At 68.2% G+C, this 110,691-nt stretch carries 115 protein-coding genes and 1 pseudogene (2 of these 116 running past the window's edge); 36 read left to right on the top strand and 80 right to left on the bottom strand.

Going from position 1 to position 110,691, the window contains the following annotated elements; all coding sequences use genetic code 11:
- Positions 1-426, top strand: partial view of a DUF932 domain-containing protein gene (locus tag C3V38_RS16805; RefSeq protein ID WP_106386844.1) — the final stretch only. The gene continues 534 nt to the left of window position 1, outside the view; the window shows 426 of its 960 coding nt (coding positions 535-960); its start codon lies beyond the left edge, outside the window; it ends in the stop codon at positions 424-426.
- Between the two features lie 140 nt (positions 427-566).
- Positions 567-3,383, top strand: a complete 2,817-nt coding sequence (locus tag C3V38_RS16800; protein WP_165001195.1) for an FtsK/SpoIIIE domain-containing protein — start codon at positions 567-569, stop codon at positions 3,381-3,383.
- Positions 3,384-3,415: 32 nt separating this feature from the next.
- Here C3V38_RS16800 and C3V38_RS17445 read toward each other — a convergent pair whose 3' ends face one another.
- Complete coding sequence (locus tag C3V38_RS17445) at positions 3,416-3,937, bottom strand: hypothetical protein (RefSeq protein WP_129591234.1); 522 nt, start codon at positions 3,935-3,937, stop codon at positions 3,416-3,418.
- Positions 3,938-4,051: 114 nt separating this feature from the next.
- On the opposite strand from C3V38_RS17445, the gene C3V38_RS16795 reads away from it, so the two are divergent.
- On the top strand, positions 4,052-4,597 hold the full coding sequence (locus tag C3V38_RS16795) for an SRPBCC domain-containing protein (protein ID WP_106386842.1): 546 nt from the start codon (positions 4,052-4,054) through the stop codon (positions 4,595-4,597).
- A gap of 117 nt (positions 4,598-4,714) precedes the next feature.
- Here C3V38_RS16795 and C3V38_RS18150 read toward each other — a convergent pair.
- Positions 4,715-4,819 (bottom strand): annotated as a pseudogene (locus C3V38_RS18150) (IS481 family transposase); the annotation flags it as partial.
- 427 nt (positions 4,820-5,246) lie between these two features.
- Here C3V38_RS18150 and C3V38_RS16790 point away from each other — a divergent pair.
- Genes C3V38_RS16790 through C3V38_RS16780 form a run of 3 tightly spaced genes read left to right on the top strand, consistent with a single transcriptional unit; the run spans position 5,247 to position 6,652 of the window.
- Positions 5,247-5,579 carry a hypothetical protein gene (locus C3V38_RS16790; RefSeq protein ID WP_106386841.1) on the top strand — a complete coding sequence of 111 codons (333 nt, stop codon included), beginning with the start codon at positions 5,247-5,249 and terminating at the stop codon, positions 5,577-5,579.
- Between the two features lie 18 nt (positions 5,580-5,597).
- Positions 5,598-5,834, top strand: a complete 237-nt coding sequence (locus tag C3V38_RS16785; RefSeq protein ID WP_106386840.1) for a hypothetical protein — start codon at positions 5,598-5,600, stop codon at positions 5,832-5,834.
- A gap of 11 nt (positions 5,835-5,845) precedes the next feature.
- Positions 5,846-6,652 carry a metal-dependent hydrolase gene (locus C3V38_RS16780; protein ID WP_106386839.1) on the top strand — a complete coding sequence of 269 codons (807 nt, stop codon included), beginning with the start codon at positions 5,846-5,848 and terminating at the stop codon, positions 6,650-6,652.
- Here the strand turns inward: C3V38_RS16780 and C3V38_RS16775 are convergent.
- From C3V38_RS16775 to C3V38_RS16760, 4 genes are all read right to left on the bottom strand, one after another.
- Complete coding sequence (locus C3V38_RS16775; protein WP_106386838.1) at positions 6,649-7,719, bottom strand: hypothetical protein; 1,071 nt, start codon at positions 7,717-7,719, stop codon at positions 6,649-6,651. The two genes, C3V38_RS16780 and C3V38_RS16775, sit on opposite strands and share 4 nt — an antisense overlap.
- Positions 7,720-7,822: 103 nt before the next feature.
- Positions 7,823-10,435, bottom strand: a complete 2,613-nt coding sequence (locus C3V38_RS16770) for a hypothetical protein (protein WP_106386837.1) — start codon at positions 10,433-10,435, stop codon at positions 7,823-7,825.
- Between the two features lie 256 nt (positions 10,436-10,691).
- Positions 10,692-11,735, bottom strand: coding sequence for a hypothetical protein (locus C3V38_RS16765; protein WP_106386836.1), 1,044 nt, complete (start codon positions 11,733-11,735; stop codon positions 10,692-10,694).
- A 79-nt stretch (positions 11,736-11,814) separates the two neighbouring features.
- Positions 11,815-13,443, bottom strand: coding sequence for a vWA domain-containing protein (locus C3V38_RS16760; protein ID WP_106386835.1), 1,629 nt, complete (start codon positions 13,441-13,443; stop codon positions 11,815-11,817).
- Between the two features lie 171 nt (positions 13,444-13,614).
- On the opposite strand from C3V38_RS16760, the gene C3V38_RS16755 reads away from it, so the two are divergent.
- On the top strand, positions 13,615-14,847 hold the full coding sequence (locus C3V38_RS16755) for an AAA family ATPase (RefSeq protein WP_106386834.1): 1,233 nt from the start codon (positions 13,615-13,617) through the stop codon (positions 14,845-14,847).
- 39 nt (positions 14,848-14,886) lie between these two features.
- Here the strand turns inward: C3V38_RS16755 and C3V38_RS16750 are convergent, their stop codons facing one another.
- Positions 14,887-17,250, bottom strand: coding sequence for an AAA family ATPase (locus C3V38_RS16750; protein WP_165001194.1), 2,364 nt, complete (start codon positions 17,248-17,250; stop codon positions 14,887-14,889).
- 19 nt (positions 17,251-17,269) lie between these two features.
- Positions 17,270-18,604 (bottom strand): hypothetical protein, encoded by a 1,335-nt coding sequence (locus C3V38_RS16745; protein WP_106386832.1) that lies wholly within the window; start codon positions 18,602-18,604, stop codon positions 17,270-17,272.
- 272 nt (positions 18,605-18,876) lie between these two features.
- On the opposite strand from C3V38_RS16745, the gene C3V38_RS16740 reads away from it, so the two are divergent.
- The gene (locus C3V38_RS16740) at positions 18,877-19,686 is read left to right on the top strand and encodes a hypothetical protein (RefSeq protein ID WP_106386831.1); all 810 of its coding nucleotides are present in this window, start codon (positions 18,877-18,879) and stop codon (positions 19,684-19,686) included.
- A 57-nt stretch (positions 19,687-19,743) separates the two neighbouring features.
- Here the strand turns inward: C3V38_RS16740 and C3V38_RS16735 are convergent, their stop codons facing one another.
- Together C3V38_RS16735 and C3V38_RS16730 are read right to left on the bottom strand one after the other, a co-directional pair.
- Entirely contained in the window at positions 19,744-20,151 is a 408-nt protein-coding gene (locus C3V38_RS16735) for a hypothetical protein (protein ID WP_106386830.1), read from the bottom strand.
- 14 nt (positions 20,152-20,165) lie between these two features.
- Complete coding sequence (locus C3V38_RS16730) at positions 20,166-20,525, bottom strand: hypothetical protein (RefSeq protein ID WP_106386829.1); 360 nt, start codon at positions 20,523-20,525, stop codon at positions 20,166-20,168.
- 184 nt (positions 20,526-20,709) lie between these two features.
- On the opposite strand from C3V38_RS16730, the gene C3V38_RS16725 reads away from it, so the two are divergent.
- Positions 20,710-21,024 (top strand): helix-turn-helix transcriptional regulator, encoded by a 315-nt coding sequence (locus tag C3V38_RS16725; protein ID WP_106386828.1) that lies wholly within the window; start codon positions 20,710-20,712, stop codon positions 21,022-21,024.
- 16 nt (positions 21,025-21,040) lie between these two features.
- On the opposite strand, the gene C3V38_RS16720 is transcribed toward C3V38_RS16725, so the two are convergent.
- Positions 21,041-23,254, bottom strand: a complete 2,214-nt coding sequence (locus C3V38_RS16720) for a hypothetical protein (protein ID WP_106386827.1) — start codon at positions 23,252-23,254, stop codon at positions 21,041-21,043.
- Positions 23,255-23,408: 154 nt separating this feature from the next.
- Between C3V38_RS16720 and C3V38_RS16715 the strand changes: the two genes are divergently transcribed.
- Together C3V38_RS16715 and C3V38_RS16710 are read left to right on the top strand one after the other, a co-directional pair.
- Positions 23,409-24,635: a hypothetical protein gene (locus tag C3V38_RS16715; protein WP_106386826.1), complete on the top strand. Its 1,227-nt coding sequence runs from the start codon at positions 23,409-23,411 to the stop codon at positions 24,633-24,635.
- A 187-nt stretch (positions 24,636-24,822) separates the two neighbouring features.
- Complete coding sequence (locus tag C3V38_RS16710) at positions 24,823-25,776, top strand: hypothetical protein (protein WP_106386825.1); 954 nt, start codon at positions 24,823-24,825, stop codon at positions 25,774-25,776.
- Between the two features lie 6 nt (positions 25,777-25,782).
- On the opposite strand, the gene C3V38_RS16705 is transcribed toward C3V38_RS16710, so the two are convergent.
- Positions 25,783-26,865: a hypothetical protein gene (locus tag C3V38_RS16705; protein WP_106386824.1), complete on the bottom strand. Its 1,083-nt coding sequence runs from the start codon at positions 26,863-26,865 to the stop codon at positions 25,783-25,785.
- Positions 26,866-27,095: 230 nt separating this feature from the next.
- Between C3V38_RS16705 and C3V38_RS16700 the strand changes: the two genes are divergently transcribed.
- Positions 27,096-30,686 (top strand): cutinase family protein, encoded by a 3,591-nt coding sequence (locus tag C3V38_RS16700; protein ID WP_165001193.1) that lies wholly within the window; start codon positions 27,096-27,098, stop codon positions 30,684-30,686.
- Between the two features lie 71 nt (positions 30,687-30,757).
- Here C3V38_RS16700 and C3V38_RS16695 read toward each other — a convergent pair whose 3' ends face one another.
- The 5 genes from C3V38_RS16695 to mihF all read right to left on the bottom strand — a co-directional run bounded on the left by C3V38_RS16695 (position 30,758) and on the right by mihF (position 35,694).
- Complete coding sequence (locus C3V38_RS16695) at positions 30,758-31,537, bottom strand: hypothetical protein (RefSeq protein WP_129591232.1); 780 nt, start codon at positions 31,535-31,537, stop codon at positions 30,758-30,760.
- 81 nt (positions 31,538-31,618) lie between these two features.
- On the bottom strand, positions 31,619-33,433 hold the full coding sequence (gene dnaG / locus C3V38_RS16690; protein WP_106386821.1) for a DNA primase: 1,815 nt from the start codon (positions 33,431-33,433) through the stop codon (positions 31,619-31,621).
- 54 nt (positions 33,434-33,487) lie between these two features.
- Positions 33,488-34,156, bottom strand: coding sequence for a hypothetical protein (locus tag C3V38_RS16685; protein WP_106386820.1), 669 nt, complete (start codon positions 34,154-34,156; stop codon positions 33,488-33,490).
- A gap of 278 nt (positions 34,157-34,434) precedes the next feature.
- Positions 34,435-35,184, bottom strand: a complete 750-nt coding sequence (locus C3V38_RS16680) for a hypothetical protein (RefSeq protein WP_106386819.1) — start codon at positions 35,182-35,184, stop codon at positions 34,435-34,437.
- Between the two features lie 171 nt (positions 35,185-35,355).
- Positions 35,356-35,694, bottom strand: a complete 339-nt coding sequence (gene mihF, locus C3V38_RS16675) for an integration host factor, actinobacterial type (RefSeq protein WP_106386818.1) — start codon at positions 35,692-35,694, stop codon at positions 35,356-35,358.
- A gap of 219 nt (positions 35,695-35,913) precedes the next feature.
- Between mihF and C3V38_RS16670 the strand changes: the two genes are divergently transcribed.
- The 3 genes from C3V38_RS16670 to C3V38_RS16660 all read left to right on the top strand — a co-directional run bounded on the left by C3V38_RS16670 (position 35,914) and on the right by C3V38_RS16660 (position 37,601).
- A complete protein-coding gene (locus C3V38_RS16670; RefSeq protein ID WP_129591231.1) occupies positions 35,914-36,954 on the top strand; it encodes a hypothetical protein in 1,041 nt (346 codons plus the stop codon).
- Positions 36,941-37,192 carry a hypothetical protein gene (locus C3V38_RS16665; protein ID WP_106386816.1) on the top strand — a complete coding sequence of 84 codons (252 nt, stop codon included), beginning with the start codon at positions 36,941-36,943 and terminating at the stop codon, positions 37,190-37,192. The genes C3V38_RS16670 and C3V38_RS16665 overlap by 14 nt, the downstream gene beginning before the upstream one ends.
- Before the next feature lie 130 nt (positions 37,193-37,322).
- Positions 37,323-37,601 (top strand): glutaredoxin family protein, encoded by a 279-nt coding sequence (locus C3V38_RS16660; RefSeq protein WP_106386815.1) that lies wholly within the window; start codon positions 37,323-37,325, stop codon positions 37,599-37,601.
- A gap of 79 nt (positions 37,602-37,680) precedes the next feature.
- Here C3V38_RS16660 and C3V38_RS16655 read toward each other — a convergent pair whose 3' ends face one another.
- The 4 genes from C3V38_RS16655 to C3V38_RS16640 form a co-directional block, all read right to left on the bottom strand.
- Positions 37,681-38,775 carry an FtsK/SpoIIIE domain-containing protein gene (locus C3V38_RS16655; RefSeq protein WP_165001192.1) on the bottom strand — a complete coding sequence of 365 codons (1,095 nt, stop codon included), beginning with the start codon at positions 38,773-38,775 and terminating at the stop codon, positions 37,681-37,683.
- Between the two features lie 339 nt (positions 38,776-39,114).
- Positions 39,115-41,376 (bottom strand): exonuclease domain-containing protein, encoded by a 2,262-nt coding sequence (locus C3V38_RS16650; RefSeq protein WP_106386813.1) that lies wholly within the window; start codon positions 41,374-41,376, stop codon positions 39,115-39,117.
- Positions 41,377-41,460: 84 nt separating this feature from the next.
- Positions 41,461-42,336, bottom strand: coding sequence for a hypothetical protein (locus tag C3V38_RS16645; RefSeq protein ID WP_129591229.1), 876 nt, complete (start codon positions 42,334-42,336; stop codon positions 41,461-41,463).
- Positions 42,337-42,455: 119 nt separating this feature from the next.
- Entirely contained in the window at positions 42,456-43,139 is a 684-nt protein-coding gene (locus C3V38_RS16640) for a hypothetical protein (protein ID WP_106386811.1), read from the bottom strand.
- Between the two features lie 141 nt (positions 43,140-43,280).
- On the opposite strand from C3V38_RS16640, the gene C3V38_RS17805 reads away from it, so the two are divergent.
- The gene (locus tag C3V38_RS17805) at positions 43,281-44,075 is read left to right on the top strand and encodes a hypothetical protein (protein ID WP_217354176.1); all 795 of its coding nucleotides are present in this window, start codon (positions 43,281-43,283) and stop codon (positions 44,073-44,075) included.
- A 17-nt stretch (positions 44,076-44,092) separates the two neighbouring features.
- On the opposite strand, the gene C3V38_RS16630 is transcribed toward C3V38_RS17805, so the two are convergent.
- Together C3V38_RS16630 and C3V38_RS17695 are read right to left on the bottom strand one after the other, a co-directional pair.
- On the bottom strand, positions 44,093-45,115 hold the full coding sequence (locus tag C3V38_RS16630; protein ID WP_106386810.1) for a hypothetical protein: 1,023 nt from the start codon (positions 45,113-45,115) through the stop codon (positions 44,093-44,095).
- Entirely contained in the window at positions 45,112-45,909 is a 798-nt protein-coding gene (locus C3V38_RS17695; RefSeq protein ID WP_165001191.1) for a VWA domain-containing protein, read from the bottom strand. The genes C3V38_RS16630 and C3V38_RS17695 overlap by 4 nt, the downstream gene beginning before the upstream one ends.
- Before the next feature lie 149 nt (positions 45,910-46,058).
- On the opposite strand from C3V38_RS17695, the gene C3V38_RS17690 reads away from it, so the two are divergent.
- The gene (locus tag C3V38_RS17690) at positions 46,059-47,339 is read left to right on the top strand and encodes an AAA family ATPase (RefSeq protein ID WP_165001190.1); all 1,281 of its coding nucleotides are present in this window, start codon (positions 46,059-46,061) and stop codon (positions 47,337-47,339) included.
- A gap of 143 nt (positions 47,340-47,482) precedes the next feature.
- On the top strand, positions 47,483-47,671 hold the full coding sequence (locus C3V38_RS16620) for a hypothetical protein (RefSeq protein WP_106386809.1): 189 nt from the start codon (positions 47,483-47,485) through the stop codon (positions 47,669-47,671).
- On the opposite strand, the gene C3V38_RS16615 is transcribed toward C3V38_RS16620, so the two are convergent.
- Positions 47,668-47,958: a hypothetical protein gene (locus tag C3V38_RS16615; protein ID WP_106386808.1), complete on the bottom strand. Its 291-nt coding sequence runs from the start codon at positions 47,956-47,958 to the stop codon at positions 47,668-47,670. The two genes, C3V38_RS16620 and C3V38_RS16615, sit on opposite strands and share 4 nt — an antisense overlap.
- A gap of 120 nt (positions 47,959-48,078) precedes the next feature.
- Positions 48,079-48,759 carry a DUF6882 domain-containing protein gene (locus C3V38_RS16610; protein WP_106386807.1) on the bottom strand — a complete coding sequence of 227 codons (681 nt, stop codon included), beginning with the start codon at positions 48,757-48,759 and terminating at the stop codon, positions 48,079-48,081.
- Positions 48,760-49,533: 774 nt separating this feature from the next.
- On the opposite strand from C3V38_RS16610, the gene C3V38_RS16605 reads away from it, so the two are divergent.
- Positions 49,534-50,310 (top strand): alpha/beta fold hydrolase, encoded by a 777-nt coding sequence (locus C3V38_RS16605; protein WP_106386806.1) that lies wholly within the window; start codon positions 49,534-49,536, stop codon positions 50,308-50,310.
- Here the strand turns inward: C3V38_RS16605 and C3V38_RS16600 are convergent.
- The 3 genes from C3V38_RS16600 to C3V38_RS16590 form a co-directional block, all read right to left on the bottom strand.
- A complete protein-coding gene (locus tag C3V38_RS16600) occupies positions 50,307-51,092 on the bottom strand; it encodes a helix-turn-helix domain-containing protein (protein WP_106386805.1) in 786 nt (261 codons plus the stop codon). The two genes, C3V38_RS16605 and C3V38_RS16600, sit on opposite strands and share 4 nt — an antisense overlap.
- Positions 51,093-51,162: 70 nt before the next feature.
- Complete coding sequence (locus C3V38_RS16595; protein ID WP_106386804.1) at positions 51,163-51,813, bottom strand: hypothetical protein; 651 nt, start codon at positions 51,811-51,813, stop codon at positions 51,163-51,165.
- 86 nt (positions 51,814-51,899) lie between these two features.
- The gene (locus tag C3V38_RS16590) at positions 51,900-52,256 is read right to left on the bottom strand and encodes a hypothetical protein (protein ID WP_106386803.1); all 357 of its coding nucleotides are present in this window, start codon (positions 52,254-52,256) and stop codon (positions 51,900-51,902) included.
- Between the two features lie 156 nt (positions 52,257-52,412).
- Between C3V38_RS16590 and C3V38_RS17435 the strand changes: the two genes are divergently transcribed.
- On the top strand, positions 52,413-53,084 hold the full coding sequence (locus C3V38_RS17435) for a helix-turn-helix domain-containing protein (RefSeq protein ID WP_129591228.1): 672 nt from the start codon (positions 52,413-52,415) through the stop codon (positions 53,082-53,084).
- Positions 53,085-53,248: 164 nt separating this feature from the next.
- On the opposite strand, the gene C3V38_RS16580 is transcribed toward C3V38_RS17435, so the two are convergent.
- Entirely contained in the window at positions 53,249-54,724 is a 1,476-nt protein-coding gene (locus C3V38_RS16580) for an IS1182 family transposase (protein WP_061917889.1), read from the bottom strand.
- A gap of 115 nt (positions 54,725-54,839) precedes the next feature.
- Between C3V38_RS16580 and C3V38_RS16575 the strand changes: the two genes are divergently transcribed.
- Genes C3V38_RS16575 through C3V38_RS16565 form a run of 3 tightly spaced genes read left to right on the top strand, consistent with a single transcriptional unit; the run spans position 54,840 to position 56,762 of the window.
- Positions 54,840-55,268, top strand: a complete 429-nt coding sequence (locus C3V38_RS16575; RefSeq protein WP_129591227.1) for a hypothetical protein — start codon at positions 54,840-54,842, stop codon at positions 55,266-55,268.
- A 7-nt stretch (positions 55,269-55,275) separates the two neighbouring features.
- Positions 55,276-55,842: a hypothetical protein gene (locus tag C3V38_RS16570; protein ID WP_106386800.1), complete on the top strand. Its 567-nt coding sequence runs from the start codon at positions 55,276-55,278 to the stop codon at positions 55,840-55,842.
- On the top strand, positions 55,839-56,762 hold the full coding sequence (locus tag C3V38_RS16565; protein WP_106386799.1) for a hypothetical protein: 924 nt from the start codon (positions 55,839-55,841) through the stop codon (positions 56,760-56,762). Before C3V38_RS16570 ends, C3V38_RS16565 begins: the two co-directional genes overlap by 4 nt.
- Before the next feature lie 405 nt (positions 56,763-57,167).
- Here C3V38_RS16565 and C3V38_RS16560 read toward each other — a convergent pair whose 3' ends face one another.
- The 7 genes from C3V38_RS16560 to C3V38_RS16535 all read right to left on the bottom strand — a co-directional run bounded on the left by C3V38_RS16560 (position 57,168) and on the right by C3V38_RS16535 (position 62,948).
- Positions 57,168-57,527, bottom strand: a complete 360-nt coding sequence (locus C3V38_RS16560) for a hypothetical protein (RefSeq protein WP_106386798.1) — start codon at positions 57,525-57,527, stop codon at positions 57,168-57,170.
- A 72-nt stretch (positions 57,528-57,599) separates the two neighbouring features.
- The gene (locus C3V38_RS16555; RefSeq protein ID WP_106386797.1) at positions 57,600-57,941 is read right to left on the bottom strand and encodes a hypothetical protein; all 342 of its coding nucleotides are present in this window, start codon (positions 57,939-57,941) and stop codon (positions 57,600-57,602) included.
- Positions 57,942-58,078: 137 nt separating this feature from the next.
- Positions 58,079-60,604 (bottom strand): RNB domain-containing ribonuclease, encoded by a 2,526-nt coding sequence (locus tag C3V38_RS16550; RefSeq protein WP_165001188.1) that lies wholly within the window; start codon positions 60,602-60,604, stop codon positions 58,079-58,081.
- Between the two features lie 56 nt (positions 60,605-60,660).
- A complete protein-coding gene (locus C3V38_RS18380) occupies positions 60,661-60,918 on the bottom strand; it encodes a WhiB family transcriptional regulator (RefSeq protein WP_129591226.1) in 258 nt (85 codons plus the stop codon).
- A 502-nt stretch (positions 60,919-61,420) separates the two neighbouring features.
- Entirely contained in the window at positions 61,421-61,813 is a 393-nt protein-coding gene (locus tag C3V38_RS17745; protein WP_174705815.1) for a hypothetical protein, read from the bottom strand.
- Between the two features lie 240 nt (positions 61,814-62,053).
- Positions 62,054-62,278, bottom strand: coding sequence for a hypothetical protein (locus C3V38_RS16540; protein ID WP_106386795.1), 225 nt, complete (start codon positions 62,276-62,278; stop codon positions 62,054-62,056).
- A gap of 109 nt (positions 62,279-62,387) precedes the next feature.
- Positions 62,388-62,948: a hypothetical protein gene (locus C3V38_RS16535; RefSeq protein WP_106386794.1), complete on the bottom strand. Its 561-nt coding sequence runs from the start codon at positions 62,946-62,948 to the stop codon at positions 62,388-62,390.
- A gap of 290 nt (positions 62,949-63,238) precedes the next feature.
- Here C3V38_RS16535 and C3V38_RS16530 point away from each other — a divergent pair, with 290 nt between their 5' ends.
- Positions 63,239-67,939 carry a methyltransferase domain-containing protein gene (locus tag C3V38_RS16530; RefSeq protein WP_106386793.1) on the top strand — a complete coding sequence of 1,567 codons (4,701 nt, stop codon included), beginning with the start codon at positions 63,239-63,241 and terminating at the stop codon, positions 67,937-67,939.
- Positions 67,940-68,076: 137 nt separating this feature from the next.
- Entirely contained in the window at positions 68,077-68,481 is a 405-nt protein-coding gene (locus C3V38_RS16525) for a hypothetical protein (protein WP_106386792.1), read from the top strand.
- A gap of 56 nt (positions 68,482-68,537) precedes the next feature.
- Here the strand turns inward: C3V38_RS16525 and C3V38_RS16520 are convergent, their stop codons facing one another.
- The 20 genes from C3V38_RS16520 to C3V38_RS16430 form a co-directional block, all read right to left on the bottom strand.
- The gene (locus C3V38_RS16520) at positions 68,538-69,107 is read right to left on the bottom strand and encodes a DNA-binding protein (RefSeq protein WP_106386791.1); all 570 of its coding nucleotides are present in this window, start codon (positions 69,105-69,107) and stop codon (positions 68,538-68,540) included.
- A 195-nt stretch (positions 69,108-69,302) separates the two neighbouring features.
- On the bottom strand, positions 69,303-69,602 hold the full coding sequence (locus C3V38_RS16515) for a hypothetical protein (protein ID WP_106386790.1): 300 nt from the start codon (positions 69,600-69,602) through the stop codon (positions 69,303-69,305).
- Between the two features lie 191 nt (positions 69,603-69,793).
- Positions 69,794-70,093, bottom strand: coding sequence for a hypothetical protein (locus C3V38_RS16510; RefSeq protein ID WP_129591225.1), 300 nt, complete (start codon positions 70,091-70,093; stop codon positions 69,794-69,796).
- Between the two features lie 133 nt (positions 70,094-70,226).
- Complete coding sequence (locus tag C3V38_RS16505) at positions 70,227-70,646, bottom strand: hypothetical protein (RefSeq protein ID WP_106386788.1); 420 nt, start codon at positions 70,644-70,646, stop codon at positions 70,227-70,229.
- Positions 70,647-70,668: 22 nt separating this feature from the next.
- Complete coding sequence (locus C3V38_RS16500) at positions 70,669-71,235, bottom strand: hypothetical protein (RefSeq protein ID WP_129591224.1); 567 nt, start codon at positions 71,233-71,235, stop codon at positions 70,669-70,671.
- Between the two features lie 249 nt (positions 71,236-71,484).
- Positions 71,485-71,868, bottom strand: a complete 384-nt coding sequence (locus C3V38_RS16495) for a DUF3846 domain-containing protein (RefSeq protein WP_106386786.1) — start codon at positions 71,866-71,868, stop codon at positions 71,485-71,487.
- Between the two features lie 173 nt (positions 71,869-72,041).
- Positions 72,042-72,881 carry a hypothetical protein gene (locus tag C3V38_RS16490; protein WP_106386785.1) on the bottom strand — a complete coding sequence of 280 codons (840 nt, stop codon included), beginning with the start codon at positions 72,879-72,881 and terminating at the stop codon, positions 72,042-72,044.
- A gap of 260 nt (positions 72,882-73,141) precedes the next feature.
- Entirely contained in the window at positions 73,142-73,612 is a 471-nt protein-coding gene (locus tag C3V38_RS16485; RefSeq protein ID WP_106386784.1) for a hypothetical protein, read from the bottom strand.
- Between the two features lie 186 nt (positions 73,613-73,798).
- Positions 73,799-73,993, bottom strand: coding sequence for a hypothetical protein (locus C3V38_RS17425; RefSeq protein ID WP_129591223.1), 195 nt, complete (start codon positions 73,991-73,993; stop codon positions 73,799-73,801).
- 118 nt (positions 73,994-74,111) lie between these two features.
- On the bottom strand, positions 74,112-74,714 hold the full coding sequence (locus tag C3V38_RS16480; protein ID WP_165001187.1) for an RES family NAD+ phosphorylase: 603 nt from the start codon (positions 74,712-74,714) through the stop codon (positions 74,112-74,114).
- A 38-nt stretch (positions 74,715-74,752) separates the two neighbouring features.
- Positions 74,753-75,475 carry a hypothetical protein gene (locus tag C3V38_RS16475; RefSeq protein ID WP_129591222.1) on the bottom strand — a complete coding sequence of 241 codons (723 nt, stop codon included), beginning with the start codon at positions 75,473-75,475 and terminating at the stop codon, positions 74,753-74,755.
- 187 nt (positions 75,476-75,662) lie between these two features.
- On the bottom strand, positions 75,663-77,624 hold the full coding sequence (locus C3V38_RS16470) for a winged helix-turn-helix domain-containing protein (protein ID WP_106386781.1): 1,962 nt from the start codon (positions 77,622-77,624) through the stop codon (positions 75,663-75,665).
- A 334-nt stretch (positions 77,625-77,958) separates the two neighbouring features.
- Positions 77,959-78,261: a hypothetical protein gene (locus tag C3V38_RS16465; RefSeq protein WP_106386780.1), complete on the bottom strand. Its 303-nt coding sequence runs from the start codon at positions 78,259-78,261 to the stop codon at positions 77,959-77,961.
- A 350-nt stretch (positions 78,262-78,611) separates the two neighbouring features.
- A complete protein-coding gene (locus tag C3V38_RS16460) occupies positions 78,612-79,001 on the bottom strand; it encodes a hypothetical protein (protein ID WP_106386779.1) in 390 nt (129 codons plus the stop codon).
- A gap of 210 nt (positions 79,002-79,211) precedes the next feature.
- A complete protein-coding gene (locus C3V38_RS16455; RefSeq protein ID WP_106386778.1) occupies positions 79,212-79,601 on the bottom strand; it encodes a hypothetical protein in 390 nt (129 codons plus the stop codon).
- Complete coding sequence (locus C3V38_RS16450; protein WP_106386777.1) at positions 79,598-80,029, bottom strand: hypothetical protein; 432 nt, start codon at positions 80,027-80,029, stop codon at positions 79,598-79,600. The genes C3V38_RS16455 and C3V38_RS16450 overlap by 4 nt, the downstream gene beginning before the upstream one ends.
- Positions 80,030-80,138: 109 nt before the next feature.
- The gene (locus C3V38_RS16445) at positions 80,139-80,543 is read right to left on the bottom strand and encodes a hypothetical protein (RefSeq protein WP_106386776.1); all 405 of its coding nucleotides are present in this window, start codon (positions 80,541-80,543) and stop codon (positions 80,139-80,141) included.
- Between the two features lie 191 nt (positions 80,544-80,734).
- On the bottom strand, positions 80,735-80,938 hold the full coding sequence (locus C3V38_RS16440) for a hypothetical protein (protein ID WP_106386775.1): 204 nt from the start codon (positions 80,936-80,938) through the stop codon (positions 80,735-80,737).
- A gap of 37 nt (positions 80,939-80,975) precedes the next feature.
- Positions 80,976-81,245, bottom strand: coding sequence for a hypothetical protein (locus C3V38_RS16435; protein WP_106386774.1), 270 nt, complete (start codon positions 81,243-81,245; stop codon positions 80,976-80,978).
- Positions 81,242-81,859, bottom strand: a complete 618-nt coding sequence (locus C3V38_RS16430; protein WP_106386773.1) for a hypothetical protein — start codon at positions 81,857-81,859, stop codon at positions 81,242-81,244. The genes C3V38_RS16435 and C3V38_RS16430 overlap by 4 nt, the downstream gene beginning before the upstream one ends.
- Positions 81,860-82,054: 195 nt before the next feature.
- Here C3V38_RS16430 and C3V38_RS16425 point away from each other — a divergent pair, with 195 nt between their 5' ends.
- On the top strand, positions 82,055-84,877 hold the full coding sequence (locus C3V38_RS16425) for a DNA methyltransferase (protein ID WP_106386772.1): 2,823 nt from the start codon (positions 82,055-82,057) through the stop codon (positions 84,875-84,877).
- A gap of 54 nt (positions 84,878-84,931) precedes the next feature.
- Here the strand turns inward: C3V38_RS16425 and C3V38_RS17685 are convergent, their stop codons facing one another.
- The 9 genes from C3V38_RS17685 to C3V38_RS16385 form a co-directional block, all read right to left on the bottom strand.
- Complete coding sequence (locus C3V38_RS17685; RefSeq protein ID WP_217354177.1) at positions 84,932-85,075, bottom strand: hypothetical protein; 144 nt, start codon at positions 85,073-85,075, stop codon at positions 84,932-84,934.
- 38 nt (positions 85,076-85,113) lie between these two features.
- Positions 85,114-85,785 (bottom strand): ABC transporter ATP-binding protein, encoded by a 672-nt coding sequence (locus C3V38_RS16420; RefSeq protein WP_254426176.1) that lies wholly within the window; start codon positions 85,783-85,785, stop codon positions 85,114-85,116.
- Entirely contained in the window at positions 85,782-87,356 is a 1,575-nt protein-coding gene (locus tag C3V38_RS16415) for an ATP-binding cassette domain-containing protein (RefSeq protein ID WP_106386771.1), read from the bottom strand. The genes C3V38_RS16420 and C3V38_RS16415 overlap by 4 nt, the downstream gene beginning before the upstream one ends.
- A 45-nt stretch (positions 87,357-87,401) precedes the next feature.
- Complete coding sequence (locus C3V38_RS16410; protein ID WP_106386770.1) at positions 87,402-88,187, bottom strand: hypothetical protein; 786 nt, start codon at positions 88,185-88,187, stop codon at positions 87,402-87,404.
- Between the two features lie 116 nt (positions 88,188-88,303).
- Positions 88,304-88,915 (bottom strand): metallophosphoesterase, encoded by a 612-nt coding sequence (locus C3V38_RS16405; RefSeq protein ID WP_106386769.1) that lies wholly within the window; start codon positions 88,913-88,915, stop codon positions 88,304-88,306.
- A complete protein-coding gene (locus C3V38_RS16400) occupies positions 88,912-89,310 on the bottom strand; it encodes a hypothetical protein (RefSeq protein WP_106386768.1) in 399 nt (132 codons plus the stop codon). Before C3V38_RS16400 ends, C3V38_RS16405 begins: the two co-directional genes overlap by 4 nt.
- Before the next feature lie 34 nt (positions 89,311-89,344).
- On the bottom strand, positions 89,345-89,623 hold the full coding sequence (locus tag C3V38_RS16395) for a hypothetical protein (protein WP_106386767.1): 279 nt from the start codon (positions 89,621-89,623) through the stop codon (positions 89,345-89,347).
- A gap of 106 nt (positions 89,624-89,729) precedes the next feature.
- Positions 89,730-90,740: an ABC transporter permease gene (locus C3V38_RS16390; protein ID WP_254426175.1), complete on the bottom strand. Its 1,011-nt coding sequence runs from the start codon at positions 90,738-90,740 to the stop codon at positions 89,730-89,732.
- On the bottom strand, positions 90,722-92,332 hold the full coding sequence (locus tag C3V38_RS16385) for an ABC transporter substrate-binding protein (RefSeq protein ID WP_106386765.1): 1,611 nt from the start codon (positions 92,330-92,332) through the stop codon (positions 90,722-90,724). Before C3V38_RS16385 ends, C3V38_RS16390 begins: the two co-directional genes overlap by 19 nt.
- A gap of 151 nt (positions 92,333-92,483) precedes the next feature.
- Here C3V38_RS16385 and C3V38_RS16380 point away from each other — a divergent pair, with 151 nt between their 5' ends.
- Positions 92,484-92,804 (top strand): helix-turn-helix transcriptional regulator, encoded by a 321-nt coding sequence (locus tag C3V38_RS16380; RefSeq protein ID WP_174705814.1) that lies wholly within the window; start codon positions 92,484-92,486, stop codon positions 92,802-92,804.
- A 68-nt stretch (positions 92,805-92,872) separates the two neighbouring features.
- Here C3V38_RS16380 and C3V38_RS16375 read toward each other — a convergent pair whose 3' ends face one another.
- On the bottom strand, positions 92,873-93,229 hold the full coding sequence (locus C3V38_RS16375; protein WP_129591221.1) for a hypothetical protein: 357 nt from the start codon (positions 93,227-93,229) through the stop codon (positions 92,873-92,875).
- Positions 93,230-93,475: 246 nt separating this feature from the next.
- Between C3V38_RS16375 and C3V38_RS16370 the strand changes: the two genes are divergently transcribed.
- Positions 93,476-94,030 (top strand): AAA family ATPase, encoded by a 555-nt coding sequence (locus tag C3V38_RS16370; RefSeq protein ID WP_106386763.1) that lies wholly within the window; start codon positions 93,476-93,478, stop codon positions 94,028-94,030.
- Here the strand turns inward: C3V38_RS16370 and C3V38_RS16365 are convergent.
- Together C3V38_RS16365 and C3V38_RS16360 are read right to left on the bottom strand one after the other, a co-directional pair.
- A protein-coding gene (locus C3V38_RS16365) for an IS5 family transposase (protein ID WP_371412156.1) occupies positions 94,027-94,883 on the bottom strand; the annotation gives its coding sequence in 2 pieces (ribosomal slippage) (positions 94,027-94,490 and positions 94,490-94,883; 858 coding nt in all). The genes C3V38_RS16370 and C3V38_RS16365 overlap by 4 nt on opposite strands.
- A gap of 46 nt (positions 94,884-94,929) precedes the next feature.
- Positions 94,930-95,280, bottom strand: coding sequence for an Lsr2 family protein (locus tag C3V38_RS16360; RefSeq protein WP_106386762.1), 351 nt, complete (start codon positions 95,278-95,280; stop codon positions 94,930-94,932).
- 176 nt (positions 95,281-95,456) lie between these two features.
- Between C3V38_RS16360 and C3V38_RS16355 the strand changes: the two genes are divergently transcribed.
- Positions 95,457-96,110 (top strand): hypothetical protein, encoded by a 654-nt coding sequence (locus tag C3V38_RS16355; RefSeq protein WP_129591220.1) that lies wholly within the window; start codon positions 95,457-95,459, stop codon positions 96,108-96,110.
- A gap of 107 nt (positions 96,111-96,217) precedes the next feature.
- Here the strand turns inward: C3V38_RS16355 and C3V38_RS16350 are convergent, their stop codons facing one another.
- From C3V38_RS16350 to C3V38_RS16340, 3 genes are all read right to left on the bottom strand, one after another.
- A complete protein-coding gene (locus C3V38_RS16350) occupies positions 96,218-96,475 on the bottom strand; it encodes a hypothetical protein (protein ID WP_106386760.1) in 258 nt (85 codons plus the stop codon).
- Positions 96,476-96,537: 62 nt separating this feature from the next.
- On the bottom strand, positions 96,538-97,116 hold the full coding sequence (locus tag C3V38_RS16345) for a hypothetical protein (protein ID WP_106386759.1): 579 nt from the start codon (positions 97,114-97,116) through the stop codon (positions 96,538-96,540).
- A 140-nt stretch (positions 97,117-97,256) separates the two neighbouring features.
- Positions 97,257-97,964 (bottom strand): recombinase family protein, encoded by a 708-nt coding sequence (locus tag C3V38_RS16340; RefSeq protein ID WP_106386758.1) that lies wholly within the window; start codon positions 97,962-97,964, stop codon positions 97,257-97,259.
- Between the two features lie 457 nt (positions 97,965-98,421).
- Here C3V38_RS16340 and C3V38_RS16335 point away from each other — a divergent pair, with 457 nt between their 5' ends.
- Positions 98,422-98,769: a hypothetical protein gene (locus C3V38_RS16335; RefSeq protein WP_106386757.1), complete on the top strand. Its 348-nt coding sequence runs from the start codon at positions 98,422-98,424 to the stop codon at positions 98,767-98,769.
- A 76-nt stretch (positions 98,770-98,845) separates the two neighbouring features.
- On the opposite strand, the gene C3V38_RS16330 is transcribed toward C3V38_RS16335, so the two are convergent.
- A complete protein-coding gene (locus C3V38_RS16330) occupies positions 98,846-99,733 on the bottom strand; it encodes a hypothetical protein (RefSeq protein WP_106386756.1) in 888 nt (295 codons plus the stop codon).
- Positions 99,730-100,092: a hypothetical protein gene (locus C3V38_RS16325; RefSeq protein ID WP_106386754.1), complete on the bottom strand. Its 363-nt coding sequence runs from the start codon at positions 100,090-100,092 to the stop codon at positions 99,730-99,732. The genes C3V38_RS16330 and C3V38_RS16325 overlap by 4 nt, the downstream gene beginning before the upstream one ends.
- 169 nt (positions 100,093-100,261) lie before the next feature.
- On the opposite strand from C3V38_RS16325, the gene C3V38_RS16320 reads away from it, so the two are divergent.
- Positions 100,262-101,314 (top strand): hypothetical protein, encoded by a 1,053-nt coding sequence (locus C3V38_RS16320; RefSeq protein ID WP_106386751.1) that lies wholly within the window; start codon positions 100,262-100,264, stop codon positions 101,312-101,314.
- 442 nt (positions 101,315-101,756) lie between these two features.
- Here C3V38_RS16320 and C3V38_RS16315 read toward each other — a convergent pair whose 3' ends face one another.
- From C3V38_RS16315 to C3V38_RS16305, 3 genes are all read right to left on the bottom strand, one after another.
- Entirely contained in the window at positions 101,757-102,332 is a 576-nt protein-coding gene (locus tag C3V38_RS16315; protein ID WP_106386748.1) for a hypothetical protein, read from the bottom strand.
- A 238-nt stretch (positions 102,333-102,570) separates the two neighbouring features.
- Entirely contained in the window at positions 102,571-103,467 is an 897-nt protein-coding gene (locus tag C3V38_RS16310; RefSeq protein WP_106386745.1) for a hypothetical protein, read from the bottom strand.
- Positions 103,464-103,751, bottom strand: coding sequence for a hypothetical protein (locus tag C3V38_RS16305; protein ID WP_106386743.1), 288 nt, complete (start codon positions 103,749-103,751; stop codon positions 103,464-103,466). The genes C3V38_RS16310 and C3V38_RS16305 overlap by 4 nt, the downstream gene beginning before the upstream one ends.
- Before the next feature lie 233 nt (positions 103,752-103,984).
- On the opposite strand from C3V38_RS16305, the gene C3V38_RS16300 reads away from it, so the two are divergent.
- Entirely contained in the window at positions 103,985-104,260 is a 276-nt protein-coding gene (locus C3V38_RS16300; RefSeq protein ID WP_129591217.1) for a hypothetical protein, read from the top strand.
- 91 nt (positions 104,261-104,351) lie between these two features.
- Here C3V38_RS16300 and C3V38_RS16295 read toward each other — a convergent pair whose 3' ends face one another.
- The gene (locus C3V38_RS16295) at positions 104,352-104,918 is read right to left on the bottom strand and encodes a hypothetical protein (RefSeq protein WP_106386739.1); all 567 of its coding nucleotides are present in this window, start codon (positions 104,916-104,918) and stop codon (positions 104,352-104,354) included.
- 175 nt (positions 104,919-105,093) lie between these two features.
- Here C3V38_RS16295 and C3V38_RS16290 point away from each other — a divergent pair, with 175 nt between their 5' ends.
- The 4 genes from C3V38_RS16290 to C3V38_RS16275 all read left to right on the top strand — a co-directional run bounded on the left by C3V38_RS16290 (position 105,094) and on the right by C3V38_RS16275 (position 107,602).
- A complete protein-coding gene (locus C3V38_RS16290; RefSeq protein ID WP_129591216.1) occupies positions 105,094-105,591 on the top strand; it encodes a hypothetical protein in 498 nt (165 codons plus the stop codon).
- 22 nt (positions 105,592-105,613) lie between these two features.
- Positions 105,614-106,087, top strand: a complete 474-nt coding sequence (locus C3V38_RS16285; RefSeq protein WP_106386735.1) for a hypothetical protein — start codon at positions 105,614-105,616, stop codon at positions 106,085-106,087.
- 22 nt (positions 106,088-106,109) lie between these two features.
- Entirely contained in the window at positions 106,110-107,021 is a 912-nt protein-coding gene (locus C3V38_RS16280) for a hypothetical protein (protein ID WP_106386732.1), read from the top strand.
- Positions 107,022-107,182: 161 nt separating this feature from the next.
- Entirely contained in the window at positions 107,183-107,602 is a 420-nt protein-coding gene (locus C3V38_RS16275) for a hypothetical protein (protein ID WP_106386730.1), read from the top strand.
- A 177-nt stretch (positions 107,603-107,779) separates the two neighbouring features.
- Here C3V38_RS16275 and C3V38_RS16270 read toward each other — a convergent pair whose 3' ends face one another.
- From C3V38_RS16270 to C3V38_RS16260, 3 genes are all read right to left on the bottom strand, one after another.
- Positions 107,780-108,883, bottom strand: coding sequence for an ADP-ribosylglycohydrolase family protein (locus C3V38_RS16270; RefSeq protein WP_106386728.1), 1,104 nt, complete (start codon positions 108,881-108,883; stop codon positions 107,780-107,782).
- Complete coding sequence (locus tag C3V38_RS16265) at positions 108,883-109,089, bottom strand: hypothetical protein (RefSeq protein ID WP_106386726.1); 207 nt, start codon at positions 109,087-109,089, stop codon at positions 108,883-108,885. Before C3V38_RS16265 ends, C3V38_RS16270 begins: the two co-directional genes overlap by 1 nt.
- Before the next feature lie 115 nt (positions 109,090-109,204).
- Positions 109,205-110,691, bottom strand: the 3' portion of a protein-coding gene (locus C3V38_RS16260; RefSeq protein WP_106386724.1) for an ADP-ribosyltransferase. It continues 538 nt past the right edge of the window; 1,487 of the gene's 2,025 nt are visible here — the last part of the coding sequence; its start codon lies off the right edge, out of view — the gene reads right to left on this strand; its stop codon occupies positions 109,205-109,207.

Here is a 110,691-nt window from a genome sequence, read left to right as displayed (position 1 = left end):
ACCTGGTCGATCCGGCACTCCGCGTCCGCCGATCAGCGGCTCATCGAGGCCCGCACCGCCATGCAGGGCGCTATGCAGTACGCCAAGGCATTCACCGCCCACGCCGAAGCGCTCATCGCCAGCCCCATGACCACCAACGAGTTCGACCGGTTCCTGGCCGAGCTCGACCCCCGCCCCGACGAGGGCCGCAAGACCTCCGTCACTCGCTGGGAGAACCGGCGCAACACCCTGATGGACCTGTGGGGCACCGCCTTCACCCAGGAGGAGGGCCGCCACACCCGATGGGCGGCGCTCAACAGCGTCGGCGAGTTCCTGGACTGGCACAAGAACACCCGCGGCGGAGAATCCGCCCGCGCCCTGTCGCAGTTCAACGACACCAACGCTGCCTTCCGGCAGCGCGCGTTCCAGCTTCTGCAGCCCGCCTAGACCCGCCAGAGCCGGCCGAAGGGCCCGACCCTGACTCACGGGGCCGGGCCCTTGCCCATACCCCGCGAAAACGGCGCCAGGCCCCGGCATGAGCAGGTGGGACGATGTGGCCGACCCACCACCGGAAGGACAGCGAATCTATGGCTCGCGGCCGGAAACGCCCCCCATCGAGGATCCAGCAGCAGGCGCAGAAGCAGGGGCAGCAGCTGCTCAGCGACTGGGCTGCACTGACCTGGGTGAAGGACGGCACCAAGCTCGGCCCCGTCCCGCTGGTGGCGGTGAACTGGGCAATGCTGGCCGCACTGATCGCGGCGCTGTACTTTGCCGTCGTGCCGCGCATGTGGGCCGGCATCGCCCTGGCCGTGTTCCTGCTCTACACGCTGTCCCGGGCCGGGGCGGTGATGCCCAGACGGCGCAAAGCCACCGCCGCGATCTACGCGGCGATGCAACGCCCTGCGGCCCTACCCAGGTCCACGGCCACCACTCCGGTCAGCCCCGACTCCTACGTCACAGTCGCCAAGTGGGGCGCCAAGGCCAAGCCGAGCACCTTCACGCTCACCGTCGGTCCCGACTCCCCCGCCACCACCGCCCCCTATCTGCGGATGCCGCTCGAGCAGGCGATCCAGAAAGCCACGCCTCCGCCCGCGGACGGACAGGAATGGATCTTCGAGTGGGCTGACGCCTCACACGTGACGGCCACCGCCGTGCCCGCTGAGGACCCCCGCGTCTGGCAGCGCAGCCACGACCGCAAGATGGCCCGATCGCTCGGCGACCGGGCCCTGTTCGACGCTGCCCGCAACGCCGGCGACTACGACTTCGCCCTGACCGTGGAAGAGCGCACCGAGAGCGAACGCAACGGCACGACCTACCAGTTCCCCACGAAGGTGACCTGGTCATACGGCGGGTTCGATGCCACCGACCCCCAGTTTCGTGAGCGTGTCACCGCCGAGTTCGATCGCAAGGTCCGCGGCCCCGGCGTGTGGGTCTACGACTGGTCCACCGACGGGGAGCTGCAGATCGAGCTCGTCCCGGACGACGACCTGCGGGCCCGCCGCAAAATCGTCGCCCGCAAGATCATCGCCGACGTCTACTCGATGATCCGCACCACCAAGACCACCAGCATCGACTGCGAAGTCACCCGATGGATGCCCGAGGGCAAGAAGTTCCCCGAGCACTACCCGGTGGCGGTGTCCATCGACTTCGACACCCTCAACCTCGGCGATCGCCGCGTCCGCAACAAGTTCGAGTCCGACTTCGACACCGCCATGGAGGCCAGCTACCAGGGCCTGACCTGGCTGTACGACTGGACGCCTGGCGGAACCACCCGGCTCGAGGCGACCGCGTACCCGTCCCGCAGCATGCAGGCCCGCCGCAAGGTCACCGAACGCAACCTGCGCAACGTGATCGAGTCCAAGTTCGGCTCCAGCAAGAACTTCGTCGACTGCGACATCCTCGAGTGGCAACCCGAACTCAGCGCCGACGGCTCGGCGATGGTGCAGGTCGCCGAGGTGAAGTTCGGGTCCATGGACGTCAACGCCCGCGACACCCGCGACGGGTTCCAAGACCACTGGGACAGCCTGAGCACCGACAACGACTGGCACTACTCGTGGGACGCCCCCAAGGGGAAGGTCACCATCACCGCGGTGCCTCCACTGCCGACAGAATTGGCCTTCCCCGAGCCCGGCACACCCGAGTTCGACGAGGCGGTCACGCTCGCCCACAAGGGGATTTTCCGGTTCGGCCCACAGAAGGGCGGAGGCTGGCTGGACTGGGATCTCGGAGAGACTCCGCACGGCCTGATCGGCGGCAAGACGGGATCCGGGAAGTCGGTAGCCCTGTCGATCGTGCTGTTCTACGCGATGTACCTGCCCGACGTCCTGTCGGTGATCGTGTGCGACCCCAAACGCACCGACTTCACCTGGACCCCAGAGTTCCCCTCGGTGATCCGATTCGCCGCCACCGACGAAGAAATCTGCGCCGCTGTCGGCGCGGCACGAGCGAGCATGGACGCCGCTCAAACCCTGCTCAACCGCACCCAGGCCCGCAACCTGGGCCTGCTGCGCGCCAAGTACGCCCAGCAACCGGAACTGGAAGCGCAATACGGACCGGTGCCCAAGCGGGTCATCCTGTTCTTCGACGAGATCGCCGACTTCCTGGCCCGCGGCGCGGACAGCGAGACGGAGGAACTCAAGGACGAAGCCCGAGCCAGCCTCGAGAAAATCGCCCGGCTCGGCCGAGCCCTGGAAACCAACATCGTGTGCGCCGCCCAGAAGCCGGACGCCAAGATCATCTCCACCCAGCTGCGCTCCCAGCTCGGATTCCGACTCGGCGTCGGCCCCCTGGACCAGTACGAGTCCGAGCAGATCCTCAACTCCAACCACGGCACCCGCTTCCCGGAGGCCGGCACCCCCAAGGGCCGAGCGTGGGGCTACGACCCCAAGAACGGGTACCGGCAGGTGCAGGTCATGTTCCTGCCCGACGACCCGATGCCGTGCCCCTGGGACCCCGCGCAAACGCTGCGAGGCACCAAAGACATGACCCGCGAACGACTACGCAACCTCGGCTACCAGCAGATCACCGTCACCAACGCCGACGGCGGCCAGGAACCCCGATGGGTGATCCTCGACGAGGGCAGCAGCGAGGCTGCGGCGCCCGCTACCTCCGCCGAACCTGCCCAGCTGTATCTGGTCACGGACAGCGACGACGCCCCCGGCTCCGATCACCCAGACGAAGCTCCTGAGCTCGACTCGCAGGACGACGAGCTCGAGGATCAACCGACTCTGCCTGGTCCCGATACCACGCCCGCACTGGACGAACCGTCGGGGCCCACAGCTAAGGCCCGCGGCGGACGCCGTGCGTCTACGCCGGCGGGACGCTCTCACCCTGTGAACGTGGAACCCGAGCGCCCGGTGAATGCGGCCGACGAGTTCGACGAAGAACCTTCGATCTGGAGCTAAATCCCCTGTCCGCCGCTGGACCCAGGGCGCGTCTAGCTCTGACCGCATCGTTGGCGAACGTCCGGGTCGGCAAACCACCAGTCGATGCCATCGGGGTCGATCCAGCTAGACGGTTCGCTGGCGCCTGCGACACGCACGTCGCCGGCGCCCGGGTATTCGACGGAGAACTCGATCGAGTCTCGGCCGTAGAGCATTTCCGGGGAACGCCTCTTTCCCATTCCATAGACCTGCTTCGGAATGAAGCCAAAGTCTACGTAAGGGAGAGACTCGAAAGGGACGCTGCTTTGGTAGATATTTGAGCGAACAACATTGTCAGGATCCTTCCAGAAGACCTGAAAGAACACGCCTCGAACGTAGATATTGTTCGGGGAAACATTCAACAGTCGAACCGTCGCCTTCGTAGGTGCGTAGCTGGCAAAATAGGCATGGCCGGCCGACTCGCCAGGTTCCGGCACTGGCGGAATCCCGGGACCGAACTTCCTTTCCCAGTCGATCTCAAAGTGCTCGACGATTGGCGCTAGGCAATCGTGATCAGGCCAGTTGGCCGGTGTCACCGTCGTGGTTTGGGGGCCCTTCCGAAAGTGGGCGGCAAGACGGCGGTGAGTCCGCACGGTTACCGTGGGGCGCGTCGCCGCCCGGCGGCACCGACACCCGAGGGAGATACGACCATGGCCAAGGCCGCCAGACGCCGACGCCCGATCCTGCGCTACACCGCCATCGCCGCCACGGCGGTGCTGCTTCCGGCCGTCGCGTACTCGATCTGGGCGGTGTCCCGCGACTACGAGATGAGCTCGGCCCTGGAGATCGAGGCCACTGCTGACGAGGTGTGGGCCGTACTGGCCGACCGCGAATCGTACCCGCGGTGGAATCCCTTCATCGTCTCCTCCGCCGGCGACCTGGTCGAGGGCGGGACGTTGACCAACGAACTGATCGACACCAACGGCGGGAGCATGACCTTCACGCCGACGGTCCTCACCGTGGAGCCCGGCCGGGAGCTGCGGTGGAAGGGTTCGGTGATGCTGCCGGGGATCTTCGACGGCGAGCACTGGTTCACCATCGAGCCCGCCGGCGACGGCCGGGTGGTCCTGCACCAGGAGGAACGGTTCTCCGGAATCGCGGTGCCACCGATGATCGGCTCGATCCGCGAGACGACTCTCCCTATGTTCGACCGGATGAACGAGGCCCTGGCCGCCGAGGTATCGCGGCGGCGCTGAGCATGCCCGGCGCCTGCGGGGCGTAACGCAGCACGGTCACCGGGTAAGGTGCACTGCCCAGCCAGCGTGTTTGAGATCCGGCTGTCGGGTGGGTGTGCGCTTGGGCGTGATGCGCCGGCAGCGCTTGAGCGCCGCATGAACGGTTGACGGCGCCATTTCCAACCAGCCCGCGAGCTGGACCGGGCCGAGGCGCTTGCGGATCCGCAAGTGCACGATCTTCTTCACCCGTGGGCCAGGACGCCCGGAAACAGTCTGCTGCTGCGGCAAGGCGGAGCCCGGTTTGGGTGGACGTCACTGTGCTCGTTACGACTACCTCTTCGGTAGCCGCCCCGCAGCCGCTCACGAGAACCAAGGCGCAGATCAAGCCCACCGGCGTCCAAAGCCGATCAGCTAGGCGCCGACTGCAGGCCTCGTTACGCCTGGTCTTCCCCACGATCGCTGGCCTCCAGGTGACTTCGTACTAGGCGGCCATTCTCTCACCAGCCCCCTGACCGCGATCCGCAGGCCAGCGATACACCGGCATGACCAACACGCCTATGCCGGAGGCGAGTCACGCGCCGAGGCGCCACCGGCATGACCATGAGGGAGGATCAGGGCATCGGATACAGACAGCGGATACGCCCACGGGCGTAGGGAAAGGGGCACCCCGGTGCGACTCGTCTCGACAGTGATCCTCGCCCTGGTCCTCACCGGCGTCGGATGGGGATTTCTGACCTGGGCGGCCGACGGCAAGCAGCCCTTCTCCGAAGGGTGGTGGCCGACGTTCTACGCCAACGTCGAATCTGCCGTCGATTTCGGTGGCGACACCGTCGAAGACAAGCTGCCCGACCCGGCAAACCTGCCCATGCCGGACCTGGGTGGCGACATCCCGGACCTGGACTCCACCGATCAGGACTTCGTTCCCATCCCCGGCGCCCCAGACCGTCCCAACCCGCTCGACTCCGGGGCCGGCGCCGGGCAGCCCGCGATCCCGGCGCCCTGACCCAGAAAGGCCAGCGACATGAAGTGGATCTTCGGCATCATCGGGGCGCTCGTCCTGTGGGGAGTACTGCAGGGCGCCACAGAGGTCGATCTCAGCCAAGGGCAAGACACCATCGTGGACGCCGCCAAGAAGATCATCGGCGGCGCCGCCGACACCACGATCCTGCTGCTGCCCAAGGCCATCGACGCTCTGACCAGCCTGGTCGACAAGATTCCTGACAACGGCAGCTACAACCCGCCCACCATCGGCGAGTAAGGAGCCCCCCAATGGTCATGGGCCCGACACATGCAATGAGCGGAGCTGCCGCCGGACTGGCCTTAGGCGCGTTCCTGCCCGCCCACTGGGGCGGAGCAGAATCCGCGGCCGAACTGTTCGTCTTCGCCGGCGTCACCGCCGGCGCGGCACTACTGCCTGACCTCGACACCCCGCAGGGCACCCTCGCTCGATCTTTCGGCCTGGTCTCCACCACCGCGGCACACGTCGTGGAGAACACCTCCCAGGCGATCTACAACGTGACCAAGACCCGCAAAGACGACCCGATCAACAACGGGCACCGCACGGCGACACACACCATCTGGTTCGCCATGCTGGCAGGTGGCGCCGTCTCCGCCCTGGTCGGCAGCTTCGGGAAAACCGCAGCTGTGGGCGTGCTGTTCTTCATGCTCGGCCTGGCCATCCGCGGACTGGCACCCACGTGGACCAAGAAACAGGACTGGTTGTACGTCACCGGATTATCGCTGGCGCTGGCGCTGGCGGTCTGGGCGATCTTGCCTGCCTCCGCTGGCAGCGCAGCCCTCGGCGCCGCCGTCGCCGTCGGCTGCCTAACCCACCTGCTGGGCGACATGATCACCAAGCGGGGCGTCCCGCTGCTCGGTGGCGTGGTGTCGATCGGCGGCAAACGGTGGTGGGACTTCGGCCCGCCCGCGCCCCTACGGATCCGGGCGAACGGGATGGCCGACCGGATCCTGCTGTCGGCCTGCACTGGGGCGGTGCTCCTGCTCAGCTACTACGCGCTCGCCGACCCGTCAGTGCTTGGCGGCGACTTCGGGGCAGCGGCCGTCGCTCTGCCCTAGAAGTCGAGCCGCTCGTCGGCGGTGGCGATCACCGCGTCGATGGCCTCCTTAGCCTTCTGTGCACGGTCGACGATGTTGCGGGTCTGCTGTAGGAGCTGCTTGAGCTCGTCGAGCTCGTCGTCGTCGACGATGTCCAGGAACTGCGGCAGTTCCTTCTGCACCGCGATCACGTCCGGCAGATGACCGCCGATCTCCCGAATGTCCTGCAGGTGCTGCACGTAGTTGGCGTTGGCGCGCATCTGCGACAACGCATCCGAGGCATTGATCACCGGTGCACTGCCCTCGTCGCCGAAGTCGTCGCCGTCGTCGAACGAACCGAACGCATCGAGCGCCGGCGAGGACGGGCCCGCGGTGCCCGAGTCTGCCTCGTCGGGATCTGAGTCGTCGAAGTCGTCGTCGGCATCGCCGAGGCCGGCACCGCCTGCCGGCCTGGATTCAGGGGACGGGCTGCCGAAGTCCTCGTCGTCGTCGCCGCTGGTGGCGGCGCTGCCGTTGCGGCTCTCTCCCCCGCCACGTTCCGCGGCAGCCTCGGACAGGGTCGAGTTGAGTACGTCCTGCACATCATCGGGGCTGGCGTTCTTGTCGGCGATCGACGCCGCCACCCGGTCGCTGATGGTGTCGACGAGCTCGAGGTCCGCGCTCATGCCGCCGCCGAGCTCACGCAGGGTGCGCTCCGGGATCTCCAGGTCGCCCGGATCGACACCGGTGCGCTCGGAGATGGCCCACAGCATCCACGACACGCGGGCCATGCGGTGGACGTGGGAACGGCTGTACGGCTTGCCGGTCGACGGGTTGACGGCAGTGCCACCCAAGCTGCGCAGCATCAGATCCCGCGGGTTGGCGTAGCCGAGCGGCACCCAGGCCTGCCGGCGGATGATCTCGACGACAGTGTCGTAGAACGTCTCCGCCGCGGCTATGGCCCGCTCCACCAGTTCTTCGGCCTCTGGCTTGCTGCAGGGCCCCTGGCCGGGTTCAGCAACCTCAGCGGCCGGGCGTCGAGCGGCGGTCGCTGTCGAGGTGCCGAGCACGGCGTTCATCGCGTCGTCGACGGCGCTGTCTGCGGGCATGAGGGCCTCCCTGAGGGTCCGATTGGTGTCGCTGATGGTAGGTGCTGCTCATGCCGCCGCCCCGCCCCGAAAACCGGGACGGGGCGGGCGTGGGCGTGGCCGGTCAGGCCGGAGCGAACTGGGCGTCGTTGCCAGACCGTCCGCGGTGCAGAGCGGCGTCGAACGAGCCGTCCTGCGGGGCGTACATGCGGGCCGGGGAGATGCGGGGCGGGTCGCCGGCGATGGCGTCTAGCGCCGCGTACCTGGCCGACTTGTCCGGGGAGATGCGCAGTCCGTGGGGCATGATCCTGCGACCCTCCGGCAGTCCCATGACCTTGATCAGGTGCTGCTCCATGGCGCGGGCCTGCGCCGTGTTGCCGGTGTCCTTGAGCACCTGAGGCGGCACGTTGACCACGATCGAGCCGTCGGGCTCGGACCGCACCGAGTACTGCACCCGTTCCTTCTTGAGGACGGTGCGGGTCCCCCCGCCGGGGACCGGCTCAGTGACGGGGATGAGCTGTGTCTTGGATTGGGACAGTCGACGGATCCGGCTGACGACCTGGCCGGTGTTGGCGAGGTCGACGGGCTTGGCCTTGGCGGTCTTGAAATCGGGATGGCGGTCCCACGCCTCAGGCGTGTCGATGGTCTCGCCCGTCTCGAGGTCGGTGGCCTTGCTCGGCCACAGGGTCTCCGGCAGGCGGGCAACACCGTGGGTGTCTGCGGCCTCGAGAGTTTGCCGCATCGCGTCGACCCGCATGGCCGACATCGTCTCGTAGCTCAACCGCTCCGGCGGGAGTGACGCTGCGTCGTTGGCGAGCCCCTGCTGCTGCAGTCGCAGGGGTTCGCCCGCGCGGGCAGAGCGCGCGGCTGGGACGGCCTCGTACTTGTTCGCCAGGCGATACCCGACGGCACGAACGTGGGGGCAGCGGCGCGTCTTCTGGTACTCCGCGCACTGGCACCGCAGTCCCGGGTTGCCGGACTGGCCGTCGATGCCGAGCACTCGGTTTCCGGTCTCCGGGTCCTTCCACACCGTCACGTGCCCCGACACGTGCCAGTCGTCGTCGGAGCCGTTGAACGAGACGGCCGAGTCCCACATGCGGTTGCCGTCCTCGGTGACGGCCAATGCCTCCTGCTTCGACCCAGAACGCAGTGCTCCAGCGATCGTTTCCTTGGTCTTCGGATGCTGGAGGCCACTGTGATCGGTGGCGCCCTTGAGCGACTGCACCAGCGTCGGGGGCTTGGCGGGAATCACCTCGCCGTTCTCGCGGGCGGTGCGGGCCATCGCCTGGTAGGCCATGACGTTGCGGGCCCGGAGGTGATCGACCTCCTCCGACGGGCCGCCGATGACCGGGCACTGGTGGCTCGAGTTCAGCGACGCCCACCGGCCACAGGTGGGGCAGCGGGTCTCCTCCATGGCCTCAGCCAAGTCGGCGGCGTTCTCGAACTCGTGCCCCTCGGCGACCTGGTTCTTGCTCAAGAATCCGGCGTGCAGGGCCTTGCCGATGGACGGGTGGTCCATCAGGGCGTCGACCTCTTCGGGCCGGGCCCGGAAGTAGCGGGGCGGGTACTGCTTGCCCGACTTGCTCGGGTGCATCGTCACCTGCAGCAGGCCGTTGTTCGGGTTGTAGGCCACCGACTGCACCCAGTTGGACACCTTCGGCTCGCGGGACTTGAGCTCCTCGAGGGCAGCTGCACCTTCCTTCTCGAACTTGCGGCGCATCTTCTGCACCGTTGCCGCACTTTTCAGCGGCTCCCCCAGCTCTTTCTCGTCCCGGGCGACGGCCTCCTTGAACTTGGCCACGGTCATGCCCGGCGCCTTAGCGTCGAACACCGCCTGGATCTCTTCTTCGCTGCGGGTGGCCAGCATCTCCTTGCGGTCCAGCACGCTCTGATGCCGGTCGAGAATCTGGGACTGCGCGGACACTGCGTCCAGCGTCTCGGTCAGATCGGTGTTCGGGCAGGCCTTCTCCTCATGCCCGAACTGGCCGCAGCCCGCACACCGCACGGAGCCCTCGCCGCCCGGCTTGGTGTAGGTGCCCAGGACGTGCTTGTCGGTGATCGCCGGCCGGGGCGCGTACTTCTTGCGGTGCTCGGCCAGTGATTCCTGGGTCTTCTTCTCCATCGCGGCCATCGCGGCGCGGGCCCGTCCGGACTGGCCGAGGTCGGCCTGATCCTGGGCGTTGACGCCGGACACCGCGAGGGAATCGCGGTACTCGTCGGTGAGGCTGATGTTGGAGAAGTTGCCCTTCTCGTTGATCTTCTCCAGCCACTCGGACTCGACTTCGGCGTATGGCACGCCGCGGCGGCGGGCCTGGTTCTCCAGGAAGCTGCGGCGGGCCGGCACGAGCCGTTCCATGACGGAGACGATCTTCATCGAGGCGACCATGTCGGCGCCGGTGTTGCGCTGCACCCCCTTGAGTGGGGCACCGTTCTCGTGCTTGCCCGAGCCCAGCCGCGCGATCTCCTGGTCGATGCGGGTGATGATGCCCGGATTGGTCTTGGACTCGCCGTACCGACGGGCGGCACTCATCGTCCCCTCGGGCAGCTCCTCGACCCGTGCGCGCAGCTCCTTCCACGCCTTGACCTGCTCCTCCTGGGGCCAGCTGTCGAAGCTGGAGTACTTGGAGTCCGCGGCCTCGACTTCGTGGCGCAGCTGGTGCTGCATGGACTGCAGATTCGCGTCGTGATCGACTGGGTGGCCCATCATCCGCTGGAACGACTTGGCCAGACCGATCATCGCCGAACGGCCCTTATTTTCCCGACACACCATGGGGACTTTCCCTTCGTGCAGTTTTGATTCCGATGCTTGTGACGATGCCGCACGCAAGGCCCACTGTCAACGAATCTGTCCGGCCATTCATGCAGGCCACACCCGTCGCCGCTGGCCACGACGGGGGTCGGATCGGCAGGCAATAAGCCGTGACGAAACGACAACGGGGCGGGCGCTGCCGAAGCAGTGCCCGCCCCTGATCGCGCCCATTGGACTCCCTGGCTTAGTCGCCCTGACTGGCGGCTGCCGCCTGCGCCCGCTCAAGGTCGCGCTGCCGCTTCTCCCTCAGCCACGGACGCATCAGCTCGACGGCGTGGTCGACCGGCCGCTCCGTGAGCTCCACCAGCCCGGCATCGGCAAGTGACTGCAGGTAGTCAGCGGGATCGGCGGGGTTGAGCCACACCAGATTCGGATCGCCCGGCACCCAGAACTCCGCCCCTGTGGGGGCGGTCCCTGTCACCACCGACAGAGGCGACGCCGTGCCCGTGAACGGCAGGTAGTCAGTGCGCAGACACACCAGCGGCACATCGGCCCGCCACTCGCCCCGCGCGACCTCGCCGGCCTCCTCGCCGTCCTCGTCGAAGAACGGCACCATTTCCGGAATCCCGAACGGGCGCCGCCCCTGCTCGCCCGTGGCCGCGCAGGCAGTCAGCTCGTCGCGTTCGTCCTCGTCCAGGCGTTCCCAGCGGCCGTCATCGACAGCGGCGGCGTTGAGCTGCTGCTGCAGCCGTATCCGCACCCCGGTCGCATGGTCGGTCAGCAGCGCAGCGACCCGCATCTGCGCCGCCTCCAGCCGGTCACGCCGAGCCCGGTACTCGTCGTAGGCCTGCTGGGTTTGAGGGTCGAGCTCTTCGACGAACGCGAGGGCCTCGTCGTCGGCATCGTCCGCGCCGATCAGGAGCAACTCGTCCCTGGTCGGTGGCGGTTCGGGAGCGGGGTCCACGCCGAGGTCGTCTCTGGCTGCGCGCAGCTCGGCGATCGCCGCGGGCGCGTCGCCGCCGACGAGCATCGCCACGGCGTCGTCGGCGGTGTCGGCGTAGATGCGGGTGCCCTTGCCTGCGAGCTTGGTGGCGTTGACGTCCACCACGTACGGCCGCCACCGGCCGATCATCGGCAGTACTCGGCCGTGGGCGGCGCCGATCTCGTCGTGGTGTCCGTCGCTGGTCACCAGGGGCGGGGTGAGCAGGTTCGGGTCGAGGGTGTCTAGCTGGTCCGCGGTGATGGCGGTGATCGGGGTGACGTCACTGTTGTGCGCTGGGGCGGTCATGGGGTGGGTCCTTTCTGGCTGCGGTGGGGTCACGGTAGCGGCGGGCTGTCGTAGTTGTGGTGTAGGTGCGGCGCCCTGCTCAGGTGGCGCTGACGGTGTTGATCAGGACGCGGTTCACGGCTTCGGCGAAGCGGCGCGGGGTCACCCCCTGAGCGACGATTGCTTGGTCCGGGACCAGAGCGTTGGTGGTGCCTCCGGTCAGGGCCCATAGGACGGTGACGCCGCTGGCAACGGCGTCGGCCAGGGTCTGCTGCAGTCGGCGGGCCTCCTCCGGGTCTTTCAGTCGGCCATCGGTCAGCACCACCAGCAGGCGGGCGCCTCGACTGCCGATCAGATCCGCGGAGTCGCAGGCCCGGCTCACGGCCTCGGCGTATCCGTCGGAGCCGGCGCCGGTGTCGCGGATCTGCGGGACGAGGTGGGGCGCCGAGCCGATGCGGACGATCTCGAAGGCGTCGCCGCCGAACCCCCATACGGTGGCGGATCCGCCGAGGTCGCGGGCTGCGCAGGCCACTGCCCACATCAACGCAGTCGCCGACTCCAGCCACGGTGCCATGGACGCGGATGTATCCAGCACGGCGGCGACCCGGATGTCGGGCTGGTCGTCCATCTCGGGGATGTGCCGGGTCCAGGGGGTGGCGGTGACCGGGGTGCCGGCGTGCTGCTGTGCGCTCATGCGGACCAGTTCGCGAGTGTCGGTCCTGCCGGTGGGTGCTTGGGTGGGGTGGTCCACGGTGGATAGCTGGCGCCGTTTGGCTACCGACAGTGCCGCGCGCAGCTGCGTTCGCAGAAGGTGATCTTCTTCCGTGGCGGGCCGGTGTCGTAGGGACCGGTGCGCGGGCAGGCCTGTTCCGGCGCCTGCGATCCCATGGTCGGGGTCCAGTTCTGTGGTGCGGCGCTCTGACGTGGCGGTGGCGTCCAGGTCGGCGCGCAGCGAGGCGACCGCCTCCAGTGCAGTCGCCTCGGCCTGCTCGAGGTCGGAGGTGGCGCGGCGACTGACCCTGGACAGCAGTTCGGGATTGGACGTGCGGTCGTGGTGGCGGGGAAGCCGGGCATCGGCCAGTTGGAGCCAGGTGTCGGCCAGCGACATCACTGCGGAGCGCTGGTCCGGGGCCGCCAGGATGCGCCGCCATGTGGTGACGTACTCGCGCATCACGGCGGGTCCGAGGTAGTCCACGAGTGCGGGCTTCACGTGCTCTGTGGTCGAGGTGGGAAACACCAGGGCGTCCGCTCTCGGGCACACGGCGGTCAGCAGTTGGTAGGCGGCGGCATCGTCACTGCCGGAGATCGGCGTGCGGGCCAGCCACGTGCTGATCGTGGGCAGCAGGAGCCGCAGGGAGGGCTGGCGGCGCCGCAGTTGGGCCTCGGCGCGCAGTTGGTCGAGCTCGAGCATCAACCCGGCGAGCCGCGGGTCCGACGGAAGGCCGGCGTGCCGCCAGGTCGAGGTGACTAAGGGGGCGCACACCGCCGCCAATCGGGCGGCTGCACGGGGATCGTTGAGCTGATGGGTCAGCGAGTCGACCTTCACACCCTGCGCGGAACGGGGAAGGCCGGCCCGTTCGGCTTCGATCACCGCGGTGTCGCCATCGAGGTACACCGGCGCCGGCGCCCCGGACGAGCCAGTGGGCACGATGCGGACCTGCTCCACCGCCGCTCCCCAGCCCTGCAGCATGAGCAGCACCGACTCCTCGGTGACGGACCATAGCGCCATGGGTGCGGCCACTCCTCGCTGCCGGCAACGGATGCAGGCACCTGTTGTATCAGCCGGGCATGCCGCCGACCGGCGGTCGCGTAGCCCGCCTAGCGGCGGCATGGTGGGCCGATACGATCGCGGCAACGACCCCGGCCGCAGGGGTGGCACACGAAGGGACGTTCACGACAGATGCTGGCGTTCGGGTTTGGGTTCGTCCCCGACGAGGACCAGTTCGACGATGAGGTCGACTCGACTTACGTCAACCTCGTCACCGACACCGGGATTCGGGTGTGGGGCAGCGCCACCGATCCCCTGTCCCGACATGACCCTCTCCCTCCCTCGCCGAAGGCTCGAGTCGAGGCGCTGAGGGCGGCGGCCCGCGAGATCGAGCAACAGTGCGCTCCCGGAGAAGTGCCCCACCACGTGCGGCCCGGAGTGATCAACATCGACGACGACCTGGCGACAACGCAGAGGCCAGCGGAGGTGATCGCCCGCGAGTTCGCGCTCGCCGTGAACGCGGAGAGGACGATGCGGGCCGACCCAGACACGTTCCTGGAGATGATCGTCCAACTGTCACCGGACCTGGCCCGCCAGATGCGGGACACCTACATTCCCCGCACCCTGGCCGGCCGCTCCGACGTCCACATCATCCGCACGATCGCCGAGACCGGACAGCCGATCGCCCTCGGTGGCCCGCCGGGTTCGGGCAAGACGACCCTGGTGCGCGAAGCGCTCGGTGACGAGCTGATCATCGTGCCCTGCTCGACAGCGACAACATGGCCGGACCTGGTGGGACTGCACCAGCCGGTACCGGGCGACGAAGGCCCGTTCAAGTGGATCGACGGGCCCCTGTGGCGGGCCATGGAACAGGGACGCCCTCTCCTGCTCGACGATGCCGGCGCCCTGCACCAGGGGGTGCAGACGGCGCTGCATCCGGCGCTGGACACGCGCCGCAGTATCGACGTGATCGACCGGCCCGGCACCCAGCATCTGCAGGCCGCCGACGGGTTCACGCTCATCCTGACGTTCAACCCGGGCAACGGCCCGGGCTTATCCGAGCCGGTACGCAACCGCATGGCCCTGGTGATCGAGGTGCCCACCGACTTCGCCACCGCCCACCAGTTGGAGGTACCGACCGTGGTGATCGACGTGGCGGAAGCGTTGAAGCGGCGGGCGGACGCGGACCGGGCCGACGGTCTCGACAGGTGGGTTCCGTCGCTGCGTGAGCTGTTGGCCGTGCGGGACCTGGCTACCGCGGTCGACGTCGAGTTCGCCGCGGAAGCGCTGGTGTCCAAGGCGCCGACCCTGGCGGACCGGGAGGAAACGCTGGCGCTGTTCCGTCGGCGGTTCGGCGACCGTTTCGCCGCCGGAGGGGCGCTGGTATCCGGCGCTACTCACCAGTCGGTGCCCAGCACCTGGTGACGGCCCCGCGGGGGCGCCCCCGCGGGGCCCGCGGCAGTCTCAGACCGCTTCGGCCAGAGCCGACTCCGGCTCGGGCTGCGGCTGACCATGCACGGTGGTGGCCCCGAGGGGGTCCCGATCCAGGCTGATCGTGCGTGAAGCGAAGTCCAACGCCTCGCTGGTGTGGGAGATCAGCACCACCGACGGGAACAGCTGCTGCAGTGCGGCGATCACTGCGCGGCGCCCGTCCTCGTCGAGGTAGTTGGTCACCTCGTCGCCCAACACCTGGTCGGGCACCCCGCCCTGGGTGATCTGCAGGGTGATCCCGAGACGGAACGCCAGCCCGGCCCGGGCCTTCTCCCCGCCTGACAGGGTGCGGGTGTCGACCAGGGTGCCGTCCAGCAGTTCCACCCGCGGCACGAAGTCCGAGTCCAGGTGGAACGCCACGTGCTCGCCACCGAACCGCGCCAGCAGTTCCGTGGCTGACGTCGAGATCTGGCCGGTGTACTCGGCCAGCAACTCCGACCGCAGCGCGGTGATCGCGTCGGCGGTGCCGGCGGCGACTTCTGCGTCGGTCAGGGCCTTGCTCTTGGCGTCCCACTTGGCGCGTTCGGCCTCCACCCGCACGCGCATCTCCCCCGCCCCCACTTCGCAGGCGCTGAGCAGCCGCTCGGCGCGGGAAGCTGCGGCGACCTTCTCGTCGTGGTCGGCCTGCAGCTGCCTGACCGTCTCCACGGCCGCCCGCAGGGCCTCCGGGTCCGGTTCATCGCGCAGCCCCTCCTGCGCAGCGGCGACGGCCTGGTCGGCGTTCGCGACCGCGGCGTGCGCTCGACTGATCGCCTGCCCGGCCTGCTGGGCGGCCTGCATCCCGGCCAGGGCCTGCTTGGCGTGGGCGTGGGCTGTCAGCCCGGCGTCCAGCAGCTCCTGGCCCTGGCAGTGCGGATCGACCTGACCGTCGAGGGCCGTGATCGCCGCACGCAGCACCTGCGCCCGCTCGTCTGCAGTGGAGACCGCAGCGAGGCGGTCCTGATCGGCCCGCGCGGCGTCCCTCGCCGCCGTGTCCGCGTCGCGAAGGGTGGCCGTGGCCCGTGCCAGTGCATCACTGGCCTGCTCGTGCGCGGCGCCTGCGGTGCGCCGGGCAGCGTGGGCCTTGGCCAGCCGGTCCTGGCAGTCGGCGAGCTCCTGCTGGAACTGCGCCCGCAACCCGTCCAGGTCGGCGACCCGCTGACGGCATGTCGGGCAGCAGGCCTTGCCTGACTCGGCATGGTTGAGCTGGTCAAGTGCGCGCTCGATGCGCCGCGCTTCGGCCTCGGCTGCCGCGCCGAGCTCGGCCGCGGCCCTGCCGTCGGAGTCGGCCGCCACGATCTTGGCCTTGGCCTCGTCCACCTCGCGGCCCAGCGCCTCCCGGTCGATTCCCTGGGCAGTCCGGTGGGTTTCGGCGGCGTAGGACTCTGCGCGGGCCGCAGCCGTCCGGAAGTGCTTGTAGGCGACTCCGGCGTCGGTCAGTTCCTGCAGCTTGGCGTCCACGTCGGCCATCTGGGCGGGGATCGTGTCGAGGTCGATCCCGCCGATGGCGGGCTCTGCCTCTCGGATGGTCTGGGCGAGCTGGTCCCGGGCGGATGCCGCGATGGCGCGAGCTCCGACGAGACGGTCCTTGCTGGAGCGGGCGGCATCGGTGGCCTCGCGCAGTCGGTCAGCCTCGGCAGTGGCGGCGTCCAGGTTCTCGCGGGACCGGTCGCGCTGCGCACCCGCGGTGCGGGCGGCCTCGCGGGCTTCGGCGGTCTCATCCTCAGCCTCGGCGAGGTTGCTCTCGGCCACTCGGAGGTCGGCCTCGTCGCCGGGCAACGCCTTGGCCTTGGTCGCGGCCTCGCGGGCCGCCTCCCTGGCCCGCTGGCGGGCCTTCGTCAGTGGAGCAAGGCCGGTGTGATGCTCCACCAGGGCCTGCACTTCGGTCGGGGTGGCGGTGGCCAGCACGTCGACCTCGCCCTGCCCGATGAAGTTCGCGCCCCGGAACGCGTCCTTGGGCTGGCCCAAGATGCGCGTGATTTCGCTGGTGAGTCGGGTCGGGGTGATGCCGTCGACGAACTCACCGTTGATGGCCAGGGAGGCGTGTCCGGTCTCCTTGATCCTGCCCTTGGGGCGGGTGCGGGTCAGCCAGCGGCTGGCTTCAATCCGATCCCCGTTGTGGGTGAGGGTGATGGTGCCGCCACACCGCTCGTTCTCGTCGCTGCCCCGGCGGCGCAGATCGGTCAGGGTGCCGTTTTGTCCGGTGTCGCCGTAGAGCACGAACGGCACCAGTGACAGCAGCGACGACTTCCCGCTGCCGGGGGCGCCGATCAGGGCGATCATGCCGTCGTCGGTCAGATCGAGCGCGACGTCGTCCAGGGATCGGAAGTTCGTCCCGTGCAGGTGGGTGATGCGCATGATGTCTCCTCCAGGTCTGTTAGTCGGCGTCGACGGCCACGTCGGCCAGGACTCGTCGGGTGCGGTCGGCGACGCGGGCGCGAACCTCGCCGGGCAGGGCATTGAGGGCGCGAGCAACAGCGCCGTCGCCGTCGGCGCGAGAGGTGAACTCGCCGACGTAATCGGTCACCCGCGCGGGTCCGGCTTCGCCGGTCTCGCCACGCTCACCGGGCTTGGCGGTCAGGCTCGTGGAGTTGATGAAGCTGACCCCGAAGAACGCGGCCTCGGCCGCCAGGTGCGCCCACTCGATCGCCGCGGCCCGCAGCGCCGGCTTCTGCGACGGTGACGCCCCGCTGATGCGTTGCCTCAGCAACGCTCCCCCATCGCCGGTCAGTTCGGCCGACTCCTCGTCGGTCATGGCTTGGGCGTGCAAGCGTGCCCGGACCTGCTGGTCGATCTGCTCGACCGACAGTTGGGAGGCGTCCAGAACTGGGAAATCGACCTGCGGGCGCTGCCAGATGTAGCGTGGGGTCACCGTGACCGTGCCGTCGTCGCGCAGCTCCACTTCGAGCCAGCCACGACCGGCGATCTCATCACTAAAACCCCTGGTCAGAAGGCTGCCAGTCATCCAGACCTGGCCGCGCTCGTAGCCGTCGTCGGGTCCGAAACCGGGGATCGGGCCCAGCGTGTGATAGTCCGACAGCAGGTAATGATCGAACCCGCGGTCGGCCCACTCGGCGGGGATCACCCGCTCAGCCCCGTGCCTTTCGTCGGCGCCGAACAGCCGCCCATCTGCCGCGAAAATGCCGTGGGCGAACAGCAGGTTCACCCCGCCAGGCAGCGGCTGTGGGTCGATGTTGATCCCCCGGTCTGCCAGTGCCGGGTCCAAGCCGTTGTGCGAGATCACGTGCAGGTACAGCGGCACGTCCGGATCGGGCTGGTGGATCTCGTAGTAGCCGGGGTACGGGGTGACGGCCTCCCTCTCGGGCCGTGTGGGATCGGGGAACACCGCGTGGCTGGCCAGGTGCGGGCGGTGCAGCGCCGACACTGCGGCCCGATGCCGGCCTGATCCGTTGTCGTGGTTGCCGCCGTTGCCGACGCGCCAGATGAACCGATCGTCGGGAGAGGCGTCCACCCGCAGGTCGTCGACTCGCAGGGCCGCGTTGACGGACTCGGGGCTGGGCTCTGCCACGTGGAACAAGTCGCCACCGTCGACGATGCCGTTCACGCCGGCAGCGAGCATGGACTCGTAGGTCAGGCGGTGAGCGACGTACCCGTCCACTTCTCGCAGGTTCAGTCCCGAGGGGTGCATCCGCATGGCGCGCATGCGGTAGCCGAGGTGCTGGCATCCCAGAACGCCGATCTTGTAGGCCACGATGGCTCCTTTCCGGCGCGACGCCGGTCCCGCTGTCTGATTCCGATGGCCGCATCGTCTCAGGCGGGTGCGACATCTGTGGCACCCGACAGGCATCGGCCTCAGGCAGTGCGTTTATTCGTCGAATGTTCGCGTTGAAGATGCAATAACGCGCACTGGGCTGTTAGGGTCATCACCATCGGAATCAAACTGCCACTCGCTTTCTGCTGGTGTCGGCCTCCACGTACAGGCGGTTGACGGCGGCGGAGGGCAGCCCCAGGAAGGTCTACGCGATGAGTGCGACAATCGCCGTCCAGTCCCCTCGCTCCCCGCATCGGCAGCAACGACCCGCCGCCCCTCGGCGCTCCTGCCAGGTCAACATCGACCTGTTCGACCCGTTCAACTTCCGAGGGGCGGTCCTATGCGACGAAGAGGTGCGGCGTGCCCGCACCGCCATCGCCGCCTGCCACTCGTGCCCCCTGCTGATGCAGTGCCGTGCGGAGACCGCCGCGGTGCTCGACGGGAGCGCCAGTCGAGGTGTCCCGCCGGTAGGCGTCGTCCAGGCAGGGATCCTGTTCGACGAGAACAGCAAGCCCTACGGGAACGCCCCCGCCCCGGCGCCGAAGCGCACCCGGGCCGTACCCGAGTCCAAGCCCGCCTCCACGAAGAGACCGTCGACCAGGACGGCATCCGCCGAGACGGCCGTAGGGCAAGGCATGTTCGACTTCGCCGACGACCTGTCAGCGGCCATCCATCAGATCAACGGTCCCCAAGCCGAATGGGTGCCTGACGTCGACTTGAGCCCGCCGCGCATCAACAAGCGAGGTGTCTACTTCGCCCTCGGACCGGAGGCGCTGGACGCCACCGTCACTCGGCACCGGCTCAACCAGACACGACGCCCGATCGACCCGGGCACCAGGGAAATCCTGGAACCTCACGACGAGCTCGAGGTAGTGCGGCTCGGTGTCGAGCGCGGGATGCCGCTCCACAGAATCGCCGCCAACCTGCGCACCACCTGGCATCGCGTCGACCGCATGTGCGGCCTCCTCGACATCACTCCTACCCACAAGGAATCCGAGAACGCCGCGGACCCCGCAGCCTGACCGCGACAAGAGAAGCGGCCCCACCCGTATCGGGCGGGGCCGCTTTCCGTTGCGCCGCTACGCGGACAGCCCGAGGTTGCGGAACGGGCTAGTGAGGGTCGCCACCAAACGATCGCCGAGACTATCGGCGCACTCCCTCCAGATCACCGCCACCATCGCATCCGACAAGGCCGCCTTCGGTTCGGTCTGCAGGTGAGCAGCCGCATCCCCCCGGGTGACCGCATTCAGGGCCCGCATCGACCTGGGGAACCGCGCTGACACCTCGGGCAGCGTCCAGCCCTCGGTGGCCGCGATTGCGTCCGACAGCACCGCTGCAGCGGCTGATCGGGCCGGCCGGGTGGCCTCGCACGCATCGTGGAACGCGTCCAGCTGGCCACCGTCCAGGCAACCGACGGCCGTGACCAACTCGGCCAACTTCGCTGCCTTCTGTCGGTCCAGGCCCGGCTCTCGAGGAGCATCGCTCATCAGTCATACGCCGATCAGGAGTTGGAGTCGTGGCCACCGGCGGCCTGCTGCAGCTCCTTCAACGATTCCTGGGCGGCCGAGAGCGCCTCCAACGTCCCGGCCGCCTGCGAGAGCTCCTGGAGGGCCTGGTGCTTCGCCTCGGAGTCGGCGAGCGACTCCATCAGCTCGCGAAGCGCGGGCAGGGCGGACTGCGCGACTTCGAGCTGGTCCGTGCTCACCTTGTCGCGCAGCAGCGCGGACAGTCCCTTGACCTCCTCCTTGGCCAGCGCTTCGTGCGCCTTGATCGCGGCGGAGAACGTCTTCACGTCACAGGCCCCCTGAATCTGCTCCTTCTCGTGCTCGTCGAGCTGCAGAACGATGTTGAACTTGGGCATGGGTCGAGTCCTCCCTGGTTGGTAGACCGCCACAAATGGGGACGGTCCGAGGTTTGGTGCACACACCATAAGGGCGGGTCATGCCGCCGCCCGCTGAGTAGCTTCCGGCCAGTTCAGGCGGGATTTGCCCGCCGCCCCGCTCGGTGACCGGGCGGCAGCATGGAGTCGGGCTACCATCGAACTCGTGACGATCCTGACCGAAACTGAGACCGAGTTCCCGCTGAGCGAGTCCGCCGCCAGCAAGCGGGCAGCCGTCCTGACGCTGTTGGGCAATCCCGCCCGACTGCGACTGGTCACCGCCATGTATTTGAGCCCGTACAGCACTGTCACCCAGCTCTCCGAGGACATCGGCCTGTCCCAGAATCGAGTGTCGTCGCTCCTGGGGTCACTGCGCCGGGCGCGCATCGTCGAGTACGAGATGATCGGCCGGTCGGTGCATTACCGCGTCTCGGACGAGTTCGCCCGCGCCGTTGTCGCCGCCACTTTGGCCGACGACTGAGCGACCGAGCCCCTCGTCAGAACGGTGGCGGGTCGTCGAGCTCGAAGTCTTTCGACGCCCAGGCTGACGCAGATTTCGGCGCCCCAGGGACCTCTGCCGGTTGACCGCGCTTAGCGGCCACACTGCGCACCGCATCAGCATTGCCCCTGGCATCGGCTCGTTGCTGCCGCTCGACATGCTGCGCCATCGACGCGTCTGACAGGGATGGCCTGCCCGGCAGAGCGCGCAGTTTCCCACCGGTGTCGCCTTCGGGGAGGCGGTGCGAGAACTGTCGGCGCAGGTCGGTGATCCATTCTTGATTCGCCAGCAGCCACTGGTCGGGGTCGTTGAACGCCTCAATCGACACGGGGTTCGAGCCCAGTGACAGTCCGGTGACGCCGCCTCCGACCAGCATCCACGGGTATCGGCCGGTAGCGGCCGGCGGCGGTGACGACCGGTATAGCTGCAGGTGGGCGTCGGGGATCCGGTTGCCCAACCGTGACAGTTCCGCCGCGTCGAGCAGGCCGTACCCCACGAACAGGCGGGTGAGCTGCTTCCAGATTTCGTCTTGGAGGCCGGTGGCGGTCTGGAGGATCGACCAGAATCCGATGCCGTACTTGCGCACTTCCCGGTGCATCCGCGCCAGCTGGTTCGATAGTGCGATCCGCGCTTCCGAGGAGTTGCGGGGGTCGATCGGCCCGCCCCAGCGGTGCGCCTCGTCGATGTCGACCTGCACGTTCAGCGGGGTGCCGCGGGAGAACTCCTGCTGTCCGACAAGCTCGAGGGTGGTCAACAGCTGGCGGATGATGCGGGCCTTGACGTCGTCGGAGTCCAGGAGGCGGATCGCGTCGCCGACGGCGTCGTCGTCTCCGTCCCCGGCGCTGCTGAGGTGCATCCTCGACAGGTCGGCGCTCAGATCGAGAATCAACCACGGTGCTGGTTCCCCGGGCTTGGGGGACATGACCTCCCGCATCAGGCCCCACGCGTCACGTCGGCGATCCTCTGGCCCAAGGTCGGTGTCCTTGGCGCCTGCGGCGATCTTCGCTGCGCCGGAGGGCGAGTAGGGCGACCACAGTGAGTGCAGCGCCGCAAAGGGGGCCAGCAGTCGCGCGAATGTCCGGTCGCCGTCCTCGTCGAGCGCCCCGGCGGGCAGCTTGTCCAGCAGGGTCGGGTCGATGGGTTCCCCATCGGGGCCGACGGGGATGCCCTCTGCGTTGGTGCGGCGAAGCCGAATGGTGCGTCGGACGCGCTCCTGCTGTTCACGGCCGGCGTAGATCGTGCCGGCGGGCAGGATGTCGTCGAGGTAGCTCAGCAGGTAGCGCATCAGCGCATCCGGGGCGGCCAGCGTCCAGTCCCCGGTCTGGCAGGCCGATTCGAGGGCTTTGGTGTCGCGCAGTGCCGATTCCAGCGCGGACCGGGCAGCGGCGACCTGTTCGTCGGCCCCGGACCCGAACGCCAGACTGCGGAACCATCCGGCTTCGGCGAGCAGTAGCAGGAACAGGGGCGCGTCCTTGCGCAGGCGCAGAGACTGGGAGAGCCTCGCGGCGTGCACGGTCCTGCCGCACGCCTCGGCTAAACCGATGAGGGAGAACGGCAATCCGAACCCATTTACGAACTGGCCCTGCGGGTCGAGAATAACGTGACCTTTTCCGGTCCACCGCAGGTCATTGGCCAGAACGTACGAATGTAAGTTCGACTTGCCGCTACCTGTCGCGCCCAGCGTGGCGCCGTGCACCGAGCCGGAAGGGCCCGAGAAATCCGGCAGCGTGAACGGCACCAGAACATCCGATCCGCGGAGCGGCCCGATGTAGGCCGGCGCCCGGTCGCTGGCCATGATTTCGTCCGCAGCCTCCTGCGTCAACACCTGCACCGTAGTCCCGGTGGCCGGGGAGGTCGACAGGGTGGTGCCATAGCGGGTCCAGTTGCCGCCACCGTCGTCGCGGAAGACCGCCTCGATCTTGACCGTCACCGACCGGGTGTCGTTGTCGTCGCCCGCGCACTCCAGGGACTGCCCCGAGGCCACGTGCGGAGCCAACGGGGAGGTCGGCGCAAGATGGGGGTTGACCGTCTGGATTCCGGTGACCGTGCCCAGCCCGAGCTCGCAGGATCCGTCGGTGTACTGGTTACGCAGCATCACCATCGTCCCGAGTAGAGGTTTGCCGTAGGCGTCTCGCTGCAGATTCAGCACCACCGAGGTGCAGTCCGACGGCGATCCGACGACGGCGATGCGATCAGCGCCGAATTGGCTCACAGGGGCTCCATTCGTTAAGCGTCGGCGCGACACTATCGGCGCGTACTGACAACTGTGGTGTCGTGCGGAGCTCGCGAGTTCGGAGGGCTATAACACGCCCGTGCGATACGATTTTGTCGATCGGAACAAATTGCGGTAAGGGAAGGGGCCTCTGATGAGCGCCAAGAAGAAGGTCTTCGCCGTCGGTGCGTTGACGCTCGGCGGCATCGCCGGAGCCACAGGGACTGCGTACGCCGCGCAGGGAGGCGTCGCCACCGAGGCGCCGAGCGGGACCACGACCATTGCGACGCAGTCGCCGAGCGCGAAATCCGACACAGCCAAGCCCACCTCCACCAAGAAGCAGAGCTCGTCGCCGAAGCAGACCTCTGCCCCGGCACCGACCATCAAGCAGGCCGAGAAGTCGCAGTCCCGCGCCTCCAGCGGCGGACAGGGCGGCGTCACCACCGAACTTCCTGCCGAGCGCAAGGCTGAGGCCAAGACGGACGCCAAGCCTGCGGCGACCACCGCTCCGACACAGCAGGCGAGCGCCCCCGCCCGGGCGCAGGCCGATACCTCCGCTCGCGCGGCAACCACCGCCACTCCCGCGGCCGTGACGCAGTCCGCCCCCACGGCCACGGTGCAGCCGGCATCGCGTGTCACACCTGCGCAGGCCGCCTCGCCGCAGGCCACCTCGCCGCAGGCCGTGGCGCCGCAGGCCGTGGCGCCCCAGACCGCTCAGCAGGAGACTGCGCCCTACGCCGATGTCTCCGCTGTCTCCGGCGCCGATACTGCAGGCGAGTCCAGGGGGCAGGGCGGTGTGGCTACCGAGCTACCTGCCCCCGACCCGGCACCAGCCGCCGACGCCACCGTGGAAGCAGCGGGCACCGAGGCCGGCAGCGACTACAGCGAGCGCGTTCAGGCGGCCAGTCAGACGCCGACCTCCGGGACCTTCACCCCGGCCGCACCCGCAGAGCCTGTCGGGCAGGTCTCGGCGTACTCCGCTCCGCGGGACAACGGCGCCGAGGTGGGCATCGCCGCTGGCGGCGTTGCCACCGGCACCGCCGTCGAGGTCAGCGACACGACCTCCTACGTCTCCAACACGACCACCGGCGGCGGCGAGCAGGCCACTGCCGCCCAGACCTGGGATGCCTCCAACGGCAACTACAACGCAACCTGGGCCACCACTGGCGGCGTGTCCGGCACCGGCGGGTTCTCGGCGACTAACGAGCAGACCGCGCCGAACGTGGGCACCGCTGGCGTGGACGGGCAGTGGTCCTCCCCTGACGGGGCGAGCACGGTGTCGGTCACAGGCGGGGCCACCCTGGCGAACTACGGCATCCACGACGCATCGGGGTCGATCGAGATCAGCACCCCGATTGGGGACATGGCTTTCACGTTCTGACCTCGCCACTTTGCGGCCCCCGAGTATGCCTCGGGGGCCGTCGCCATTTCAGCGGGCAGTGGCGGCATGAGCGGCCCTTAGGGTGAAGCCACCATCAGCGAGCGCCTCTTCCACCTGGGCAGGTAGCGAGGAGTAATCCGCGAGGAAAGGGGAACGACGACGCCGCCTATCGGCCCGTCTACCAACTATGGCTGACCATGACGATGACTGGGACGACGACTGGGACGACGACCAGGACGTCGAACCGTACGTAGCTGACACCGCCCCTCACGCGAGACCGTCCCCCGCCGAACCCGACCGCACAGCTGCAATGTCGGCCGCGTCTCCGGCGATCCTGTCCTACGACGCCGACGCCGATCACGACGACGACGACGGCATGCTCGCCCCTCCCCCGATCGAGGAGTTCGCGAACCAGCCGGCCGTGGCGAGATCCCGCAGCCGCCGCACCCGCGCCCGCGCGGTCACCCAAAGTGGCGGCACCGAGATCGACCCGGTGCCCAGCCCGGAGACTGAGCGTGAGCCAGAACCCAGCCGCAGGTCCGGCTGCCTCGGTGTCGCGATCGTGATTGTCCTGGTCGTGGCGATCCTGGCGGCCATGGTCTGGGCGTTGATCACCATGGGCCCGCTGTCCGGGCTGCTGGGCGACGGTGACGACGACGGGGAACCGTTGCGGATTCCCGAGCCACAGCAGACGACCGCGACGTCTTCGGCGACGTCGACCTCGCAGGCGCCCGCAGTTCAGAGCGCCCAGGCCGCCGCAGACGAAGAGTGCTCGGACAGTCCTCGAGGCACGGTGGCCGGCAATGGTCCAGGGTCGCGCGACAGTGGCACCGACGTGATCCTCGCGTTCGACCACGCTTACTACGTGGACCGCAACGGCACCGCGGCGCGAGGGTTCATGTCGGACGAGATCACCGGGACGACCGCCGAGTCGCTGCAGGAAGCGATCGACGAACTGCCGGAAGAGACCGCTCACTGCCTCAAGATGCGCCCACAGGAGGGCGAGGAGGACGTGTTCCTCGTCGACTTGATCGTGTTCCGCAGTGACGGCCAGGAGCTCGTCCGCACCGAAGACGAGCAGACGATCTACGTCGAAGAGACAGACGGCACGTACTCCATCGTCGGCATCATCAACGGGTAGCCCTGCTCAGCTCCGAAAATGCGACACGGCGCCGGGATGATCGCGCATCAGAGCAGACTGGGCCTGCCCGACTAGGCGGGAAAGAAGCCCCCGGACTTCGGTTTTCGCGAGGTGGTCGACGACGTACTGCTGGTACGGCTCGATCACCCGCGAACCAGTCAGCCCGGCGCAGGCCTGCCCCGCGCGGCGCCCTGCCAGTTCGACGACCTCACTGGAGCTGGCTGTAGCCGGCGCGGTCAGCTCGACCTTCACGGCCCTGCCAATCGTCGCTCCGGCAGGGACGGCGTAGGTGACCCAGGGATGGACCAGTTCCCGCCAGTCCGCCATCAAGTCCTCCAGCACGCGGGCCCACGCCGTAGCTCGACGGTGCCCTGACTTCGGAGGTTTCGCCGCCACCCGCAGCGCCTCCACTCCCCGGCGCGGCGCCAAGAACTGTCCGTCACCGATCACCGCCGCGGCGACCGTGCGGTCCCGCCGGCGCGGCAGCCAGAGCCGGGTTTGCTCGTCCAGGGCGTCGACCTGCGACCACGCCATGCAGAACGAGCTCGCCGTGTCCTGCTTGGGCAGCGCCGACATGGACCCCTGGGTGGCGTGGTCGACGTAGCCGTCGATGATCGCGGCGGCGTCGACCTCATCCAGCAGGTCACACAGGGCGGTGGCCGTTTGCGGGTCCGCCGACTGCAGGGCGGTGGCCACAGACAGAAGCGGGGTGACCAGGCCCCCGTCCATCCACGCGTCAATCCCGCAGTCGTACAGCTCGACCGCCGCTGACATCTCGCACAGGCCCATCACCGCCGACCGCACCTGGTCCATCGACGACGACACCGGAACGACCATGGTCTTGCGCCGCATCACCCGCGAGGTGCTGTCCGTGGCGACAGCGGCGATCCAGGCCAGGGTGTCGGTTTGCTCGCAGGCCACCGCCCCATCGACGCACACCATGGCGGCGTCTTCGGTGTCGAGCTCAGGAAGCGGCAGCACCATCTGCGACTCGCGCAGGTAGCCCGCCAGGTCCGCGTGGGCGTCAGCGCTGCTGGTGGCGCCGATCAGCGTCTCGGCTGCGGCGATGGTGGCGGCGATGTCCGCCACCGATGGATCGGTCATGCGGGCCAGGATAGAGCCGCCGTCGCGGGGCGTGTCACTGCCGCCGTCTGCGCGGCATCAGTGCAGCGTCGGGGCCATTTTTGCCGAAGATTGCGGCATGCCTCTCTGTTACCGTTGACGGCACATCGGAATCAATCTGCTCAACTTAAAAGGGGACCGTCATGGTTCATCCACCCAAATTCAGGCCGACTCGGATGCAAGTGGCCCTGCAATCCGTGGGTGCAGTTTCCGCTGCCGTCGTCCTGACCGCCGGACTGGCAGCTCCCGCGCAGGCCCAGGACGCTGGGATGCCCCAGTTGGAGGACCTGCAAGCCGTCCTCAACTCCGGCGCCGGGGCGGCGCTGCCGTCCATCCCCGGATCCCCGGACCTGCCGAACATCCCGGGACTCGGGCAGGCCGGCGGAGGCGAAATGGACATCGCCGGCGGCATCAGGGCCGCAGCTGACCCGTTCGTCCCCGAGGGTGGTTTCCGCGAGCAGCAGACGTCCGCCCCGGCAGGTGGGATCGAGTCATCGACCCGGCCGGACTGCGCACCGAACGTGTTCATCGGTGTGCCCGGAACGTTCGAGATCAACCGCGACGACGACCCGAATCAACCGGTCGGACTCCTCGGCAACTTCGTGGCCCCGTTGAAGCAGGCCCTCGGTGGCCAGCTGTCGGCGACGTTCATCAACTACGACGGCGACGCCGGCGTCAACGGCACCGCCTACCAGCGCTCGGTCGACAGTGGCCAGAAGAAAACGTTGGCGACAGTGGTCGATGTGGCCGAGCGGTGCGAAGGGTCGCAGATCTTTCTGGCCGGGTTCTCCCAGGGCGCCGAGATCGCCGGCAACGCCGCGATGGAGATCGGACAAAAGCGCACCGCGGTCGACCCCGGGCGTATCGGCGGCGTGGTGCTGTTCTCCGACCCTCGCCGTGAAGAGAACTCCAATCTGATCGTGGGTACGGCCCAGCAGCAGCCGATGCTCCCCGAGATCATCACCGGCGCTATCGACGAGGCGCTCAAGGATCCGAGCCTCGCGCAGCTGCGCAGTGCCGTCGACCCGATCAACGACCTGTCCCGCATTTTCAGCGGCCAGGATCTGCTGCCCAGCATCCCGTCGTCGGCGGCAGAGCTTCTGCAGCCGCAGGCAGGCAACGGTGGAGCCGGCACCAGCGGTGGCAGCGGCGGCGGGGCTAGCGGCGGTGCCGATGCCGGAGGGGGCGGGCTGCCCGACACCGGCTCAGGGCTGCCCGAAATCAACGGCGGAGCACGCACAGGGGGCGGCCTACCCCAGACCGGTGGCGGCCTGCCGCAGACCGGTGGCGGGCTACCCGAGATCGGCGGCGCCAACTACGAAGCCGACGGCACGCTCAACATCAACAACGGGCTCTACATGCTGCCCTACGGGGCATCCGGCCCCTCGACCGTCCACGGCGACTACAGCCGCCCCGCCGGCGGCGGACCCGCCATCGTCCTCGCCAACGACGAGTCCCCCGGGGAAGGGGCACCGGTCAGCGGCCAGCAGATCCTGGACAGCGTGGGCGCCGACCTGACGGACGAGCAGTCAGAAGAGTTCGCCGCAGCGTTCCGTGACGGCGACTGCGGCAACGCCAGCCTCATCTCCTGCCTGACCAGCTACGTCGACAACGGCAACTCCCTCGACACCGACGACGAGACGGCGGCCGAGGGCGCCGAGCCCGCCACCGCAGGCGACGGCGCCGAGACCGGCACCAACCCGCACGCCGAGAACCTGGTGACAGCCGACGGAGACCCCGCCGACCTCCAGACCCTCGCCGAGATGTGCCTGGGCCGCGGATCCGCAGAGGCCTGCGGCGGCTCGCATCCGCCGGCCGACATGGAAGAGGCCACCGGCGAGAACCGCCCGGCGAACGCGACCGCCCTGGTCACCATCGCCACCGACGCCACCGACGGGTGCGAGAGCAGCCCACGCGCAGACGATTGCACCCACGGCGTCACCCGCACCGAGATCAAGTCCGTCGCCGCCGTCCCCGCCCGGGACGACGTGCGCTCCTACTGGGAGACCCCGGCCAACGCCGCCGAGCTCAAGGTGATGCAGGCCTACGGCAGTGGCCTGGCCGCCCAGGTAGCAGCCGCGCAGCGTGCCTTCACCGGAGGCAACCTGTCGGTGCCGTCAGGGATCTCCTACCTGCTCAACCCGGCGACTGCAGAGACCAAGACTCTGGCCCTGGCCGACAACGAAGAAGCGGGCATGGTCGTTGTGCAGCAGGAAGGTTCCGACGACGCTGCCGGCGCCGACGAAGCGCGGACCCTGCTGACCCAGGGCTGGCAACTAGGCCGAACTGCCAGCGACGAACGGTCACGGCCCCGCGCCGTGGAATCGCTGTACGCCATCGGCGGGTGCGGCACGATGACGCTGCAGGACTGCATCAGCGCCCACGCCAATGGTTCAGGGGAGGCCGAATCCGCCGTCACCACCGCCTCCCTGGTGGCCGCCACCGCTCGAGCAGAAGCCGAGACCACGGACGGCGCCCCCAGCCGTGACCAACTCCCCGCCGCGTTCGCCGAAGAGTGCCTGACCAAGTCGTTCGAGGACTGCGCCAGCGGCGCCGCGTCACGAGGCGTGCCCTCGCTTCCCCCCGTCACCGATGTGGCGGCCGAGGTTCCCGCACCCGCGGGGCCCGCGACGACCGCCGCACAGACAACGGTGAGCGAAGGCCAGGCCACCACCACCGATCGCTACGCGGACCAGGGCACCACCGACTCGGGGCAGGACAGCGTCAGCACCACCACTGAGGACCAGGCCCCGGAAACCGCCGACGAACAGGGCCAACCCAGGCCCACGGCGGCAACCACAGCGGACAACGAGGCCAGTTCGACCACTCAGCGTGAAGCCGGTGCTGAGCCGACGACCTCGCAGCGCCGGGCAGCCGGCTCCGAACCGACAACGTCGCAGCGTCGCGCGGCCGGCGCGGCGCCGGAAGCCTCCACCAGTGCTCCCGCAGCGACCGCAACAGCCTCTGCCCCCTCAAGCACGAAGTCGCGTGAGGGCGAGCGGGTCGATGTCGAGGAAATCACGATGCAGGCGGTGTCCGGCGGTGGACTGTCCGGCCCCCGTGAGGCCGACTTCGGTGAGCTGACCGGCCGCGTCGCCTCACCGTGCGTGCCGGGCGACATCGTCTGTTCGCTCCCCGAGGACTCGCAGCTGGCCCGGTCCCTGGTGCAGCTGGGCCGCAATGTGGCGCTCAACGTCAACGACCTGGCCAACGCAGACGGGCCCACCCGTATGGGCGGCATGCTCGCGGTGCAGGCAGTAGACACGGTGCTGCAGGTGACAGGTCTTCCCGACCTCAAGCTGAGCCCGGAGACCATCATCGCGATCATCAACCTGGTTGCTGGAGTGGGGCTGATCCACGTCGGTGATGTGCCGGCCGGCACGGCGCTGATCGCCACGACGATCACGCAGCTGCCGACCGCGATTCCCGAGGTGATCGAGCAGCTGCAGGACATTCCCGCGATCATCGAGGGCCTGCCCAAGGCCGGTGAGCGCGCCGCGGAGAACCTCGGCCTGGTCACTGACCGGGTGGGTGAAGCCTTCGACACTGCAGGCCTGGGTAATCCGACGGACCTGTCGAACCTGCCGGCGATGCTGCCCGGCCTGGTCCAAGCTCTGGTCAAGGACAAGACCGGTCTGATCGAGCTGGCGACGAACCCGATGTACTACACCTCGGGCGAGAAGCACGATGCGTTCGACACCCTCAAGGTCGCCGGCGACACCAACGCCATCCAGTGGCACCAGCGGTGGCTGGCCACTCTCGGCGAGGAGCTCGCAGCTCGCACCTAAGCCGGTAGCGGAAACACGACAGCGGCGGGGCCTCAACTCGAGGCCCCGCCGCTGCTCTTTCGTACCGGAGGTCAGGCCCGAAGTGCAGCCGCCGTGATCGCTGCGCTGATCTCCGCGGTGACGTGCTGACGCAGGTCACCGTCGGTAACGGCGCGCAGGGCGCCGAGCATGTCGACCAGGGCGTGCGGATCGTCCTGGGCCGCTACCTCGCGCAAGTCGATGAGGTGGATGCCAGCGTCGACGGTGACAGACCCGTCGGGGTTGATCACGGCCAGTGCGGCGCCACTGCCGACCGGTGGAGCGGGTTCGGCAGTGCGGTGGGAGGTGCGGGCCTTGGACGCAGCGGTCTTGCCGGTCTTCGTGGCCGAAGCAGGAGCCGGTGCGGAATCGGTGTCGGGCTCTGGGGCCTGCTGTGCGGGCTCATCATCGGCGTCCGGGGCCCGGGTGTCATCTGGGGTGGGCTCGGCCGTCTCAGGGCCGTTCGCGGGGGCTACGGCGCTGTCCTCGGCGTCGGTGGTCTTGGCTCTTGACTTCGTCGTCCCCGCATCCTTCGTCGTCGGCGCCTCGGCAGCACCGTCGCTCAAGGCTGAATCTGCGGGCTCGTCCGGGTGGTCGGCAGGCTCGACGTCCGGAGCGGGGTCGCCCTGCGGGGCGGGATCCTGCTCGAGCGCGGCGGCCGGGCCAGCGGTGTCGACGACATCGTCGAAGGTCGGCTCATCGGCATCGGGCACGATCGACAACTGCGCCTCGTCGATGCCGCCGGCAGGCCCGTCCAGGGCCGACGCCACCGAGTTGTTGCGCTGCTGCCGCATCCGCGGCTTGGGCTGGCGGGCAAAAACGCTTTCGGCCATGGGGTCCTCCTAGACAGCTGGCGAGTGTGGACTCACCGTAGGAGCCGGGTCCGACACTGTGGCGTCCCGCGCGAGCAGCGCTTACAACGCCTGCAGCTCCCGCCACTGCGCACGGAGGGCCTCGTACTCGTCCATCAACGACTTCCAGTCCTGCCCGACCGCGTTGTCGATACGTTCCTGCACGGCTTGCAGCCGCGCCCAGCAACGGGCCTTGGCGGTGCGCCGCAGCAGTGCCGACATATCCGCAGGCGGAGGCGGGTCAGTCAGCCACACGGGAGTGATCAACGGGTGCGCCGCATCGTCCAGCACCTCCCGCAACGCGTCGTTCCACACCGGCGCCGCCTCGCTGCCGGCAGCCGGACGACCGGCCGGGAACATCGCTGCCGATGCCTCGACGAGTTCAGCCATCTGCGCCCCCAGCAGTCCGGCGAGTGAGCCATTGCCGTACCAACAGGCGTCGTCGATCTGATCGGGGTTAGCGATCAGGAACGCCGCCACCGCCAACTCGGCCTCGCTGGGACCGGCCACCGGTGCGGCGGGAGCAGCCGACACCGCGCGCCGTGACCCAACGGTGTGACCGCCACGCGAAGGCAGATCGGACACCTCGATGCCGATCCATTGGGCTGCCAGCCTGGTGTATTCACGCACCAGTACCGGGTCGGTGACCTCAGCCAGACGTTTGGCGACCGCATCGCGGGCCGCGGCCTTCTGCTCAGGCTCGCCAAGGTCGTGGCGGGCAATGTCGCTACGCAGCAACGTCCGCAGGAGGGGCTGCCTGCCCTCCACCAGCTGTACCAGCGCCTGGTTCCCGCTTTCGGCGCGAACGTCGCACGGATCCGCCTTGCCAGGTAGCGCGCTCAGATCCAGGCACGTGACCGAACTGGTGAACCGCTGCACCGCCAAGAAGGTGCGCCAGGCTGCGGCACGCCCGGCGTCGTCGTTGTCGAACCCGGTCACCACTTCCCCACCGTCGCCGATGCGGGCCGCGATCAGATCTGCGTGCGATTCGGTCACCGCGGTGCCGCACGGAGCACACGTGTTCTCCAGGCCCGCATCGACCATCGCCATCACGTCGGTGTAGCCCTCCACCAGGATCACCTGCTTGCGTTGCAGCATGTGTCGTCGCGCCAAGTGCAGCCCGAAAAGCACCTCGTGCTTGGTGTAGAGCGCCGTATCGCGGGTATTGAGGTATTTCGCCCTCGAGGAGCCGTCAAGGTCCCGGCCGGCGTAGCCGACAATGCGTCCCTGCGCATCGCGCAAGGGCCACACCAGACGGTCGTGGAACACGTCGTAGACCCGGCCCCGTTCACTGCGCGCGGACATTCCGGCATCAGCCAGGGCCTGCTGGTCAGCCTCCCCCAGCGCCTGGTGAAGCATGCCGCCACCTGGGTTGAAACCCAGCCCCCACAGGGAGGCGTGCTCGGCGCCGAAACCACGGTCGGTCAGGAACCGTCGTGCACCTGCGCCGCCCGGCGAGTCCAGCAGCCAAGAGTGCAGTAGCGGCTGGCAGCGAGCGAGAACGTCCCGCAACGCGGTCTTTGAGTCCGGGACGTCGGCCCGTTCTCCGGCTTCGGGCATCGCCAATCCGACCCTGCTCGCCAGCGTTTCGACCGCTTCTCGGAAGGTCAGGCCACCGACATCGGTGAGTAAGCCGATCGCGTCACCGTCGGCGCCGCAACCGAAGCAGTGGTAGCGGTGAGAGTCCGTCGACACCACGAACGACGGGGTGTTCTCGGCGTGCACCGGGCACAGACCTTTGAGCCGGGCTGCACCAGCCGGCTTGAGGTCGACGTAGTCGGAGGCGACCTCGGCCAGATCAATCCGCTCGCGAAGAGCGGCCAAGAACGCCTCTGGTAGACGTGCTGCGCGTGGCCGCCCCGTGAAGGTGTCAGTCACGGGAAAGGGGGGCTCCCAACTGGCAGGGGTGGGTTTGTGTGTACGGGCTGGAGCCTAGCGCCCGCCCTGGCCGCGAGCGTTGCCCCGAGAGCGCCGCTGCCTCTGCCGTTGCCGTTCTTCCTGCCACCACTGCTTGCGCACGGCCTGCCACTCGTCTTCGGCGACGCGCCACTTCTTGTAGCTGTCCTTCTTCGCCTTCTCCAGCACCGCCCAGTCGACAGGGCCCGCTTCCAGCGCAGCTTTCAGCGATCCGTGCTTGCGGCTGGCGACCTTTAGTTCGTTCGGTCCCCACGCCGGACAGCCGTGTGCGCGCAGGCCGTGCATGGAGGCCGGGTCGTCCTCGATCCACGCCAGCACCGGATTCTGCTCGGCCCAGCGGTCCTGCCAGTACCACCAGTGCCGCAGCTTCACTTCGATCGCCGGCCGCGGCCCATCCCGCACGAAGTGCCGGAACTGGATTGGCCCCATGGGCAGATTGTGGTGCTCGAACCAGCGCAGTGTTCGCCGCGCATGCTGCTCAGGGCGCGTTGTCGAATAGGCCAGGTCGATGTCGAGCTCGTTGTAGATGCGTTTGGCGGTTATCAGGCCTGCCTTGATCGGGGCGGCCTTCTCGAACTTGCGGTGGAACTCCTTCCACTGCTTCTGTCGGCTGGTCTCTGCTTCGATCAGGTACTGGAATGGCCGCATGTCGGCCAGGACGCCGTCTATGTCGAACACGACCACGGGTCCCGGATCGTGGAGGGGTTCCTTCCAGGGAGTGTCTGCGTTTGAGGCAGGCATGGTCGCCATGGCGCCTCCCCCTTCCCCTGGCTCCAAGAGTGCGTCACGCTGCCGTCACATTAGCGGCCCGATGACCTCGGCACGTGTGCGGCCTGCCGCACACGTAGCGTCCAGTCCCCGCTCTGGCCAGTGGCGAAGCAAGGGGGTTGCGCCAGTCGAGCGGCACCAGAACGAGAAACGCCCCTCCCGCCGGGGCGCGGGAGGGGCGAATGTCGCGGCAGCTAGAACACGTGGCTAACGCCGGCGATGGTCAGGGTGAGACCGTGGAACTGCGGCTCCAGCGCGTTCACCAGCTCAGCCGCCAAGACGGCGGGGTCGCCGACGACCGTGTCGCTGTCTACGTCCCACCACACCAGCAGGTCATCGGTCAACGGTCGACCGGGCAGGTCGTCGCAATCAGCGCAGGCAGCCTCGAAGTCGCTCAGCTCTGCCGGAGCGTCATGAAGACGGGCCCGGTGCTCGGCGACCGTGGCGAACAGGCCGTTCAGTGACGCCCAGTTGCCGACCTGCTGCACGCTCTCGAGCAGGCCCGCCAGGTTCGGGTACCAACCACGCTTGATCACCCCGCCCTGCACGTCCATCACCGCGTAGTCGATCGCCGCGGTGCGCGCCGCCAGGTGTGGGTCGCGGCGCACCAGCCCCCCGGTGGGCACGTGGGCGCGGATCGTGTTCCGCGGCACGAACTGGCGCAGGGCGGCGGCCTGCGACTCGAGCTCATCGGCGCGGGCGTCGAGTTCCTCGGTGATCTGGTTGGCGTCACCGTCGGTGACGGTCACCGGCACGAGCCGCACGAGGCGCGGGTTGGGGTCGGCGGCCGAACGCTGGAACTCTTCCTCGTAGACGGCCTGCATGGCGGTCAGGCTTCGGTCCCAGAAGAACCCACCGAACCCGCCCTGGTCATCGGCTGGGGGGAACGTCACGACGTACACGGTGATCCGGCGGTCGGTGTCCTGTGCTGGAGCTGCAGTCATAGCGGGGGTCCTCTCAGGGTGGGCGTGCGGGCAACACCGACGATTCGTCACCTCCCTGCAGGTGCAGCAGCACCCCGCTCAGGCCCCGCCCCTGAACGAACGTTCCCCGCAGCCGGGAAAGGCCTGACTGCGGGGAACGAGCTCTGGCGAGGAAGGCTCAGCAGGTCGAGCTCACCCGGTCACTTCCGCCAGGGCCTGCGTGAGGCGACGCCGCTGGTCCCGGCCCAGGCCACCCAGGCGACGGTTCTCGGCGATGTTGCACTGGGCCATGAGCGTTTCGGCCTTGACCGTTCCGATGCCCTTCACTGCCTGCAGCAACTGCACCACCTTCGTCTTGTTCACGATCTCCGGGGTGTCGGCGTAGGGGCCGAACTCGTCGTCCATCAGCGCGGGCAGGGTGACCTTGCCGGCAGCGATGTCCTCCTTGAGCTTCGCGCGCAGTTGACGCGCCTGGGCCGCCTTCTCGAGTGCCTGGGCGCGCTGCTCTGGAGTGAGAGTGGGAAGAGACATCGGGATCCTCCATCGAGTCTGGCGGTGCTGGTCACCGCAGTGGCGCCATTGTGGCAGCGGGTCATGCCGCCGTGATGTGTCCGACCGCAGCGGTCCGGCACACCGCTCTACCAGCGCAGCCGCCGGCAGCGAGCCGCACATCCTCGACGGCTGGCCCCGGCAAATGCTGCAGGTAGCCTCGGCCGCTATCGGGAGCAAAAAGCAGGAGAGGACAGCGCGATGTGTCGATGTCACGACGACGGCGGGCGCCGATGCCCCAGCCAACTAGATCCCGCCCGCAAAGCGATCGCCGTAGCGTCCCAACTCGTCGCACGCTGGGATAAGCGCCATCAGGCCGCGCTCGCAGCCGGTGACCAGGAGGCCGCCGACAAGGCGCTAAGCCGGTTCGTGGCGGCCATAGATTCCCTCGGCGAAAGGGAAGGCCGCATCGCCGACGCTCTCCGCGCCGCGATCCCACCCACGCGCGCGGACGAGTACACCGCGGAGCGACTCCGCGAGATGAGCACCGACCAGCTTGGAGTCGAGCTCGCCGGACTCAACGACGATCCCGTCGCGGCGGACAGGGTCGTGGCCGAGATGCTGCGCCGAGACGACGAGGACCAGCAGCTCCACGCCACCCTCAGCGTCGAGGCGATCGCCGACATGGACGACTTCGACCGCTACACCGCCTGGGTGCGCACCGAGAACCACCCGGAGCTGCGTGCACGCATCGAGGATCAGTGGCGCCGCGAGGGCGTCAACCCGGCAGCCATGACCGGCGCCGACCCCTTCGCCGCACAGGCAGACGACACCGCCGCCGACGACGCGCCTGAGCTATCGGCCACCGACCAACAACGGCTGGCGGAGGGCTGGCAGACCCTCTCGTGGCGCAAGTACGCGGCATTGGAGGAAAGCCTGATCACCAACCCGGCCCACCGCACCAGTCTCGACGAGATCAAAGCCCGCGGGACCGTCAGCAACCTCGAGGTCGAGCTCCGCCAGGAGTACAGCGAGTTCCTGGATGACCTGCACGTCCAAGCCGAGAACGCCTGCCGCGGAAAACTCCTCAACCGCAAGGGCGAAGCGCGGGGCGTGGACCCCAACGACATCCTGCGCGGCAACGTCATCCTTCTGCGCAATTACGCCTCCGAGGAACTCCGCTCCTTCCTCGCCGGACAGGGCGGCGCGATGTCCTACTCGCGGTGGCTGTCCGAGCACAAGCAGTCCGCGGACTCCCCCAGCAACCAGCTGCGATTCCAGGACCGAGATGTCGTCGCCTAAGCCCGAAGGGCGCACCTTCCAGTCGCGCCACTATCCGGCCACCCTGCGGGAGATCCTGGCGGCCCAGAACGAAGGAGCCCAAGCGGTCAACGACAACCTGCCGCCGGTGGTGTGCCCGTACCGCGGCACCAGCGAGCGAGAAATCTTTCTCGCCGAAATGTGGCACCGCGGGTACCGGCACCGACAGCAGATAATCCGCGCCGCCACCAGCGCCGACACCACCCGCCAAACCCCCTGAGCGTAAGGGTTACCCCAACGGGTTAAAGCCAACCCTTGAGCGGCAAAACCCCCTATACGCAGGGGAAATAGTGGGATAGCGTCCCTCGTATCGGAATCGGCACTGCCCCGGAACGGCAAGGAGAAGCACCATGCGAATCATCATGGCAACCACCGCCACCTGCTCGGTCTGCCCGCACGTGATGAAGCAGCTCGACAAGCGTGGCATCACCTACGAGGCCATCGACGTCACCGTAGACGAGGCGATGCGCGACCTGATGGTCAACCAGCTCGGCCGCCTGCAGGCACCCGCCTTCGTCCTCCTCGATGGCGACGACATCGCGACCGCCACTGTCCTGGACCACTGCGGCTCCTACGACAAGTCCCGCTTGCTGGACTGGCAGAGCCAGCTCGCTCAGACGGCGGCCTGAACAGAACCCACCCCTGCCGTGCGGAACACCGAGCGGCCCCGGACCATGTTGGTCCGGGGCCGCCGGCCGTTTCTGACCGTCAAGCAGCTGAGGTAGGCCGAACCCACCGAGGTCCCCCGCCGTTACCTTTTGCCCCCGTCACCTGCCGGTAACCCAGCTGGGCCAGTCGGTCACGGATCAGCTCGCGCGCGCCCGGCACGTCCCGGTCCAGGTCCCAGGGGCGGGGCAGCGGGCCGGCGGGCAGGAACATCACCTGCACCTGCCGGTGCCCGTGCATCGGCTCATAGGCCCACGCACGACCATCGGGGATGTCGGCCGCTGGGAGGCGGGCGCCGTGGCCGGAGTAGAGGATTACCCGCGATTCGTCCTCGCCCAGGGGGCCGAAACCGAGACGGAACGGCAGTTGGCTGAGCAACTGAATAGACATGACTTCGGAGTCCGGTTTCTGCGCGGTGCACACGATATTGACCTCGGGAGCTCGACCGAGTCGGCCGATGCGCTCCAGCCGCATCCGCGCCTCACCCTTACGCTCCTCGAGCGAATCGTCCGCGGCGCGGACCAAGAACTCTGCGATCTCATCGAAGACGACGATGAGCCGCTTGGGGGCGGGACCGAATTGGGCTTCCAACTCCGGATTATGGGCGTACTCCTCACGCAGCCACGACAGCTTGCGAACCCCGGTGCGATTGAGAAGCCTGGTAACCGTGTCGAGTCGCTCGCCTGCGAGCTCAAGGGCGTCACAGATGTCCTCATCGGAGTGGGCGTAGCGGATCACCGAAGGGAACTCGGTGGCCCAGGAAAACTCGGTCCCCTTGGGGTCGCACACGATCACCTCCACCTGTTCAGGCAAGTACATCGCGTAGAACAGCACGATCAACAGGGCCACCGACTTCCCGGAGCCGGTTTTGCCACCGAACAGGCCGTGGGGGGTCTCGTTGAGGTTCCAATCCAGCCACCCCCCACCCTCCTGGGGCCCGAACCGGAGGATGCCCTGGCGGGCGAGCTTGATCGCTTCGTCGAACTCCGGGGTCCCGTGATTGGGGAACCAGTATTCGGACGGCAGTTCGGGAGCCTGCTGAGCTGTTAAATCCTTGCGTAGGGCGGAGGTGTAGTTGCTGCCCGCTTCGGCGGCTGCTGCTCGGATCCGCTTCTTACGGCGGCTGTTCTTGACCATGAGGTGACTCCTCGTCGGCGATGGGCTGGCGTGTGGGCCCGCGCACCACGGCAAGTGCCAGCCGTGTCCAGACGGGGTGCGGATGTGATCCTCAGGGACCTTGGCCTCCGGCGCACGGTGGGCTGCGCGGGAGCCCAGAAAGTGCATCAGCGACGGGCGCACATCCGGCCGCCCGTGCTCCGCACGCTAACAGCGGCCCGTGCCGCCGGCCCCTCACCGCCTGACGGCGAAGCTGTGGGGCTCTCAGGCCGGCTCAACCAGTTCTCGGGCGATGGCCGGACAAGACTGCGTCCCCCAGGACGCTTCGCGCCTACCACTGGCCGGCGTGAGTCTGTCTGCTCAGCCGGTGAGGGGAAGCGTGAACAGGCCCCCGTCGGTGGCGGTGGGCGTGCCGGGAAGGTCGGGCTGGATGCGGGACCGCTCGATGTCGGTGAGCAGTTGCCCGGGGTCGAGTTCGTCCATGGCGCGGGTCAGCGCGACGTAGGCGAGCATCAGCTCGGCGTTGCGTGCCTCTTCGCTGACGTCGGGCCTGGGCTCGTCGATCTGCCAGTTCCCGTTGATGCGCACCCGCGAGAACTCCAGCCCCTTGGCCTTGTGTGCAGTACCTGAAATTAGCGCCGCACGTGATCTGGGGACCAGGTTCTCCATCGCATCGCGCACCACGTCCAGGCCGTGGTCGTCGACCAGCTCCACCAGCGTCTTGATCTCCGAAACGCCGGGACTGTTCTCCACGTACTCCACCAGGTCCAGCCAGCTCGAGAACGCCGCCAGCGACGGATCCCTCGGCGAGATACCGGCCTGCAGCTGTTCCGCGGAGTCGCAGAACCGCAGCGCCGCCGCCCGGTCCCCCTCGAGGGCAGTGGCCTTGCCGGCCTTCTGCGCAGCGATCACTTCGCCGATCGCGTCAGCGTTGGTGCGGCACAGCACGGCGTCGACCGGCCGATCCCCAGCGGTCAGCCGTGAATGCTTGCCGGGGTTGCCCCGTACCCGCATCGCCACTCCGAGCTGCTCGAGATACAGGTTCGCGGCCTCGGCGATGGTGTCGCCGAACCTCCAGGACTGGGTCAGAGCCCGCTCGACCGCATCAGGCACGTCGTGCAGGGCGTCTTTGGCGCCGGTGAAGCCGTAGATCGCTTGGGCGCTATCTCCGACCATGACCCGCTGCAGGTGGGTTTGCGACAGCACGATCTCGCGCAGGATCGGGTTCAGGTCCTGAGCCTCGTCGACCACGATGTAGTCGTCTTCCCTCCCGACCTTCGGTCCGGTATCGGCCCACAGCTTGAGGTAGTGGTCATGCTGGAACTGCACCTCGAATCGGTGCGGGTTCAGCGCCAACCGCCATGCCCTCCGCGCCAGGGGAAGCACCTGGTCGACCATGAGCTCCCGCGCCGGCCCCTCCACGCCCGTCTGCTCCGGCACGTGGTGCGGGCCGATCCCCTCGTCAGTGGTGCGGCAGAACTGCTCGAGGGTGCGCAGAGCAAGCCGAGCCATCACGTACTCCGAGAGGACGCGCGGCCCGCCGTAGTCCGCTGGCAGCCACAGTTTGGTGGCCGCCAGCGCGTCGATGGTGTCGCGCCAACGTGGGCGGGGCGCGTTGAGCTTTCCCAGCAGATCCGCGTGCGGCCCGTCCTTGAGGCTGCTGAACGCCAACGAGTGCGCTGTCGAGGCTCGCACCTGCTGCGGGAACTGGCCCTTGGCTTCACGGGCGACGGAGGCGTTGAACGCGATGTACAGCCCCCGTCGGCCGGGGTTACGGGCCGCCTCCAGTCGGGCCAGGCCGAGCACGGTAGAGGTCTTGCCCGACCCGGCACATGCTGAGACCGTCAACTGCTGCCCTTGCTGGAAGCTGTCCACGATGGCGGACTGCTCATCGGTGGGCGCGTGCCCTCCGAAAGCTGCGCGGGTCAGAGCCGGGTCCGCAGAGGGCGTGGGCGCGGTGGCCGAGACCGTGAGGTGTTCCCGCGGCCCGGGATCGTTGTCGACGACCGGGGCGGTAAGGGGATCGAGGTCGGTGAGATTTCGGGCCGCCATCATCGCTGACAGCAGCAGGCCACACGCCTTCGCATCGTCCAACGCGCGGTGCGAGTTGATCGCGGGCAAGTTGAACAGCTCAATCAGCGCCGCGAGCTTGTTGGACGGGGACTTGAAGTGGCGGCGTGCGGCAGCCAGAGTGCACACGCCCTGCCACTGGGGCGGGGCCTGCTCCAGCCGGTGGTATTCGCTGCTCAGGAACCTCGACTCGAAACTGAGGTTGTGGGCCACGAGGCCTTGGCCCGCCACGAACTCGCGGAACTCGGCGAGAACCGTCTCGATGGGCGGCGCCGCCCACACCTGGGCCGGGGTGATGCCGTGCACCTTCTGCGCAGCAGGGTTGAGGGGCACGTTCATGCCGGGGTTAGCCAACGACGAGTAGGTGTCGATCAAGGTCCCGTCGGGGCTGTACCGGGCGGCCGCTATTTCGATCACGCGGCATACGTCAGCGGTCCCCGTCGTCTCGACGTCTACAGCGACGAACGGGGCGCGGGTCAGTACCCCGCGCTTGCCCGGCTCAGGCCGGCGAACGGTGCGTGGCGTGATGATGGAGGGCGACTTCTCGCTCATGACTGCCTGCCTTGCTGTTCATCCTGCAGTTCGATCCCGATGGTCAGGAACGTACCTTCGCGATCCGACATGACGAGCTCGTGCTCAGGCGCTCAGCCGCTTGGCCAGCGTCGGTAGCGACCACCCGACGAGTTCGCTGGCGGAGGTGCGGGTTGCCCCGGCCCTCAGGAGAGCGGCGGCGACTGCCGGCCGGTCCTCGCGAGGGATGTACGGAGTCGGGGTCTTGGATCGCCACGCCGCGACGCAACGCTCAACCAGGATTTCGTCCACGATGTGTTCCCGGTCGTCGTCGGGGAGCTCAGCAGGGCGCGCGTGGGGGTCGTCGATCGTGTCCTCGTCCCACGCCAGCGGCGGAACCCACCCCTTGGCGCGAGCCAGGCGACGCGCCTTCGTCGATGGCCCGCCCTCTGGGTGAAGCTGCAGCTCGGTGAAGACGGCGGCAACGCGCCGTGCGGCGGCAGCGGTTAAACCGCGGTCCTCGTGGTTGATGAAGTAGTTCAAGTTCTCGTAGACCCAGTCGCAGCGTTCGGCGAGCTCACGCTGCGTCCACCCGACGGCGACAAGGCTGCGCAGCCGCCGGCGGCTACCGGTCCCATCAACGTGCGCCTCATCGGCAGCGTCGAGGTAGGCGGTGTAGACGACGCTCGGGTCCAGCGCCAGGATCGCGTCCACAACCCGACGAGATGCCTGGAGCCCCTCGCCGCCCGGATGGTTCTTGAGGCGCTGCAAAACGCACGGGTCGGTATAGATGCGGGCGGCGATCTGCGCGAGGGGCATCCCTGCGTCGACGAGCGCGAGGACGCGGTCGCGAGCAGCGTTGGCGTCGACGTAGCCGATCTCCCACTTGCCGTAGAGGCTCATGCGCTTGCGGTACGCAACGTAGTGGCGCTTGCATCGGCCACGAGCAACGGGGGGTCGGTCGCAGTCGTCGTGGCTGCAGAGCACGGTCGGGGCAGTCATGTGGGGGTTCCTCTTCGGCGGCTCGGTGAGCGATCCGTACCAGGTCCGGGTGGGTTGTCGGCGTAGATCGTCTCAGCCGCTCTTGCCGGTGTGGTGTCCTGCGAAGGGAGCGGTGCGGGTCAGCGGACGCAGTCGATGTTGTCGTCGATATACGCCACGAGACCTGGGGCGGTTCCCCACCGCTGCACGACTTCCTCGGCGGTCGCGGCGTCTATCGGGGTCCACCACTGCATCTCCCGCATCCGCGTCTCCTTGCCCACGTGTGGCAAACCGGGGAGCACGTACAGGCAGTAGGTCGCCCGCACTGACCGATGCGCGACCACGCAGAGTTCGGACAGCTCGGTGTGACCGTAACTGCGCGCCAGGGTGCCGTCCTCAGTGATCCACCAGCGGCCAGTCGGGTCGGCTAAGCGATCTCGCTCGGGCAGCGGTGGGAGGTCGTCGGCCCAGGCGCCGCAGTAATGGGCCGCGGCGGCGACGCTCATGCCGTGGTGGGCCACGAGGTGTCGGGCGGCGTCGCGGCGGGCGATACGCGCGGTGGTCCACGTCGGCTCGCCGGGGGCCGCTTTCCATGTCCGGTCCAGTTCGTCGAAGACATCGGCGAGGGTGATGCCAGCACTGCTGCAGGTGTCCTCGCAATCCAGTGCCGCCGCCAGTGCCCCGAGGGTGCGCAGCTGGGGCTCACTGTCGCCGACGCTGACCATCCCGTGCGGGGTGCGCACCTGTGCCCATAGCCCCTGAGTGCGTGTGTATCCCCAGTGGCCGCGCTGGCCAGTCAGATCCAACGTGTGCTGCTGGGTCATGGTCACTCCGGGGTAGGCGATGGTGAACGGTGGTTGTGCACAGACCGTATCGCCGGGGTTTGTCGGCTGTGTGAGGCCATTGGGGCCGGCACGTGTCGGGCATAGGATGAGGTATCGGGACATGCAGGGGAGGGGCCAGGTATGACGCAGTCGATGTCGCGAGCGGAAGCGATTCGAGCCGCTCAGGCTGAGCGCGCGCAGAAGGCCGATGTTGAGGACCAGGCAGTCCTCGAGGCCGACTCGCGAACGGGTGAGCGCGCCGAGCCCAGTCCCCGCCCTGCCGCGTCCTCGTCCGTCGCGCGGTCCTCCAAGTCGCCGGCGTTGAAGCTGGCTTCGGGTGTCGCCCTGGCGGCCGTCATCGGCGCCGGCGGCTGGATGGTGTTGGGCAACGCCAGTGGCGACGCCGGCAATGTCCAATCGGTGGCGGCGGAGGAAGATGCCGCCCCGGAGGCGGCTGCTGCGCCGATCGTGGACCGCAAGCCGGTCGCGGGGCCCCAGTCGGGTTTCGACTCGGAGGCGATGTCGGAGTTCGTTGCCGAGCGTGAAGCCGAGGCGGAGAAGCGCAAGGAAGAGGCGCGGAAGAAGGAAGAGGACAAGCGCAAGGAAGAGGAGCGGAAGAAGGCCGAGGAGCGGGAGGCTGCGGCAAGGGCCGCGTCGTCTCCGCCGGCGGCTGCGCGGCAGGCTGCCCCGGCCCCCGCACCGGCCCCCGCACCGGCCCCTGCTCCGCGGTATCAGCCCCCTGTTCAGCAGTATCAGCCGCCAGTGCAGCAGTATCAGCCGCCGGTCCGGCAGGCTGCGCCCGCACCGGCCCCTGCGCCCGCACCGGCCCCTGCGCCTGCCCCGGCGCCCGCACCGGCTCCTGCACCGGCTCCTGCACCGGATGTGCAGCTGGCCCCAGTGCAGGTGCCGAATGTTCCGAGGCTGCAGATCCGGTAAGCGGGCCGCCGGGGCGACTACGGCGCAGATCCCCCAGGCCGGTTGTAGACCTTCACTGCGGTCAGGCTGCCCGCCCCCGAATCGCGCGCGGAACCGGGCGTGGGCACAGTCTTCTCACTGCCTTCCAGTAGTGGCGCAGTAACCGCATGGGCGAAGACACTGAGCACCCGCGACGCCAGGAGCCCGTCCTCGTCGACCAGAACAGTCTGGGGTGACCACGGTGAGGCCGCCCGGCCCCGCCGCTCCTTGCCGGCACTGACCAGGGATCGCTGGGCCTGCTGCGCGCCGTCAACCGCGCCGGCAACTACGGCCACCTCCCCGTGGAACATCAGCGGCGGCAGTTGCTGATGCGCCGCTGACAGTTGCTGCCGCACCTGCGCATCGAACGCCGCGTCGCCGGTGCGGCCCCACTGCCCGCTCATGTCGGCCAGGTCCAGCACCCTGATGGCGGGCCCCTGCGTTGTGGCCTCGCTCGACCAGCAGATGGCTCGTAGGGGCGATGGGGTGGCGGGTTCGGCCAGCAGGGTCGGGCCTTCCACCTTCCCGGTTCGCAGGATGGGGTGAGGGAACACCAGCAGTCCCGTGTCAGGCAGTGCGGCTAGGGCCTTGGCGTCAGGCCCCCGGTATCGGTCGGTGTCGACCATCGCCAGAAGTGCGGCCTGGGAGGTGGGGTCCACCACGACTGGGCCGGCGGTGCGGATCTGTTGCGAGCGCAGTGCGCACAGTCTGCCGATGCGGCGGGCCGTGAGCGACAGTGAATCGTCCGCGCTGACCTCCAGATCGGTGGTGTCCACCCCGTAGAAGGTCGACAGCCAGGCCGGCATCACTTCGGAGATGTCGGCGCGCTCATCACCGCGTGTGGCTGCCCACCAACTCAGCGCCTGCTGCTGCTCTGGCACGTACCGCATCAGTGCGGCCTGATCAGAAGTCAGCCAGTGCGCGAACGCGTACCGCCAGGCCACGGCCTGCCGGGCTGCGCGGCCCGGAGACCAGGCGACCATGCTGTCGCCACGCGAAAGGCTGTCCTGCCAGGCGGTCATTGGTATCCCTCCGGGTTCTCGGTGTCGCTCAGTGCCTGGGTGACCGCGTCGGGCAAGGCCCGCATCAGCGTCTCCTTGGTCGCGGTGAGAGTGGCCGTCGCGGCCGGGAGGTATGCGGGGACGTCTTCGTCGATCGAGATCCACAGCACCCGCACGCCACTTGCGTGCAGATCGTCGATCGCGTGGGCGACCCGCTCCGGCTCTGCCAGCACGCTGTCAGAGATCACCACGACCAGCCGGGAGTCGTCAGGGAAGTGGTCCAGCTCCAGCTGCCCCCGCAGCAGCTCGAGCGACTCCGGCAGCGCTGAGGAGTGGTTCCCGGCGCCGGGAGCGGCGGTCGAAAGCACCGGTACGTGCGTGGTCGAGCCCGACTCGACCAGGTGGGCCGTGGTGTCGAACGTCGACAGTGCAACGGTGCTGCGTGCCTGCCGGGCGCGCGAGGCGGCCACCTCCACTACCCACGCCGCAGCGACGGCCGCGTCCAGGACGTCGTGCATCGAGGGCGAATGGTCGATGGCGATGCCGACCCGCTGGGCGGGGCGCCGCAGGATGCGTCGCTGTCTTCTACGGAACGGGGTCGCCGAACTCGGCAGCCCGAGGTAGGCCTGCGCATCGGACTGCATCGCCTGGCTCATGTCGACCCGCCCGGGCGGGACTGGGTAGGCGACGGTGGCTTCGTCCATTCCGCGGTCGGCGGCCCGGTCCAAGCGTTCCGCGACCGCGGTGGCGGAGTCCTGTTCGACGACAGACGCCTCCCGTAGTGGGTAGGTCACGAGTGGGCGCGAGGAGATCACGGGGAAACAGCTCCAGGGGTAGGCGGTTTGCGGTGCCAGTGATGGTGCCCTGCGCCCGTGCCGCTGTGGTGCCACACCGCCACAGTGGCCCCGCATACTGGGCGCCACACCCTAGCCGCGCACTCCGACACGATGAAGGATCCCCGCCCATGACCTCGACTGCCACTGCCCTGACCACCACGCTGCCCGTCGCCTGGTGGAGACGTAGGGGCAAGGCGCCCCGCGGCGCAGGCCAGCCCGATGCGATGCTGCTGTGGTGTGACCCGGAGGCCGGCCCGCAACTGGTGGCCGCTTACCGAGGGCAGTCGGGGCTGATGCTCTCGGCGGATGCGTCCCTGCTGAGCAAAGAGGCCGGGGAGGCGTTCACCGAGGCGGCGCCCGCGCGGGCGTTCGCCGATGTGGCCTACCTGCAGGTCGACGATGAAGGACCCACGCACGAGCAGTTGGTGCAGCTGCTGGAGGGATCGCCCCCGGCCGCGTCGATGCTCGGTGACCTGGAAGGCAGTGTTCAGGCGGCCCTCGCGGTGCCGGAATTAGAGGCGACACCGGATCCCGAACCGGTCCAGCCCTCCCCCTCGTCCACACCCGCCAGCTTCGCCGGCCCGCTGGAGTCGGTGCCACTGCGCGACGGGCGCGTCTACCGTCCCCGGCCGGTCGGCGACACTACCGATGTGCAGATCCTGCGCCAGGCGCGTGGCTCCCTGTTCACCCGCATCGTGGGCGCGTCGGGCAACGGCAAGACCATGCTCGCCGAGGCGGCGTTCGGAGAAGACCTGATTGTCGTCGAAGGGCACGGCGACCTGGCCGTCGATGACCTGGTCGGTAAGTGGATCCCGCGCGAAGACGGTCCCGGGTACCGGTTCGCGTACGGCCCACTGGCCGAGGCCATGCGTCAGGGCAAGGTGCTGCTGATCGACGATCTGACTCGAGCGCCATCCGACACGATCAACGTGCTCATGGGCCCCGCCGACGACCGTCGGATGCTCGTCATCGACGCACTGCCCGACGAGCCGGTGCTGCACGCCGCCGACGGATTCCACATCGTCGTCACCTACAACCAGACCGGGGTCGGTGTGCGGCCCCTCGATGCGGCAATTCTGCGCCGCTTTCCTCTGCAGCTCGAAGCCACCACTGACTACGGCCTCGTGGCCGAACTGGGTGTCGATGCCCGCCTGGTCCGCGTGGGCCGGCTGCTGGCTGCGCGGGCCGCGGTGGCGGGCCAGTCCGGGCGCCGGCCAGGGTGGGCGCCCCAAACTGACCATCTGCTCAAGTCGCAGAAGGCTCTCGACATGGGGATGGGCGTCCAAGTCGCGGCGTCGATGCTGTTCGCTGCGTGCCCGGAGCCGCAGCACCAGCCTGAGGTGCTCGACGTCCTGGTCGAGGTGTTCGGCTCGCCCGTCGGGCCACTGGTGCAGCAGGAGCTGCAGTGACCGGGCTTCCCCGGTGGGCGCGCCCGACCCAGGTCGGGGAGGCAACGACACTGCTGGTGACGGTTTCCGGGCCCGGTGGGTTCGCTGAGTCCAGGCGCGTGGCTACGGCCGCGTATGTGTGGGCCCGCCAGTGTGGGGCTCCCGTGCCCGACATCGGCCGGGTCTGCCGTTTCGGCCGGGATGTGGTGGTGCCGTTCTGCGAGGAGCTCTCCGGCGAGCTCATCGAGAAGTTCAGTGCCGACATCGTCGAGATGTACGCCACCGGCAGCGACACGGCCCTGCTGGGCGCGAACACGACAGGCGCCGAGGTGACGTCGGTCCAGGCGATTTAGGCGATCACCCAGTCAACGATCTGGGTGTTGGCCAGCTTGGCGGTTGCGACAATGCCTACCGCGTCCACGAGCATGTCCAGCTCCCGACGTGCGAAGACACGGCGCATCGGCTGCGGGTATGCGCGGCACACCGCGGACCAGGAGCCAGCGGTGACGGTGCCGTCGTGGAACACCACCACCGCGCCGTCGGGGTGCCGCAGTGCAGTACGGATGTGTCCGGTGGCGATGAAGTGGTCGTCACTGTCGCCGGCGAGGGAGTTGTCGGCGAGGGAGATACGGATTGGCATGGAGGCCCTCCGGGGCGCTGGCCGGATGCGCGCCCTGCTTGGCTTCGCTGGGGAGCGCCGGTCTGCACACCAGCATGCCTGCTCGACGCGTGTGTGGCTAGAGCATCGACGGCTTTCCGACTAGTCGCCGGTAACACCTTCCAGGGCGCCGTCTGCGGTGAAGTGGGCGGTGACTTGCCACTGATTGGCCCAGCTCAATCGCATCGCCGTGCGGTCGCGGCGCTCCTGGCGGGTCAGTTTCCTCAACGTGGCGTACGAACGGATTGCGCGTCGTGCGTTGTGAGGCGCAGTGGTCCAGTGGCTCGGGTCGAGGGTCTGTCGGACGGTCGCCGGTGTCGGGTCGGGCAGTTCGAGGGCGGGGTGACGTAGCGCCCCGTGCATGACCATGCCGTCCACCCCGAACGCGAACGACGTCCACCACCGGTGGATCGACGATGCGCCGATGACGAGCCGCCGGGCGTCTCCGGCTTCGAGCTCCAATCGCGGGGTGGTGAACACCGGCATGTTGCGGGCCTGGCCGAAGCGGTACGCGGCCTCGGCCTGGATCTGGCGGCCACGAGTGACGTTCGGTGATGCCCACGCCCATTCCCAGGTGCCGGCTTTGACCACTCCGATGATCTGGGTGTCGCAGTCCAAGCTGCGGCGTCCCTCGAACTGGGAGGTCCCCAGCGTGGGGATGAGTCGCCACCGGGGTGTGGCGCCGACCAGCGATACGAAGTGCAGCTGGTGCTCGTGCGCGAACAAAAGGCCCCGGTCGACGGCGTCGTCGAGAGTTCTGCGAGGTGGGGCGGTCGTGGCCACGGGGTTCCTCCGTCGTGAGTGTCTGACGATGAGGGTAAGGGTGCCTCGTGTCGCCCCGATCGAAACGTAGAGCGCCCCAGCCTGTGCGGTGGGGCGCTCTACTCCCGCGCATGGAACCCACCCCTGGGAACCCGTGCGGGAAGGCTCGATGAGCCGTGCGGCCGAGTGTAGACGAGCCCCGGGCCGGTTTCAGTGGCTGCCGGCGCCGACACCGTCGGGCTGTTCCGCGAGTTTGGTGTCTGGCCGATCGGGGCTCGGTGGTGGGCGGCTGGCGGGGTGCAGGTCGCGCGAGGGCCTCTGGAGAGGCGACCGCAGTCTGGGTTCGCACCGACTGTGGGCTCGGGGCCGGGGAGGGCAGGTCTGGGCGCGTACCGATCACGGTGGTGATGGATCGGACCCGGGTGTCGGTACTGGTCGACCGCGCGTACATGCGGCCCCGGTTGGGGGCGTGTGCCTAGCGGAGATCTGTCGTGGGGTTCCTCGGTGCGGGGTCCGGGCTCCGCAGCGCCGAGGCCTATCGCCTTCGGTGTTCCGGGGAATAGGGTTGGCCCTCACCCGGGCGGAGGTGAGGGCCAACTTCCCCAATGCAGTTAGTATCCGATGGGCTCGTAAGTCATTGTGAGCCGGAGCGATCTTCGCAGCGAAAACGTCCGAGTACCGCGCGATCAGATTACATCTGTAGCTTCAAATGCGCACCACACACATTTTCATTGCACGCACTGGCAATGTGTGTTTTAGTTTCTCCTGCTATCCGCTTTTCGAGAAAGGCTTTTTATGGATTCGTCAACCAATGTGAATTACGTCGTTGAAGGGCAAGGTCCGGCCCTAGTAATGCTCCACGGCTTCTTCATGTCGACCGCCCTATTCGACAACCAAGCCGCCCTCTTCTCCAAGACCCACACCGTGATCCGGATCGACTCCCGCGGCCACGGCGACACCCCTCACGGGGCGACCCCCTACAGCTTCTGGGACCAGGCCGACGACGTGATCGCCGTGATGGACGCCGAAGGGGTCGACGCAGCAACCATCGTCGGGCACTCGCAGGGCGGGTTCATCGGCCTGCGCATGGCGCTGGCCCACCCCGACCGAGTCTCCGGGCTCATCCTGATTGCCAGCGAGGCCGGACCCTCCCCCGAGCTCGAGCAGCAGTCCTACCGCGAGCTGTTCGCCACATGGGACTCCCAGGGGCCCACGCCCGAGCTGACCGGCCCACTCGCCGAGCAGATCATCGGAGACCCGCAGGTCGCAGCGTCCTGGTCCGCCGTGTGGCAGCAACGCCACGGCATCCCGGTCGCCCCGGCAGGCGACTGCCTGCTCAATCGCGACGACATCACGTCGCGGCTGGGAGAGATCACCTGCCCGGCGCTCCTGGTTCGCGGCTCAGGCGATCAGGCCATCAGCGCTGAGCGTGCCCAGTCCCTGATCGACCAGCTGCCGGCGCTGACGGCCGCGGTCACGGTGCCGGGCGCGGCTCACACTCCGCACGTGACTCACCCCCACGTCGTCAACACGGCGATCTCCGCGTTTCTCGACTCCTGCAGCAACGGCTAATTCGGCACCCGCACACCGAGATACATTTGCCAGCCCGCAGTAGCGGCCGGGGGGCTCCACAAGTTCACGTCCAGCCGGAACTTCGATCCGTCATCAGGATCGCAGATCCGCTGTGCCGGGTCTTCTCGCCCCAAAGTCGGATCGGCGCCGTAATACATCTCCCGAAACTCGGGAATGTGATCGAGCCTCCCGAATACACGGTCGTATTCTTCGCGCACGGACTGCAAAGCCGACAGAGAACGCGCCCACGTGACTGTTAAATGGGTCTCTTCATACCAATCCAACATGATGTTTTTCGCATCAGGGCATTCCAGGAGCCAAAAAAGCACATTCCCATACTCTTTGATTCCCCGAAACACCCGGCGGTACTCACTATTGGCATAAAGAACATTCCAGGCGAGGTCGACATAACCCGCCAGATGGGGTGCCAGCGAGTCGACATACGTGCGTTGCTCCGGAGTGATGGCCGGGTCCTCCAACGCGCCAGCCAGACCCCACGGCTCTCCTCCCGCCAAGGTCAACGCATGAGAGACGTGATGCTCCGACGCCCCAACGGCATGAGCCAAGGCCAGCACGATCTCCGTGGAAACATTGGTGGCGACGTCGCGCTCGATCTTCTCGATGTACGACGACGAGCACTGCGCCAACGCCGCCACCTCGTCACGTGACATGCCCTTCCTGCGGCGAGACTTCGTTGCCATCCGTAGAGGCAGATGACTTCGATCAGTTCGCTCCCGAAGGTCACGCAGAAATGCGCCGAGGGTCTCCCTCTGCGTCGCCATCAGTCACCTCGCACCTTTGCATCCCCCGCGATTCTCACAGTACGGCCCCCAGATTGATTCGGTGCGTCCATCATGACCCCCGAACCGGGAACAGCTCGCCTTCAATCGGACTCCCCGAAACGGAAGGCCACGCTCGACTATCGACCCTGCCGGCATGGCTCAATCTCTCGTCCCCCTGCCAAGCCGGGACGCGGGTGCCCTCACGCCACACCCACGCCGCATCAGCGCGACTATCGCACAGCACTGCGACATCACCGGCGACCCACGAAGACAACGCCGGCTCGGCATACCACTGGCCCCGCTCGGCCCCCTCCACGCCGGCCCACACCAACGCATCGACCGACCGACGGAGGCACCAGTCCGACAGCAGCTCTTCGGCCACCAGATGCTGTACCACCGTCTCCAACTCCGCTCCGGGCACGCACGACCCGATCGCCGGCATGCGCGCGCACTCCGCAGCGAACTCCGCGCCGGCGGGTTTGAGCTCCACCCACGGCAAGTCGTGCCCAGAACCTACGGCCGTCGCCGCAATCCGCCCGTCCGGAGCCACGATCGCGCACCGATAGTCCTGGCCGTCGAGCATCACCGTCGGCCGCCACCGCGAGCTGGGCACGTACCTGCCCGTGGCGGGAAGCATGACGAACTCCAGCGACCCGAGGGGGTGCACGATGTCAGGAGCGCCGGGGATGAAAAGGCCCGCACTGGTGGCTGCATCCTTCACTGCGTCCTCCTGCCGGCGGTCGACGGATCCGCCAAACAGCTGGGTCGGCGGTGTGGCTAACAGTGTCGCGCCACCACGTGCCGAGCTCACAGGGGACTCATCCAATGCGCGTCCCGCTGATGGCCGGCTTCGCTGATCGCTGCAGCAACCCGCGCCGCCCACTCCGTCGGGTAGTGCAGGGGCGCATCGACTGATGCGAGCAGGGTGCCAGAGCCTCGCTCGCGACGAACGTCCTGGTTGGGCATCCACCACACCCACGTCGTGGAAGAGGTGACCGCCACTGCCTCCCAGAAGCCAGTGGTCTTTCCGTCGTCCTTGTGGGAGACGCGTACTCCGCGGTCCTCGCCGATGTCGATCAGTCTTCCGGTGAACCGTCCCGGGAGGGCGGCTGCGAGATGCCGGGCGTGCTCCTTGCCGAGCAGCATTGCAGCGGTGATGGCCATGACAGTGGGTTCCTTTCCTGCGTCTGTAGAGCGCTGCGGTTGCCGCGCTGGCCACACGCTCCCACCTGGTGTGCCGAGTGCAGCAGTTGGCGACTGGCTGCCCGGCCTGCCTGGTCGTTGATAGGTCAACGCGACAGTGGTCGCTAATCTGTCCATATGTCCGATGAACAGCGCCGGTTAGGCGAGCATGTCGCCGCCCGCCGTCTCGCTTTGGGCCTTTCATACACCCAGGTTCACCAGCAGGGTGGACCGTCGGATACCCGCACTCGGGCGATTGAAAACGGCACTGGGCCGGCACTGCGCTCGTCAACCCTCGACAAGCTCGACACGGCGCTGCGCTGGGCTCCCGGCTCAGCCCGAGCCGTCCTCAATGGCGGAGACCCCGTCCCCCTGCCTGCATCCCCAACGAAAGAGAACGTGCCACGCATGTCTCTCGACGAGGGAAAGTTCCTGGTCTCCAACAACGAGATCGCCCAGATGGTCGCCAGCCTTCGCGAGTTGGATCGCCAGTTTCAGTCCGCCAACAACGCGGTCCTGGCGGATCCCGAGCTGCACGGCGCCTACATTCGGCACACCGGCGTGGTCTCGACAATCGTGGGCCATTGGGTCACTGGCTTGCTCGAGCGAAACGTCCACGCAGATCACTCGCTGCCGCCGATCCTGGAACTTGCACTGGGCCCGTACCTAGATGCCGAGATGACCCACGACCGTTCCGACGCCGAAGAGCAGCTGTACCGCCGCTGGCTTGCTGGTCGGGACGTCCCCCTCAGCCCGGAGCAACGCGCGGCGTTTTCACAGCGGCTGGAGGCCGCAAGACCGGGCCACTAGGAGCATGGGTCAGTAATGGCTCGAAGCGCGCCGAGAGTACGGCGGAGTGCGTGAGAGCGTTGCGCTCGGGCCGGCGTCACTGGCGGCCAGGTATTCGGTTTGCGAAGCCGCGGTGATGGCGTTCAGTCCGCGGGTCAGCCTGTAGGTCGCCCGGGCCTGCCAGTTCAGGCGATCTGGAGGCCGCCGAGCCCGGTGGCGCCGATATGACCGTGGAGCTTTCGCAGGTTGTGGCAGGCAGCGAGCAGTAGCCATTCACCGCGGGCGGCGTCCAGACCGCGAATCAGGAGTTGCTTGCCGTTCTGCAGGGTGCTCATCTGTCCGAAGACCGGTTCGACGATCGCTTTGCGCCGGGCGTAGACCGCTCGGCCTTTCTTCGTGGCGAGCTTGCGGGCCATGCGCTGCTTGTCCGTGGCGCTGGCCGGGATCGGTCCCCGGGGGGCGATCGGCGCCGGTTCCCCGCTGCGCTGTCGTCCGGTGGCGATGAAGAACTCGGTGCCCTGCTCGCCGGTGACCTCGGCGGAGGCGGCGAGGTTCGCGGCTGAGCAGTACCCGGCATCGGCGAGCATCTGCTTCGGGGCCTGCCCCGTGTTGCTGATGGCCTGCTCGGTCATGGGGATGAGGTTGCCGACGTCGGCGGCACAGTCGTTGACCTCGGCCGCCACGATGATCTGATGGGCGGCATCGACCACGGCCTGGCCGTTGTAGCACTGAGCGAACGACCCGTCCCCGGTGAGCATGATCTTCGACTCCGGGTCGGTGAAGTTGCGCTGGGCCTTCGGCCTGGGCGTGGCGCGCTCGGCGGCCTCAGCGGCCTTCTGCGCGACGGTGTCTTCGTCTTCGCCCTTACCGCGGGCCTTAGCCTCAGCCTTCTCCGCCGCATCGGCGGCGGCGTCGGCTTCCAGAGCAGCTTTGGCCTGGCGCAGCTTGACCAGGCGAGACTCTCGGCGGGCCAGCTCATCGGGCAGCTCGTCCCCGCGCCGGTTCTTGCCGAACTTGGCGTCCTCGGCCTTGTCGATGGCCTCGGCGGCGGCCAGCAGATCGGAGACCTCCTGGGCCAGTACCTTCTCCTTGTCCGTCAGCCGCGCGTACGACATGGCCTTGCGTTTGGAGGCGTTCGCCCGCAGCTTCGTCCCATCCAGCGCGACCTGTCCAAGCGTGACCATCCCGGCGGCCTGGCACAACGCCAACGCCTGCAAGAACAGGTTGCCCAGCGCGGCCAGGTGCCTCTTGCGAAACCTGGCGATCGCGCGGTAGTCCGGGGCCGCCCCGGCCGCCAACCACCGGAAAGCGACGATGTCGGTGCAGGCCTTCTCGATCCCGCGGGAGGAGCGCACCCCCGTGGTGTAGCCGAAGATCAGCAACCGCACCATCAACCGCGGATCGTACGGCGGGGCCCCGCGCCCCTCCTGGTAGGAGACGTAGATCCGCGATAAATCCAGGTGCTCATCGACCAGATCCGCCACGAACCGTGCCAGATGATCGGCCGGAAGCCAGTCATCCAGCGACGGCGGCAGCAACAACCCCTGGCCCGGGTCGAACGCCCGAAATGTCTTGCCTGCGCCCACCGGCTCGACCTCGCCCTGCCGGTCAGCCCGCTCGACGCGGAACTCCTCGGCGGCGAACAACCCTTCCTCGCCCATGACGACAATTATCCCGCCGAACCCGCCCCATCAGCGGACCTGAACTGGCGTGTTACTGACCCACGCTCCTAGCCCGCGCCCGCCCCCCACCCCCCAACCACCAGAAGGAGGACTTGTGACTGATTCCCCAGTGGACCACCGGTCCGAGTCCGAGATGCCTACTGTCGGACAGCGGTTCGCACTTGCCCTGTCGCTGCTGCACCCCGAGGCAGGCGACCTCGACGTCTCCGTCGCCGGCCGCGTCAGCAGCTCGCATGGGATCAACGTGACACCAGCACACATCGCCGCGCTCCGCGCCGGGGACGTGGACTCCGTCCCTGCGCCCGTAGTCGATGCGGTGATGGACTCGATCCAGATCGGCCCAGAGGTGTTGCTCGGCGACGACCCAGCCATCGTCCTGCCCGCATGGAACAGCCTGCAAGCGCTCGCCGAGCTCAACCGGACCTCGCCGGCTCTAGTGCAGCTCCGAGCAGGGTCCGAGCTGAGCCCCGAGGCCCGCGAGAACCTTCTCAACTTGCTCGATCCCTCCCGGAAGCCGGACTGACACGAGCATGCTCAGAAAGCCGACTGCACGCGATCCTCAGCACACCGCTGAGCGACTTGTCGAAGCCCTGCCGATCCGACGCCCGTGGGACATCGACGAGTTCACCGCCAGTATCGGGCTGATTACCGGCAAACCAATCACTGTTTCCCCGCTGCCGGCCTCACTGGAGGACGAGATCAGTGGACTGTGGGTGCCCTCGCCGAGCATCAACCGGATCTACATCACCACCCGCGGCAACGCCAACTATCAGGAGCACGTCCGGTGTCACGAGCTCGCCCACGTAGTCCTCGCCCACGAGGGCGCTGACGATCTCGATGCTGATACCTACCGCGCTCAGCTCCGGCGCCTGGCCCCGAACCTGCCCGAGGGGTTCCTGTCCCAGCTCGGACCGGCACGCGTCTGTTTCGCTCGCGCTTCCTACATCTCAGAGCTGGAGCAAACAGCGGAATGGATGGCCACGATCATTCAGACTCGCGCCGACGCCGTGCGTGGCCAGGTCTACCTCGATGGGCACGACCGAAGCTCGTACGCGATCGCTGAACGCTTCTTGGCCGCTCTGGGGTGGAAGTCATGATCGGGACGGCTGTCGTCACCATCATCTGCCTTCTCGCGGTGTTCCTGGCGCTGCACCGGTTGATGACCATGCGGACAGCGGGCCCGTACGCCCACCACCTGTCGGCTTCGCTGCTCTGTTTCGGCCTGGGGAAGCTGGCTCGCACTCCGGTGGTGTCCGACGAGTGGATCGACGGCTGGTTCCACTCCTGGTCAGGGGTATGGAACGTGACTGACTACTCCGGGATGACGCTCGGCGCGGTCGGGGCGATCTTCCTGGTGCATGCCGTGGCCGGAATCTTCGGACGCCCATTTCGGAAGCTCCTGCTGGTCGGCTCAATCGGTGCCGTTGTGGTGGGCATGGCCGTGACGTTCGCCCTGTCGCCCGTGCCGCACGCCCCGACGGCGTTCATGAGCCAGGACTTCGACATGACCGGATGGTTCGCCATTTACTGGCTGATCTACCTGTTGTGCCTGGGGTCCTCATCGGCGACGGTCGCGGGGCTCGCTGGGCGAGCTGCCGCGGTGTTCCGGCCGGGCGTCCCCCGCATTGCGGTGGCCTCGGTGTCTGCCTCAGGCCTGTTCGGGTCTGCGTATGTGGCGCACAAGGTCGTCAACCTCACGGTCGAGTACTTCAATGTATGGCCTTGGTACAGCGCGCACGCCCCTCAGATTTCGCTGGCGACGTTGGCGTGCGCCATCCTTTCCGGCGCCACTGGACTGCTGTTGATGCTGGGCGCCGCTGTGGGGCGCCGAGTGGGTCGTTACCGGCTGCTGAGGGACCGGATTCAGGAGTGGCAGGACAGCCACGCCCACGCTCCGGATGTGTTCCTGGACGAGGCTTTGATTCCGTCGGGGAGTAGCTGGTCTCTGTGGAGGTCGACGCGGGATCCGGTGGTGGCGCATCGGATGCTGGTCGAGCTCGCTGACTCGAAGGCCTGACCGAGACGCGGTTCTGGCGCAGCTCGTCACCTCTGCGCGCCCCGCAGGCGCAGCAGCAAAATAGTCAATCCCGGCCCTCTTGCCGGAGGGCCGGGATTGTCGAGATCGAGCGGCAGCTCGATCTCGAAAGGTGCCTAACTGACCTGTAGGAGAGCAGTACTGTCAAGCGCTTTCCAGGCTAGTTCCTGCCCAGTGGGTTGGGCCAACAGTCCCGGCATGCCCCGTCTACGGCTCCAGAACATCAGCGACTTGTCTCTAGCGTCGGCAGGTTGGCCCCATTGGGTCATTTGTACCCAACCGGCCCCATTGCCCCACTGGGCACAGGGCCCCGCTGGAGGTTGGTACCCGACTGGGGCGGGGGAACTGCGGGCCACCGCCCCCTTCGGGTGCTGGCTCGGGGTGCGATCAGTCCAGGCCGACGGCGACGACGCGGCCGAGGGGGACGCGGAGGTCATTGGCGAACTGCAGGGTGAAGGTGTCGACCCCGACGATGTCGCCGATGAAGGCGTAGAAGTCGCCGCGCGGGCTTCGGGCGATGACCACGGCGGGCACACGTCCCCAGTTCGCGCCGATGCGGTCGGTGATCTTGGCGGGAAGCGTGGCCCGGCGGTCCTGGGCGTCGAGTGCGATGTGCATCGAGTGCGGCATCTGGTCGGCCAGGTCGTGGGCGGCGGTCTCGGATCGCTGCGGGCAGGTCTGCACGACCGCGGTGGGGTCGATGTCAGCGACGATTCCTGCGAGGGCGGCGAAGGCGATCGTGTCCATGGCGTGCTCCCTGGGGGGTGGGCTTGTTTCTGATGCCCCTACGATCCACCCGCCGTGCGGGACTGCAGCAGTTCAGCAGATACCGACCGCGACCAGCCTATTCATGGGCAGTTGGCCACCGTTGGTGAACTCAATCGCCAGCCCGTCGACGGCGCTGATGTCTCCGTGGAAGGCCAGCAGTCGCTGCTGGTGTGAGGTGACCACGACTGTGCCGGCGAGTGGGCGGCCGGCATTGGCGAGCCTCTTGCCGATGAGGTGCTGGGCCTGGTCTCGATCAGCGAGGGCGCCAGCAGTGACCAGTTGATGGTGCCGGTAGCTGCGCATGAGATGCACGACGTCGGCGTAGGTGGGGCAGACGATGCGCTCGACGTCGCGGGCTGGCGCCGGCGGGCGGATGGGGTCGGTGAGGGTCACTGTGACCTCCTGAGGGCGGGGTGGGTAGCGCCGTCAGGATCTCCCTGCGTTCTTGAATTGTGGTCTCGCGGCCGTGATGCCGTGGCCCGTGGAGCGGCCGACGCCGGACAGCTCGGCCGCGGCTGCGGGCTTGGCTTTTAGGTCAGGGAGAACAGGTGGAGCACGATCCCCAGCGAAGCGACTGCGCGGGCGGTCTTCTGGTTGGTGCCGGCCCCACTGCCGACGACTGCCCCTACCGGGGTGTTGATCGTGATCGTGGCTGTGTAGCCGCCCTCGATGCTGGTGGTGTCCACCTCCGGGGCGTCGCTGTGCAGGACTGCTGCCAGGTTGTTGATCCAGGCGGTCGGCGATTTCACGGCATTGCGGTACTTCTTGGCCCTTTCGGTGGGTGTGCCTCCCAGGGCCGCTACCAGGGCAGCGTGTTCGCGCACCTGGGCGGGCACCTCGGTGTGGGCCAGCGGCGGGGCGCTGGCTGTGACCTCGGCGGGCGATGACATCAGCGGCCCTTCGGCGTGAGGCGGAACTGCTGCCCGTCCGGTCCCCCTCTTGAGGTGGGCCAGGGCGATCGTCTTGCCGTTTTCCCTGTCGGCGGCGGCCTCGAGCTCGGGGGCAGTCGGTGCGTCGTCGACGGCCCCGGGAGGGGCGTTGCCTGCGATCACGTCCACGAGGTCCCATAGCGCCTGCTGAGTCGCCGCCGCCTTCTTGGCGTGGCCGCACTGCCACGAGGTCAACCACTGCTGGAGTCGGGCGCGGATGGCGAACAACGGGGCATGCGGCGTGCCGAACTGGCGCACCTCCAGATCTGGGGAGCCAACCGGGGCGCCGCGTAGTTGCTGCCACGCCGACAGGGTCGAATTGGCGGCGTGCGGTGCCGTGGTGCGCATCGTGGCCACCAGCTCCCCCAGCAGCGGCCACCACCTGCCTGAGTCGTCTGCCAGCAGGGCTGCCACCACTGGGGGCTCCAGGGTGCCGTCGTCGGCGCGGCGCCGCAGCTCGCGGGCCAGCTCGTCTTCTCGGCCGGCCGGGTCGGAGATCAAGGCCCGCGCGGCCCGAAGCCAGCCCTTGCCGGACAGTGTCTCCAGCTCCACCGGCGCCCCCTCTGGGGTTGCCTGGTCTGCCGGCTGCCGGGCGAGGCCGGTGTCGCCCACCTGGGGCGGGTCTGCCGGCGTCGGGGCGTCCCTCACGCCGGCCAGCACTTCAACGATCTCCCACAGGGCCTCCCTCTCTGCCAGTTTCTTCGACGCCGCGGACGTCCACGAGGAGGCGACCCCAGCGAACGTCACCCGTGCAGTGAAGGTTGGGTCGTGCGGCGGCCCGTCCTGCCGGTACTCGGCCTGCGGCGCGGGCCGGTCGTCGTCCTCGGCTTGGTGCCAGGCGGAAATCGTCGAGGCTGCGGCATGCGGTGTGACCCGGCGCGCGGCGGCGATCACCTGCTCGAGCAGTCCCGGCCACCCATGCCCGGTCGCCCGCATCATCACGGCCAGCTGCCCGCCGTCCAGTTCGCCGGCGTCGGCCCGCCGGCGCACCTCTGTCGCGAGCGAGGGAGGCAGGGCTGTGTCGGCGGCGATCCTCAGTACGCGCAGCCAGTCGCGGCCGTGCGTGTGCGTGTAGTCGCCGGAGGCGATGGTGGTGGCCGCTTGCTTGCGGCGTGTTGCCGACGCCGTCGCTGAAATCTGCTGGGCCCGGTCGCGCAGGGTGCTGTTGATGGCCTCGGCGATGTCGTCGAGCACTGACGGGGCGTACGGCGGCTCCAGACCGTCGAGCTGGGCCAGGACCTGACGCTGGGTGACGAGGTCGGCGTAGCGGCGCAGCGGGGATGTGGCGTGAGCGTAGGCGGGAATCTGCAGGCCGAAGTGACCGATGGCCACCGGTTGGTACGTCGCCGGGCGAAGCGTCTGATTGACCCGGGCGGTGAGGGCCTGCAGGGCGTCTGGCGTCATCACCGGTGAGGCGGACAGTTCAGCGGCGACGTCGGCGAGCAGGGCGTCCGCGGGCGGGGCGACGGCCGATCGGACGTGATTGCGGAACAGGATCGGCAGTTCCAGTTCGATGGCCCACCGTGCGAGCGTCGCGTTCGCGGCCACCATCAGCTCTTGGACGATCAGGTAGGCGGCCGGAGTCTGACCGGACTGCATGGCCACCAGCTGGCCTTCTTCGCTGGTGACCATGCCGCGAGCTGCGTCGAAGACTGCGAATGCCCCGGCCGCCCGCCGGGCGGCTATTAGCGTCCTGGCCAGCCGGTACGCGGCACTGAGTTGGGCACGCTGCGGATCGGTTGAGTTCGGGGAGAGGGCGGCCCCCACCTGCTGGTGCGTGTAGGCGATTGCGGCGCCGGCGGGCAGCAGGTCGCGGGAGATGGACGACGCGGTCAGGCTGCCGTCGTTGGTGAACCGCATGCCGATGGCCACCACGGGCCGCGGCTGGGTGGACGACAGTGTGGCTGCGTCCTCGAGTTCTCGTCCGAGCATGGGTTTCACTCCGCTGCGCCGGTAGCGGGTGTGCACCCGGGCCAAGGCTGACCGATCTGCTGGCGACCCGAGGGGGACGACATCGGCGACGGCGGCCACGTACACGGTTGCATCCCAGCCGTCTCCGCGCTCCGTCACCGTCACCGCGTCGTCGCGGTCGAGGCTGCCGGCACCGTCGATCATCAATGCGGTCATGCGACAGGATCGTGCCACCCGTCCTGGTCGGCGTGGTGGCGCGAGCCCGACTTCCGTTACGCGCCGCGACCGAAGCGGCGTTCGGCCCAGATGCCGGTGCATTGGCCGGCAGGGGCGTCGTTAGCCGCCTGATCGCACCGTTCAAGGACAGGGCAGGTTCGGCAAATGCTGGCGGCTTGCCGGTAGCGACGCAGGTACGAGGCCCGGGGTTCACCGTCGGCTCGAGCGTCGAACAGGGGGGCTTTGCCGACACAGGCAGCACCTTGCAGGGACGGGCCGCTGACAATGTCTGCGATCACGTCGAGCGGCTTCATTCGTGGACCTCCGGGTGGGCGGTTCGCGGTTCGGAGATGGGGCTCTGGCGGAAATGAGGCCGGCCGCCCCAGTCCACCTGGTCGGGTGGACAGGGGCGGCCGGAGCTGCGCATGGGGTTAGCGGCCCGGGGCCAGACCCGCGTCGCGGATCGCGGTTTGGAGTTCGATCGGTAGGCCGTGCCAGATGCCGTCGTTGTTGACTGCCGTCGCGACTAGGCTCCAGCCGCCGACGCCGACAGCAACGGAGCCCATGGCTGCGGCTACCGAGGTGAGTATTGCGCCGAGTGCGCCCATAGTTTGTCTCCGATCGTGAGGGCTCGCCTGCCGTGGGTGGCGGACAGCCAGTGTGTCCAGCGGTGGGGATGTTACCGGCGCGTCGTGTCGAGCCGGGGCTGCATCGGGAGCAATGGCGATGCTGGCGGGTCGTTAAATGCTGACCAGGGCTGGCCGTGTGATGGCCAGCCCTGGTCGTTACGCATCGACTGCTGTGTTCGTGCCGGGGTCAGTACCCGATGGTGCGCTTCGGAATCTGATGCTCCGGCGGCAGGTGCGGGTTGAGGCCGTCGGCGACGAAGTTGTTGGCCTCGACCGAGCCGATGACGGCCTGGTTGTTGATGTCGTTGAACCATGCCTCGGCGCCCTGGGCGGCCACCGGGTTGCTGGCGACTGCGGATCCCGCGCCCAGGCTGCCAGCGCCTGCGGCCACAGCGGCACCGGTACCGGCGGCTGGGACCCAGATGGGCGCAGTGGCAGCCGCGCCAGCGGCGGCGGGGGCGATGGAGGCGGCGGCGGGGGCGATGGCGGCGGCTGCCGGTCCGGCGGCGGCCACGGAGCCGCCCACGGCTGGGCCTACATTGAGCAGGCCCGCGATGATGGCAAGCGTGATGGGGTCCATGAAGGTGCTCCTTGCAGTGATTCCGATGGGTCGTGCTGCGATCAGGGTAAGTCACGGTCATGCCGTTGCGTTGCGCTGACTTTTTCCTAGTCGCTAGGCCGGAATCGCTTGGCCCGCTGGGGGTGTTACCGCCGTAGCCTCAGAAGTTAATTGCAGCCACATCAGCCCCAGGCTGTGCGCCTGTACCCCTTGGGTTGGCGCGGCGGAGTGGCTGTGGCCCCTCCCCTGAGGATGCCTCTCTCAGTTGCCGGTGACGATGGTGCGAATGGTGTCGCGGTCCTCGCTGTCGTCCCAGTTTTCCTCGAGGACGTCCTCGATACCCGCGTCCCCGTTCTCGAGCAGCGTCAGGGTGGCGTTGACGACGAAGTCGATCAGCGTCGCGGTGTCGGGGTCCAAGCCGAGACCGTCGAGCATGCTCGCTGCGCCGTTGGCGGCGGTGCTGACGTCGTCGTGTGTGTAGGGCATCGGAGCCTCCCGGGGTTGGGTTCGTCTTGCGGTGTTCCCCATCCTCGCTGTGCGGATGCGGGGTGCAGCAGCGTCGAACCGCCGCCGGTGACGAGCCTGCTAGCCCGGTTCAGGCGCTGCCGTTCGCGACCGCGAGTTCGCGCTTCAGGTCGTCGATGCGGGCCCTCAGTCGCGCCTCCAAGCGGTGCATCCGCGCGGCTTCCGCGCGCGCATCGTTGCGGTGCTCGACTGGAGTCTGCCCGTGTGCCCCATGGGTGGTGACGGTGAGCCGCCGGCCATCTGGGGTGGACAGGATCTGCTCGACGTAGTTCGCGGCGCCGTGCTCGTCGAGGAAAGCCTCGGCCAGCGCGGCCACGTAGACGAGGTACTCCTCTGCGGGGATGCCGCCAACCTCGCCAGCACCGATTCGGGTGATGATGCCTTCGAGTTCTTCTCGCATCGCGATCCGCGCCTGGCGGACCTGCTCGAGATCGAGGTCGTCAGCCAGGCGGTCGGCAGCTGTGACCCGGTAGGTCATGCGGCTGGAGTAGCTGCTCATGTCCATGGTGGTGTTCGGCCAGATGGCGCCGATCGCGCGGGTCAGGGTCGCCGCGACATCAACCGGCAGGGGCAGGTTGACGGTGATCGTGACGGCGTCCTCGTCTGCAATGTGTGCGCTCATGCCGGTCACGGTAGGGGCGGCTCGTGCCGGTGTGCGGTCGGCGAGAGGTCAGAGCCGCGCTCCGGTCGGGCGGACAGCGCTCGCAAGCCTGCCGCACAGGCGCCTTCCCCGCCCTGACGAGGCGTTTTCGCGCTCCGGCACGAGCTGACGGCTTGCGGTGTCGTGCCGTTTTTCGGCAGTGCTGCAGTCCGAAATGTGGTCCATAGAGTCCCGTCCCACAGACCCACCCCTGCCTGCCAGCTCCTGCCGTCGCGATTCGCGGGAGCTACTGCGGGCCCCTGTATGGAAGGACGCCCTCTATGAGCTCTTCGCCGAAGTTCGGCCACGCCGCTGTCGCTGCCGCTCAGGTGCTCGCCGCCAAGCCCAACCGTCACGAGCTGACGGCCGAGCAGCACGCCGCGCTGGCGGCATGGCCCGGCTGGGGGCCGCTGGCCCCGATCTTTGAGCGGGAGCAGACCGCGACATGGGCGCGGATCGGCGAGCAGTTGGAGGAACTGCTGGGGGCGGAGGCGTTGGCGCGCGGTAGCGAGCAGGTCGACAACGCCTTCTACACCAGCGAGGACGTCGCTGGCCGGATCTGGAGCCTGCTGTCCGATGCCGGGTTCACCGGCGGGCGGGTGCTGGACCTGGGGTGCGGGCACGGCCGCTTTGCTCTGGCCTGCCCCGACGGGCTCGACATCGACTACCACGGGGTGGAGATCGACCCCACGGCCGCGCAGATCGCCCAGTTGGCCAATCCGCGGGCCCGCATCGTGGGTGAGCGGCTGCAGGACGTCACCCTGCCGACGGGGGGTTTCGATCTGGTGGTGGGCAACGTGCCGTTCGGCACGGGCTGGATCCACTCGAAGCACGGCGCGGCCCCGAGCCTTCACGGCTATTTCCTGCAGCGCGCGGTTGAGGCGGTGCGGCCGGGCGGCCTGGTCGCGATCATCACCTCCCGGTTCCACCTCGACAGCCGGGAGGGTCTGGCGGCGATCGCTGATCGGGCCCGCTTCGTGGGCGCTGTGCGGCTGCCGTCGAAGGCGTTTGCCGGTGAGGGCACGGATGTTGTCGCCGACCTGCTGGTTTTGCAGATCCGGCAGCCGTTCGACGAGGGCGGTGACCGGCAGCAGGTGGCGTTCGGGTCGGCGATGATCGACACGCCCGTGCGGGCCGGTGATGCCCGCGTGCAGCCGGTGCGGGTATCGCGATTCTTCGTCGACAACCCGGAGTTGGTGGCCGGCCAGATGCGGGCGACCGGGCACTTCCGCAATTCGCTGGCGGTGGTCACCCGCAAGCCGTCGGAGATGCTGGACCGGGCGTTCGCCGCGCTGGGGCAGCGCATGCCGGCGTGGGGCGAGAGCGACGGCAAGCCGTCTTGGCGCGATGCGGAGATCCTGGTCGACGCCGAAGGCCGCCCCGAGGGCTCGTTTCACCTGATCGACGGGCTGGCCCATCAGGTCGTCGACGGCGCTCTCGTGCCCGCGCGCGGCGCGAAGAACGCGGAGCTGCAGGCGCTGGTGCAGCTGCGAGATGCCGTGCTGGAGCTGATCGAGACCGAAGCCAAGCGGCATAGCCCCGACGCCGTCCTGGACCCGCTGCGCTCCCGCGCCCTGGACCTGTACCGGCAGTACGTGGCCTCCTACGGTCCGTTGAACAGGATGAGCGTGGTCGACGGCCCGGTCGACCCGGCAACGGGCGAGCCCACTCGCCGCGCGCGGCGACCGCGGATGGGCGGATTCCGGGCCGACCCGCAGGCCGAGGTCGTATTCGGTATCGAGCAGTACGACGAGGCCACCCACACCGCACATCCGGCGCCGATCCTGCTGCAGCGCACCAACAGGGAGCCGGAGCCGATTCGCCGAGTCGACACTGCCGGGGAGGCGGTGACGGTGTCGCTGGCCCGTCACGGTCGGCTGGTGCCGTCGACGGTGGCCGCGCTGCTGTCCATCGACGAGACCGAGGTCGACCAGGCGTTGGGCGATCTGGCGTTCCGCGACCCCGACGGTGGGGCGTTGCTGCCGGCCGAGGAGTACTTGTCGGGCAACATCGCGGCGAAGCTGGATACGGCGCGGGCCGCGGCGCAGTTCGACGGCTCGTTCGCGCGCAACGTCGAGGCGTTGGAGGAGGTACTTCCGCCGCAGCTGGGGCCCGATGAGATCAGTGTCGCGTTCGGTGCGGCGTGGCTGGCCGGCGGCGACATCGCCCGGTTCCTGGAGGAGGAGATGGGCTACCGGTATGCGCGGGTGTCGTACACCCCGGCGGTGGCGGCGTGGGATGTCGATACCGGCTACGGCGGGGCGTCTGCGCAGGCTCAGACCAGATACGGGACGTCGCGGATGACGGTCGCCGAGATCGTCACCGCGGGCCTCAATGGTGGGACTCCGGTCGTGTACGACACGGTCACCGACCCGGAGACGCGGCGGGAGCGGCGGGTACGCAACGCCTCGGAGTCGGCGCTGGCGGCGGATCGCCTGGTGGAGCTGACGCAGGCGTTCACGGTGTGGCTGTGGTCGGATCCGCAGCGGGCCGAGCGGGCGTGCGAGCGGTACAACCGGCTGCACAATTCGGTGGTCCCGAGGCGTCCGAATGGTGACTATCTGCAGTTCCCGTCGATAGCGCCGGGGGTGACCCTGTGGGAGAACCAGCTGCGGGGTATCGACCACGCACTCCGGTGTGAACACCAGGCCGCCTACTTGGCCCATTCAGTCGGCGCCGGCAAGACCCGTACGCTCGTCGGATTGTGCCTTAAGCTGCGCGAATACGGCCTGGCCAATCGGCCGCTTATCACGGTCCCGAAGCCTATTTTGGCTCAGTTCAGCCGGGAAGCGCGCGCCACCTGGCCTACCGCGAAGTTCCTTGTCGCCACTGAGGATCAGGTCGCCGGCCGCGCCAAGCGCAAGTTCGTGGCCCGCGCCGCGGCCGGTGATTGGGATGCGGTGATCGTCTCCCACGAGCTGTTCACCTCCCTGGCTGCGGACCCCGAAGTGGAGATGGCCTACCTGGCCGAGGAGATGGCCGCGCTGCAGTCCGGCGACGAGGGCGGCACTCGTGGCGCCAAGGCGCTGGCCGCTCGCCGCCGCGCCCTGGAGAACCGCATGGACGCGCTGCGGGAGGCTCGCCATGACCCCGACGCTCTGACCTTCGCCGACCTGGCCGTTGACCATATTTGCGTCGATGAGGCCCACCTCTACAAGGGCTTGCCCGTCGCCACGAGAACGTCCGGGCTGAGCAACAGCACCTCGCAGCGGGCCCTGGATCTGCTGATCAAGATCACCAGCCTGGCCGCCAAGTACCCGGGCCGGTCGGTGGCGACCCTCAGCAGTGGCACCCCGTTTGTAAATAGCCTCTCGGAGCTTTTCGTATGGGCGCGCATCTGCGCCCCCACCCTGCTTGACCAGGCGGAATGTCGCAACTTCGACACCTGGGCCGCCACCTTCGTCCAGTGGGAGACCGTCATCGAAACCTCGCCCGACGGGGGGAACCTTCGCGCTGTCACCCGCCCGGCCCGCATCCGCAACGCCCCCGAAGCACGAACCATGATGCGCGCCTTCACCGACATGCTGCCCTCCGCAGAACTGCCCCTGGAGCGGCCCGAGGTGAACCGCCACCTGCTGGTCGCCAAGCCCAGCCCCGCCCAGATCGCGCACATGCGCACGCTGTCGGAGCGGGTCGAGGCGCTGCGGATGCAGGGGTTCCGCAACGAGCCCGGCGGCGACAACATTCTCAAGGTGTGCAACGACGGCCGCGCCCTGGCCCTGGACCCCCAGTTGGTCGGCGTCAACGCGCCGTCCCCGAAGCTGATCGTGGCCGCCGATCGCATCGCCGAGCACTACTGGGCCAACATCGACCGCCGCTACCCCGGCAGCGACGCCACCGGCACGTTCCAGCTGGTGTGCCTGGACCTGGGATCGCCCCACGGGCCCGACGGCCGCACCTATGGGCGTCTGCGGGATCTGCTCGTGGATCGTGGGCTGCCGGCCGAGAGGATCCGGTTCATTCACGAGGCGGCCACCACTCAGGCGCGCGAGGAGCTGTTCGCCGCGTGCCGCGTCGGCAGCGTGTCGGTCCTGCTCGGCAGTTCGTCCAAGGCTGGCGTCGGCGTGAATGCGCAGCGCCGGCTCAGCGCGCTGTATCACGTGGATATGCCCTGGACCGCGGCGAGTTTGGGGCAGCGCGAAGGTCGCGCGGTGCGGCCGGGCAACCTCAATCCGGCGGTCGACATCGTCACCGTTGTCACCGAGGGCACTTTCGACGGGCTCGTGTCCGCCGCGGTGCGCCGCAAGCACCAGATGATCGAGCAGATGTTCACCAACGCCCCGTTGGATCGGGAAATCCTCGACATCTCCGGCGACGCTGTCTCCCTCGCCGAGGTCAGCGCAGCAGCTACCGGCCACCCCGAACTGATCGAGCAGGCCACGCTCTCCGCGGCCGTGCAGAAGCTCAAGATCGCCCGGGCCTCCCACCGCGCGCAGCTGCAGGCCATGCTCAGCCAGGCCCGCCACAGGGAGGACTCTGCGGCCCGGGCAGACGATGCCGCGCAGGCCCTGCAGTGGGTGCACACCAACCTCACGCACACCCAGCGCACGCTGACCCGTGAGCAGGCCAACGAGGCCGCCGGCAGCCTGCGGGGCCGCGACAGCCGCCGCTACCGCTTCGGCGAACTCTCGCTGCAGCGCACCGAGTACGGCAAGGGCCGCGCGGTGCAGGTGTGCAGGTGGGGAACGGTCCTGGCTCACCTCGACCTTCCCCGTCCAGTCCCCCGCTCTGCCAGCGGATTCGCTGACGCGCTGTACCGGATCGTCTACGACTGGTCGAGGGGGCTGCCTGAGCAGATCAACCGCCTCAACGACAGCCGCGACGCGTTGCGCCGCGACGCCGACCAGCTCCGCGCGGTCGCCGACTCGCTCACCTTCGACCGCGAGCAGGAGCTGACCGACGCGCAGGCCAAGCTCGACCGCGTCACCGCACGGATCGCCGTCCTGGCGCAGGACCAGGCCAACGAGCAGGCTGCGGCATAGCCGCCACCGCGCCCGCCCGCCGCCCGCTCTGCTCCCTGCAGGGCGGGCGGCGGGGCTGCTGTCGCGGCGTGCTGCACCTGCAAACCGCGCGGAGAGGATCAAGGGCAGTACCTCACCGATGACGGGAGCCCCACACCATGATCAGCATCACCGCCGCGGCTCTGGCCCCGGCCCACCTCGGCCGCACAGCCACCATCGAGACCGCAGGCACCCCTGCCACGGGAACGCTGGTCGGCCTCGACGTCGCCGAAGATGGGGTCACGGTGACCCTGGAGACCTCCGCCGGGGACCGGGCCGTCATCGACGTCCGCCCCGACTGCCCCGTGCTGCTCTCTCCTGCCGTCGACCGGCCCGCGCGGGTCTTCGCCTCCGAGCTGGCCGGCCACCACCTCGGGCGGGCCGTAGACTTCGGTGGCCTGTCCTGCTCCTACAGCGGGATCCTGACCGGCCTGCAGGCCCAGGACCGCGACAGCGTCACCATCATCCTCGACCAGGGCCGATGGGCGGAGGTGGACCTAGACTGCGTCGTCGAGTTCCTGTAGCCGCGACGAGCCCGCGCCTGCCGTGGCCCAGGCAACGGGTCCGGACAGCCGCCGCGCTACGGGGTGCCCGACGCTGCCGCGGAGCCGGTCTCGCCTCGCCGGAACGCGTCCACAACCTCTCGCAGGGTGTCCGAGGTCGCCTCGGCGCGCACCCGGGCCCGATCTGACTCCTCAGCCCGCGTCAGAGCCTGCTGCGCCTCCCGCTGAGCACCCTCGAGCTCGCGCTGCGCCTGAGCGAGGTCGCGCCGCAGCCGATCTGCTTCGCCGGCGATCCGGTTACGCTCGGCGACCGCATCGTCCCGTTCGGCGCTGGCCTGCTCTGCTGCGGCCAGCGCCGCAGCCTCACCTTCCCGAGCCGCGGCGAGGGACTCGGCCACCGACTGTTCGGCCTGCTCGGCCGCCCTCACCCACGCCGCCGCCCAGACCGCCTGGGACATGGCCTCGATCGCCTCGGACAGGTCTGGGGCCTCCGGCACGTCCTCGCTGGCGCTGGGGGTGTGCTCGCGGAGCCAGGTCGCCACCTCCCCGATCCGCACACCCGCCTCTCGCTGAACGGCTCGCACGGTGATCTTCTCGCCGCGTGCGGCGAGGGCTCCGTAGGCCCGGGCAATCTTGTCGGCGGACATTGCACCCTCGGTAACCGGTAACGGGTAACACTTTTCGGTTCCCTCGTTACCCGAGCATAGCGCGAGTAGGCGCTCGCCGCGACGACGCCGCAGGTGGCAGCGCGGACCGCCGCCTACGACTCACCTCCCGCGTGCAGCGCACAGCGAACGGCCCCTCCCACTGTCCGGTGAGAGGGGCCGCAGGCCCAGGGGGCGCTACTCGGCGGCGAGCACCGCCACGCACAGCTCGTTCATCCGATCGGTGGCCCAGTCGATCAGCTTCTCGGCCTCCGTCGCCGCTGCCACGTGGCAGCGCTCGGTCGCCGACTTCTTCCACTGCCGCCCCAGGTGGCTGGCCTCCGCCAGGGCACGCAGGGCGTTGCTGTGGGCGCCCATCTTCATCGCGGTCTTGTAGTCGCCGATGTGGGCGACGACCAGGGAGCGGTACACGGTGGTGCTGACGCCCTCGACGGTGGCGAGGTTGTCGGCGACGGACGCGGTGGGGATGGTGCTCATGGCTGCCTCCAAGGAGTCGAGCGGGGCCGACCGTGTGCCGGCCGCTGTGGCTCTATCCGACCAGCGGCCCGACGGAGTGCAGCAGACCTCAGATGCGGGCCGGCAACGGTGGCGCTCAACGTGCACCGGCGGGGCCGCGGCCCGGGCAGCGCCGCCGGACAGAGCGGCGCGCCCGTCGCCCCCCTGCCAGGTCAGGAGGGCTCGACGCGGGCGGGCAGGGCTACAGCAAGTCGGCGAATCTCGTCTTCGACGGTGCTTCCGGCGGGCGCATCGCCGCCGATGTTCCACTCCATGGTGACTTCGTAGCGGTCGGTCCATCTGCGAGCGTCGTCGACGATGGCGTCCACGAGCTCGCGGAGCGACTCTTGGCTGTCCTCCACGCCTGAGCTGTCGCCCTGGACGCCCCATTCGGCGTACCAGTCCACATCCGCAGGGTCATCGGGCTCGACGTACCGCCGCAGCTCGACGGCGATCACGATGGCTTTTCTCATCCGCCCAGCATGGCATCACCGCGTCGGCAGCGGGGTGCAGAGCGGGCCAAACGCCCAGTGCCCATCCGGACAGGCGGCACAGCCGGCACTCAGGCGGGGTTGGTGCGGACTGTGACCGCACCAACCCCGCGGGTCAGGTGCCGGCCAGTGGGTCGATCTGGCCGATGAGGATCGTGCCGTCGTAGTGGTTGTCGTCGGCCACCCCGGCGGCGACCCAGCCGCCGTTGACGGCCAGCACGTTCCAGCGGCGGATCGAGTCGCAGGCCTGCCGCATCATCGCCCGGCCCGCCTCTGCCAGCGCTGGGGCCAGCGTCGGGCACCGCGCGAGGTCGTTCTCGGGCAGTTCGTCGACGCAGGAGCAGGGCGCGGTGCCCAGGCGCTCCACGGCCAGGTCCATGCGGCAGGTGTCGACCAGCGCGGTGTTGACGGCCCGGTCGTCGAGACGGTCGATTGCGGCGATGAGGCCACCGACGAGCTCGTCACTGTGGCCGTAGCGGCTTGCGGTGCCCAGCCACACGGCCTGCACGTAGTCGGCTTCCACGAGGGTCTTCATGGCGGTTGCTCCTTTCGGCCGGTCAGTAGTAGGCGACAAACCCGTTGTGCGCCTTGCGGGCCTTGTCTCCGGCGGGCCCGAAGGTGTCGGTGAGGTAGTTTCCGCCGCCGCCCGGCTCAGAGGTGTCCTGGTTGTACTCGTTGTTGCCGACGAAGTAGCCGCCGGAACCGCGGGTCCAGTTGATGCGGGCCAGCTGGGCGAACAGCGCCTGGCCGAGCCAAGATGCGCGGGCGTGATCGACGGCATGGTTGTTGTCGGGCACGTTCCAGGTCAGGTGGCGGCCCTCGAGTTCGATGCTGGCTTCGCCGCACTGCCAGGTCGAGGTCCGGTTTGTGACGGGGTGGCCCAGCGCCTTCTTCCAGTGCGCGGCCGTGGGCTTGCGCCCGTCGCTGGCGTAGAGCAGTGAATCGAGGTCAGACATTGTCTCGACATCGGCGGTGGAGGTCAGCTGCCTGAACTTGGGGTCGTACATGTTGACGCGGCGGCGCTTGTCGGCCGGGAGCTTCTTGAGCTCGGGCCACAGCTGATCGAGCAGGCCCTTCACACGCGCAACCTGGGCGGAATGGGCCGCGTTCAGCGCTGCCCGCATTTTCGGAACCTCTGCGGTCGGCAGGGCAAGGGTGCCGGACTCCCACTCGTAACACGACATTGGAGGCCTTCTTTCGTTCGGGGGTTTGGACTGCATCGACCTTCCCGCGGCCCCGAGAAGGTGCAGCACTCCCCGATGAGCGGTGGCCGGCGACCGTCGGCCAGGCATCACCGCGGGCCGGACAGCCCGACTCCGCCCGCCGGAAATGCCCGGGGTGCCCGCGCTGGCGGGCCTCCCGGGCAGGGCGCTTCACACGCGGGCGAGCAGTCTCGCCAGGAGCCCGCCCATGGCCACCAGGCCCTCCTGGTTCTCAGCGCTCAGGCCAATGCTCTCGCCAGTGGCGTGGTCGCAGGCAGCGAGCAGGACCCGGCCATACAGCTGCTGGCAGGGCCGCTCGGAGAGCACAGCGATCAACTGGGAGGCGACCGGGTTGGGAGGGCTGTTGAACAGGCCCTCATCGTCCACCCACGCGTCCAGGGTGACGGCGCGGTCGCGATTGAGGGGCCGCACCTGCACGCAGTCGACGTACCTGACGTCGAGCGCGGAGGTCAGGGTGTCGAGGTCAATGGCGTCGAAGGTTTCAGCGGTGACGGTGCCGTCAACGTCGACGAGAACTGCGTGGTGTCCGGTCATGGCGGTTCCTCCTGGTGTCGGTGGGTACGCCATCACCGTCCCCGGGCACTTCGAGCGTGCAGCAGTGCGCGGATCTTGCAGATGGGAGGGCGCAGTTCAGGGGCGGACAGCGGCGACATGGCAGACGACCCCGCGCGGGCCTCGGCCGCAGTTCCGAGGTCCGCGCGGCCGGGTCAGGCGGTCCGGTCCAGGTGCGCCCAGGGGTGGTCCGCCCACGGGTCGCCCCGTTGGATAGTGCCGTCGCCGGTCTCGCGGTAGATGCCCTCCCCTGCTGCGGCGAGTGCGCCTCTCACGGCTTCGCTGATGTCGACGTAGCCAGCGGTGTCGGCCGGGTCGAGCAGTCCAATGCGGTGCCCTCCCCACGACCCGACCAGCGGCGAGGACCCACGAAAGTCGCCGCCTCCGCGCCCTCCGCCAGTCGAGGAGACTGCCAGCAGCACAGCGAGCGCCGCGAGGGTGCCGCCGACCTCGTTGGCCACGGCGAACGCTCCGGGGCTGCGGTCGTCACCGAACGCGGCCGGGTCGATCTTCTCGGCCCGGTCGAGGTTGACCACCACGCGCTGCCTGCTGTCAGGCTGCGGGGTCAGCTCCCACCGGTAGCCGTGGCTAGTTCTGACGGTGCCGTCGTAGTCGCGCACCGTCCACTCCTGGCGGTCGAAGCGGCCAAGCCCACTGCCAGCGACGACTTTGCGTGCCAGCCAGCCGACGTTGCGCCAGTCGCTGCTGATGCCATGCGTTTCACGCAGCCACGCGGGGTGATTGATGGCCGCGTACAGATGCGCCGGATCGAGACCGGCGCGCAGTGTCGCCTCGGCGGTCAGGTCGCCGGTTTCTGCGTAGTCGCCGACGATGGCCACCCGCTCGCCGTGCCAATCCCCATCGAGCAGGGCGACCAGGGCGCACATGGCTCCGCCTGCGTGCCCGAACTCGGTGAGCTTGAGGAAGTCGCCGGTCGATCTGGGGCTGTACCCCAGGCGCTTATCGAGGTTCGCGATGACGTGGTACTGACCCATGTCTAAGCCTCCATCCTGCGCCGGGCCCTGGCTGCGGTGACGCCGGATGCGCCAAGGGAGGTCGCTCCGGGCCCGGTTGCTGTCGATGGTTCCGCCGCGGTCCGCGAGTGCAGCACCGCGCCGTCGAACCCGTTCGTCGTGGGTGGGTGCCGGGCGTCGGCCGGATGAAGGCGCGCGATCCGGGCCGGACAGCGGCGCTGCCGTTCAGCGGAGACCAGCTGACCCCGCCCGTTGCTCGGACCGGGGTCAGGTGGTGGTGGTCAGTCGATGGTCGGGTCCTGGTAGCCGGGCAGGTACGCCGTCGCCAGTTCCGCGGTCTCACGCCAGGCGGCGATCTCGTCGTCGTTGCTGTCGCCGTCGACGGCCCGCAACGCTGCCGTGTGCGCCTGGCGCAGATCGGCGTAGTCAGGCCCGCTGTGCTCACCGCCCGCGCCGCGCGCCTGCTCCATCACCTCGCGGGCGGCCACCCGGATCGCCTCGTCGTGGCTGTCGTCGTTGTCTCCAGCCTCGGTGGCCGTGTCGTAGGCGGTGACCGCGGCGGTCAGCGCGTCGAGCCGGGCGAGCAGCGCAGTCAGCGCGGGCGCGTTGTCGATGAACAGCTCGGCGATGTTGTCTTCGAGCTCGTCGTACAGCTCGTAACTGCCGTGCTCGCCGGATTCGATGGCGTCAGATTCCTGCTGGCGTTGGCGCTGCAGGTTGGCGTACTTGTCGAGCATGTCGCGCAGAAGCATCGAGGGCTCCCTTCGGTCGGGCGTTCCGCTCGTCCTCAGGGCGGCTTCGTGGAGCCGCTCCCGGCCGAGGCGGTGGGACGGCTCAACTATCGGCGCAGGGCCGGAAGGTGCAGCAGCATGCGGGCCGGTGGCGGGTGAGAGCTCGGCGGGATGTGGTGCGGACAGCGTCGCAGTCGCCCCCGACCGCTACCTGTGGGGGCCGCTGGCGGGCGTCAGGGTGGGTTTCCAGTCCATGATGGCCCCGCACTGCAGGCACTCGTAGGTGCGGGAACCGCGTCCGACCTGGCCCACCGGCGGAGGGCGCCACCCGACCAGGACTTTGTCCGGCCCGAAGGGATGTCCGTTCGGGCAGTAGTTGGGGCGGTCTTCCACGGCGCTCATGGCCCGCGACGTTAGTCGGGCCCACGGAAAAAGGGGCGGCGCGACGGGGGTGTCTCGTCTGTAGCGTCGGCGGCTCATCCTGAGAGGTCATCCGGCCCGCGAGGACGACGACGGCGACTCAGATGATGGGCCACTGCACTCTGGCGGCGAGGTTCGCCGCGATGGTGAAGACCATCGGCCCGGAGAGGGGGGAGGTGAATGCCGGGGCGGCGGGAAGGGCGTTTTGACTGTCAGAGAACAGCACGGCCATGTTGGAGCCCGTCACCGTCGACTGCACCTCGAGTCCGTCCAGTTGCTTGCCCTCGCTGCGCGCGGTCTTCCAGATCTCGTGCGCCCAGTTCCTGCACGTCGATCGGGGAGCGAACATCAGGGCGTGCGTGGCGTCCATCCGAAGCGGCCACTGCCGTGTGAGATCGAGTAGGCGCAGGGGCCTGGTCGGGGACCAGGACGTCGCGAACGGGCTAGCCGTCACGGTGTCGACTAGGCCGGCGGGATGAGAGACCTCCGCGATGCAGGTGGGCAGGTCGTAGGCGGTGTAGAGGACGGCGCAGTCGGTGTGGGCTGCGGTCGGCGCAGGGTGGGGGTCCCACCGCATCCCCGGCAGTGGCCCGTAGAAGCGGTAGTCGCTCCAGGCGCTCGGGAACGGACCGCGAGTCCTGTGAATCCGCCACAGCGCAGTACCGGGATTGACCGTGACGATGTCAGTGTCATCCCACTCCAAGGGCCTTCGTGGGGTCCTCGGAGCCTTGGGCCGACCGCTCAACTGCGCGCCATGCTCTCGAGAAGAGCCACTACAGCCTCTGGGTCGCCTCCGCCGACGAGGTAGTCGACGGGCGGTAGTCCGTCTAGCTCGTCGTTGGGGCGGACCATGAAGCTACTTACGGCCACGGTGTCCATGCCCAGCGTCGACAGCGCGTCGATCACCGCGGGCAGTCCGGGCAGGGCCTGCCCGTTGTGGAATTGCCACCGCGGGAAGCGCGGGCGCCCATCTCTGTAGACCGCGAGGAGTTGCCCGTTGCTGACTCGCCTCGACACCACGGATTCGTCCCTGTTGAGCAGCTGTGCGGCTTCCTCTCGGCTGAGGGTGCCCATCATGAACGTCGTGGCGTTAGCCACGGCGACTTCTGCCCGTAGCTGGTCTTCGGACTGGGGGTTCCAGTCGTCGATGACCGACGGGTCGTCCAGACCTGCGTGCTGACGTAGGTAGTTCACGTCGGCCTGGCTGACGGGGGTGGACTGCGACGAAGTGGTCGAGCGGAGCAGGTCTCGGACGTGATCAATCAGGCGGGGCCCCTCCTCGGCAGGGATCCCGACGTCGGCCAGGAGGTCCAGAACGGCCTGCGCCACTTGGTCGCGTGGCCCGGCCTTGGGTGCTGTGGTGGGGGCCTTTCGCTTGAAGGTGCGGGCCGACACCGTCAGCAGGTCTGAGCTTCCCGAAGCCGTGATCGTCTCACCCGAGGCGGCGACGAGATGCAGCTTCAAGTTCCGCTTGGCGGCATCGTCGATCGAGATGGCCGCTCCCTCGGGGTTCTCACGGCGTCTACCGCGAGGCCTGCTTACGACGCGTGCGGAACTGGGAGCCTTCGCTGGTTCAGACATCGGAACCTCCTTGCTTGCACGTCCATTGTACCTACGTGCAAACGCGTGCGCGAGAGCGGGCAGGAGGCCGCTAGGCAGCCAGATGTAGGACCGCCGGCCCGTACATCTCCGCCGCGGGCAGCGCGGTGCGGGCGTCGGCGACGAGCTCGCGCCAGTAGCGGGGGTCTCGGTGGCGGTGGAGTTCCTGCAAAACCATCGCGGCTGACCAGGCGGTGACCTGCGGCGGTGTGCCCGCGGAGACTGCCCCGTAGACCATCGCAACGTCCCGGGGGTCGGTACTGGCGGCAACGTGGTCGTCGGGGAACATGCCCCACTCGGCCAGGGCGTCGCTGGGGCCGGACAGCTGGTCGCGGAGACGGTCGGTGAGCCACCACACGAATGTGGCGCTATGCAGTGCGTATAGGCGTTCCTTGTCCGCGTGGGCGCCACGGATTCCGAGGTGCTCGGCGGCCGTGGCCAGACGACTGCGGCCGCTATAGGCGCGTCGCCCTGTTCGGTCGATGAGGCCGGCACCGCGCAGGGCCGCGAGTTTGCTGGCGATGGTGCTCACGCCCAGTCCTGTCGCGGCGCGGATCTGGCGGAGCCCGCGGACGCCATCGCTGATGGCCCGCCACACCGCCCACGCGGTCTGGCCCCAGCCGGGGGCGCACCAGACGTCGTGACGAGCGGATCGCAGTTTCTCGGCGAGAGAGTCGATCACCTCTACCGAATTTGGGCCACTACCTGATTTCCCGCCCCCTTCTCTTAACGCCCACTGCGCCGCCCACGGTCCGGCGGCGTCCTTGACGCGCACGATCCAGCCCTCGGCGAGCAAGGTCTTGATGCGACGGTTGACGGTGGATCTGTCGAGGCCTGCGGTCAGCGCCCACGCCCTCTCGGACAGGTGCACCGTTGTGGTCGCCGCTCGAGCGATGTGCCAGCACAGGGCGTCGAGCAGGAGCCTGTCGACGACGCCGGTGCACCCGTGCCACCGGTTGGGCGTGCGGTCGCACTCCTGCTGGAACGCGGCGACACGCTCAGCGGAGGCCTGCCACTTGGCGCTGCCGGCATCCTCTGGTGGTGCAGGGATCGCAGCTGCGCTGTCGACGGCGCGATGCCACTGCTGCTCGAGAAACTGCTCCTTCCTGGGCCGGGGAGAGCGATGGTCGGCCTGACGGACGGTGCGCAGGTACTCCAGGCCAGGCCACTGCTCGACGAAGGCGGCGTGGTGGACGTCCTCCTGGGTGAAACGGGCGTGCGCGCAGGCCAACAGCAGGGACCAGCCGATGGCAGAGGCATCGGCGGCCAGGGCGACGGGTTTGCGGGCGAGAGCGCGGAACTGCGCCGGCAACGGCCGCCGGATCCCGCGAAGATGCGGGGTGCCCCAGGCGGTGGTGTCGATCGGCTGGCGCCGCTCGGCCCGCGGGCTGCCGGCCGAGGTGCCCGCAGCGGGGCGCAGACCAGCCAGGGCTCGCACGACATCGGGGAAAGCCACGGGCAGGATCCGGGGATTGCCCTGTGGGGCGGAGTGGCCGCCTCGGCGGTGCGGAGACCCAGGAGCTCGAAGACAGCCGGTGGCGGCGTTGAGCAGCGGGGTGGGGTCGAACGACGGGTAGACGGCGTCCAGCTGGCGGGCGAGGCGACGGACCGCGGAGGCAGGCGTGGGGGCGGACAGGCGCACCCACACGTGGACGCCGCCGCCGGGCCCGGAGACGCACGCCAGGTGCGGGATGTGGGCGGCGGTGAGGACTGCCTGCAAGGCTGCGGCATCTACCTGCGGAAACAGTCCGTCCCGGTGGGCGTCGAAGTCGAAGCCGAGCAGGCGGAATCGCTGCTGTTCGTCGGCGAGGTACAGCGCGTGCGGCTTCGCCGGGCGGGTTCGGCCGGCGGGCACGTCGACGTAGACGGCGTTGTCACCGTCGCGGTCGACCCGGATGTGGGTCCGAGGGCTCCAGCTATCGCGGAGTATTTCCCAGGTCAGCCCAGCATTGCTCGGCGTGTCGTCCGGTAGATGGGTAGGGGGCAGCGCTGTATAGTCGTCGTCGTACGACAAAAGGACCTCATTGCTTTGGTCGGCAACGAGCGATCTGGATGGCGTTCGGAGGAACCCGGCTGGTAACCGGGATCGGCTGGTAACCGAGAGAATCTTCCGCTTCTGGTTTCTGAAGTTCCCGTCCCCGTCAGGGGCGGGTTCTTCTTTTTCTGCAGGTTGGTGGCCTGCAGTGGGAAGTTCTAGGTGGTCGCCGTTTCCTTCGTCTCGCCTGCAGGGTCGCACGTTGTGTGGTGAACAACGCGGTGGCCGCGGTGCTTCGACTTCGGTTCGATCAGCTGGGAGCGGCCCGATTGGTGGTCGGGCCAGTGCGCTGACCGGCGTCGAATAGGCGCGTTCAGGCGGCTACATTCCGGTCCCCCTTCGTCGGAGGTAGGCCGATCTCCAGCCGGTGCCGCGCCGCAATCTCGCGCTGCGCCTCGACCTCAGCCAGTAGCGCCTCCTTGTCACGGAGGGCCATCGCAGCTGCCGCCTCGAAGAGGTCGGTACGAGTGATCCCGTTGCCGGCCAGTGCCTCCAGCTCGTTGGCGATGTCGATCCGCGCCTTGATGCTGTACGGCTTGTAGACGCCCTTGCTCGGACGGCCGACCCTTCGCTTCGAGGTGGTTCCTCGAGCACCGGTGGTGTGCTGGGTGTCCATCGCTCACTCCTCCTCTGGCAGCGTGCGAGAGTGACGCTACGCAGCGGGAGAGCCCGACCCGGGGATTTAGTATTTCGCATTTCCAATTTCGCTGGTCCGCGCGGTTCCTCGGCGTGTCGCGCGGGCGTCAACCCGGGCCGGACCTTGGAACGGACGGGGCCGAACCACGGGATCGCGTCGAACTGGCCCGAACCTCCCCCACCGTGCGGCGGCGACTCGGAGGTGGAGCGTGGACAGCGCAGCCACAGGGTGGCCCGTCCCTGGCTCGCGGGCGCCCTGCTATCTGCCGGGCCGTGCCTGGACTGGGGTCAGGGCCGGTTTCCAGTCCATGATCGCCCCGCACACCTGGGTCACCACGGCGTCGAGATCGCCTCCCGCGCCGGGGCGTCGACGGAGACGAACCCCATGGAAGCCACGGCCAGATGCTCGCCGTCGATCTCGAGAACGTCGCCCACGCTCAGGGATCGGTAGTTGGCGAGTCGGTAAGCCACCGCCCGCTCGTCGGGCGTACCGAGCATGGGGTCATCACCGACGTTGAGCAGGTGGTACACCTTCTCCGCGAGCGCAGTGGGCGACAGGCGCAGCTCCGCGCCGACGAGGGGGAGCCGGAAGCAGTGGCGCAGGGGGTCGCCGGCCTTGTACCCGTCGAACAGTGCGGCGGGTCGCCCCAGGCTGTCGCGAGCGACGTTCAGGTAGACGTTGACGATTCGGTCAGTCGGGGTCAGCGGCTCGAGTGCCATGGTGTGCTCCCTCAGCGGGTCGGGGTGGGTTGATGCCCTCACCTTCCCGCGCCTGTTGGGGACTGCAGCAGCGTGCGGCGCTGTGACCCGGGGGCTGCCTAATGCCGTGCCGGACAGCCCGACCGGAAGACAAGGCCGCCGTCGGGCCGAGGCCACCGTGCACCCAGCCAGGATCTTCCCGTGCTGGTGGGGGCGCGAGCGCGGGTCGAGTCAGTGCCGACCGTGGCGGGCGGCCTGGTGGGCGGTCACCCAGTCGGCGAGGGTGTCGTAGACCGGGGCGGCCATATCGAGGGCGTTCCTGTCGTACAGGCCCAGCCGTTCACCGATCCGCATGGCCTGCGTGGGACGGTCGGTCTTCTCGCAGATGATCAAGGCGCCGGCGCAGCGGGCGGCATTGCCCGTATCAGCGGTCTCGAGGCCGTCTTCTTCGCCGTACGTGACCGTCTGGTGGCAGGGAAAGTCCTCACCACGGTCGAGAGAATCGGCGATCTCGCGGGCTCGCTCCGGCCTCAGGTACGGGGTGATGTCGCTGCGAAACGGGCAGTGCTTGCAGGGCCGCACCGCGGCGAACGGCGCCCGGCGCCGGTCTGCGGCGGTCACTGCCCGTCTCCGACGTGCACGGTCAAGGTGGTGCCGGGCCCGCCGGCGGTGATGATGCGCTGGCTGATGTGGCCGACCCACTCGGCGATCTCGTCCTCGGCGGTCAGGTCGGCGGGAACGGCCAGCTGCAGCTTGGTGGCGATCGGGGTCCCGGCGGCGGTGGTGAAGTGGTGGGCGTTGGTCTCGTCGGCGACTGAACCGTTGGGGCCGACTGTCACGTCCGCCCACGCGTCGTCGGTGCTGGCGACGACGGTGACCTGCGCGTCGGAGAGGATGTAGAGCACTCCGTAGTCGAGGCCGACGCGGGTGAAACCGGCCCAGGTGTCAGACGGGGCGACCTGGTCGGTGACGGTCAACCGCTGATCGTCCTTGACGAACGTGTCGCCCGGGCGGAGTTCGGCGGCGGTGATGGTTCGGGTGGCGCTCATCGGGTGCTCCTCGGTCTGGTGGCGGTGTGGTGATCAGTGTTCTCGCGGCGGTCCGGGGTGCAGCACGGAGGCCTGCGCAGTGGGCGGCACGATCGCCGGGCACCTCCGGTCATGCGGTGGGGTCGGTTGTGGCCGGCGGGGACGCTGCCGGGGTCCAGCCGTCGAGCGGATAATCGCTGGTGCTGGCGGTCTGCGCCTTCCACTGCGCCTGGATGGGCGCCAGCTGCTCGGCGACGGCATCGGCCACGGCGCGGGCCGCGCGGGCCCGTTCGATGTAGCTGCGGATCTCGGGGGTCTCCAGGTCGAAGCCGGGGGGCATGTCGGGGTGGCTGGGGTCGATCAGCTCGTCGAACGACTCGACGATCGACTTGGTGCGCTGCACCTCCCGCACGCTCGAGCCCCACTCTCGGCGCTCGAACCTCACACGCGCCGACCAGGCCGCGTGCCCAGCGCCCCCGACTTTGGTGCGAACGCGCGCGGTGTAGGCGAACCTGCGGCGAACGGTGCGGCTCATCGGTTGCTCCCTTGCTCGTGGAGGCGGGGTGGACGAGTGCGAGCGTGCCCGCCTGGTTGCTCGGTGCAGCAGCGCCCCGGGCCCGCGCGGCGGGCGGGACTCTTCGCTGGCAGCGGCTTGCCGCCCGCGTGGGCCGGACAGCCACCCGACGGACTTCCCCGGCGCCGCAACCCGGTCGGGACGGCTCCTTGTCAGGTGTAGCGGTGCTTGCGGGCGACGATCCAGAAGTGCTCCGCGAGGGCGTTCGGCGACAGGACGCCGTCGACGTCGTCGAACACCTCGCGGGTGATCGCAGGTACGTCGTACTCGTCGTCCGGGATGATCTTGAACTTTTCGGAGATCGCCGCGCGGACGTCATCCTCGGCGTCCATCAGCCATATGTGGGTGTCGAACACGGGGCGGTTCTCCGTCCTGGCGGGGTTCTCGTGGCGGTTAGGTGAACAGGTGCCCGTACTGGCGGATGTTCGCGGCGTAGGCGTCCTGCCGCGCAGGAATTTGCGCCTGGAAGTCCGAGGCCAGGGCATTGAGTTCGACGACCAGCTCCGCCGCGACGGCAGCCGGGAGCGGGTCATGGTCACCGTCAACGTGGGCGGCGTGGGTGACGGCGATGTTCGCTGCGAGAGCGCGGACCATCCCGGCGGTCACCCCGTAGAGGGCGTAGTCGGCGACCAGCGACGAGACGGTGGCTGGCTGGCGGCTCATGCGGTGGCCTTGAGTATCGGCTCGCAAGCGAAGTCGGGGTCCGCGCTGGTGGTGATGGCCCCGTTGCGTTCACGGCGAACTGCCAACGGCTGGTCGGTGGAGAGCCCGAACAGGTTCTGCACGAAGTAGCGATCAGCGACGTCGTAGAGGCTGGAATCCAGCAGGTCGTAGAAGTCAGTGAGGTTGCCACCGTCGGCCAGGCGGACGAGCGCGGGCAGGTCGTCGAGGTGGCAGCCGTCGCAGGTGGCCACCCATTGCCACTCGGCGTACACCACCTTCGAGGCCACACCGGCCCGGATCAGACCGTGGTCGAGCCCGTTCAGCAGTTGCCTGGCGAGGTCTGCGCGGATCGTGTCGTCCACGAACGCCTGCAATCCGTGCTCGTCGGCGTCGGCCTTCCAGTGCACTTCGTGCAGGATGCGGCGCCAATCGGCATCGGTGTGCTCAGCCAGACATGCGTGGAACGAGGTCACGCGCCCGGCGTACAGGAAGGCCTGGTCCATCAGGAACCGGCACGCGTCGTCGTGCCAGGTGAAGTTCACCTGCAGATCCCCCTCGGGGAAAGTGCGCAGATTGAGGACGTATCGGTTACCGGGGAGATGCGGGAGGCTCATCGGGGGCTCCATTCACTGGAGGGGCGGGTTGATGGCCCCTAGTGTCCAGCCCCTCCGTGCCGGTGCAGCACTACCCGCCCCGATGCGGGCGCCTGGTTCTCAGAGGCCCAATGAGACGAGACCTCCCGCCTGCTTGGACAGCGCGACCCACTGGCAGGATCGGCGGGAACCAGGTGACCGGCAAGGAGATCGTCGATGGCAACTACGGGTGTGGACCGGGGCGAGATCAAACGTCGACTGGTCGACTTCGCCAACCACTGGGCCACTACCGTCCGAACGTGGCGGGAGGACAACACCCCGCACACGGAGAAATCGTTCGCGCACTCCTTCTGGTCTGACTTGCTCGGCTGCTTCGGCATCAACGCGGCCCGCCTGGATCTGTTTGAGCGAGACGCGGTGCGGGCTAGCACTGGCCGCAGCGGGTACATCGACGTGTTCCAGTCTGGAGTGTTCATCGGTGAGGCCAAGAGCCTGGGCGCTGACCTGGACAAAGCACACCGACAAGCCCTCGACTACCTGTCCGGCGGAAGCATCGGTCAGCACGAGTTTCCCAAGTACGTGCTGGTCACCGACTTTGCCCGACTCCGGGTCGACCGCTTGGGAGATGAGCGGACCAGCGTCGAGATAGACGTCGCACACATTGCGGCCCACCTGGACGCCCTGCTGTTCCTGGCGGGCCACGAAACCATCACCCGCCGCGAAGAGGAGCACGCCTCCATTCACGCGGCCCAATTGATGGCCGATCTCTACACAGCAATGGTCGGCGACGACGCCGACGAAGACGTCTCCAACGAAGCGCCCACCGACCCGGACGAAGAGGACGCCGAGATTCAGCAGGCGTCGATCTTCCTCACGCGCATCCTGTTCTTGCTCTACGGGGACGATGCCGGGCTGTGGGAAGCCGATCTGTTCTACCGGTGGGTGGAGGAGACCACGGGGCCGGATACTTTGGGCGGCCAGCTGGTGACCTTGTTCCAGGTCCTCAACACCCCACCCGGCCGCGGGCGGCGAGACCTGCCGGACCTGCTGGCACGGTTCCCGTACGTAAACGGTGCACTGTTCGCCGAAACCCTGCCGGCCAGCTTCTTCACCCCAGCGATGCGCGACGCCCTGCTGGCTGCATGCCGATTCCGGTGGACCCGAATCTCGCCGGCCATCTTCGGTGCCATGTTCCAGCTCGTGAAGTCCAGAGAGGCCCGCCGCACCGCCGGCGAGCACTATACGAGCGAAGAGAACATCCTCAAGACCATCGGCCCCCTGTTTCTCGATGACTACCGGTCACGAGCGGACCGGTTGATCGCCAACAAGTCCACCACCCCGGCGCAGCTCGCCGCACTGCAGGACGAGCTCGCGGCCAACCTCTACGTCGATCCCGCGGCTGGCAGCGGGAACTTCATCTCGCTCGCCTACGACAAGCTGCGCGACATCGAGACCGATCTCATCGTCGAGCGCCGACGCCGGCTCGGCGAGACCGGCATGTCGCTAGACGCCACGCTCGAGCAGAAGCTGACGATCGACCGGTTCTACGCTTTCGAGATCAACTGGTGGCCAGCGAAGATCGCCGAAACCGCGATGTTCCTCGTCGATCACCAAGCCAACCGCCGTCTCGCTGAAGCAATCGGACAGGCCCCCGACCGGCTGCCCATCCGAATCACGGCTCACATCGTCCACGGCGACGCGCTCGAGTTGGACTGGAACGCAGCCCTGCCCAAGCCGGCCGGTCAGACCTTCATCTTCGGCAATCCGCCCTTCCTCGGACACGCCACCCGCACGACAGAGCAGGCCGACCAGCTACGAACTGCATGGGGCACCAACGACATCAGTCGCCTGGACTACGTCACCGCGTGGCACGCCAAATCGCTCAACTTACTCGCCGACCGGCCCGGGGCGTTTGCCTACGTCACCACCAACTCCATCACACAAGGCGACCAAGTTCCCCGGCTGTTCGGCCCGATCTTCGCCGCCGGCTGGCGCATCGGATTCGCACACCGCACCTTTGCCTGGGATTCCCAGGCCCCCGGCAAGGCGGCCGTGCACTGCGTGATCGTCGGTTTCACCCGAGACGACGCCACTAAGCCACGCCTGTTCGGCTACTCATCCCCCAGCGGTCCCGCGGAGCCCCTACCTGTCACCGTGGGAATCAACGCCTATCTCGTCGACGCGCCCAACGTGCTCGTCGCCAAGCGCTCCCAACCACTTTCTCCAGAGATCGTGCCTGCGGTGTTCGGCAACATGGCTCGCGACGACGGCAACCTAATCGTCGAGGTCGACGATTACGACCAGGTGATGGCCGACCCGGTAGCCGCGCAGTACGTTCGCCCGTTCATCGGCTCGCGCGAGCTACTTCACGGCCTCCCCCGATGGTGCCTGTGGCTCGTGGACTTAGACCCCGCAGACATCGGACGCAGTCCGTTCCTTAAGAGCAGGCTCGAAGCGGTCGCGGCTTTCCGCGCGAAGAGCAAGGCCGCGTCCACCCGCGCGATGGCCGCAACCCCTCATCTGTTCGGCCAACGATCCCACCGCGACGTTCCACATCTGTGCCTGCCCAAAGTGTCCAGTGAGACTCGTCCCTACTATCTCGCTGCGGCAATTCCCGCTGCGACTATCGCCAGCGATCTGACCTTCACCGTCGAAGACCTCGACGGCCTGCAGTTTGCTCTGCTGTCCTCGTCGATGTTCATCACCTGGCAGAAAACCATCGGTGGCCGCCTGGAATCGCGAGTCCGATTCGCGAACACTTTGACGTGGAACACCTTCCCGGTCCCAGCCCTCAGCGATAAACAGAGAGCGAAGATCATCGCTGCCGGAAAGGGCGTTCTGGCGGCCCGAGAGCTGCACCCGGAGCGAAGTTTGGCCGATGCCTACAACCCGTTGGCGATGGACCCGCAGCTCGTGAAAGCGCACGACAGACTGGACCGCGAGGTTGATGTCGCGCTCGGTGCTTCCCGCAAGCTCACGACGGAGCGGCAGCGTCTTGAGGTGCTGTTCCAGCGGTATCAGGAGTTGACGGCGGACTAACCAGGGGTTGGATGCTCGCAACGCCTGCTCTAGCGCCCGCTGGCTACGGGCTGGTTAGCTGGCCTGCCCCTGGGGCGAGTGGTAGAGGTCGCCGTACACCTCGGCGCAGAGGGCGTCGGCGCGGACAGCGCAGTCGGCGAGGATCTGCGAGGCGTCCGCGTCTAGTTCTGCCTGCAAGGCTTTCCAGTTCACCGCCATCGCCTTCTCCTGCCCGGTGGTTGTTGCCTGCGCAGATGTTATCGGCTGGGACGGTCCGAAAGTGGGTTCATCGTCTCCGTCGACGTCGGGAGCAGGTGCGTCGTGACGTCCGCGATGTCGCGGACCAGCTCAAGCTCGTGGGTGATGAGAAGGACGCCGAGCCCGCGGGCGGCGCGGCGGCGCAACACCGCAGCGATCGTGGCCGTGCTGTCGGTATCGAGATGCGCGGTGGGTTCGTCGGCGATCAGATAGTTGGGCCGCTGGGCCAGGGCCCGGGCCAGGCACGCCCGCTGCAGTTGCCCGCCTGACACCTGTCCCGGTAGCCGATCCAGCAGCTCGGGGCCTAAACCCACCTCCGCCGCGGCTGCCTTCACGTCGATGCTCTTCCCGGCTAGGCGTGCCGGCAGGGAGATCATCCGTCCGAGGTTGTGGCGGGGGTCGGCGGCGGACAGCGGATCCTGGGCCAGCAGCGCAGTCCACCGCGGCAGCCGGCCACGCCGGGCACCGACCGGCCGGCCGTCGCAGGTGATCGTTCCCGAATCCGGCGTCAGCAGGCCGGCCATCAGGCGACCCAACGTGGTCTTGCCGACCCCTGACGGGCCGGTCACGGCCACAATGCGCCCGGGCTGGACCTCCAGGCTCAGCCCGGCCAGCACGGGCTGGTCGGCGCCGGGGTGCCGGTAGGTGACGTTCTCGCAGCGCAGGCTCACGCTCGCACCACCGCCGCCATCGGCTCGGCGACGGCCGCGGCAGGGGCGGGGCAGCCTTCATCGTCTGGGCACGCCGCGCGTGGCCCCGCGGCCGACTCATCGGAGAGTCGACCGTCGTGGAGCTCAACGACGCGGTCCGCCACCCCGGTTGCCGCCAGCGCGGTCAGGTCGTGAGTGATCAGCAGGACTGCCATCGCCTGGCTGTCGGCCACTGCCCGCAGAAGGTGCATCACGTCGGCGGCCCGCTCGGGGTTTAGGCCGGAGGTGGGTTCGTCGACGATCAGCACGCGGGGCCCGCTGGCCAGGGCGGCGGCGAACGCGGCCCGCTGCAGTTGCCCTCCGGACAGCTCATGCGGGAACCGGTCGATCAGGTGCGGCGGTAGACCCGCCTGGTGACAGAGCTGGTCGACGGTGGTCGGTGCGCTGTGGGCGTCGATGATCTCGGCGAGTTGGCTGCGCAGATGCCGGGTCGGGGTGAACGCCGAGGCGGGGTTCTGCGGCATGTATCCGACCGGGCCGGAGTCCATGTGCCCGGTCAGGGTGGCGGCGGCCGGCAGGAGCCCGGCCAGGGCGTGCGCCAGGGTGGACTTACCGGCGCCGGACGGACCGGTCACGGCGACGATCTTGCCCGAGGCGACGCGCAGCGTCGCCCCGTCGAGGGCGCGCACCGGCCCGGCCGCGGTGTGGATGTCCACGGTCAGGTCCCGCACCTGCAGCCCCTCCCCTGCTCTGCGACTGGCTGGCAGGGCCCGGTCGCCGAGCCGACGGCGGGCGAGGCGGGTGCCGGCGGGGCGCAGCGCCGCCAACGCCGCCGTAGCGGCCACTAGCACCGCTGAGGGCGCGGCGAGCGCCCACCACTGGCCCTCGAGCAGTCCGGCGCTGGCGGAGTCGATGAGCGTGCCCAGGCTGGCCTGCTCCGGGGCCAGCCCGATGCCCAGGAACGACAGCGTGGACTCGTGCCAGATGGCGTGCGGCACCATCATCACGATCGCGATCCCCGCCTGCGGGGCGACGGCCGGGACGATGTGGTGGCGCACAAGCTGGGCGCGGGAAGCGCCGGCGGTCCGGGAGGCGGCGATGTAGCCAGAGGCCATCACCGTCTGGGTTTCCGCGCGGACGACGCGGGCCAGGGTCGTCCAGTGGGTCAGCGTCAGCGCGATGACGATGGCGGTCAGCGAGCCGCGGAACATGGCAACGACGACGATGGTCGCCAGCAGGTGCGGCACCGCGGCCACAGCATCGGTGGCCCGCATCAGGGCGGCGTCGACCCGCCCCCCGCAGGCGGCGGCTGTGGCCCCCACCAGCAGCCCGATCACGGCGGCGCCCACCGCGGTGGCCACCGCGACCGCCAACGACACCTGCAGGGCCTCAGCGACCCGCACCGACACGTCGTAACCCAGGTGGTCAGTGCCCATCAGGTGCGGCCACGACGGCCCGGAGCGGGCCCGCAGGTAGTCCGAGCCGGCCCAGCCGGCAGGAGCCAGCGCAGGCCACAGCACGGCGTAGCCCGCGAGCGCGGACAGTGCGGTGAGGGCGAAGGCCACGCGGACCTGAACGGTCGGTGGGGTCATGGCTGGCTCCTGCTCGTGTGGGCGAAATGCTCGGGCTCGGCTGGATCAGTCGGGGATCCAGTCCCCGTTGATGTCCTGCTCCCAGCCCTCAATCTCGGCGCCGGTGACGAAGATGTCGCCGTTGGTGAAGATCCCGACCTCGGCCTCGGCGAAGGTGTCGTACGGATCGCCAGAATCGACGGCTGGCCTCTGCCCGACCATTCGGTAGGCCACGGTGACCAGCGCGTCATCGGAATCGACCGACGAGGCACAAGAGCCAACGGCCTTGATGCTGGTGAAGTCGTCCGACACGTACCGGCCCGGCTCAGGGTTGGCGAGGTCCAGGGCGCTTTCCGGCTTGCGCTTCTGCCCGGCGACGACGTCTACGGCGAACTCACGGGCCTCCTCCGGAGTGGGGAGCTTGTCGTCATCGCCCCAGCCTGTGCGCAGCGTGGGCAAGCGGCGGTTGTCCGCCAAGAGCCGCTGCGTCAGCCGTTCCACGGGATCGTTGTGCAGCTCTCGGTTCATCTCGATGCCGCACACACCCGGGGCGTCGATCTGCATCGGCTTGATCGAGATCGAGCTGAACATTTTTCCCTCTTCGTAGTCGGGCTCGTTGTCGAGCGCGACCTGCGGGATCTCGAAGCGCATCTCGTGGACGGTGACCGGGCCCAGCTGCGGCATGGAGTAGTCGAACGTCGGTGTCTGTTCGGTGTCCCCGCCGTGCGCAGGGCTGCCGCCGTGGTTTGGGCCGTCGGCTGGGGCGCCCGATTCCTCCGAGGAGCACGCGGTCAGCGTGAGGGCAGCGGCGATGGTTGCCGACGCGAGGATCTTGCGGTGAGTGCGTTGCATAGCGGTGTTCCGTCGGGCGGTGCCCGGCGATCCTTTCTTCGGGTTGGGTGCGGGCTCGGCGGTGGAGGCATTGGCGCGCGTCGGCGGTGACGGGCCGGCAGGTCGCGGTCGCGGGCTCACCTGGGCACTGCCACTTCGGTGGCGTTGACCAGGGCCGCGATCTCCTCCAGCGGTACGGGGCGCAGGTCCCAGGCGTCGAGACCGACATGGATCTGGCGGCGTTCGTAGTCGATGGCTTCGAGGCTGTGGGTGTGTCCGTGAAGGAGCCACGACGTGCCGTCGTCGTTCAGGCGCACCGTCTCGTAGCGGTCGATGTCGGTGTGGTCCCCTCCGCCCCGCCACGGGAAATGTGACAGCCATACGTTGCGGCCGGCGATGCGGCGCCGCGCGAACGGCTGCACCGAGGCGAATACCTGCCGGTAGGGGCCATCCCACTTGAGTGCGTTGCGGTGAAGCGGATGCACACCGTCGTGATTGCCGGGGATCAGGTGCACGGTACGGCCGCGACTGACGAGCACCTCCTCGATCAGCGCGAGGGCGTGACGTTGACCGCCGCCGCCCCCTGCGGAGATGTCCCCGAGCAGCCACAGGGTGTCGCTGGTGCCAAGTGTGGCGGCGAGGTTGTCCATGACGGCACAGTCGTGGTCTTCGACAGTGTCGAAACCCCGCAGGTCGGAGACGAGCCGGTGCCCGAGGTGCAGGTCGGCGGTGAAGAAGGCGTTGCTCACGCCTCCTCCCACGAGCTGGCAAGGCGGCGCAGTGCCTTGTGGGCGACCTCGTCCTCGTCTCCGAGTCCCAGCAGCCGCGGCTGGCTACGGGCGTCAGCCAGGGCCGCTTCCCGGGTGTCTCCGTAGCCCTGGTTCTGCTCGGTCTGGCCGATCCCGTTGCGCCAGCCGACTGCCGCCATCCACTCCTCGTGCACCTGATCTGCGGGGATGCGCACCCACTCGCCGTCGGAAACTGGGGCCTGGTCGTCGTCGACGTGGCGCGCCAGCAGCCCGGATTTTGCCAGTACCTGCGCGAGGTACAGGCAGTCCTCTCGGTAGAGGCGCCCGCGGATGCCCGTGTCGTCGATGGCTGCCCACATGGCGTCAGCGGCCACGTCGACTTCTTCGCTGTTCATCGTCGGTTCTCCCTGCGTCGCTGGGTCAAGATCGTCAGAGCTGCGCATGGTGCTCCCCGGAGCTGAGGGCGTCGACCATGCCGCGTATCGCTCGGCACGTCTCGCACACGCAGTCACTGCCGGTGCGTCCGAACTTGGCGTTGCGCCGCACCTCGGCGTCATAGTGGGGGCCGATGGTGGTCGCCACGGCCCGGATCGCGGCCACCAGCTGGGGCGCCCCTACCGCGTTCAGGGCGCGAGTCGCGTCGCCGCCGAAGTCCGTGAATCCTGCGATCTGCGCGTCGATCTGGTCCAGCTGCTCTGTGAGCGTCATCGAGTGTTCCTTTCGGTGGGCGGCCTGACGTGGCGTGCCCGCCGCGGTGGTCAGTGGTCCCACGGTCACGCCGGCCGACTGAGGTGCAGCAGCCCGAAGGTCGCGGTTAGGCATGGACCCTCACTCTCGGGTCAGCCAGCATCAGGGCGCAGTCGGCGAGCCAGGTGCCTGCGATGATTGCCGCGGCGGACAGGGCGGTGACCGCCGCGAGTAGCGGCAGGTCGGCGCCCAGGGCGGCGTCGACGGTGGCCTCTGCCAGGCCGGGCCAGGCGAATACCTCCTCCACGACCAGGGCGCCCACGATCACCTCCGGCAGTCGGGCGCCGACCAGCGCGATCAACGGGGTCCACGACACCGGGCCGATATGCCCGACCAGCACTCGCCATCGGCTCAAGCCGCGGGCGCGGGCGTGGCACACCGGCGCGGACTCCACAGCCTTCAACACTGCTTGCCGGGTGGTCAGCAGCATCCACGGCAGCTGCGAGACGGCCAGAACCAGCGCCGGCAGCACCAGGTGCGTCGCGGTCGAAACCACCGTCGGCGCCGCACCGGGCGCCCACGCCCCCGACACCGGCACCACCTGCCAGGTCACCGCGAACACCGCCACCACCACCAACGCCATCACGAACGTCGGCACCGTCGAGGCCAACACCGCCAGCCTGGCCACCGCCCGGTCCACGACCCCACCCGGCCGCAGCGCAGCGACCAGCCCGCCGGCCACCGCGAGCAGCAACGCCGCCCCGAGCCCGGCCGCGGACAGCAGCAGCGTCCACGGCAGTCGCTCGGCCAGCACCGTGACCACCGGCTGCCGGTAGGTGTGCGAGAAGCCTGCATCCCCGCTGGCCGTCCCGACAAGCCAGTGCCACCATGCCTGCCACCACGAGGCGTCCGCGCCCAGCGCCTTCGCGGCCGCGTCGCGGGTCTCCGCTCCGGCGAACTGGTAGCTGTCGCCCAGGTAGGCGGCCAGTGGGTCCAGCGGCGACACCGCGGCCAGGGCGAACGCCGCCGCGGTCACCATGCCCATGATCAGCGGCGCGATCGCGGCCCGCCGCGCGGTCAACGTCAGCAGATCGCGGCGCCGCTCCCCCAGCCGGCGGATCACCGGTTCGCCGTCCACTGGCCCAGGGACCACCACGGGCCCCAGGTGACGCCGTGGGCGTGCGGCTCGAGGATCGGAGCGGGCCCGGAGTAGCCGGTGTCGCGGGTGGCGTAGGTGTGGCGCAGGGTGGCCAGGACGACGTAGCCCGGGTCGGTGCGGTACTCGTCCTGCACCTGGGCGTACAGGTCCCGGGGGCTGCGAGTATTGGCCGGGTCAGTCAGGGCATCCAGAGCCTGGTCGATGCCGGGGTTGCTCCATCCGCCCGGGTTGTCGAACGGCCCCGACGCGGGCGTGCGTGAGTGCAGAGCGCGGCGGGCCTGGGTGTCGACGGTGTACGGGTTGTCTCCCCCGCCGAGCATGATCGCGACCTCGTCGGCGCGGGCCTCGATCTCGTCCCAGGAGGCGCCCCACAGGGTGACGTCGACACCGATGGCCCGGACCTGGTCAGCGAACGCCGACGCCAGCTCGCGGCGCAGGCTGTCGTTGACCGGGTAAGCGACCGTCAGCTCGGCGCGCTGCCCGTCCCGGATCCGCACCATGGACTCGTCGTCGAGCTCCCAGCCGGCGCCCCGCAGGAGCGCGGAGGCCTCGAAGACCCGGGTGGCCGGATCCATGGGCCCGAAGGCGACCTGGTGGTACTCCGGGTAGGCGCTGGTGATCGGGGTGGTGGCCGCCTGGCCGTGGCCGGACAGCACCTGCTCGACCAGTGCCTCTCGGTCCACGGCCATGTTCAGGGCCCGCCGGGCCACCGCCTCCCCGGTAAACGGGTGATTGACCGGCAGCGATACCCCGCGCCAGTCGGCGGAGTTGACCGACTGCACAGTCACCCCGTCGCGGCCATCGACGCTGTCGGCCAGGCGCGGTGGCAGCGCGGCACCGTCGACCTGCCCCGCCAGCAGCTGCTGGGCGCGGGCGTTGTCGTCGGGAACTGAGCGCAGCACGACCCGGTCCAACTCAGGGGCGCCGTCCCGGTAGCCAGGGTTGGCGACCAGGACCGCCTCGGTCGGCGAGAGCTGCTCGAGCTGGAACGGGCCGGTGCCGGCCGGATCAGTGTTCAAGCTCGAGTCGGCGGCCGGGCCGCCAGCCAGGCGCTCGCTCGGCGCGATGCCCAGCAGGAGGCGAGAGGCGAACTCGCGGTTCGGGGCATCCAGGTGGAACCGCACGGTCAGCGCATCGGGGGTGTCGATGCGGGCGATGAGCCGGTAGTCGTCTGCGATCGGCGATGCCGAGGCAGGGTCCAGGACCGCCCGATAGGTGGCGGCCACGTCACCGGCGTCCAGGTCAGTGCCGTCGTGGAACCGCACCCCCTCGCGCAGCCGCGCCGTCCACGTCCGGGCATCCTCGCTGACCTGCGGCGCTTCGGCGGCGAGCGCCGGCTCCAGCGCAGGCAGCTTCGTGTCATCGGCCGCGGCCGGGCGCAACAGTCCCTCGTACAGCGGGGACACCCCGTTGGAGGAGTAGCCGGCAACCGGGTTGAACTCCCCCAGGTCGTCGGCCGTGGCCAGGACGAGCTGGTCGGTAGCGGGCGCGGTGCCGGCCGGGGCGGTGCATCCGGACAGGACCAGCGGCAGGGCGAGTGCTGCGCAGGCAATAGAGATGGGTGTCCGCATCGCGGGGTGCTCCTATATGGGCGTTCGTTTCCGATGTAGGTGTCCGTTTCGACACCTATCCGGGAGCGTATCGGTAGGTCGTGTCGGCAGACGCCGCACCGATACGGGCCCGTGTGAGCATTGGGGCCAGCACCCGCGAAGGAGCCCCACCATGACTCACGCCCACGTTCACACCCGCCAGGAGCTCGACCTGCCTGAGTGGGCGGACCGGTTCGATCTTCTCGGCCACCCCACCCGACTGGCCCTGCTGGCGCACATGCACGACGCGGGCCCGGGAGTCGCCACCGTCACCGAGCTCGCAAGCGCCGCCGGCATCACCCGCAACGCCGCCTCCCAGGCCCTACGAGTCCTCCGCGACCAGGGGTGGGTACGCGCGGACAAAGACCCCCACGACGGTCGCGGCCAGCGCTACAGCCTCGCCGACGACACCGTGCACCAGATCCTGCACCTCATGGGGGCCCGCCACGACTAGGGCCATCCCGCGATGACGAAGCCCGCGGCACGTTCTGCGCTGCGGGCCTCTCTGCGGATAGGCGCAGTTCAGGCGGTACGGGTCATGGTCACGACCTCGTCAGCGTCGTGCACCGCGACGCCTGCACCGACAGCGAGACGGTCGGCGATCCCGGCGAGAGTGCCGCGCACGTCGTCGGGCAGGTACACCACTCCGTAGGTGCCAGCCAGGGAGAGTACCTGGCGCCACGGCAGCGCCTTGCCCTCGAAGACGGTGTCGATGCGAGAGCGAACCTCGTCCAGGCCGGTGGCGGAGGTGAACGCCGGGGCGCCACCGAAGTCGGGGTGCTCGGGGTTGATGGGTGTGCCCTCGAAGGTGAAGGTGCGGGTGTCGGTGATGGTGTCCATGGCGTGCTCCTCCGTGCTGGTGTGCGGTGCGACTGGCATGCCCTTACTGTGCTGCCGCCCCATCTAGGTGCAGCAGTTCGCTGCCGACAGCCACCCGCCCGGCTCGTGCGCCGTGGACGCGAAAGGGCCCGGCCCCGAAAACGTTCTTCGGAGCCGGGCCCTGGCGGTGCCTCGGCGGCTAGGGCGTGTCTCCTATAGCTAATCGGTGACCCACTGGATGGGGCGAGTAAGTGGGTGTGGGGGAGCCCGGGTCCTGCTTCTATGCGAAGTGCGGATAATAGGACAGTGCTCAACGCTGATGACAGGATCACCTGGGGGCCTAAGCGCATCGCGGTAGCTGGAGTCTCTGGCTCGGGAAAGACGACCTTGTGCGATGAGCTGGCAGAAGTCCTGCGTTGCGAGCGCGTCGAGTTGGACAGTCTCTACCACGGCCCAAACTGGACCCGGCGAGAGACTTTTCTCGAAGACGTAGAGGACTTGATCTCGACACCTTGCTGGGTTGTTGAATTGCAGTACCGCGAAGCGCGGCCCCTTATCGTCTCCCGAGCTGACACCATCCTGTGGCTGGACTACCCGACAAGGATCCAGATGGCCCGCCTCATCCGTCGGACGGTCCGCCGACGCTTGCAGCGCGAGCAACTTTGGAACGGGAACTACGAGCCGCCGCTATGGAAAACCCTCATCGACGAGGACCACATTCTGCGATGGGGCTGGCACACGCGGAAGAAGCTCAAGCCAGTGATACCGACGTTGGAGGGCCGGTTTCCCGGGCTACACGTTGTCCATCTGACGCATCCGTCACAGACCTCACAGTGGGTCCGCGCCCTGGCGAGAAGCTAGGGCGTCTCTCCTAAATGGCGTAGCCAGGTCAGGATGGCGCAGAGGGTGACGGCGGCGCGGTAGGTGATCGCGAGTTTGTCGTAGCGGGTGGCCAGGGCGCGCCACTGCTTGGCCAGAGCGAAGGAGCGCTCAACGACGTTTCGCCCTCTGTAGAGGTCAACGTCGAGTTTCGGCGGCCGGCCGCCGCGTCTTCCCCGCCGGGCGCGGGCGTCAATGGTGTCACTCTTCTCTGGGATCACGGCGGCGATACCGCGACTGCGGAGCTGGCGGCGGATCGTGCCGGACGAGTACGCCTTGTCTGCGATCACCGCGTCCGGGCGGGTGCGAGGCCGGCCACGGCCAAGGCGCGGTACATGGATGTCGGCCAGTACTTCAGCGAGCATCGCACCATCATTGCGCTGCCCGCCGGTGACCACATTCGCGACCTGCGGGTTCACAGTCCCGGAAGGATCGGTTCTTGTGATTCGACCTGGCCCCCTGTGTCCTGATCAGGGCGGGTGGTGTTCGTGCCGTGCTGATGAGCACGGCAGATCGTCGCATCAACCGAAACGTTCCAGTCGATCTTTCCGGCCGCATCGGCATCGGCCAGGATCACGTGCAAGATACGATCCCAGGTCCCGTCCCGTGCGTAGCGGGCGTGGCGCTTCCACACCGTCTGCCACGCCCCGTATTCGTCGCGGGGCAGATCCCGCCACGGGATCCCTGCTCGGTAGCGGTAGATGATCGCCTCGACGATCTTGCGGTTGTCTCGAAACGGATGCCCCTGCCGCCCTGCATTCGAGGGCAGCAGGGGCTCGATCCGCTCCCACTGCTGGTCGGTGAACTGGCGGAACCGTGACTTCGTCTGTCCCATACGGCCACGGTCTCGCGAGTCACCGCCGAGCTATGGGAGACACGCCCTAGTTGGCGGCGCGGTACGCTTCCATGATGTCGGCCGGAATCCGGCCGCGGTCAGACACGGTGTAGCCGTTGGCTCGGGCCCACGCGCGGATCTTCCCCGTCTCGCTCTTGGTGGTCGAGGAGCTCGAGCGGCGGGCGGTCTTGGCTGCCCGCTTCTTGCCGTTGTCCGCCGGGCGGGCCGCCGAGAGGTACGGCTGAATGGCCTCACGGAACGCGGCGGCGTTCTGTTCGTCGAGGTCGATTGTGTAGGTCTTGCCGTCGAAGGCGAACTCGATCGTTTCAGCCCGGCCGCCTTCTATTTCGGCGCCATCGAGATCGTCGACGTAAATGGTTTCGTAACGGACAGCCATATGCGCTCCTAATGCTGACTCTGGTCGCCGGAATGGATCAACCGCGCTCCATGTCGGTGGCCGGTCGAATGCAATCGTAGTCGCACTTTACGGTTGACACGAGCGTAGCTGAATCCAGCCGAGACAAATGCCGCTACTGTGCACCTAAGTGAGAGCGCTACCGTACTCTGAGCGGCATGAAACGAAGCCTATTTCCCGCAGTGGCGTTCACCATATCCGCGCTCACCTTGGCGGGGTGCAGCAACGACGACGACGGTGGCTTTGAGCCTGCCGCATCCCCCGCTGAGACCGCTGCTGAGCAGGTGCAGGAAACCAACGAACGCGGTGCGGTCGAGGTCGCCCTCGGTGAACCGGTCACGCTCACAGACGACACTGGAACCCCTCTGATTACTATCTCCAACTCGCGTCTCGACGCGACCGGATGCAAAGCGGTTAGCTACGACTCTATCCCCGACTTCGCAGAGGAGGGGGTCACCGGCGAGATTCGCCAAATCAAGTTCGAGGCCGATGTCGAGGTGGGCACATACGAATATCCAGAGTGGCTGTGGTCCTCGGACTTCTACTACGCTAACGACGAGGGAGAAGTGATCCAGAATATCGAGGTAAATAGCCTCGACGACGACCTGGTCTTCTCATGCGACGGGTCGAAACAGATCCTCAATCTGCCGCCCAACTCGAAAGCGAAGGGAGCCACCACTTTGAGCGTCCCTGTCGGCACCGAGAATGGCGGTCCCGACATCATCGGCTACGCGGTGAATGGGAACCGCGTCGAGTGGAGGCTGCCCGAGGGCTGGGCCGACGAGCTCGGCGAACCGGTCTTCTTCCAGTAGCCGCCGCGAAAACGGCCCTCTGCAGTCCACTCCGTCGGCGGCAGCCGTCAGCAACGCAGGTACCAGTGCCCCAGGGGAAAGCCTGGGGGCACCTGCAGCGATGACGGTCAGGCAAAGCTCGTGGAGTCCACCGGCGTCACGTTGTAGGAGGTTGTCTCGGACTCGCCGAGCATCTCCTCCACAACCTGCTGCGCGGTCTGCCCCGCGGGGATCTCCAGCTCTTCTTTCGCTGCCAGCGCCTCGAACGCGGCCGCGCGGGACTGCGCGATGTGCACCCAGCTGGATCCGTCCAGGTAGATGAACTGGCCGAGCCACAGGTCCTGAGCGGGCCAGTTGGAGATGGTGGGGCCGGTGTTGTTCGACATGGTGGTGGTTCCTTCTGCTGCGGTCCGTGCTGGCGGGCGCGGGGCCTGCACCGCCCGTCGGGTCAGGGGTTGAACGGCACCGTGGTGCGGGTGACGGTGGCGCCGGCGGCGACGAGTTCGGCGAGCACTTCGTCGAGGTCGCAGGCAGTCGACTTCTGTCCTAGCCACCGCTCCAGCAGCGTGGCCATGCCTCGGCGGCCGGGCCGATCGTGGGTGTAGATCGCCTGGTGGGTTCCCAGGCTGGGGGCGTCGACGGTGATGAGCGTGGCCTCCTCGTCGGGCCACATCAGTTCGGCTTCGATGCAGGTCACGGCGTTGTTTTCGAGGTCGTACCCCCAGTGCTCTTCGGGGAACGTGATGCGGCCACGTACCCCGTGGCCGGCGAGCTCGCGAAGGAGATCGTCGAACACCCCGCTGGCCCAGTCGCCGTACAGGTTGACGGTCACCTCATCGTCGGTGGCCTTGATCTCGTGGATGGCGTCCTCCGGGTCGACGTTCTCGGAGCAGCGCACGAAGAGGGCTGAGTAGAGCTCGGCCTTGACGTCGACGGTGGCTGGGTCGAGGTCGTTGGCATCTGCCCAGGCGGTGATCGCGGTGGTGGGGATGGTCAGTTCGCCCTTGATGGTGGTGCTGTTTCCCATGGGTCCTCCCGAAGTGGTGGCCGGGCGCTCTGCCCGGGCGTGAACCCACCCTCTCCCCGGCGGCCGTGGGTGCAGCACCACCGCAGTAGCCCGCGGGCCGAGGCGCCGCGGGCCACCTTCACCGGTGTTGACCTGCGAAGTTAGGCAACATGCTCGGCGATGGGGTCGGGGCTGGTGGGGACGTCGCTGGCCATCGCCTTCTTGGACAGTCCGTACTTGTTGTAGAAGTCGTCGTTGCCGGCGTCGTCGGATTCCTTCTTCTCCGCCAGGAACCGCTGCACGGTGCGCTTGCTGACCTTGACGATGTCGGCGGTCTCCCCGATGTCCAGGCTGAGCCGGTCGATGTAGTCGAGGATGCGCTTGGCTTTCTCGGTGTCGATGGCCGGCGGCCGACCGCCCTTCTTTCCACGCGCGCGGGCCGCGGCGAGCCCGGCGTTGGTCGAGGCCACAATGGTCTCTCGGTCAGCTTCGGCGAGCCCCGACAAGATCGTCAGGAACAGCTTGCCTGTGCTGGTGGCGGTGTCGATCGCCTCATAGAGGGCACGGAACCGGACCCCCACTTCCGCGAAGGCGTCCATGAGCTTCATGGTGTCGCGACTCGATCTGCTGACTCTGGACAGGCGGGTGACGATCACGGTATCGCCGGGCTCGAGTTCGTAGCAGAGCTTCTTGAGCTGCTCGCGATCGTTGCGGGTGCCGCTCATTTTCTCGGTGTAGATCTTCTCGCAGCCGGCCTGACGGAGGGCGTCGATCTGATGATCGAGGGACTGGTCGGCGGTCGAGACCCGGGCGTAGCCGTAGACCGTGCCTGTCCACGAGTCCTGGTTCAGGTCGAAGGTGGGGTTCATCAGGGGTCTGCGCGGCGCGAAAACGAGCTCGAAGGGGTCGTAATCGGAGGGGTTCTGGGCGCTTCTGGCCTGATTTTGGGTACCCACGGTATGCCTACCTTCCTGTTCGTCCGCCACAGAGCGACGTGTGGTCAAAACGCATGACACAACTAGGTTATTTGAGATTTGTTTCTGTCACCGTTTCTGTCACCCGGAAACGGCCAGTTCGGAGGGGGGCGGCAAAAACTCGAAATGCGATGACGCAATCCATCGTTTCTGTCACCGAGCGAAAACCGGGCGAGGCGCCCATTATTTTTGTCCGGGCCGAACCTGCAGTGTTGCCACCCAGCCTACGACATGCATCGTAACTCGCAGACGCACTACGTTAGCCCCACCGTTGTCAGTGGTTTTGTGACAGCCGCTCCCGTAAACTTGCGACTAACGGGTCCAGCGTTGACCCCCGAGAGACAGGACAGCCATGAGCGGATTCGATTACCTGGGCGAGCACGTCGACGACAACACCATCTACGTGACCGAGATGCGCGAACTGCGCGACGCCTACGGGGTCAGCCGCCTCGGGGAAACGGTTGTCACCAACATCTCCAAAGAACTCGCCGGCTACGGACTCGGACACCTTCCCTCCCCCCTCCCACTACTGGCGAGCGAAGAGGTCCGCCTCTACCGGCGTGGCACCGCGATCGGCGACCTCGTTGCCGCCGTGCTCGAACCCTCCGAAGGCGGAGATCAGCGACTCATCGACTACGCCGAAAACACCGACCGAGAAATCGTCGCCCAGATCCGCGAAGTCCTCGACAGCTACTCCTGATCCGTACAGTCCCCCTCGTGACCTGCGCCGACAACGGCGCAGGTCACGACTCTCGCCGTCCGCTGTGCAATCCGGGTCAGTTCCCTCTCAGTATTTCCGCCCCGTCGACCACGGCCTCGATCGTCATCCGGCGATCGGCTGACAGCTCGGCCAGGAAGGACCGCGCGGCGGGAGTCAACGCATCGACCGGGCCGTGAAAGTCGACGAACGGGCCACCCGATCCGTCGTGGCCCACAAAGTCCGCCTCCATGCGGGGAGCGAGCTCCACCACGCCGGCCGCGAGTGATTCGAGCTGCTCGTACAGCGTGGATCGCGGGCCTACCGACGCGAGCCCGAACGCCTCACCTGCGGCTCGAGCGGTGTCGGCGATAGCTGGGCGCCCCCGTTTATCAAAGGAGAGGCCAGTCTCGATGCGCACCCAGGCGCAGTCCCGCGCCCACCCGTCCACCTCCGGCACTGTCAGAGCGGTCTCGTGGCGGGAGGCGAAGTAGAGGTTGAGGCGCTCGCACACACGCGGCGCGAGCTCGGCCAGAAACGCGGCGTTACTCGAGTGGGTGGCGTCCGGACTGGCGATCACCTCGCCATCCCCTCCCAGGTGCTCGGGGTAAAGGTCGCTGAACGCCAGCGGCTCCGGTGCGAGCCGGAGCACCTCCCGGCCCGCGACGATCAGGCACGGCATCAGCCACACCAGCGGACCATCGGAGTAGCCGTCGTTGGTGATCGCGGCATCCAGCCCCAGATAGACGCCGGGCGCTCCGGTCACGTTCAGCAGTGACGGCCCGCAATGCGGCCCTACGGCCTCGATAATCGGGTCGACAAACTGCTGCCCCAATCTCGCGGGGTCGTCCGTGTAGTTGGCTTCCCACAGTGGCGCGGGCCGGTTGGTGGCGGCGTAGTTGCCTGCGGGGTAGACGCGCAGGTCCGAAAGCTGAACCACCGTGGTGGTCGTGCCGGAGGCGATCACTGCAGTCCCACCGCGATGATGCGGCTGCACGGGATGACCGTGCCGTTGGAGAACTGCACCGACTGTGGGGTGACGCCCACGATGTCGCCGGCGAACAGGTGGAGCGTGCCTTTCGGGTGCCGGGCAACGACCATTCCGCTAGTGCGGCCCCATCCTGCGCCGATGCGGTCGGTAACCATCGTGGCCATCTGCTCGCAGTCGGCAGCGGTGGCGGTGTTGCTGTAGGTCTCGGCGCGGGGAAAGTGGCGGAGCATGGCGACCACCTTGGAGTAGCTGTCGAGCTGCGTGCGGGCGAAGTCAGGGTTGGAGTCGAGATCGGCGTCGTCGACGTATCCGGCGTACTGCTTGGTGGCCATCATGGCTCCTCCTGTGGGGTGGCGAGATCCGATGCCCACACCCTTCACCCGTGTTCTCGGACTGCAGTAGACGGCGATGAAGACCATGCGGGGCGACTGCTTAGCGCGGGGTTCGTCGGCATGAGTCGGTGGGACACTTTCTGGCACGCCGACCGCAACGTGAGGAGATGCCATGGGCGAAATGTCGATCCCGAAGCCGGATGATTCGGGCAGGTTGCTGGAGCCATTCATCAATCAGGCGAGGAAGAAGCTCGAGGGCGAGCCGGACAGGAGCATGGTTGCTCGCGTCGCAAGGGACTCGTCGTATGACGAGTGGTCTGGTGCGATGTTGCGGCCGGCAGCGAGCCCGTTTGGCTCAACACTGCTGGGGCGCCCACCCATCAAGCAGAAGCCGATTGCGTCCATGGTGCTCGCTGTCGTCATCCCCATACCCATAGGCCTCGCCGCGCAGATGTTCCTGCACACGGGAGCGATTGCGGAGACGCAATTTAATCTGATCATGGTTGCGCTCGCGATCACGATTCTCGTAGCGGGCTGCGCCATCGGCGTCACCGAAGCCTTCGGGCCGAAGCCTGGAGAGGACGTGTGGGTCCTGCCGCGCGCCCAGGCGGGTGACAGGCCCAATGCGCGCGCTCGCCGCGACCATCTGGAAGGCGGCGACGAATCGCGTCTGGTCCGCCACTCTGCTGCTGCGCTGTGGGACCTGCATGCTGGCAGTACGTCCCGGATGTGGAAGTCCGCCAGTATGGCCGAGTGGAGATCGGGCGTCGACCTGCGAGCGGAGGCCTCTGAGACCATTCGCGCGGCTGGTGCTCTCCAGGACCTGCGGCGAGCGTTGGGTGACATCCCGGTGCATCTCGATGCTGAGGCGCAGACCAAGTGGCGGGACGACTACGCGGTTTATCAAGCCGGCCTGTCGTCCCTGCGTGAGCGGGTAGAGCAGCAGGTGGCGCTGCAGATGGTCGTGGAGGCGATCGGGCGACAGCTCGACACTCCCTCCGGCGAAAGGGCAGCACTGGCGGACCGTATCGCCGCGACCATTCCCGGCAATGAGCTGGCGGTCGAGCACCTGGCGGAGATCAACACTCAGTCCGCCGACCTGCTCGCGCTATTGAACCTGCAGTCGTCCTCCATCGAGGTCGCGGACAGCCGGACGTCGGCTCCCAACAATGGGCAGGCCGCGGCAACTCAAGCGGCGGAGAGTCCGCTCCGACACGGGGAGTGACCAGCCGTCTCCTTCCGTCCCGCAAGAGAGCCCCACACCATCCCTGTGTGGGGCTCTCGTCGTCGATCCAGGGGCCCGCCTTCAGTCCTCCATAACGGTGAAGGGCCGCATCCACCACCCCTTCGGGGCAACGAACCGTGTTGGCCCCTCGGGGAGAGTAAACCGGCTCATCGTCTGCACCCGGAACGTGGTGCGGTCGGCATGCTCGCCGCCGTAGCCCACCGGTCGGGCGAACCTGACCACCTTGCCCGGCGACTACTGGGGTACAGCACGCCCGAATCGGCAGTGGTGGGCGCCGGGCGTGGACCGCGCCCCGGCGGCGGGTGTCGTCCCGAAGGGGACCACGGCGAGTGCCGGACAGCGGGCTGGCAGGGGTCGCGCCGTGGGGCCCAACGGGCGTCGGCCCGCACCTGTCCACGGTGCGGGCCGACGCGGTGCAGGGTCAGGCGGCGAACGGGAGCGCTTCGCAGGTGGCCTCGGCGCCAGCGGCGATGAGAGCCGCGAGAGCGGCGTCGAGGTCGGCCGGGGTGGAGTTCCGGCCGAACCACTCGGCGTGCAGGGCGTGGATCGCCCGGCACACGGCGTGATCGGTCGAGTAGACGGCGCGGTGCCGGTCCCGCCCGGGAGCGCTCACCTGCAGGACCAGCATCTGGTCTTCGGGCCACATCTGGCCCGCCTCGATCTCACGCACCTTGTTGGCGGCGAGCTCGTAGCCCCAGCCCTCGTCGGGGAACACGACGCGGCCGGTGGCGCCGTTCTCCGCCAGGACCGTGAGCGTGTCCTCGATGTAGGAGCTGCACCAGTCTCCGTCCAGGTACGCGGTCACCTCGCCGTCGGCGTTGACGGTCGTGTGCACGGGGTCGGCCGCGTCGCAGCTGACCCGCTCGGCCAGGGCCGCGAGCAGTTCCTCGCGCCGCGCCTCGTCGGTGCTCGCGTCCGAGTGTGCGCTGGCGGCCCACGCGTTCACGGCGCGGGTGGGGATGGTCAGGCGTCCTTCGACGGTGGTGGTGTGGCCCATGGCGTCCTCCTGGTGGTTCCGGCGGGGTGAGGGGCGCGGTGTGGCTCCTCGATGGGCTTCACCTTTCCGCCGGTGTCTGGGCGTGCAGCAGTCTGCGCGGCCGGCCCTGCCGCCGGCGAGCCGACGCTGCGTGCGATGGGGTGCTGCGGGGTGGCGGACAGCCGCTGCAGGGGCGCGGGTCCGCGGCAAGCGCCCCGCCCACGGCGGTGGGGCGGGGCGCTGATACCGGGTCGTGTGGCTACCGGGGGCCCAACACGTGGGCGCCGTCGACGGTGGTCTCAACCCCGACGCAGCCCCTGCGGCGCATCACGCTCAGGTAGCGGCGAGCCGCCGGGGTGAGCGCGTCGGCCGGGCCGGTGGCGTCGAGGAACGCGCCGTCGGTGTCGGGCCGCGTCAGGATGCCGTCCCAGTCCAGGGCGGGGGCGAGCTCGCGCAGTCCCAGCCCGAACGCTTCGACCTGCCCCACCACCGTCGACTGGCCCGTCACCACGTCCAGCTGGAAGTGCTCGCCCAGGCGGTCGGCGATCTCCGCCGCGGCAGGGCGGTGGTCCTCCCCCATCGTCGACGGCACGGTGATCGTGACGATGGTCTGGTCGCGCTGCCAGCCGGGCACGTCGGGCACGGTGATCTGCACGGCGGTCTGGGTGGCCAGGTGGGCGTTGATCTGCTGGCACACGCGGGGCGCGAGCGCGGCCAGGAACTCGTCTTCGGTGGCGTGCACGGTGTCGGGGCTGGCGATCACGTCGCCGTGCTCGTCGAGGTAGTCGCCGAGCAGGTTCTCGATGAACACCGGTTCGCAGCCGAGCCGCAGGAGCGGCGTTCCGGCGTGGCGCAGGACCGGGGAGAGCCACAGCATCGGCCCACCGGTGAACCCGTCGTTGTTCACGGTCACGTCGAGCACCAGGTCCAGCCCCGGCGCCCCGGTGACGTTGACCAGCGACGGGCCCTCGTGCCCGCCGACCGCCCACAACAGGGGTTCGGTGTAGCGGGCGCCCCAGTAGAAGGCGTCGTCGTCCATGCTGGCCTCCCAGTGGGAGGCGGGGGTGCCGGCGTCGACGTAGGGGCCGGCGGGCGTGATCTGCAGGTCCGACAGGGTGATGGTCACGGGCTCGCCTTCCCGTGTCGAGATGGTCATGCCGCCGCGATCTGGTTGACCACGAGCGCCTGCAGCTCGTCGTGGAGTGCGAACAGGCGGTCCTCAATGGCGAGGGCTTCGATGTCGATTGCCTCGAGGATCGCCACATCGGATGCTGTCAGGAGCATCTTGCGCTGCGCGGGTGTCAGGTTCGGGTTGTCGCCGGCTTCTGCGCGGATGGCTTCGATGGTGACCAGGCGGCGCAAGATGCCGGTCTGGTCGAGGGCGTCCTGCTCCTGCTGGTCAGAGACGTCGAGCGCCCCTGCAGTGGTCGGTTTCGTCATGGCTGGTCTCCTGTCGTTCGGGGCTGGTCCCCCCAGTTGTCCCACCCGGAGCGCACAGTGCAGCAGGGGCCAAACCCGCCTCTGCCCGCACTGTGGCACTTCGACACTCCTGACGTACATACTTGTGGCGTTCGCAACGGCCACTGGTGCTACTGAGGCACGTGACGATGATCGGAGCAACCGTGACTACACCTGATGGATCCCGCCTCACCCGCGAGAGCGCAGTGCGAGACATGACCACTGCGGACCTCGACGCCTTCAAACGAGTGGAGATTGGTCTCGACGAGCTTGCGATGAACGCTCGCCGTGAGCACTTCACGAGATTCTGGGAGAACATCGCCGATGACCTCCAGCAACTGAACCAGGCACTCTCTGACGCTCAGGACTCCGAGCAGAACCTCGCTGAGGCGCTCACCGCTTACGCGGCCAGTGACGGCAAAAATAATCGTCTGGCTGGATACCTCGTCGACGCTGCAGACCGGCGCCGCACGAACGATAAGGCCGATTAGGGCTGACCGAACTGCTACTGCCGGACAGCAACAGTCCGCATACGACGAGAGCCCCGCGCCAGCCATGACGCGGGGCTCTCGTCGCGGGGGCTCAAGCCGCCGTATCAGCCGCAGGGACGACACGAAAGGTGCGCATCCACCAGCCCTTGGGTGCGCGGTAAAGCCCGGTGCCGTCGGGGCGGGTGAACCTGCTCATCGACTGCACACGAAAGTCGGTGCGCTCGGCGTCCTCGCCCGGGTACGGGAACGGGACGTCGAACCGGAGGTGCAGGCCGATCATGGCCTTCGCCACCTTCTTGCGCTCCAACGCATCGGCCGCGGCGGCACGAAACTCGAGGGCGTACTTGGAGTCCGTCGGCGTCAGTGCAGCGAGCACGCGCGCGGGTGGATCCGGGTTCACGCACGGACCCATGTCCTCATGCAGGGCCTTGATGTACATCTCTCCGTTCTGGGAGCCGCCCAGCAGGACGTGGCAGGTGACGTTGCCATCGCCGTCCTCGACCGCTGCGAACAACTCGCGGGAGAACTCATAATCAAGTGCAGGCCGGGTGGCCTGCGCGACCACACTATGGCCGGCGGGCAGGTTCTCGGCCAGGTAGGCCCGCAGCTCCTGGTCGGTCGTGCGGCCAGGGGACTTGGGATAGCTGATCGAACCCATGACGGGCTCCTTTCACCAGGAAGACGTCGTTGTCTTCGGCGATGATTCCGGCACAAATCCCAGGTGCAGCAGCGTCTCGGTTCAGAACCTCGGAACATCTTCCAAAGACGTATTGACAACAAGGCCGTGCGTATCTAAATTAGATAGCGTCACAACATCGAGAGAGGGACCGGACATGATCCTTGTAAACGTCAGCCGATCGGCCGTGGGAGCCGTCACCGAACAGCAGCTCATGGAGGCCGCGAGCAAGTACTGGAAGGTCGCAGAGGAGTCGATCCGCGGCTACGGCGACTATCTGGCAGCCGTGCGCGACAACACCATCGTCGGCGTGTGGCGCGTCCTCGGCCACAGCCGCCCAGACGACAGCGGCGGGAAGGTTGTCTTCGAGCTCGGCGCAGCCCCCGAGCGGGCAGACCTAATCGGACAGGAAGTTCCCAACCCCTGGGTCCGAGGCGCAGCCAACCCCATCAAGCTGTGGGACTACCAGCCGGAGGCGGTCCCCAGCGATGACACCCAGTCCGCAATGGTCTGCGGCTGGCACATCGAAGCCCTCCCCGGCGGCCGGCTCCAGGTCCGCTCCCCCAACGGCAACGGCCCCCTCTACCTGGAATCGCTGACCAGCGAACCCGCCGGAGGCGTAGCCATCCTGCGCACCCACTCCGAGAACCACTGACAACCACAACGGAGAACCCACCATGAGCAACCAAGCCACCGCACTCGTGATCGCCGTCGACGGCACGACCTGGCCTGTCGAGACTCAGCCGCACATTCACGACCTGGAGGACATTTACCCTCTGATCGGCGCCCGACGAGCCGAGGTCCTGCCCGTCAACCCGTCCCTCAACCGACGGCCCGGGCCGCGCCTTGCCGCCGTGCTGAACGGCATGGCACTCGACTTCTGGTACGGGCGCATGTCCGCCTACGAGCGGCCCCGGAACATGGCGGCAACAGTGCTCGCCCAGGCACTCGGCGCAGACAACGCGGTCCTTCACGGACCAGTGGTTCTGCAGGCCGGGAATCCCGAGACAGGCGACAGTCTGCCCCTGAGCGCCGAGGCGCTGACGTTACTGCAGAACGAGGTCGGAGTCATCACCTCGATCCCCGAAATCGTCGACGGAATCACCGAGTCCATCACCGCCTTCCACGCCCGCGGCGAAGACCAGAGCTGACCACCGCAAAGGAGAACCCACGATGAACACGCCCCGCACCCCCTACACCGAGCCCATCCGTTCCCGCTGGATCGACCGCTCCACCGGCGTCGGCTTCGGCTTCCTCGAGGCGCCGCTGAACAAGGCGATCGCCCAGTTGGCCACCGACCACAGTGAGCACCTCCGCGAGGCCCTGGTCCTGGCCCTGTTCCCGCAGCTCGACCCGGCAGACTGGCCCGGCGGTCGCACCCCGGTCGTCGAGGAGTCAGGCAACGGCGCCGACTTCACCGCAGTCGACTACTCCCCTGCCGGAGAGCGGACAGAGCTGGCCCGCACCGAGCACAAGCCCGGTAAGACACCGCCGCAGTGGAACCACGGCATCACAGTCCAGCAGCTGCTGGACTGTGACGCTGTCGAGGTCACTGCCGAGCAGGCCGCCCACATGCGCCGCTACCAGGACATCCTCGACAAGCGGTGGATCAACGCCGACGAGTTCGATGAAGTGGGCGGCTACGACTGCAATGGCCTCAAGAAGCGCAAAGGCGTGGCCGACGAGTACGAGCCGGTGAGACCGCAGGTCATCAAGTACCTGCTCCACCCCTCCCCGATGAAGGTCTTGCAGGTCATCGCCGACCGCTCGACCGACATCAATGAGCTCTACGCGGTGCCCGATGTCTGGTACCGGCTCAAGGCCGATCGGTTCCCGATCTGCACCACCGCGGATGTGCTCAACCGACTTGCCCAGCATGTCGATCTCGAACAGCTGTCACCGGCGGAGACCACAGCTCTCATGCGGGTCACCGACGCTCTGTGGCTGACCGCCGACAAGGCCATCACCGACACCTGCACTCCGCAGGTGCGCGACATCGTCTCCGACGCGGCCTGGCACCGCGGCTACAACTGGGACGACGGCGACTGGGTGCGATGGGGCGAGCCCGGGGATCACGCCGCCTGAAACTGATCTCCTTAGTGAATGAGCAGGTCGTAGCGCACCGTCTCGAACGAGCGGCCTGGCAACAGCTCCTCCACCGTGGCGCACCGTTCGGCGGCGACCGCCCTCGGTGGGCCATTTCGCGTGCCAGAATCGACGAGCAATCAACGGGAGGGGCACTGTCCATGCAACCGAATGACGAAGGCCTCGGCGAAGCTGCATTGTCTGAGCTCTCCGATGCCGTGCGACGACTGTCCGACGACGTGGCGGACCTGCCCGGGAAGATCGACGACCTTGCGTCGGTACTCAGCGGAGTCGGGTCCTTATCCCCTAACTCCGATGTCGTCATCCTCCCCACGTTGCTCCCGGCAACCGCCCAACGCATGAACGTGACCGTCGATCAGGGCGTCGCCGACCAGCTTCGCGCCATTGACCACCCGGCTGCAGCGCGACTTAGCGGCAACACCCTGATGGGTGTCGACGCCTGGGAACAAGGCGTCGGGTACCTGGCCATCGTGCCTTCCAAAGCGCAGGAGTGGACGCTGGTGCTGCCGCTCACGAAGGTCGCGTTATTCAGCTCGATCATTACGGACGGCTCCGCGTAGGCAGTCACGCATCGTCCCGCCATGGACGTCATCTCCTCCGCCGTCAGAGAAAAGCCGACCGCGCGCAGGAGTGCCGGAACGACGGGAGGCCAACGAAGGTCTGCCCCGTCGTGGTGAAGACCCGCACCGACTCCTTGACCCGCGCGGCGTCTTCAAGCCTGCGGAACACTCGGCCTTCTAGACGCCTGTCAGGCCCACTGGTCGATCCATGGCTGCTGATACCCCGGCCAGGGTGCTTGCGGGGCCCTGCGATGCGGCGTTGTCGATTTCGTCTGCGTAGCGCGGCTCCAGGCATAGGCCCAGCTGGTGGTCGCCCCAGAATCCGGGGTCGCTGCTGGCGGCTCCGATGAGGGCGCCGGCGAGGGTGGCGATTGAGTCGGAGTCGCCGTTGCTGGTCGCCGCCCAGGCAATGGCCTCCACCGGGCCGAGGCGGCCGTTGCGGTGCAGGTCGGCGGCCAGCATCCCCAGTGCGGTGGCGGTTGCTGCGTCCCAACCTTCGCCGATTCCGGCGCAGGGGTCACCAGCCCAGCCGGTGGAGTGGGTTTCGATGGCCAGACGTTCTGCCGCTGCGGTGAACGCCTGCTCCATCGACGGCCCGCGACGGCCGGGCTCGGGGCCAAGTGCGGAAGACAGGTAGGCGTGCGGGTCGTCGGTCAGCAGGGCCAGGACTCGCAGGAGGTAGTCGTCGTCTGCCCACGCATCCGGCAGGCGGGTCGCGAGCGTCATCAGGTCAGCTCGGGCGTGCTCCAGGAGCGGTGCCTGGCCGGCGACGGTGAAGGCATCGCACAGCAGCAGCGCCGACAGGGCGGCCTTGGGGTGGCGGTGGGTGACGACGGCCTGCAGCACGGCCAGACCTCGCCGGTACTGCTGCGGGGCGAACGCAGCCGGGGCCAGCCGCATGACCGCGCCGCAGCCCGCCGAGTAGCGGGCACCGCCGGCGTTCCAATGCTTGCCCGATTCGATGTTCCAGAGCGCACTCATGCACGTCGTCCCGGGCGCTCGGTTGTTGTCTGGGTCTACCGCCCAGTCCAGGTACCGGTCGAGGATCACCTCGGCCACCTCGTCGATGTCATCGAAGTCCACGACATCGTGCAGCGCGTTGTGGGTCGCCAGCAGCATCTGGGTGTCATCGGAGATGATCCAGTCGCCGGCCGGCGGGCTCACGGGGTAGGCGGGCATCTTCGGGTACTTGGTGAACTCGACCTGGTAGCCCCAGGCGTCGCCGGCGGCTCCGCCGATCAGCGCGTTGGCGTAGCGGGCCGTGTTGTCTGCCTGGCTCATCAGTCGCCCTGGTCTTCGGCCAGGTACGCGGCCGGGAGCGGGTCGCCGTTCTTGAGGTGCTTCACGATGGTGGCCAGGGCGAAAGTGTCGTCTTCACCCATGTCAGTGATGCGGGCGATGTAGCGGGCGATCTCGTGCGGCCCCTGGTCCGGGTTCTCTGCGATGTGCTCGTTCAGAATCTGGATCTGTTCCTTGCTGACCTTCATGTCGTGTCCTTTCCGGTGGTGAGTCCTCCTCGGTGTAAGGCTCAGTCCGTTGGTATGAATCGAGTCAATCATGGGGCTTGCGCGGTGCAGCAGCACCGACGATCAACTGCCCCAATCACAGCCCATCTTCGGCCTCAGCGACGAGGTCCTCTTCCACGAGGTAGACGGTCGGGCGGCCGTGCATCCCCTTCTCCTGGATGTCGACGCAGCGCATCTTGGTGCCCATCGTCATCAGCACCTCATCTTCGTGACTGTGACTGGAGATGCTCTTGACCGCCAGCCCGGTGCGTGAGCGGATCGCCATGACGTACGGGTCCTTACCGTTGCCGAACCCGGAAGCGATCGACGTTTTGGTGCTGGTAGAGGTAATTTTTCCAATCTCGACGCGACTGCCTGGGGTGAAGGTCTTGTCCAGAAATTCCTTCGTGGTGCCCTTCCAACCCGACGGAACGCCCGTGCCACGCACGACGACCATCGGCTCCGCGTGCTTCTGGGAGGCCGCCAACTTGCCGAACGCTGACTCAATTCGGGAGACGTGGGTGGCGATGCTCGACGCCGGGTTCTTGTCCCGCCCGGTGACCGCGGCGTTGATGCTCTGGTAGATCCCGCCCGTGTAGGCCGTCAGGGACTTGCGCTCCGCTGCGGTGAGCTCGTTGTTCAGGAAGGGCCTGGCCCGGTTGGTCAGCTCGTCGATATTCGACGTCTGCAGATTGTGCGGCCCACCGTGGAACCCCCACGACTGCGGGCTGCCGAGTCGTTTCCCGATCACGGAGTAGTCGTTCGCCGTTTCCACGCCCCATGCGCGGATGCCACTGCGCGCCAGGGCGTTGTAGCCGTCTTGCCCCAGACTCTCGGGGGGGATGCGGTGGTTGAAATGCGGGATCACCCCGCCGCGCAGCGTCACGGTGCCCAGCGACTTCCGCCGGGCCGTCTCGTACGCCTTGTCCGCGTCCGCCGCCGACGCTCCAGCAGCCAGCGCCTCCTCGCGGGCCTTGGCTCCAGCGGCGTCGGCGGCCTTCTCCCGTTCGCGCTTGACGTGCCGCAGCCGGCCGTCCCTGGCCTCAGCCTGGACCGGGCCCACCACGCTGAGGTCCACCACGCGGTCCCGGGCTGCCCCCTCGACGTCGGCGAGCTTTGCCCGCGCCTCGGCTTGGGCCTTCGCCGATGAGACCACCGCGGCTTGCTCCGCTGCACCTGCCCGCAGTTCCGCCTTGGCTTGCCACACCTCGCGTTGCAGCTCAGTGGCACCGTCAGGTAGCGGCTCCATCTGGGTCAGGACCGGAATCTGGTTCGCCTGGGCCACTGCTGCGGCCTTGGAATCGGCCTGCCCGACAGTTTCGTACTCGTCACCGTTTTTGAGCAGGATGTAAAAGTCGCCGTAGCCCTTGCGGTAGATGGCGGTGTCGGCGTCCAGGATTCGACCTTCGACCTCTTCGACCGCGCCACCGTGGTGCCAGGTGATGGTGCCAGGACCGTAGATGCTGGTGTCACGTTCACGGTCGTCGATCGTCGGAGTCCCGCCAACGGGCAGCGCTTCGTCAATCTCGGCCCGGAGACCGTGGGCCTGGTACCGGCCGATCGCCTCGAGATCCTCGTCGGACA

This window comes from Dietzia sp. oral taxon 368 (assembly GCF_002999155.1).
Taxonomy (GTDB): Bacteria; Actinomycetota; Actinomycetes; order Mycobacteriales; family Mycobacteriaceae; genus Dietzia; species Dietzia cinnamea.
This window is presented reverse-complemented; position numbering and strand designations above follow the sequence as displayed.

Coding starts and splice junctions, on each gene's coding strand:
- C3V38_RS16800 (WP_165001195.1), top strand. CDS start 567: ATGGCTCGCGGCCGGAAACGCCCCCCATCGAGGATCCAGCAGCAGGCG.
- C3V38_RS16795 (WP_106386842.1), top strand. CDS start 4,052: ATGGCCAAGGCCGCCAGACGCCGACGCCCGATCCTGCGCTACACCGCC.
- C3V38_RS16785 (WP_106386840.1), top strand. CDS start 5,598: ATGAAGTGGATCTTCGGCATCATCGGGGCGCTCGTCCTGTGGGGAGTA.
- C3V38_RS16780 (WP_106386839.1), top strand. CDS start 5,846: ATGGTCATGGGCCCGACACATGCAATGAGCGGAGCTGCCGCCGGACTG.
- C3V38_RS16775 (WP_106386838.1), bottom strand. CDS start 7,719: ATGCCCGCAGACAGCGCCGTCGACGACGCGATGAACGCCGTGCTCGGC.
- C3V38_RS16770 (WP_106386837.1), bottom strand. CDS start 10,435: ATGATCGGTCTGGCCAAGTCGTTCCAGCGGATGATGGGCCACCCAGTC.
- C3V38_RS16765 (WP_106386836.1), bottom strand. CDS start 11,735: ATGACCGCCCCAGCGCACAACAGTGACGTCACCCCGATCACCGCCATC.
- C3V38_RS16760 (WP_106386835.1), bottom strand. CDS start 13,443: ATGGCGCTATGGTCCGTCACCGAGGAGTCGGTGCTGCTCATGCTGCAG.
- C3V38_RS16755 (WP_106386834.1), top strand. CDS start 13,615: ATGCTGGCGTTCGGGTTTGGGTTCGTCCCCGACGAGGACCAGTTCGAC.
- C3V38_RS16750 (WP_165001194.1), bottom strand. CDS start 17,250: ATGCGCATCACCCACCTGCACGGGACGAACTTCCGATCCCTGGACGAC.
- C3V38_RS16740 (WP_106386831.1), top strand. CDS start 18,877: ATGAGTGCGACAATCGCCGTCCAGTCCCCTCGCTCCCCGCATCGGCAG.
- C3V38_RS16735 (WP_106386830.1), bottom strand. CDS start 20,151: ATGAGCGATGCTCCTCGAGAGCCGGGCCTGGACCGACAGAAGGCAGCG.
- C3V38_RS16730 (WP_106386829.1), bottom strand. CDS start 20,525: ATGCCCAAGTTCAACATCGTTCTGCAGCTCGACGAGCACGAGAAGGAG.
- C3V38_RS16715 (WP_106386826.1), top strand. CDS start 23,409: ATGAGCGCCAAGAAGAAGGTCTTCGCCGTCGGTGCGTTGACGCTCGGC.
- C3V38_RS16710 (WP_106386825.1), top strand. CDS start 24,823: ATGGCTGACCATGACGATGACTGGGACGACGACTGGGACGACGACCAG.
- C3V38_RS16695 (WP_129591232.1), bottom strand. CDS start 31,537: ATGGCCGAAAGCGTTTTTGCCCGCCAGCCCAAGCCGCGGATGCGGCAG.
- C3V38_RS16680 (WP_106386819.1), bottom strand. CDS start 35,184: ATGACTGCAGCTCCAGCACAGGACACCGACCGCCGGATCACCGTGTAC.
- mihF (WP_106386818.1), bottom strand. CDS start 35,694: ATGTCTCTTCCCACTCTCACTCCAGAGCAGCGCGCCCAGGCACTCGAG.
- C3V38_RS16670 (WP_129591231.1), top strand. CDS start 35,914: ATGTGTCGATGTCACGACGACGGCGGGCGCCGATGCCCCAGCCAACTA.
- C3V38_RS16665 (WP_106386816.1), top strand. CDS start 36,941: ATGTCGTCGCCTAAGCCCGAAGGGCGCACCTTCCAGTCGCGCCACTAT.
- C3V38_RS16660 (WP_106386815.1), top strand. CDS start 37,323: ATGCGAATCATCATGGCAACCACCGCCACCTGCTCGGTCTGCCCGCAC.
- C3V38_RS16655 (WP_165001192.1), bottom strand. CDS start 38,775: ATGGTCAAGAACAGCCGCCGTAAGAAGCGGATCCGAGCAGCAGCCGCC.
- C3V38_RS16650 (WP_106386813.1), bottom strand. CDS start 41,376: ATGAGCGAGAAGTCGCCCTCCATCATCACGCCACGCACCGTTCGCCGG.
- C3V38_RS16645 (WP_129591229.1), bottom strand. CDS start 42,336: ATGACTGCCCCGACCGTGCTCTGCAGCCACGACGACTGCGACCGACCC.
- C3V38_RS16640 (WP_106386811.1), bottom strand. CDS start 43,139: ATGACCCAGCAGCACACGTTGGATCTGACTGGCCAGCGCGGCCACTGG.
- C3V38_RS17805 (WP_217354176.1), top strand. CDS start 43,281: ATGACGCAGTCGATGTCGCGAGCGGAAGCGATTCGAGCCGCTCAGGCT.
- C3V38_RS16630 (WP_106386810.1), bottom strand. CDS start 45,115: ATGACCGCCTGGCAGGACAGCCTTTCGCGTGGCGACAGCATGGTCGCC.
- C3V38_RS17690 (WP_165001190.1), top strand. CDS start 46,059: ATGACCTCGACTGCCACTGCCCTGACCACCACGCTGCCCGTCGCCTGG.
- C3V38_RS16615 (WP_106386808.1), bottom strand. CDS start 47,958: ATGCCAATCCGTATCTCCCTCGCCGACAACTCCCTCGCCGGCGACAGT.
- C3V38_RS16605 (WP_106386806.1), top strand. CDS start 49,534: ATGGATTCGTCAACCAATGTGAATTACGTCGTTGAAGGGCAAGGTCCG.
- C3V38_RS16600 (WP_106386805.1), bottom strand. CDS start 51,092: ATGGCGACGCAGAGGGAGACCCTCGGCGCATTTCTGCGTGACCTTCGG.
- C3V38_RS16590 (WP_106386803.1), bottom strand. CDS start 52,256: ATGGCCATCACCGCTGCAATGCTGCTCGGCAAGGAGCACGCCCGGCAT.
- C3V38_RS17435 (WP_129591228.1), top strand. CDS start 52,413: ATGTCCGATGAACAGCGCCGGTTAGGCGAGCATGTCGCCGCCCGCCGT.
- C3V38_RS16580 (WP_061917889.1), bottom strand. CDS start 54,724: ATGGGCGAGGAAGGGTTGTTCGCCGCCGAGGAGTTCCGCGTCGAGCGG.
- C3V38_RS16570 (WP_106386800.1), top strand. CDS start 55,276: ATGCTCAGAAAGCCGACTGCACGCGATCCTCAGCACACCGCTGAGCGA.
- C3V38_RS16565 (WP_106386799.1), top strand. CDS start 55,839: ATGATCGGGACGGCTGTCGTCACCATCATCTGCCTTCTCGCGGTGTTC.
- C3V38_RS16560 (WP_106386798.1), bottom strand. CDS start 57,527: ATGGACACGATCGCCTTCGCCGCCCTCGCAGGAATCGTCGCTGACATC.
- C3V38_RS16550 (WP_165001188.1), bottom strand. CDS start 60,604: ATGACCGCATTGATGATCGACGGTGCCGGCAGCCTCGACCGCGACGAC.
- C3V38_RS18380 (WP_129591226.1), bottom strand. CDS start 60,918: ATGAAGCCGCTCGACGTGATCGCAGACATTGTCAGCGGCCCGTCCCTG.
- C3V38_RS17745 (WP_174705815.1), bottom strand. CDS start 61,813: ATGGACCCCATCACGCTTGCCATCATCGCGGGCCTGCTCAATGTAGGC.
- C3V38_RS16540 (WP_106386795.1), bottom strand. CDS start 62,278: ATGCCCTACACACACGACGACGTCAGCACCGCCGCCAACGGCGCAGCG.
- C3V38_RS16530 (WP_106386793.1), top strand. CDS start 63,239: ATGAGCTCTTCGCCGAAGTTCGGCCACGCCGCTGTCGCTGCCGCTCAG.
- C3V38_RS16525 (WP_106386792.1), top strand. CDS start 68,077: ATGATCAGCATCACCGCCGCGGCTCTGGCCCCGGCCCACCTCGGCCGC.
- C3V38_RS16520 (WP_106386791.1), bottom strand. CDS start 69,107: ATGTCCGCCGACAAGATTGCCCGGGCCTACGGAGCCCTCGCCGCACGC.
- C3V38_RS16515 (WP_106386790.1), bottom strand. CDS start 69,602: ATGAGCACCATCCCCACCGCGTCCGTCGCCGACAACCTCGCCACCGTC.
- C3V38_RS16510 (WP_129591225.1), bottom strand. CDS start 70,093: ATGAGAAAAGCCATCGTGATCGCCGTCGAGCTGCGGCGGTACGTCGAG.
- C3V38_RS16505 (WP_106386788.1), bottom strand. CDS start 70,646: ATGAAGACCCTCGTGGAAGCCGACTACGTGCAGGCCGTGTGGCTGGGC.
- C3V38_RS16500 (WP_129591224.1), bottom strand. CDS start 71,235: ATGCGGGCAGCGCTGAACGCGGCCCATTCCGCCCAGGTTGCGCGTGTG.
- C3V38_RS16495 (WP_106386786.1), bottom strand. CDS start 71,868: ATGACCGGACACCACGCAGTTCTCGTCGACGTTGACGGCACCGTCACC.
- C3V38_RS16490 (WP_106386785.1), bottom strand. CDS start 72,881: ATGGGTCAGTACCACGTCATCGCGAACCTCGATAAGCGCCTGGGGTAC.
- C3V38_RS16485 (WP_106386784.1), bottom strand. CDS start 73,612: ATGCTTCTGCGCGACATGCTCGACAAGTACGCCAACCTGCAGCGCCAA.
- C3V38_RS17425 (WP_129591223.1), bottom strand. CDS start 73,993: ATGAGCGCCGTGGAAGACCGCCCCAACTACTGCCCGAACGGACATCCC.
- C3V38_RS16465 (WP_106386780.1), bottom strand. CDS start 78,261: ATGGACACCCAGCACACCACCGGTGCTCGAGGAACCACCTCGAAGCGA.
- C3V38_RS16460 (WP_106386779.1), bottom strand. CDS start 79,001: ATGGCACTCGAGCCGCTGACCCCGACTGACCGAATCGTCAACGTCTAC.
- C3V38_RS16450 (WP_106386777.1), bottom strand. CDS start 80,029: ATGAGCGCCACCCGAACCATCACCGCCGCCGAACTCCGCCCGGGCGAC.
- C3V38_RS16445 (WP_106386776.1), bottom strand. CDS start 80,543: ATGAGCCGCACCGTTCGCCGCAGGTTCGCCTACACCGCGCGCGTTCGC.
- C3V38_RS16435 (WP_106386774.1), bottom strand. CDS start 81,245: ATGAGCCGCCAGCCAGCCACCGTCTCGTCGCTGGTCGCCGACTACGCC.
- C3V38_RS16430 (WP_106386773.1), bottom strand. CDS start 81,859: ATGAGCCTCCCGCATCTCCCCGGTAACCGATACGTCCTCAATCTGCGC.
- C3V38_RS16425 (WP_106386772.1), top strand. CDS start 82,055: ATGGCAACTACGGGTGTGGACCGGGGCGAGATCAAACGTCGACTGGTC.
- C3V38_RS17685 (WP_217354177.1), bottom strand. CDS start 85,075: ATGGCGGTGAACTGGAAAGCCTTGCAGGCAGAACTAGACGCGGACGCC.
- C3V38_RS16415 (WP_106386771.1), bottom strand. CDS start 87,356: ATGACCCCACCGACCGTTCAGGTCCGCGTGGCCTTCGCCCTCACCGCA.
- C3V38_RS16410 (WP_106386770.1), bottom strand. CDS start 88,187: ATGCAACGCACTCACCGCAAGATCCTCGCGTCGGCAACCATCGCCGCT.
- C3V38_RS16400 (WP_106386768.1), bottom strand. CDS start 89,310: ATGAACAGCGAAGAAGTCGACGTGGCCGCTGACGCCATGTGGGCAGCC.
- C3V38_RS16395 (WP_106386767.1), bottom strand. CDS start 89,623: ATGACGCTCACAGAGCAGCTGGACCAGATCGACGCGCAGATCGCAGGA.
- C3V38_RS16385 (WP_106386765.1), bottom strand. CDS start 92,332: ATGCGGACACCCATCTCTATTGCCTGCGCAGCACTCGCCCTGCCGCTG.
- C3V38_RS16380 (WP_174705814.1), top strand. CDS start 92,484: ATGACTCACGCCCACGTTCACACCCGCCAGGAGCTCGACCTGCCTGAG.
- C3V38_RS16375 (WP_129591221.1), bottom strand. CDS start 93,229: ATGCCAGTCGCACCGCACACCAGCACGGAGGAGCACGCCATGGACACC.
- C3V38_RS16360 (WP_106386762.1), bottom strand. CDS start 95,280: ATGGCTGTCCGTTACGAAACCATTTACGTCGACGATCTCGATGGCGCC.
- C3V38_RS16355 (WP_129591220.1), top strand. CDS start 95,457: ATGAAACGAAGCCTATTTCCCGCAGTGGCGTTCACCATATCCGCGCTC.
- C3V38_RS16350 (WP_106386760.1), bottom strand. CDS start 96,475: ATGTCGAACAACACCGGCCCCACCATCTCCAACTGGCCCGCTCAGGAC.
- C3V38_RS16345 (WP_106386759.1), bottom strand. CDS start 97,116: ATGGGAAACAGCACCACCATCAAGGGCGAACTGACCATCCCCACCACC.
- C3V38_RS16340 (WP_106386758.1), bottom strand. CDS start 97,964: ATGAACCCCACCTTCGACCTGAACCAGGACTCGTGGACAGGCACGGTC.
- C3V38_RS16335 (WP_106386757.1), top strand. CDS start 98,422: ATGAGCGGATTCGATTACCTGGGCGAGCACGTCGACGACAACACCATC.
- C3V38_RS16325 (WP_106386754.1), bottom strand. CDS start 100,092: ATGATGGCCACCAAGCAGTACGCCGGATACGTCGACGACGCCGATCTC.
- C3V38_RS16320 (WP_106386751.1), top strand. CDS start 100,262: ATGGGCGAAATGTCGATCCCGAAGCCGGATGATTCGGGCAGGTTGCTG.
- C3V38_RS16315 (WP_106386748.1), bottom strand. CDS start 102,332: ATGGGCCACACCACCACCGTCGAAGGACGCCTGACCATCCCCACCCGC.
- C3V38_RS16310 (WP_106386745.1), bottom strand. CDS start 103,467: ATGACCATCTCGACACGGGAAGGCGAGCCCGTGACCATCACCCTGTCG.
- C3V38_RS16305 (WP_106386743.1), bottom strand. CDS start 103,751: ATGACGAAACCGACCACTGCAGGGGCGCTCGACGTCTCTGACCAGCAG.
- C3V38_RS16300 (WP_129591217.1), top strand. CDS start 103,985: ATGACCACTGCGGACCTCGACGCCTTCAAACGAGTGGAGATTGGTCTC.
- C3V38_RS16295 (WP_106386739.1), bottom strand. CDS start 104,918: ATGGGTTCGATCAGCTATCCCAAGTCCCCTGGCCGCACGACCGACCAG.
- C3V38_RS16290 (WP_129591216.1), top strand. CDS start 105,094: ATGATCCTTGTAAACGTCAGCCGATCGGCCGTGGGAGCCGTCACCGAA.
- C3V38_RS16285 (WP_106386735.1), top strand. CDS start 105,614: ATGAGCAACCAAGCCACCGCACTCGTGATCGCCGTCGACGGCACGACC.
- C3V38_RS16280 (WP_106386732.1), top strand. CDS start 106,110: ATGAACACGCCCCGCACCCCCTACACCGAGCCCATCCGTTCCCGCTGG.
- C3V38_RS16275 (WP_106386730.1), top strand. CDS start 107,183: ATGCAACCGAATGACGAAGGCCTCGGCGAAGCTGCATTGTCTGAGCTC.
- C3V38_RS16270 (WP_106386728.1), bottom strand. CDS start 108,883: ATGAGCCAGGCAGACAACACGGCCCGCTACGCCAACGCGCTGATCGGC.
- C3V38_RS16265 (WP_106386726.1), bottom strand. CDS start 109,089: ATGAAGGTCAGCAAGGAACAGATCCAGATTCTGAACGAGCACATCGCA.